The sequence below is a fragment of the Budvicia diplopodorum genome, assembly GCF_009800925.1.
Classification (GTDB): Bacteria; Pseudomonadota; Gammaproteobacteria; order Enterobacterales; family Enterobacteriaceae; genus Budvicia; species Budvicia diplopodorum.
Map to the genome: position 1 here is coordinate 1 of NZ_WOYF01000010.1, position 115,343 is coordinate 115,343.

The 115,343-nt window shown below is 46.8% G+C and carries 89 protein-coding genes, 1 tRNA gene, 2 other RNA genes and 1 pseudogene (1 of these 93 running past the window's edge); 52 read left to right on the top strand and 41 right to left on the bottom strand.

Features of this window, described 5'->3' with window-relative positions:
- On the bottom strand, positions 1–4,124 hold a 4,124-nt coding region (locus GVI43_RS10350), incomplete at its 3' end, for a beta strand repeat-containing protein (RefSeq protein WP_159566790.1).
- Between the two features lie 1,749 nt (positions 4,125–5,873).
- On the opposite strand from GVI43_RS10350, the pseudogene GVI43_RS10355 reads away from it, so the two are divergent.
- A pseudogene (locus GVI43_RS10355) lies at positions 5,874–6,100 on the top strand (beta-barrel assembly-enhancing protease); the annotation flags it as partial.
- A gap of 305 nt (positions 6,101–6,405) precedes the next feature.
- A complete protein-coding gene (locus GVI43_RS10360; protein ID WP_159566791.1) occupies positions 6,406–7,362 on the top strand; it encodes a LysR family transcriptional regulator in 957 nt (318 codons plus the stop codon).
- A gap of 249 nt (positions 7,363–7,611) precedes the next feature.
- Here GVI43_RS10360 and GVI43_RS10365 read toward each other — a convergent pair whose 3' ends face one another.
- Entirely contained in the window at positions 7,612–8,811 is a 1,200-nt protein-coding gene (locus GVI43_RS10365; RefSeq protein WP_246201784.1) for a BaiN/RdsA family NAD(P)/FAD-dependent oxidoreductase, read from the bottom strand.
- A 273-nt stretch (positions 8,812–9,084) separates the two neighbouring features.
- Between GVI43_RS10365 and pitA the strand changes: the two genes are divergently transcribed.
- The 3 genes from pitA to gdhA all read left to right on the top strand — a co-directional run bounded on the left by pitA (position 9,085) and on the right by gdhA (position 13,240).
- Positions 9,085–10,575 carry an inorganic phosphate transporter PitA gene (pitA, locus tag GVI43_RS10370; RefSeq protein WP_159566793.1) on the top strand — a complete coding sequence of 497 codons (1,491 nt, stop codon included), beginning with the start codon at positions 9,085–9,087 and terminating at the stop codon, positions 10,573–10,575.
- Positions 10,576–10,984: 409 nt separating this feature from the next.
- On the top strand, positions 10,985–11,416 hold the full coding sequence (gene uspA / locus GVI43_RS10375; protein ID WP_159566794.1) for a universal stress protein UspA: 432 nt from the start codon (positions 10,985–10,987) through the stop codon (positions 11,414–11,416).
- Between the two features lie 480 nt (positions 11,417–11,896).
- Positions 11,897–13,240: an NADP-specific glutamate dehydrogenase gene (gdhA, locus tag GVI43_RS10380; RefSeq protein WP_159566795.1), complete on the top strand. Its 1,344-nt coding sequence runs from the start codon at positions 11,897–11,899 to the stop codon at positions 13,238–13,240.
- A gap of 66 nt (positions 13,241–13,306) precedes the next feature.
- On the opposite strand, the gene rsmJ is transcribed toward gdhA, so the two are convergent.
- Together rsmJ and prlC are read right to left on the bottom strand one after the other, a co-directional pair.
- Positions 13,307–14,062: a 16S rRNA (guanine(1516)-N(2))-methyltransferase RsmJ gene (rsmJ, locus tag GVI43_RS10385; protein WP_159566868.1), complete on the bottom strand. Its 756-nt coding sequence runs from the start codon at positions 14,060–14,062 to the stop codon at positions 13,307–13,309.
- A complete protein-coding gene (prlC, locus tag GVI43_RS10390; RefSeq protein ID WP_159566796.1) occupies positions 14,062–16,104 on the bottom strand; it encodes an oligopeptidase A in 2,043 nt (680 codons plus the stop codon). The genes rsmJ and prlC overlap by 1 nt, the downstream gene beginning before the upstream one ends.
- A gap of 351 nt (positions 16,105–16,455) precedes the next feature.
- Here prlC and GVI43_RS10395 point away from each other — a divergent pair, with 351 nt between their 5' ends.
- The 6 genes from GVI43_RS10395 (at position 16,456) to kdgK (ending at position 22,868) form a co-directional block, all read left to right on the top strand.
- A complete protein-coding gene (locus GVI43_RS10395; protein ID WP_159566797.1) occupies positions 16,456–17,298 on the top strand; it encodes a 23S rRNA (adenine(2030)-N(6))-methyltransferase RlmJ in 843 nt (280 codons plus the stop codon).
- 39 nt (positions 17,299–17,337) lie between these two features.
- Positions 17,338–18,108 carry a hypothetical protein gene (locus GVI43_RS10400; protein ID WP_159566798.1) on the top strand — a complete coding sequence of 257 codons (771 nt, stop codon included), beginning with the start codon at positions 17,338–17,340 and terminating at the stop codon, positions 18,106–18,108.
- 124 nt (positions 18,109–18,232) lie between these two features.
- Positions 18,233–19,585: a glutathione-disulfide reductase gene (gene gorA, locus GVI43_RS10405; protein WP_159566799.1), complete on the top strand. Its 1,353-nt coding sequence runs from the start codon at positions 18,233–18,235 to the stop codon at positions 19,583–19,585.
- 207 nt (positions 19,586–19,792) lie between these two features.
- Positions 19,793–20,695 (top strand): inner membrane protein YhjD, encoded by a 903-nt coding sequence (gene yhjD / locus GVI43_RS10410; protein ID WP_159566800.1) that lies wholly within the window; start codon positions 19,793–19,795, stop codon positions 20,693–20,695.
- Positions 20,696–21,166: 471 nt separating this feature from the next.
- A complete protein-coding gene (locus GVI43_RS10415; protein WP_159566801.1) occupies positions 21,167–21,616 on the top strand; it encodes a hypothetical protein in 450 nt (149 codons plus the stop codon).
- A gap of 319 nt (positions 21,617–21,935) precedes the next feature.
- Positions 21,936–22,868 carry a 2-dehydro-3-deoxygluconokinase gene (gene kdgK, locus GVI43_RS10420; RefSeq protein ID WP_159566802.1) on the top strand — a complete coding sequence of 311 codons (933 nt, stop codon included), beginning with the start codon at positions 21,936–21,938 and terminating at the stop codon, positions 22,866–22,868.
- A 76-nt stretch (positions 22,869–22,944) separates the two neighbouring features.
- Here kdgK and GVI43_RS10425 read toward each other — a convergent pair whose 3' ends face one another.
- From GVI43_RS10425 to bcsR, 9 genes are all read right to left on the bottom strand, one after another.
- Positions 22,945–24,396, bottom strand: coding sequence for a M16 family metallopeptidase (locus GVI43_RS10425; protein WP_159566803.1), 1,452 nt, complete (start codon positions 24,394–24,396; stop codon positions 22,945–22,947).
- Positions 24,397–24,653: 257 nt separating this feature from the next.
- A complete protein-coding gene (locus GVI43_RS10430) occupies positions 24,654–25,931 on the bottom strand; it encodes a dicarboxylate/amino acid:cation symporter (protein WP_159566804.1) in 1,278 nt (425 codons plus the stop codon).
- 236 nt (positions 25,932–26,167) lie between these two features.
- Entirely contained in the window at positions 26,168–28,165 is a 1,998-nt protein-coding gene (gene hmsP, locus GVI43_RS10435; RefSeq protein ID WP_159566805.1) for a biofilm formation regulator HmsP, read from the bottom strand.
- Between the two features lie 154 nt (positions 28,166–28,319).
- A complete protein-coding gene (gene bcsC / locus GVI43_RS10440; protein WP_159566806.1) occupies positions 28,320–31,889 on the bottom strand; it encodes a cellulose synthase complex outer membrane protein BcsC in 3,570 nt (1,189 codons plus the stop codon).
- On the bottom strand, positions 31,871–32,977 hold the full coding sequence (gene bcsZ / locus GVI43_RS10445) for a cellulose synthase complex periplasmic endoglucanase BcsZ (protein WP_246201786.1): 1,107 nt from the start codon (positions 32,975–32,977) through the stop codon (positions 31,871–31,873). Before bcsZ ends, bcsC begins: the two co-directional genes overlap by 19 nt.
- Before the next feature lies 1 nt (position 32,978).
- Entirely contained in the window at positions 32,979–35,333 is a 2,355-nt protein-coding gene (gene bcsB, locus GVI43_RS10450; RefSeq protein WP_246201788.1) for a cellulose biosynthesis cyclic di-GMP-binding regulatory protein BcsB, read from the bottom strand.
- A 1-nt stretch (position 35,334) separates the two neighbouring features.
- A complete protein-coding gene (gene bcsA, locus GVI43_RS10455) occupies positions 35,335–37,953 on the bottom strand; it encodes a UDP-forming cellulose synthase catalytic subunit (protein ID WP_159566808.1) in 2,619 nt (872 codons plus the stop codon).
- Positions 37,953–38,696, bottom strand: coding sequence for a cellulose biosynthesis protein BcsQ (gene bcsQ, locus GVI43_RS10460; protein WP_159566809.1), 744 nt, complete (start codon positions 38,694–38,696; stop codon positions 37,953–37,955). Before bcsQ ends, bcsA begins: the two co-directional genes overlap by 1 nt.
- A complete protein-coding gene (gene bcsR, locus GVI43_RS10465) occupies positions 38,693–38,932 on the bottom strand; it encodes a cellulose biosynthesis protein BcsR (protein ID WP_159566810.1) in 240 nt (79 codons plus the stop codon). Before bcsR ends, bcsQ begins: the two co-directional genes overlap by 4 nt.
- A gap of 394 nt (positions 38,933–39,326) precedes the next feature.
- Between bcsR and bcsG the strand changes: the two genes are divergently transcribed.
- Complete coding sequence (bcsG, locus tag GVI43_RS10470) at positions 39,327–40,985, top strand: cellulose biosynthesis protein BcsG (protein WP_159566811.1); 1,659 nt, start codon at positions 39,327–39,329, stop codon at positions 40,983–40,985.
- Positions 40,986–41,049: 64 nt separating this feature from the next.
- On the opposite strand, the gene GVI43_RS10475 is transcribed toward bcsG, so the two are convergent.
- From GVI43_RS10475 to GVI43_RS10485, 3 genes are all read right to left on the bottom strand, one after another.
- Positions 41,050–41,180, bottom strand: a non-coding RNA gene (locus tag GVI43_RS10475) — RtT sRNA.
- A 32-nt stretch (positions 41,181–41,212) separates the two neighbouring features.
- A non-coding RNA gene (locus GVI43_RS10480) (RtT sRNA) lies at positions 41,213–41,343 on the bottom strand.
- A gap of 32 nt (positions 41,344–41,375) precedes the next feature.
- Positions 41,376–41,452: transfer RNA gene (locus GVI43_RS10485), tRNA-Pro, on the bottom strand.
- A gap of 264 nt (positions 41,453–41,716) precedes the next feature.
- On the opposite strand from GVI43_RS10485, the gene fpr reads away from it, so the two are divergent.
- From fpr to tpiA, 3 genes are all read left to right on the top strand, one after another.
- A complete protein-coding gene (gene fpr / locus GVI43_RS10490) occupies positions 41,717–42,463 on the top strand; it encodes a ferredoxin--NADP(+) reductase (RefSeq protein ID WP_159566812.1) in 747 nt (248 codons plus the stop codon).
- Positions 42,464–42,546: 83 nt separating this feature from the next.
- Positions 42,547–43,194 carry a DUF1454 family protein gene (locus GVI43_RS10495; RefSeq protein ID WP_159566813.1) on the top strand — a complete coding sequence of 216 codons (648 nt, stop codon included), beginning with the start codon at positions 42,547–42,549 and terminating at the stop codon, positions 43,192–43,194.
- A 172-nt stretch (positions 43,195–43,366) separates the two neighbouring features.
- Complete coding sequence (tpiA, locus tag GVI43_RS10500; RefSeq protein WP_159566814.1) at positions 43,367–44,137, top strand: triose-phosphate isomerase; 771 nt, start codon at positions 43,367–43,369, stop codon at positions 44,135–44,137.
- Between the two features lie 106 nt (positions 44,138–44,243).
- Here the strand turns inward: tpiA and pfkA are convergent, their stop codons facing one another.
- From pfkA to cpxP, 3 genes are all read right to left on the bottom strand, one after another.
- Positions 44,244–45,206, bottom strand: coding sequence for a 6-phosphofructokinase (gene pfkA / locus GVI43_RS10505; RefSeq protein WP_159566815.1), 963 nt, complete (start codon positions 45,204–45,206; stop codon positions 44,244–44,246).
- Positions 45,207–45,568: 362 nt separating this feature from the next.
- Entirely contained in the window at positions 45,569–46,447 is an 879-nt protein-coding gene (gene fieF, locus GVI43_RS10510; protein WP_159566816.1) for a CDF family cation-efflux transporter FieF, read from the bottom strand.
- 147 nt (positions 46,448–46,594) lie between these two features.
- Positions 46,595–47,101 carry a cell-envelope stress modulator CpxP gene (cpxP, locus tag GVI43_RS10515; RefSeq protein WP_159566870.1) on the bottom strand — a complete coding sequence of 169 codons (507 nt, stop codon included), beginning with the start codon at positions 47,099–47,101 and terminating at the stop codon, positions 46,595–46,597.
- Between the two features lie 161 nt (positions 47,102–47,262).
- On the opposite strand from cpxP, the gene cpxR reads away from it, so the two are divergent.
- Genes cpxR through trmL form a run of 3 tightly spaced genes read left to right on the top strand, consistent with a single transcriptional unit; the run spans position 47,263 to position 49,863 of the window.
- A complete protein-coding gene (cpxR, locus tag GVI43_RS10520; RefSeq protein WP_159566817.1) occupies positions 47,263–47,961 on the top strand; it encodes an envelope stress response regulator transcription factor CpxR in 699 nt (232 codons plus the stop codon).
- Positions 47,961–49,337 carry an envelope stress sensor histidine kinase CpxA gene (cpxA, locus tag GVI43_RS10525; protein ID WP_159566871.1) on the top strand — a complete coding sequence of 459 codons (1,377 nt, stop codon included), beginning with the start codon at positions 47,961–47,963 and terminating at the stop codon, positions 49,335–49,337. The genes cpxR and cpxA overlap by 1 nt, the downstream gene beginning before the upstream one ends.
- 52 nt (positions 49,338–49,389) lie before the next feature.
- Positions 49,390–49,863 carry a tRNA (uridine(34)/cytosine(34)/5-carboxymethylaminomethyluridine(34)-2'-O)-methyltransferase TrmL gene (gene trmL / locus GVI43_RS10530; RefSeq protein WP_159566818.1) on the top strand — a complete coding sequence of 158 codons (474 nt, stop codon included), beginning with the start codon at positions 49,390–49,392 and terminating at the stop codon, positions 49,861–49,863.
- Positions 49,864–49,891: 28 nt separating this feature from the next.
- Here the strand turns inward: trmL and cysE are convergent, their stop codons facing one another.
- The 4 genes from cysE to GVI43_RS10550 all read right to left on the bottom strand — a co-directional run bounded on the left by cysE (position 49,892) and on the right by GVI43_RS10550 (position 52,805).
- Entirely contained in the window at positions 49,892–50,710 is an 819-nt protein-coding gene (gene cysE / locus GVI43_RS10535; protein WP_159566819.1) for a serine O-acetyltransferase, read from the bottom strand.
- A gap of 56 nt (positions 50,711–50,766) precedes the next feature.
- Positions 50,767–51,780 (bottom strand): NAD(P)H-dependent glycerol-3-phosphate dehydrogenase, encoded by a 1,014-nt coding sequence (gene gpsA, locus GVI43_RS10540; protein WP_159566820.1) that lies wholly within the window; start codon positions 51,778–51,780, stop codon positions 50,767–50,769.
- Positions 51,780–52,256 carry a protein-export chaperone SecB gene (gene secB / locus GVI43_RS10545; protein ID WP_159566821.1) on the bottom strand — a complete coding sequence of 159 codons (477 nt, stop codon included), beginning with the start codon at positions 52,254–52,256 and terminating at the stop codon, positions 51,780–51,782. The genes gpsA and secB overlap by 1 nt, the downstream gene beginning before the upstream one ends.
- Positions 52,257–52,370: 114 nt before the next feature.
- Positions 52,371–52,805: a rhodanese-like domain-containing protein gene (locus tag GVI43_RS10550; protein WP_170324326.1), complete on the bottom strand. Its 435-nt coding sequence runs from the start codon at positions 52,803–52,805 to the stop codon at positions 52,371–52,373.
- 331 nt (positions 52,806–53,136) lie between these two features.
- Here GVI43_RS10550 and gpmM point away from each other — a divergent pair, with 331 nt between their 5' ends.
- The 10 genes from gpmM to GVI43_RS10600 all read left to right on the top strand — a co-directional run bounded on the left by gpmM (position 53,137) and on the right by GVI43_RS10600 (position 64,425).
- On the top strand, positions 53,137–54,681 hold the full coding sequence (gene gpmM / locus GVI43_RS10555) for a 2,3-bisphosphoglycerate-independent phosphoglycerate mutase (RefSeq protein WP_159566822.1): 1,545 nt from the start codon (positions 53,137–53,139) through the stop codon (positions 54,679–54,681).
- Positions 54,682–54,741: 60 nt separating this feature from the next.
- A complete protein-coding gene (gene envC / locus GVI43_RS10560) occupies positions 54,742–56,013 on the top strand; it encodes a murein hydrolase activator EnvC (RefSeq protein WP_246201791.1) in 1,272 nt (423 codons plus the stop codon).
- Positions 56,014–56,015: 2 nt separating this feature from the next.
- A complete protein-coding gene (locus GVI43_RS10565) occupies positions 56,016–56,981 on the top strand; it encodes a divergent polysaccharide deacetylase family protein (RefSeq protein ID WP_159566874.1) in 966 nt (321 codons plus the stop codon).
- A gap of 98 nt (positions 56,982–57,079) precedes the next feature.
- A complete protein-coding gene (locus GVI43_RS10570; protein WP_159566823.1) occupies positions 57,080–57,841 on the top strand; it encodes a glycosyltransferase family 2 protein in 762 nt (253 codons plus the stop codon).
- Positions 57,842–57,976: 135 nt separating this feature from the next.
- Positions 57,977–58,912 carry an ADP-glyceromanno-heptose 6-epimerase gene (gene rfaD, locus GVI43_RS10575; protein ID WP_159566824.1) on the top strand — a complete coding sequence of 312 codons (936 nt, stop codon included), beginning with the start codon at positions 57,977–57,979 and terminating at the stop codon, positions 58,910–58,912.
- Between the two features lie 105 nt (positions 58,913–59,017).
- Positions 59,018–60,067 carry an ADP-heptose--LPS heptosyltransferase RfaF gene (rfaF, locus tag GVI43_RS10580; RefSeq protein WP_159566825.1) on the top strand — a complete coding sequence of 350 codons (1,050 nt, stop codon included), beginning with the start codon at positions 59,018–59,020 and terminating at the stop codon, positions 60,065–60,067.
- The gene (gene rfaC / locus GVI43_RS10585) at positions 60,067–61,029 is read left to right on the top strand and encodes a lipopolysaccharide heptosyltransferase RfaC (RefSeq protein WP_159566826.1); all 963 of its coding nucleotides are present in this window, start codon (positions 60,067–60,069) and stop codon (positions 61,027–61,029) included. Before rfaF ends, rfaC begins: the two co-directional genes overlap by 1 nt.
- Positions 61,029–62,204, top strand: coding sequence for a glycosyltransferase (locus tag GVI43_RS10590; protein WP_159566827.1), 1,176 nt, complete (start codon positions 61,029–61,031; stop codon positions 62,202–62,204). The genes rfaC and GVI43_RS10590 overlap by 1 nt, the downstream gene beginning before the upstream one ends.
- Before the next feature lie 245 nt (positions 62,205–62,449).
- Positions 62,450–63,436: an O-antigen ligase family protein gene (locus GVI43_RS10595; RefSeq protein WP_159566828.1), complete on the top strand. Its 987-nt coding sequence runs from the start codon at positions 62,450–62,452 to the stop codon at positions 63,434–63,436.
- Positions 63,433–64,425: a glycosyltransferase family 2 protein gene (locus GVI43_RS10600; protein WP_159566829.1), complete on the top strand. Its 993-nt coding sequence runs from the start codon at positions 63,433–63,435 to the stop codon at positions 64,423–64,425. Before GVI43_RS10595 ends, GVI43_RS10600 begins: the two co-directional genes overlap by 4 nt.
- Position 64,426: 1 nt before the next feature.
- On the opposite strand, the gene GVI43_RS10605 is transcribed toward GVI43_RS10600, so the two are convergent.
- Positions 64,427–65,386 carry a polysaccharide deacetylase family protein gene (locus tag GVI43_RS10605; RefSeq protein WP_159566830.1) on the bottom strand — a complete coding sequence of 320 codons (960 nt, stop codon included), beginning with the start codon at positions 65,384–65,386 and terminating at the stop codon, positions 64,427–64,429.
- A 202-nt stretch (positions 65,387–65,588) separates the two neighbouring features.
- On the opposite strand from GVI43_RS10605, the gene GVI43_RS10610 reads away from it, so the two are divergent.
- Genes GVI43_RS10610 through coaD form a run of 5 tightly spaced genes read left to right on the top strand, consistent with a single transcriptional unit; the run spans position 65,589 to position 70,419 of the window.
- Positions 65,589–66,719, top strand: coding sequence for a glycosyltransferase family 4 protein (locus GVI43_RS10610; protein ID WP_159566831.1), 1,131 nt, complete (start codon positions 65,589–65,591; stop codon positions 66,717–66,719).
- Entirely contained in the window at positions 66,720–67,817 is a 1,098-nt protein-coding gene (locus GVI43_RS10615; RefSeq protein ID WP_159566832.1) for a glycosyltransferase, read from the top strand.
- 50 nt (positions 67,818–67,867) lie between these two features.
- Positions 67,868–69,145 carry a lipid IV(A) 3-deoxy-D-manno-octulosonic acid transferase gene (waaA, locus tag GVI43_RS10620; RefSeq protein ID WP_159566833.1) on the top strand — a complete coding sequence of 426 codons (1,278 nt, stop codon included), beginning with the start codon at positions 67,868–67,870 and terminating at the stop codon, positions 69,143–69,145.
- Positions 69,146–69,148: 3 nt separating this feature from the next.
- The gene (locus GVI43_RS10625) at positions 69,149–69,925 is read left to right on the top strand and encodes a glycosyltransferase family 2 protein (RefSeq protein ID WP_159566834.1); all 777 of its coding nucleotides are present in this window, start codon (positions 69,149–69,151) and stop codon (positions 69,923–69,925) included.
- Positions 69,922–70,419: a pantetheine-phosphate adenylyltransferase gene (gene coaD, locus GVI43_RS10630; protein WP_159566835.1), complete on the top strand. Its 498-nt coding sequence runs from the start codon at positions 69,922–69,924 to the stop codon at positions 70,417–70,419. The genes GVI43_RS10625 and coaD overlap by 4 nt, the downstream gene beginning before the upstream one ends.
- Here the strand turns inward: coaD and mutM are convergent, their stop codons facing one another.
- The 4 genes from mutM to radC form a co-directional block, all read right to left on the bottom strand.
- On the bottom strand, positions 70,420–71,229 hold the full coding sequence (gene mutM / locus GVI43_RS10635; RefSeq protein WP_159566836.1) for a bifunctional DNA-formamidopyrimidine glycosylase/DNA-(apurinic or apyrimidinic site) lyase: 810 nt from the start codon (positions 71,227–71,229) through the stop codon (positions 70,420–70,422).
- 158 nt (positions 71,230–71,387) lie between these two features.
- A complete protein-coding gene (gene rpmG, locus GVI43_RS10640; protein WP_029093261.1) occupies positions 71,388–71,555 on the bottom strand; it encodes a 50S ribosomal protein L33 in 168 nt (55 codons plus the stop codon).
- An 11-nt stretch (positions 71,556–71,566) separates the two neighbouring features.
- On the bottom strand, positions 71,567–71,803 hold the full coding sequence (rpmB, locus tag GVI43_RS10645; RefSeq protein WP_029093262.1) for a 50S ribosomal protein L28: 237 nt from the start codon (positions 71,801–71,803) through the stop codon (positions 71,567–71,569).
- Between the two features lie 246 nt (positions 71,804–72,049).
- The gene (radC, locus tag GVI43_RS10650; protein WP_159566837.1) at positions 72,050–72,733 is read right to left on the bottom strand and encodes a RadC family protein; all 684 of its coding nucleotides are present in this window, start codon (positions 72,731–72,733) and stop codon (positions 72,050–72,052) included.
- Between the two features lie 239 nt (positions 72,734–72,972).
- On the opposite strand from radC, the gene coaBC reads away from it, so the two are divergent.
- The 3 genes from coaBC (at position 72,973) to slmA (ending at position 75,321) form a co-directional block, all read left to right on the top strand.
- On the top strand, positions 72,973–74,181 hold the full coding sequence (gene coaBC / locus GVI43_RS10655) for a bifunctional phosphopantothenoylcysteine decarboxylase/phosphopantothenate--cysteine ligase CoaBC (protein WP_159566838.1): 1,209 nt from the start codon (positions 72,973–72,975) through the stop codon (positions 74,179–74,181).
- Positions 74,165–74,623: a dUTP diphosphatase gene (gene dut, locus GVI43_RS10660; RefSeq protein WP_159566839.1), complete on the top strand. Its 459-nt coding sequence runs from the start codon at positions 74,165–74,167 to the stop codon at positions 74,621–74,623. Before coaBC ends, dut begins: the two co-directional genes overlap by 17 nt.
- 107 nt (positions 74,624–74,730) lie before the next feature.
- Positions 74,731–75,321, top strand: a complete 591-nt coding sequence (gene slmA / locus GVI43_RS10665) for a nucleoid occlusion factor SlmA (protein ID WP_159566840.1) — start codon at positions 74,731–74,733, stop codon at positions 75,319–75,321.
- A gap of 82 nt (positions 75,322–75,403) precedes the next feature.
- Here the strand turns inward: slmA and GVI43_RS10670 are convergent, their stop codons facing one another.
- From GVI43_RS10670 to rhaB, 9 genes are all read right to left on the bottom strand, one after another.
- Positions 75,404–77,023, bottom strand: a complete 1,620-nt coding sequence (locus GVI43_RS10670) for a fumarate hydratase (protein ID WP_159566841.1) — start codon at positions 77,021–77,023, stop codon at positions 75,404–75,406.
- Positions 77,024–77,308: 285 nt separating this feature from the next.
- A complete protein-coding gene (locus tag GVI43_RS10675; protein WP_159566842.1) occupies positions 77,309–78,649 on the bottom strand; it encodes an anaerobic C4-dicarboxylate transporter in 1,341 nt (446 codons plus the stop codon).
- A gap of 615 nt (positions 78,650–79,264) precedes the next feature.
- Positions 79,265–79,396, bottom strand: coding sequence for a hypothetical protein (locus tag GVI43_RS15960; protein WP_281351005.1), 132 nt, complete (start codon positions 79,394–79,396; stop codon positions 79,265–79,267).
- A gap of 145 nt (positions 79,397–79,541) precedes the next feature.
- Complete coding sequence (locus tag GVI43_RS10680) at positions 79,542–80,033, bottom strand: GNAT family N-acetyltransferase (RefSeq protein ID WP_211959088.1); 492 nt, start codon at positions 80,031–80,033, stop codon at positions 79,542–79,544.
- Between the two features lie 379 nt (positions 80,034–80,412).
- On the bottom strand, positions 80,413–81,447 hold the full coding sequence (gene rhaT, locus GVI43_RS10685) for an L-rhamnose/proton symporter RhaT (RefSeq protein ID WP_159566844.1): 1,035 nt from the start codon (positions 81,445–81,447) through the stop codon (positions 80,413–80,415).
- Between the two features lie 466 nt (positions 81,448–81,913).
- The gene (gene rhaM, locus GVI43_RS10690; RefSeq protein ID WP_159566845.1) at positions 81,914–82,228 is read right to left on the bottom strand and encodes an L-rhamnose mutarotase; all 315 of its coding nucleotides are present in this window, start codon (positions 82,226–82,228) and stop codon (positions 81,914–81,916) included.
- A 68-nt stretch (positions 82,229–82,296) separates the two neighbouring features.
- Positions 82,297–83,121 carry a rhamnulose-1-phosphate aldolase gene (gene rhaD, locus GVI43_RS10695; RefSeq protein WP_159566846.1) on the bottom strand — a complete coding sequence of 275 codons (825 nt, stop codon included), beginning with the start codon at positions 83,119–83,121 and terminating at the stop codon, positions 82,297–82,299.
- Between the two features lie 12 nt (positions 83,122–83,133).
- Complete coding sequence (locus GVI43_RS10700; protein ID WP_159566847.1) at positions 83,134–84,390, bottom strand: L-rhamnose isomerase; 1,257 nt, start codon at positions 84,388–84,390, stop codon at positions 83,134–83,136.
- Entirely contained in the window at positions 84,387–85,859 is a 1,473-nt protein-coding gene (gene rhaB, locus GVI43_RS10705; protein ID WP_159566848.1) for a rhamnulokinase, read from the bottom strand. The genes GVI43_RS10700 and rhaB overlap by 4 nt, the downstream gene beginning before the upstream one ends.
- A 308-nt stretch (positions 85,860–86,167) precedes the next feature.
- Here rhaB and rhaS point away from each other — a divergent pair, with 308 nt between their 5' ends.
- The 13 genes from rhaS to GVI43_RS10770 all read left to right on the top strand — a co-directional run bounded on the left by rhaS (position 86,168) and on the right by GVI43_RS10770 (position 100,977).
- Positions 86,168–86,998 (top strand): HTH-type transcriptional activator RhaS, encoded by an 831-nt coding sequence (gene rhaS, locus GVI43_RS10710; RefSeq protein ID WP_159566849.1) that lies wholly within the window; start codon positions 86,168–86,170, stop codon positions 86,996–86,998.
- Between the two features lie 156 nt (positions 86,999–87,154).
- Positions 87,155–87,988 carry an HTH-type transcriptional activator RhaR gene (rhaR, locus tag GVI43_RS10715; RefSeq protein WP_159566850.1) on the top strand — a complete coding sequence of 278 codons (834 nt, stop codon included), beginning with the start codon at positions 87,155–87,157 and terminating at the stop codon, positions 87,986–87,988.
- A 286-nt stretch (positions 87,989–88,274) separates the two neighbouring features.
- Positions 88,275–89,960 (top strand): sugar phosphorylase, encoded by a 1,686-nt coding sequence (locus tag GVI43_RS10720; protein ID WP_159566851.1) that lies wholly within the window; start codon positions 88,275–88,277, stop codon positions 89,958–89,960.
- Positions 89,961–89,975: 15 nt separating this feature from the next.
- Complete coding sequence (locus GVI43_RS10725) at positions 89,976–91,268, top strand: ABC transporter substrate-binding protein (protein ID WP_159566852.1); 1,293 nt, start codon at positions 89,976–89,978, stop codon at positions 91,266–91,268.
- Positions 91,269–91,286: 18 nt separating this feature from the next.
- Positions 91,287–92,159, top strand: a complete 873-nt coding sequence (locus GVI43_RS10730) for a carbohydrate ABC transporter permease (RefSeq protein ID WP_159566853.1) — start codon at positions 91,287–91,289, stop codon at positions 92,157–92,159.
- Positions 92,156–93,001, top strand: a complete 846-nt coding sequence (locus GVI43_RS10735) for a carbohydrate ABC transporter permease (RefSeq protein WP_159566854.1) — start codon at positions 92,156–92,158, stop codon at positions 92,999–93,001. Before GVI43_RS10730 ends, GVI43_RS10735 begins: the two co-directional genes overlap by 4 nt.
- A gap of 28 nt (positions 93,002–93,029) precedes the next feature.
- Positions 93,030–94,079, top strand: coding sequence for a D-guloside 3-dehydrogenase (gene ycjQ, locus GVI43_RS10740; RefSeq protein ID WP_159566855.1), 1,050 nt, complete (start codon positions 93,030–93,032; stop codon positions 94,077–94,079).
- Between the two features lie 18 nt (positions 94,080–94,097).
- Positions 94,098–94,886, top strand: coding sequence for a 3-dehydro-D-guloside 4-epimerase (gene ycjR, locus GVI43_RS10745; protein ID WP_159566856.1), 789 nt, complete (start codon positions 94,098–94,100; stop codon positions 94,884–94,886).
- Positions 94,887–94,900: 14 nt separating this feature from the next.
- Positions 94,901–95,941 carry a D-glucoside 3-dehydrogenase gene (ycjS, locus tag GVI43_RS10750; protein WP_159566857.1) on the top strand — a complete coding sequence of 347 codons (1,041 nt, stop codon included), beginning with the start codon at positions 94,901–94,903 and terminating at the stop codon, positions 95,939–95,941.
- Complete coding sequence (locus GVI43_RS10755; protein WP_159566858.1) at positions 95,938–98,220, top strand: glycoside hydrolase family 65 protein; 2,283 nt, start codon at positions 95,938–95,940, stop codon at positions 98,218–98,220. The genes ycjS and GVI43_RS10755 overlap by 4 nt, the downstream gene beginning before the upstream one ends.
- Positions 98,217–98,894, top strand: a complete 678-nt coding sequence (pgmB, locus tag GVI43_RS10760; protein WP_159566859.1) for a beta-phosphoglucomutase — start codon at positions 98,217–98,219, stop codon at positions 98,892–98,894. Before GVI43_RS10755 ends, pgmB begins: the two co-directional genes overlap by 4 nt.
- 15 nt (positions 98,895–98,909) lie before the next feature.
- Positions 98,910–99,989 carry an ABC transporter ATP-binding protein gene (locus GVI43_RS10765; RefSeq protein WP_159566860.1) on the top strand — a complete coding sequence of 360 codons (1,080 nt, stop codon included), beginning with the start codon at positions 98,910–98,912 and terminating at the stop codon, positions 99,987–99,989.
- Positions 99,990–100,065: 76 nt separating this feature from the next.
- On the top strand, positions 100,066–100,977 hold the full coding sequence (locus GVI43_RS10770) for an OmpG family monomeric porin (RefSeq protein ID WP_159566861.1): 912 nt from the start codon (positions 100,066–100,068) through the stop codon (positions 100,975–100,977).
- A 98-nt stretch (positions 100,978–101,075) separates the two neighbouring features.
- Here GVI43_RS10770 and GVI43_RS10775 read toward each other — a convergent pair whose 3' ends face one another.
- The 4 genes from GVI43_RS10775 to GVI43_RS10790 all read right to left on the bottom strand — a co-directional run bounded on the left by GVI43_RS10775 (position 101,076) and on the right by GVI43_RS10790 (position 110,327).
- Positions 101,076–102,086, bottom strand: a complete 1,011-nt coding sequence (locus GVI43_RS10775; RefSeq protein WP_159566862.1) for a LacI family DNA-binding transcriptional regulator — start codon at positions 102,084–102,086, stop codon at positions 101,076–101,078.
- A gap of 182 nt (positions 102,087–102,268) precedes the next feature.
- Positions 102,269–102,631, bottom strand: coding sequence for a copper-binding protein (locus GVI43_RS10780; protein WP_159566863.1), 363 nt, complete (start codon positions 102,629–102,631; stop codon positions 102,269–102,271).
- Positions 102,632–102,911: 280 nt separating this feature from the next.
- The gene (locus GVI43_RS10785) at positions 102,912–106,397 is read right to left on the bottom strand and encodes an autotransporter outer membrane beta-barrel domain-containing protein (protein WP_159566864.1); all 3,486 of its coding nucleotides are present in this window, start codon (positions 106,395–106,397) and stop codon (positions 102,912–102,914) included.
- 924 nt (positions 106,398–107,321) lie between these two features.
- A complete protein-coding gene (locus tag GVI43_RS10790) occupies positions 107,322–110,327 on the bottom strand; it encodes an autotransporter outer membrane beta-barrel domain-containing protein (RefSeq protein WP_246201793.1) in 3,006 nt (1,001 codons plus the stop codon).
- Positions 110,328–111,341: 1,014 nt separating this feature from the next.
- Here GVI43_RS10790 and arsC point away from each other — a divergent pair.
- The 3 genes from arsC to GVI43_RS10805 all read left to right on the top strand — a co-directional run.
- On the top strand, positions 111,342–111,827 hold the full coding sequence (gene arsC, locus GVI43_RS10795) for an arsenate reductase (glutaredoxin) (protein WP_159566866.1): 486 nt from the start codon (positions 111,342–111,344) through the stop codon (positions 111,825–111,827).
- 52 nt (positions 111,828–111,879) lie between these two features.
- Positions 111,880–112,083, top strand: coding sequence for a DUF7828 domain-containing protein (locus tag GVI43_RS10800; protein WP_159566867.1), 204 nt, complete (start codon positions 111,880–111,882; stop codon positions 112,081–112,083).
- Between the two features lie 482 nt (positions 112,084–112,565).
- The coding region annotated (locus GVI43_RS10805) for an ESPR-type extended signal peptide-containing protein (protein ID WP_281351006.1) crosses the window boundary (this coding region is incomplete at its 3' end): on the top strand, positions 112,566–115,343 show 2,778 of its 4,497 nt. The annotated region continues 1,719 nt past the right edge of the window.

The window sequence follows — 115,343 nt, forward strand, 5'->3', positions numbered from 1 at the left end:
GTACCACCAAACGCGTAAGAGCTGTCAGCATAAATATTGATGACCCCGTCAGCCGCGTTATTAATCGTCGTATTGACGCCATTGCCTTTGATACCTACAAGATTGGTGCCATTGGTGCCGTTGGTTTTACCTACCTCAGTACCGACGTTAATGGTGCCACTGTTAACCAGATTCGCTGCATAACCCGTAATACCGCCGCTGATAGCCACGGCGTTGTTGCCCTGCACGGTGATGGTACCGTCGTTGTAGAAGTGATAACCACGCGTGAGGTTAATCAATGGTGCAGTTGGATTAATTCCTTCAATCACACCGGTAGCATTGTTATACAACCAAACCGGCTTACTAGCATCAGTGGCAGAAACATCAACTGTTTTGACAGCGCTGTAGCCATTTTTTGCACTCAGGGTGCCGGAATTAGCAAAGAAATTAATGGGACCGGTACGGGTACTGTTAATCAGGGTATTAGCTCCGCCTTCAACCGCATTACCCGTGTTAGTAATTGAACCACCCGCCTGATTATAAACAACCGCACTGGATTCAATGGCGGCAGCACCATCCCGAGCAACCCTCATGGAGCCAGTATTCACCACTTCAGCCAGATAGCTATTTTCATTGACGGTACCGGTAAAAGTCCCTTCGTTGAACAGCGTACTGTCGCCAGTAATATACAGTTTATCGTTTACCGTCAGGCTGGCACCGGCACGGTTATATACGTTTACATCAGCTTGCGTGGAGATGGCGGTTGCCGTTATGTCACCTTTATTTTCCAGCCCCTTTCTCTTCAGCACCAGAGTACCATTCATATTCAGCATGGCTTCTGTATCATTAAACAACCAGGATAAAGCAGTGAAATCGCCATTTAACGTCAGGTTGCCATAGTTTGCCGTATCACGAAGAGAGAGAAAACCCGTTGCTGATGTGAGAGCCTGCGTTTCGCCACTTCCGGCCGGAATAACTGCCATAATGGCTTTATCCGAAACGACTGCGGGATTTCCACTGTTATCAACCGATTCATCAACGCCTTCACCCACCAAGATTTCGCCACGGTTGATAATCAGGCCAGTACCGTCGTTATAAAACGCCTTACCCACGTCCGTGTTGATATAAATTTTACCCGAGGTATCGTTAATGGCGAGCCCGCCCTTTATGGCTCCCATGCCAATAAGCTGAGCCTTAGTACCGTCGCTGACGGTACCTTGATCTGCCCCCACCGTGATAGTGCCCTTATTGGTTACGGTTCCGCCGCCCATCGCCAGCATACCAAAACCGGAATTTTTGACGGTAATTGTGCCGTCAGGGGCATTTGTTGCCGTTGAACCTAGCGCGTAACTTAAGAAGGATGAGTGGGTAGTGCCAGCAACCATGCCGCCCCCGCGCAGATAAGCCGTTGTGTCACTTACGCTATAGGCCGTTTGTCCGTTAATCACCCCACTATTGTCCGTGGTGGCAATAAAACCATTTACTGAGATATCACTACTATTGATTGTGGTACCGCCAGTACCGGAGCCCATACCGTATAGCCCCGCTCCGGCCATGGTTATCGTGCCGATATTTGTAGCAAGCGCTTTATTGATAGCAAGCTCACCGTAATAGGCGGTGGAATATGGCGTCGGTAAAAAGTAATTGAAATAATCTGTATCTCTGCCGGGAACCGTCGAAACAATATTGATGGCCCCACTATTCACGGCTGTAGAACCAGTATTATATCTGGCATCGGCAAGCATGACGCCCCCGCGGCCGCCCATATTATCTTGGTTATTTAGCACCGAAACTGAACCACTATTGGTAATACTCGCTCCGGAAGCGCCAGAGAGAATATTCATTCTTCCGCCGAGATACCTTATAGAACCGGCATTTTCTGCCACGGTATTCGCACCACGCGTATCAATAATGCCTAAATTCTGTCCGCTATTCGCACCTGCTATAGTAAAATTAAGATTCAGCAATGAGTCCTGAGCTAGGTACAGCTGCCCGCCACCGGTAACCTGCGCAAATTCACTCAATTCAGCATAATACGCGGTAGACGTTAATGACGACTCGCCGTGTACTTCAACGCGATTATTTCCAGAAACGGCGATACCTCGGGCCATAATTTGCCCAGCATCGTTAGCAATGTTCGAAGTAAGGTCCACATAGGAAACATTGACCCCGCCGTTCAAAGCCACATTATTTCCGGAACCCGTAACGTTAACCCCGCTCCATGCGGCATTTTCATCATGATATGCCTTGCTGGACGTAATTACCGATCCTGACAGAGAGAGAGCAATGGAACCATCAACGACCACATTATTATCGTTACCATTGACTAACACACCGCTCATACCATCAGCTTTAGCCGTTACCGGCGAGCCCAACGCCTCATGACCCACAACGACGGAACCGACAATTGCGACACGATTGTGACTACCGTTGACCACAACACCATCGCCGTTTTGCAGCACGCTTTGAGCGCCCTTAACGGCCTTCACGTTGACACTACCATCCAGCGTCACGACTGCATTATCACTTGTGATAATGGTACCGATGGCGTTGTTGCTGACATGAATATCACCCGTATTGGTAAAGGTGGCGCTAGCGCCTGAGATATTAATGCCCAGAGAGTTCAGATCTTCGACAAAAAGCTGTGCAACGGTATCGACTCTTGCATTAGAGCCTTTAATATCAAGACCCTTCGCACTATTCTTAACGTAAATATCACCGTTCAGTCTGACTCGCGCACCGGCATCAGCGCCGCTGATATCCACCAGCGCAGAATCCTTCCCGTCAACGGTAGACAACACATTGTCAATAACCAGATTGGCATTATCCCCGGTGATCACCACGCCTTTACCACCACCGTTAACATCTACTTTTGCCGGGGTTCCATCGCTACCCGTAATATTAACCGTGGCGTTATTACCGCTAATTTCAGTACCTATTGCGCCATCTGAGACAGAGATGTCCCCAAAGCTATCAACCCGCGCATCGTCACCCTTAACGACCAGGCCAGCAGTACCAGCTCCCGTTGCGGCCGTATCACCTTTGTTATCAACCTTAGCGTTATTACCGTCAATTTTAGTACCGGTACCACCGCCAGTGACGGTGGTATTGCCGGTATTATTGATAATGGCACCATTACCGTTAATGTCCGTACCGGTTGAACCGTTACCGGAAATATTGCTGTCACCGGTATTATTGACCTGAGCACTATTGCCATCAATTTGAGTACCCGTGCCGCCATTGGTAATGTCTATAGCACCACCATTAATCACTTTGCCGTTGTCCCCGGTAATATTGGTACCGCTTGAACCCCCGCCGCTGATATTCATACCGCCGGTGTTATCAACCACTGCGCTATTGCCGTCTACTTTAATCGCGGTACCGCCATCCGTAGCGTTGGCTCCCCCGTTAATTACTGTGCTGGTGTTATCACCATCCACAATAGTACCCGCAATATTTTTCCCTGAAGCACTGGTGCCGGTATCGATAGTATTATTGCTACCATCACCTTCAATCACCCGAGTGTTAACAGTAGCCCGAATGAATTTCCCTGCGGCATCGTAGGACCAGTACAAACCGTTAGCATCCTGACCTTTAATCAATAAGTTCTTGCGGATGTCAACGGACAGTTGAGCGCGATCGGTATACAGAACCGTTCCATCCGGTGCGGTAAGCGTATATTTATTGCCATCCTGAACATACTGGTAGGTGGTATTGTTGAATGTCACGGTGCGAGCGTTTGGATCAAACGTGACGCCATTGCTGAAAATAGCCGGTGATAATGGCGCGTTATCGCCACCGCCGTTACCACTATTACCACCGTTATTGCTGTTATTACCGTTACCGCCATCACCACCACCGTGGCTACCGCCACTAATTGCTTGGAGGCTGCCTCCGTCGTCATTATTTATTACAATGGCGGTAATCGCAGCGACACCAGCGACAAGCCCGCCAGCAAGCCATGTCCAAAGTTCGTCTTCCTCCGCTAGACAGGTCGCAGGTAATTCCTCACGTTGTTCTTTGGTTAACGTACTGATATTAGTCGGGCAAGCCGGTTGTTCTTTTTTATTCTCTATATTAGTATCAGCCATGACGTTATTCGTTAAGGTAAGGGCAATACAAAGAGAGAGGGCTTTCTTTTTCATAAGAGCATCCTTTGGTTTTTTTTATCGATTCCACATCCACAGCAAATCGATTTATAAATGACACGCAGCCCCTAATAATAAAAACAAAAATAAAGCCATTAGTCATACGCAATAATAGATATTACTGACATGGGATTTATTGTTTTAAATAGGGCGATGTATCTAGAGAGAAGTTCACGGCTAGAAACTGTAACATAATCGATAAAAATCGTGGGCGTTAGAAAAATGAAAATGGTTATTAGCATTACTTACTTTTCCTGAATTAATCACCATCAAGCAACCGCTATACCATCGAAACAAAATAAAGAATTAGCATCAAAATACTGGTGATTTCAACGGTTCCTCATAAAAATAGGACTATTTAAAACCACTTATATTAATTTATCAGATTTGAATGAATTACAATTTCAGAAAAGTTAAAGTGATTATTAGCAATACTTAAATTAGCCTAATAGTTTCCCCTTAAGCAATAGTTCAACTCTCAAATGAAGATAACGGATAATATTGAGAATTACCGGTAGCCATTGTGTAATTCTTAATATCTAACCACATAATTAAAAAATAGAATAAACCCCTTCACAGAGCCTCAAGAGGAATAATATAGGAATTTTCTTTTCGTCCATTTTTACCTCACGGTACGACTTCTATCAGAATCTCACTTTAACTTTCACGTTTAGACCGTTGATGCCGTCGCCTTTATGGCCATCGTCCACGTTAAAGAGTAGGTGCTGGTTCCGTTCAACCGCCTTTAATCGAGTGATGCAGTTTCATACCCGCAAACGGTTTAAAGTTCAGCGCGATATTCAACTGTATTTACCACAATAGATATCATCGCCGCGGTACCCCCAACAAAGCCGCCGGTAGGCTATGCCCAAAACTCGTTTTCTTGCACCAGACAGTCCGTAGGTAATTCCTCGCACTACCCTCTCTAACTTACTGATATCAAATTGGTAAATCGATTATTACCTTCTATTTAGAATATGGTACCGGCCCTTGCGTTGTCGGCTCAAGCAAGGGCCCGCACATAGAGGAAGAACCTTTCTTTATACATGATAAGTATTCGTTAGCTTTTCTTCTCGATTTCACATCCAGAGTGAATCGATTTATAAATGACTCATACACCACCAATAATAAAAATAAGAAACAAAGAAAATTTTAAAACTAACAATAATAACATAAATGAAAAAATTCATGTTTGTTAGAAAAATGAAAGTGGTTATTAGCAATACTTATCCCGGTTTAATTAATTATTTTTCAAGCACCTTTTCTATTATAAACGAAGAATATATGGTTAACTTCCTGATATCAGATGTAAAGATCGATTTTACTTTTTTATTTTAAATATTAGTACCAGCCATTAAATTATTTGTTAAAGTAAGGAAAACACAAAGGGAGAGATCGCTTTTTTGTATAAAATGCATTTGTTTATTACTTATCGATTCTCAATAATAAACGAATGGGTAAATAAATCATGCGATCATCAGAAGAATTAAAAAGAAGAAAGGCACACATTAATTTCATCTATTGGAAACAACTTATTTTTGATATAAGAACTATTGATACAGAGCAACTTGCTTTGAATAAGCCGAAATTTGCTAGGTGAAATCGCTGGAGATAAATATAACATGGCATATGGTATCTATGACTATTAAGAAAATAATACTGGTTTTCAGCAACGGTCATTAAGATTTAATTAATTGCATTTTAAGCATTGCTTACTTAATGCAACGAGTCGATTACTGTGCCCGCGGGAAAGAACAGGGAACCATCGGCTTTATTCCGAAAAATAAGCAGGAGGCAGCCCACATTGGCATTCAGGTATTGAATCGTTCTGAATTTGACCCGCAGGCGATACCTAGTTTCCTGCAAAACTTGCCGACCAGTCGCGTAGTGCTGACATGCTGCTAACCCATCCATTACCCGATAGCCGACTGTCAGGTATTCGTAATTGTGCAAACCAGCTCCAGCCGCACCCGTAGACCTCGCCACAGGACTTTTACTGGCGCAAGTGCAAATGATGGTCATGTATAGAAAGCAATACTCGACCACGGCAAAACCAACGTGCTGCACATAAGGGGCTGACCCACATAGCATTATCAATAGATGACGCCCGAATCAACCAGCTAGAGATATTAAGAGATATACAGAGACGTATAAAGATTTATAGAGACGTATAGAACACATTCAAAACGTACTAGAAAAAATAAACATGAAGAAAAGGATACGCTTCAAAAGAAATAAGTAGGAATCACAACATATCTTCAGAGGTCAGCAATTTACTATGAAACAGAGCCAGAGCCAGAATCAAAATCAGAATCACTTAACTGAGCGTATTCATACGATAAAAAGATTTGATCTTAACCTGCTCACTATGTTTGAGGCAGTCTACATCCAGAGGAGCGTCACCAAGGCAGCTAAGTTACTGGAAATCACACCGTCAGCGGTCAGTCAGGCATTAACACGGCTAAGGGAGCACTTTTCCGATCCCTTATTTATCCGCCAAGGACAAACGTTAATGGCGACAACGATTGCTACCAATATCCACAACACCTTGGGCGACGCCTATGATAATTTACTGGCGAGATACCAAGAACTGAATGGCCGCTCAGAGAATAACAGGGTGGTACTGAACTGCTCGACCTATCTCGCCAGCATTATTCTCGGGCCACTGATTAAGATTGTTGATACCATTTCGCCTGGTTGTAAAGTTATCCATACTACTCATGATTATTCCGTCACGTCCGTTGATAATGTGCTCACCTATCGTAAAGCGGATATTGTTGTCGATATGAACCCCCACAGCAGCTCCGCCCGAGAGACACACCAACTCTACGAAGAGAACTTTGTGGTTGTCTGCTCCAAAAATCATCCACGCCTTACTGACAAGCTGACAAAATCCGATGCAATAAAAGAGCAATATGCACTGATAAACAGCGACAGTGCTCCAGCGGTAGCCGGGCAGCGTCGTTTCGATGAATTAATTAATGGCAAAAAAAAGGTGCGTTTTATTGCAGCCTCGGTAATTTCCGTTATCGCCATTGTTGAATCTTCAGACGCGCTGGGAATTATTCCACAGGCAGCCTATGAAAGATCCAAAAAGGGTTATCAAATTCGTCCGTTGGAAACAGATTTTATTCTGCCTCGCCTACCGATATATATGGTTTACAATAAGAGCTCGTTGAACAGCCAGTTCTTTTCAACGCTAGTACAAGAACTGAAAAATCATTTTTTTAAGTAACTTATCGACACCCATGCCACAAAGCCACCTCATACGACGGTGGCTTTTTGCTACTTCATCAACCTAATGCCTCTCTTTTACTATAACCACCGCCAATGGCTGCGGCTTGATAACGCGCAGGAACATCGACGATGGGCTAAGCTGAAAACGCAGTGGATAATGTGGAGCGGGTTGAAATAGCGCGTTATATCAGTTACTTGTTCAATATAGTCAAGCTCACAGAGGTAATATTCTGGCATGACTGGGGGTTTACGGTTGGTTGACCAGAGCCTGTGCACAGGCCCATGCCGAACTCCACGCCCACTGGAAATTATATCCTCCCAGCCAGCCGGTAACGTCAACCACTTCACCGATAAAATAGAGCCCCGGAACCTGTGATGATTCCATACTCTTGGACGATAGTGCTTTGGTATCAACGCCACCTAACGTCACTTCTGCAGTACGATAGCCCTCAGTACCATTCGGCTGGATACGCCACTGCTGCAATGCGTCAATCAGCTGCTGCTGTTGTGGTGAAGAGAGCTGTTTTAGCGTCAGTTCCGGAACTTTATCTAACGACTGCAAACACTCAACCAAACGCTTAGGGAGATGTTTCGCCAGCGTGTTTTTCAGGCTCTGGTTCGGATGAGATTCCCGTTCAGCGTTTAAAAAATCGTTTATATTCAGCTCAGGAAATAAATTAATTTCGATGAATTCACCCGCCTGCCAATAGCTTGAAAGCTGCAGTACGGCTGGTCCGGAAAGGCCTCTGTGAGTAAATAGAATGCTTTCTTTAAAGCTAACGCCGTTTTCTGCCGTCACCGTAACGGGCGTGGCAATACCTGACAGCGCCTGTAAAACCTCAAGCAGTGGTTTATGTAGCGTAAAGGGGACCAGCCCAGCGCGGGTTGGTAGCACATTGATACCAAATTGCTCTGCTATCTTATAGCCAAAAGGCGTCGCCCCCAGCCCCGGCATCGACAGCCCGCCGCTGGCAATCACCAATGATGAAGCCTGAATTTCAGCCCCGGCCAGTTTTACCAAAAAACCGCCCTCATTGCGCTCAACGGAAAGAATTTCGCTACGCATACGCAAAGAAACGTTCCCGTCATCGCACTCTTTCAGCAACAGGTTAACAATATCTTCCGCAGAATTATCACAAAACAGCTGGCCGAGCGTTTTCTCGTGGTATGCAATACCATGACGGCTGACTAACTCAATGAAATCCCACTGGGTATAACGGGCAAGAGCAGATTTACAAAAATGAGGGTTATGAGAAACAAAAGCGGCAGGTTCAGCGTACATATTGGTGAAGTTACAGCGCCCTCCGCCCGACATCAGAATTTTCCGCCCCGGTTTTTTACCGTTATCAAGAACTACTACGCTGCGGCCCCCTTGTCCTGCCTGAGCTGCACAAAATAGCCCGGCAGCGCCTGCTCCAATAATGACCACATCTACTTGTTCTGACACAAAAAGCCTCTTCCCGTACTGATCAACCATAACTGGCTCTGTTTTCGCCGCGTATTGTATTCCTCATCGGTTTTTACTGCCAGCAGAACGATATTTATCACCCCCCTGAAACAGGGCAAATCAGCGATTTTATCATATATAAAACATGATCTTACGGGTGATTAATATTGCGATAATGGCCGCAATATTAAAAAAAAGGTTAATTTTTCCTTTTCCGAATCACCAATTGTGCTGATAATGCGCCCGTCACCTCCATTACTGACAGTAAGGTTTATGCTAAATATATTTGCTGGACTAGAAATTCATACTGCCCTAATGCTGGGTCTCGCGTTATTGTTCGTACTGTTTTATGAAGCTATTAATGGCTTTCATGATACGGCTAACGCTGTTGCCACGGTAATTTATACACGCGCTATGCGCGAACAGCTGGCCGTTGTTATGGCTGGCGTGTTCAACTTCCTTGGGGTTTTGCTTGGTGGACTGAGTGTGGCTTATGCCATTGTGCACTTACTGCCTACCGATTTATTACTAAACATCAGTTCTACTCATGGCCTCGCCATGATGTTCTCTATTTTACTGGCAGCCATTATCTGGAACTTAGGTACCTGGTACTTTGGTATCCCGGCCTCTAGCTCGCATACGTTAATCGGTGCCATTATTGGCGTTGGTTTAACCAATGCGATTGTGACTGACTCGTCAGTTGTTGACGCGCTAAATATTCCTAAAATGATTCAAATATTCCTGTCACTGGTGCTCTCACCGTTGGTAGGCTTAATCATTGCGGGTATTATGATCTTTATTCTGCGTCGTTTCTGGAGCGGTAATAAAAAACGTGAGCGCATCCACTTAACGCCGGCAGAGCGTGAAAAGAAAGACGGTAAACGTAAACCGCCGTTCTGGACGCGAATTATGCTTATCCTTTCCGCGATTGGTGTAAGTTTCTCTCACGGAGCCAATGACGGACAGAAAGGTATCGGCCTCCTCATGTTGGTATTGATCGGCGTAGCACCAGCGGGTTTCGTCGTTGATATGAGCGCCAGCGGTTACGATATATCCCGTACTCGCGACGCACTCGGTCATCTTGAGCAATATTATGAAGCTCATCGTGATGCAATCCCTCACCTTGTTGGTCCTAGCAGTACCGAAGCGCTTCCAGCAATGAGTAGCGAAACTAAATACCACTGTGATAACTCACGGGCAGCTACCGCTATCGGCCACTCCCAACAGTTACTTACCGGCCTTGATAGCTATCAGCAATTGGCTCCGGAGCAGCGTAACCAACTTCGCCGCTTACTGCTGTGTGTAGCAGATACAGCAGCTAAAGTGGCCAAGCTACCGGGAACAACGTCTGAAGATAAACGCTATATCAAAAACCTGCGCCAAGACCTGTTAATCACCGTTGAATATGCACCTATCTGGATCATCATCGCTGTCGCTCTTGCTCTGGCATTAGGCACTATGGTTGGCTGGAGACGCGTTGCGGTCACCATCGGTGAGAAGATTGGTAAGAAAGGCATGACTTACGCACAGGGCGTTTCGGCTCAGTTGACTGCGGCGGTATCTATCGGCGTTGCCAGCTATACCGGTATGCCGGTATCAACCACACAGGTTCTGTCCTCAGCCGTTGCTGGTACCATGCTGGTTGATGGCGGTGGCGTGCAGAGTAAAACCATTAAAAACATTTTACTGGCTTGGGTACTCACCTTACCTATCGCAATTATTTTATCCGGTAGCCTCTACTGGATTGCGTTAAAACTGATTTAACCACCTTGGTTAGCTAAAGCCCCGCCGTGTGCAAACACGGCGGGGCTTTTTATTGCAATTCAATCCACAGTCCGTTGTTTTACAGCCCAATGATAGAACTGAACCAAAACAAATAGCGGCCAGCTTGGAGCTAGTGTTGTGGCGTACGGTGATTTTGAGCAGGTGGCATTACAGTAACCCAAGGTCCGATCACAATAACTCATAGCCGTTTAACTTTGTTCTACAAAAATCAAGGTCTATAGACTATCGTTACTGGGGTACTCTTAATAGATTCATTCTTCTTAAGAATCAGAATCAATACTATTCACCAATAAAAGCGTACGCCATGTGATCGACATACCATTTTAATAACGGCCACTGGTGCTATTATTTAGCTAACGTTATGAAATATTACGGAAGGAGTGCTCTTATGGCATATAAACATATTCTGATAGCAGTTGACCTATCTCCCGAAAGCAGCGTGCTGGTAGAAAAAGCCGTTTCTATGGCTAAGCCGTACAACGCGAAGGTTTCTCTGATTCATGTCGATGTCAATTACTCCGATCTGTATACCGGCCTGATTGACGTCAATATGGGTGACATGCAGAAACGCATTTCTGAAGAAACCCACCACGCGTTAACCGAACTGGCACAGAACGCAGGTTACCCAATCGGTGAAACCCTCAGCGGCAGCGGAGATCTCGGTCAGGTACTGGTAGACGCAATCAAGAAATACGATATAGATTTAGTCCTTTGCGGACACCATCAGGATTTCTGGAGTAAGCTAATGTCTTCAGCCCGCCAGCTAATCAATACGGTGCACATTGATATGCTGATTGTTCCATTACGTGATAACGAATAGTTCATTTATTAATGTAAAACGCCCGCTTCCGTGGGCGTTTTTATAAAATATTATCCTGCAAACTTCGCTCTGACGCTAATATTCATCCCCAGCCTGCCGCTTACAGTTAATATTCATTCCCTGAAACCACGAAAGTTAGAAATACTGCCCGCAAGGCTCCTTAACTAGGTAAACAACCGGATGAACCGGAATAATCGTCGCGATAAGATTGGCATAGCCATACCTGTCAGATGATTACATTATTATTCACCTGCCATAATTAGACTTATTAGTTACATTTTATAAGTAATTATTCATTTTTATAATCAATTAACTCAATGATTACTTATTAAATTAGTTTGAAAAAACGGCTTGCATTACACCTATATTTTAATGGTATAGTCAGAAAGCACATACATTACATATCATGAATCCCGCTTATATTCTCTCTGTTGAATAGCGTTTTTTCGTGGATAAAATAAAAACATAAGAAGGACAGACATGAATCATTATGCAACTGTAGATGATTTCCTACTCATGCTCCAAAAACGTGACGGCACGCAACCTGAGTTTTTGCAGGCAGTCCGTGAAGTATTTACCTCTCTGTGGCCATTTTTAAAAGATAACCCGCGCTATACCGAACAATCCCTGCTTGAGCGTCTAGTTGAGCCTGAGCGCGCTATTCAGTTCCGGGTTTGCTGGGTTAATGATAAAGGTGAAGTTCAGGTCAATCGTGCCTGGCGAGTGCAGTTCAACTCAGCTATTGGACCATACAAAGGCGGTATGCGCTTTCATCCGTCGGTAAACCTGTCGATACTTAAATTTTTAGGCTTTGAGCAAACGTTGAAGAACGCCCTAACGACATTACCGATGGGTGGTGGCAAAGGAGGCTCTGATTTCGACCCTAAAGGTAAAAGCAACGCAGAAATCATGCGCTTCTGCCAAGCGCTGATGACTGAACTTTATCGCCACCTTGGCCCGGATACAGACGTACCGGCGGGTGATATCGGCGTTGGTGGCCGTGAAGTCGGCTATATGGCCGGTATGATGAAGAAGCTATCGAACAATACGGCCTGCGTATTTACCGGTAAAGGTATCTCGTTTGGCGGCAGCTTGATCAGACCAGAAGCCACTGGCTACGGGTTAGTCTACTTTACCGAAGCGATGTTAAAACGCCATGGTTCAGGTTTTGCCGGGATGCGGGTTGCAGTATCCGGTTCGGGAAACGTCGCGCAGTACACCATTGAAAAAGCGATGGAACTCGGCGCAAAAGTGGTCACTGCCTCTGACTCCGGCGGCACAGTGGTGGATGAATCAGGCTTTACTACCGATAAACTCGCCCACCTGATCGAAATTAAAAACGGCCAATACGGTAGAATTAAAGATTACGCCAATGAGCGCGGGCTAACCTACCTTGAAGGTCAACGTCCTTGGGGTATCCCCGTTGATATCGCCCTGCCTTGCGCAACACAAAATGAACTAGAGCTGACCGATGCCCAGGTACTGATCCGCAACGGCGTTAAAGCGGTTGCTGAAGGTGCCAATATGCCAACCACCATTGAGGCAACGGAAGCACTGATGGCCGCAGGCGTGCTTTTTGCTCCGGGTAAAGCCGCCAACGCGGGCGGCGTTGCGACCTCTGGGCTGGAAATGGCACAAAACGCAGGCCGGGTGAGCTGGAGAGCCGAAAAAGTTGACCTACGCTTGCAGCACATCATGCATGATATCCATGCGGCCTGCGTTAACTACGGCGGCCAAGCTAAGCAAACCGACTACGTTAGCGGCGCTAATATTGCTGGCTTCGTTAAAGTAGCCGACGCCATGATCGGTCAAGGCATACTTTAAGCCCAAAAAAAACGGTAGTGCTTTGCGCTACCGTTTCAATAACCGCCAAGCTGGCAGCCATAAAACTCAAATCGTTATATACAAATCGAACCGATGGCTCTTAGTCTCCACCGAAGCCTGAGGCTTACGATCCGCCAGATAGGGCGCATAATCAGGCCGTTTTACTACTACCCGTTTCTTCGCCAACCCGCAGGCAGGCTCTAGCAAACCGTCAGCATCTAAGTCTTCACCAACCAATGACTGAAACACCCGCATCTCCTTTTTCACCAGTGCGCTCTTTTGCCGGTGAGGAAACATAGGATCAAGATAAACCACGTCGGGCGCAGGTTGCACAGAAGACAGTGCCGTCAGGCTAGAAGCATGTAACAGCGTCAGGCGCTCTTTCAGCCAGCCTCCGATTTCAGCATCGTCATATCCCCGGCGTAGCCCGTCATCCAGCAAAGCGGCAACCACAGGATTGCGCTCCAACATTCTGACTTTACAACCCACGGCCGCCAGTACAAAAGCATCGCGCCCCAGACCGGCTGTAGCGTCCACCACGTCGGGTAAATAACCGCGTTTAATACCGATCGCTTTAGCAACGGCTTCACCCCGACCGCCGCCAAACTTACGCCGGTGAGCCATTGCACCAGAGGCAAAATCAACATAAATTGCCCCCAGCTTCGGCTCATCTAGCTTGCGCAACTCAAGGCGTTCAGCCGTTAGCACCAGCGCCATGATGGCCTGCTCATCGGAAACTAACCCCCAACGATTGGCCAAAATTGATAAGGTGTCACCATCAGCGCCTGCGTCACACATTAAACGAATCGACACGGCGTAGATTACCCTCTAATTCCGTAATGACGCAGCATGGCATCCAGTTCAGGTGCCCGACCACGGAAGTTTTTGAACAGATTCATTGGTTCATCAGAACCGCCCCGAGACAGGATACAATCAAGGAATGAGCGGCCAGTAACCTTGTTAAAGATCCCTTCTTCTTCAAAACGCGAAAACGCATCGGCGGATAACACTTCTGCCCACAGATAGCTGTAATAGCCCGCCGCGTAACCACCGGCAAAAATATGGCTAAATGCGTGCGGGAAGCGGCCCCAGCTTGGGGAATTCATCACGGCGACCAGCTTCTTCACTTCGGCCAGAGTTGGCAAAATTTGTGCGCCCTGAGCCGGGTTATACTCATAGTGCAACCGAAAATCGAACAGGCCGAACTCTAACTGGCGTAGGATAAACAGCGCAGCCTGATAGTTTTTAGCCGCCAGTAGCTTATCTAACATCTCTTGTGGCAAAGGTTCACCGGTCTGATAGTGGCCGGAAATGAAGGCCAGCGCTTCAGGCTGCCAACACCAGTTCTCCATAAACTGACTCGGTAGCTCAACGGCATCCCAAGGCACACCGTTAATACCCGATACGCCGGCGGTATCAATCTTGGTCAGCATATGATGAATACCGTGGCCAAACTCATGGAACAACGTGGTCACTTCATCATGAGTAAACAACGCAGGCTTGTCGCCAATCGGGCGATTAAAGTTACAGGTCAGGTAAGCAACAGGCTTTTGTACATGGCCATCAGCGTAGCGCAGGCTGCCAATACAGTCGTCCATCCACGCGCCGCCGCGTTTATGCTCACGGGCATACAGGTCAAGATAGAAGCTACCGCGCAGCTCACCGCTCTCATCAAACAGATCAAAGAAGCGAACTTCAGGATGCCAGCTATCAACGCCACTGCGCTCTTTAGCGGTAATACCAAATACCCGTTTAACCACTTCAAATAGCCCTTCAATTACCCGCTGTTCAGGAAAGTAAGGGCGAAGCTGCTCGTCGCTAATGGAGTAAAGATGCTGCTTCTGTTTTTCGCTGTAATAGGTAACATCCCAAGCATCAAGCTCGCTGACGCCATAATGCTGCTCGGCGAACGCGCGTAATTCAGCCAGCTCTTCGGCACCTTGTCCGTGAGCGCCTTTAGCTAAGCCATTAAGGAAATCGAGTACCTGCTGTGGATTCTCGGCCATTTTAGTCGCCAGAGATTTATCCGCATAGCTGTCAAAACCAAGCAAACGGGCCAGCTCATAGCGCAGAGCCAGCGTTTCAGCCATGATCTCGCTGTTGTCCCATTTACCCGCATTCGGCCCCTGATCGGAAGCCCGGGTGGTAAACGCCTGATACATTTCATAACGAAGATCGCGGTTGTCAGCGTAGGTGATTACCGGTAGATAGCTTGGCATATCTAACGTCAGTAGCCAGCCCTGCTGCTCTTTTGCCTGAGCCATTTCCTGAGCCGCCGCTAATGCGCTTTCCGGCAGCCCGACCAGCTCATTCACATCGGTAATTAACTTGCTCCAGCCCATGGTGGCATCAAGCACGTTATTACTATAGGTAGAACCCAGCTCAGATAAGCGCGCAACGATTTCACCATAGCGCTTTTGTTTTTCCGCATCTAAACCAATGCCCGACAGTTCGAAGTCGCGCAGCGAGTTCTCCACCGCCTTTTGCTGGGGTTTTGTTAACCGTTTAAACGCATCACCCTGCTTTAAATTACGATAAGCGTTATACAAACCTTCATGCTGACCAACCCACGTACCAAACTCAGACAACAGCGGCAGCGATTGCTCATAGGCTTCACGCAGTTCAGCGCTATTTTTAACCGAGTTTAAATGACTAACCGGAGACCAAATTCGCGATAAGCGATCGTCAACCTCAGCCAATGGTTGACACAGGTTATCCCATGTAAACGGCCCCGGCTGAGCCACAACCTTTTCAACCACCGCGCGGCAGTCGGCTAATGCAGCGGTCACTGCAGGTACAATATCCTCAGGACGAATAGCAGAAAACGGCGGTAAACCTTGGAATGTTAACAATGGGTTAGTCATATAAACGATCCTTAAATTTGGCAATATGTCTAACATGAGGGCTATGATGATAGAAATCAATGCTCGGAGTACGAATCTCTCCAATAGACAGCACCGTTTTTAGCGGTCATATCAGTTAGGCTATAATGGTTTTCTTTTTGCTAAACTGCGGCAGGCAATGATTTTCACTTTTTATTAATCAGACAGTTTATACTGTTTGTCATTATGTGCTCACCTCGCTTTATGAGGAACCCTGTCATAGCTTGATTATTATTAATGGTAATCAACAGACTGGGCCATAAGGACACAATTTATCAATAACAGACTGATTTTACTTATTGTCTGAATAACAACGGAAAGCCTAAACACGCCATGTTAAGTTATCGCCACAGTTTTCACGCGGGTAACCACGCCGATGTAGTAAAACACACCGTACAAAGCCTGATTATTGAATCATTAAAAGAAAAAGAAAAACCGTTTCTTTATCTCGATACCCACGCTGGCGCCGGTCGCTATTATTTAGGCAGTGAACACTCAGAAAAAACCGGTGAATATCTGGAAGGCATCGCCCGTATTTGGCGGAGGGATGACATTCCCGCCGAGCTAGAAGCCTACATGCAGGTCATCAACTATTTTAATCGCAATGAACATCTAAAGTACTATCCGGGTTCGCCGCTAATCGCCCGCCAGTTGCTAAGAGAATACGATCAAATACATCTGACAGAGCTTCACTCTAGCGACTACCCTATGCTACGCAGCGAGTTCCAAAAAGACGAGCGCGCCAGAGTACTGAAAGCCGACGGCTATCAGCAGTTGAAATCCCAGCTTCCGCCAACCACCCGTCGGGGTTTTATACTGATGGATCCGCCCTATGAGATGAAAACAGACTATCAGGCGGTGGTTGAAGGTATTAAGGAAGGCTATAAACGCTTTTCTACCGGAACTTACGCTCTCTGGTACCCGGTGGTTATGCGCCAGCAAATTAAACGTATGGTGCGGGAGCTGGAAGAAACTGGTATCCGTCGTATTCTACAAATTGAACTTGCCGTGCAGCCTGACAGCGATCGCCGGGGAATGACGGCATCCGGCATGATAGTCATTAATCCGCCGTGGAAATTAGAGCAACAAATGACCAACGTGCTGCCATGGCTACATAAAGTACTGGTACCAAGCGGGCACGGCCATACTAAAGTTAACTGGATTACGCCTGAGTAAACGATTCGATCACGATAAGCTGTAGGATTTGAAAATTTTATGAAAAAAGATATGGTCGTTGGCGTTAGCCTTTCTGCGGTAGCCATTATAGTTCTGGGTGGCTGGTTGATCTGGCAAGCCGTTTTCCCCTCTCCGGTTGCTCAATGGGTATTCTACGGAGAGAAACCCTCGGAAGCTCGCGGATTTTCTTATCCTCCGGCCAAAAATAGCGCAACCGGGCACCTTGAGAACAAGCCTGAAATTCCTGAGGGCGACGGCGCGCTATTAACCCAGTGGGCTGATGCCAAACAGTGTTCGCTGATTGTGAAGTCGGGTAAAGAAAAAATCAGCGTGACCCGCTTTAACGAAAGCAATCAGCCAAGCGTTCAGGTGCGCTATATCGATAGCCATGACGTAGCCAGTGAACTCAACGTACAAATTAATCAGGGCGTTAGCTTCTGGACCTATCCTGATGCTAAAAAGCCGGGTGAATACGTCGGCTGGAAGTTTGATAATCTGGCGGGCAAGCCAATCCCTATACGTTATCGGGGCAAAGAGCTGCTGGAAGGCACCGTTTACAAACGGCTGACCAACGGAAAATGGTCTTATGAACGATTCCATAATGGTAAATCCGTTGAAACCAAAGAGCTGGAACAGCTACCGGCAATTTCATCAGAAAATGAAGAACATGAGCTAGCAATAGTTCGTGATGCCAATCAATGGCTCAGCCATAAGCTACAAAAGCTTTCTGAATCGTTATCAGTGCCCGTCCCTGACCAATGGCTAAACAGCGGTAACGATCCTTGCCTCACGGTTAACGCTGAAATATAGAGCGGGCATTGAGATCTGAAAATGGATAAAGATTGACAGTACAATAGTGGGTTCTTTCATTTTGCAGCGCGTTATGAGAACCTTTTATTATCCCCTCGAAGCTATAGAGAGAAGTAAAAACACCATGACTAAACATTATGATTATCTTGCTATCGGCGGCGGCAGCGGCGGTATTGCCTCAATAAATCGTGCAGCATCTTACGGCAAAAAATGCGCTATCATCGAGGCTAAACACCTTGGCGGAACCTGCGTTAACGTTGGATGCGTTCCTAAAAAAATCATGTGGCACGCCGCGCAAATTGCCGAAGCTATTCACCTGTATGGCCCGGATTACGGTTTCGACACGACGGTAAATAACTTCGATTGGAAAAAGCTGATCGCCAGCCGTAGCGCTTATATCGATCGCATTCACCAGTCTTACGATCGCGTACTAGGCAACAACAAAGTTGACGTTATCACCGGTTTTGCCCGCTTTGTTGATGCCCACACCGTTGAAGTTAACGGCGAGAAAATCACCGCTGACCATATTTTAATCGCTACCGGCGGTCGCCCTTCGATCCCAACAATTCCGGGTGCAGAATACGGCATTAACTCCGACGGTTTCTTTAAATTAGATGCCATGCCTAAGCGGGTTGCGGTAGTCGGCGCTGGCTATATTGCGGTGGAAATCGCCGGTGTACTCAACGGGTTAGGCGCAGAAACTCACCTGTTTGTGCGTAAGCATGCACCACTGCGTACGTTTGATCCAACGATCGTCGAGGCACTAGTTGAAGTCATGACGGCGGAAGGCCCTGCGTTGCATACCCACGCAATTCCTAAATCTATTACTAAAAATGCAAACGGTAGCCTAACCCTAACGTTAGAAGATGGCGCAGAACACGAGGTTGATTGCCTGATTTGGGCCATCGGCCGTGAACCGGCAACGGATGGCATTCATCTGGAAGCCGCCGGAATTAAAACCGATGAGCGCGGTTATATATCAGTAGATAAGTTCCAGAACACCAACGTATCCGGCGTGTATGCCGTTGGCGATAATACCGGTGCCGTAGAGCTGACGCCGGTTGCCGTTGCCGCAGGCCGTCGCCTGTCTGAGCGTTTATTTAACAATAAGCCAAACGAGCACCTCGATTACAGCAATATCCCAACCGTGGTGTTCAGCCACCCGCCAATCGGTACTATCGGCCTAACTGAAGCTCAGGCTCGCGAACAGTACGGTGACGAAGAGGTTAAAGTTTACAAGTCATCGTTTACCGCGATGTACACGGCGGTAACCGCTCATCGCCAGCCGTGCCGGATGAAACTGGTATGTGCAGGTAAAGATGAGAAGATCGTCGGTATTCACGGCATCGGCTTTGGGATGGATGAGATCCTACAGGGATTTGCCGTGGCGGTTAAAATGGGTGCAACTAAACAAGACTTTGACAACACGATTGCGATTCACCCGACGGCAGCAGAAGAGTTTGTTACCATGCGCTAAACCAGTGCGATAAAACGTACGGTTCAAGTAACATAAGGGCCTGAAGTCCAAACTTCAGGCCCTTTTCTAACGTTTTAGCCACACTTTTCGCTATATATTCAAACGCTGCTAAAATATAAATAGAATAATTATTGGTTATTACGCTTATTTTTGTTCAATCAGTAATCGGTTGATACCGGCGCCGAAATCAGACAGAAAGAATTTTTGATGAAAAACATAGTAGCCAACGCTTCCAAAATACTAGATAAAATCAAAACCTACCCGAGCGTTGCGCACCTGATTCGGGCAACCGATCGTTTTAATGACCGGATGGGCAGTCAGTTCGGCGCTGCAATTACTTACTTTTCATTTCTATCCCTGATTCCCATCCTGATGGTTTCATTTGCCACTGCCGGTTTTGTGCTGGCCTCTAATCCGGAACTGTTGGCCGAGCTGATTAATAAAATTGTCACCAGCGTTTCCGATCCCGATCTGGCTAACACGCTGGAGAACACGGTCAACACGGCAATTAAACAGCGAACGACCGTTGGTATCAGCGGGCTTTTAGTCGCGCTATATTCAGGCATTAGCTGGATGGGTAACCTGCGGGAAGCCGTCCGGGCCCAGAGCAGGGACGAGTGGGAACGTAATCCGGCCGATGAGGAAAAGGTTTACTTCCGCTATATCAAAGATTTCCTCGCCCTCACCGGCTTAGTCATGGCTCTGATTTTAACCATAGCGCTCACTTCTATCGCCGGTTCCGCCCAGCAAAGTCTGGTTAATGCCTTAGGCTTAGGAAATATTGAATGGCTACGCCCTGCGCTGACGATAATTACCATTATTATCTCTATCACAGCCAATTACCTGATGTTCCTTTGGATTTTCTGGATGCTGCCGACACAGCACCCCAATATGAAAGCTTTGTTTAAAGGCTCGCTGCTCGCGGCAATTGGTTTTGAAGTAATCAAATTTATTATGACGCTCACGCTGCCTCAGCTAGCCAGTTCTCCATCAGGCGCCGCCTTCGGTTCAATTATCGGTCTATTGGCATTTTTCTATTTTTTCGCCCGTCTGACGCTCTTTTGTGCAGCGTGGATAGCTACGGCTGAAGATAATAGTAATAAAAGATAAGTATCAAGCGTTAACAGTTTTCTACTCTTTAGTTTTACTATTATTCAACACTTACGTTAAATTAATTTAATAAAATGATTTCTCTCCCCTCAATATATTACCGATATGTTAATTTAGTTAACTACAAAGACAGTATGTTTGCGCTATTTTCATTATTTACACCCTACTTTAAAATGTAGTTTACACATCATTATTTAATTATATTTAGCAATAAAAAATTGATATTTATAAATAAAAAAATCGAGATAAAATTCAAAGTTCTATGCTATAAAATAATCGAAAATTGCAACGCTTCTTACGTTTAAATTAATAAAAAATCAATATTTCATGCTTGTAATATTCATCATTTAGAACTAACATCCTTGCGTGTTTAAACAGGGAATGTTTACTCAAATTAATATGAAGCATATATTTCAATACATCCACATAGACATTCCTGCCAATTATACTATTTAATATCAGTGAGTTATCATGAAAATTAGAATTCTACTGGCTCTTTTTGTCGGGCTGCTTTTTAGTGTTAATGCGCAGGCAAAATTTGCAATATCGTTTGGCGAAGTTGAATCAGTAAAGGTCGTTGCTGAGTTACCAGATACCGAAGATTTCACCGTAAAAAAAACGAGCCAGTCGAGCGTTAAACAATATTTAGATGTCGGTATTTTATATAGCAGCTTTGAAGTGTTGTATATTCCAGTCTGGACGACTAAAGATCCAATTTTAGTACTGGCTAATAAAGATAATAAGGATAGTTATTATAGCGTAAACAGTATTGAAATGGATAAAATACTAACTGATAATAAGTTAGACAAGAGTGAATTATTAAACCCCGGATTTTTTGTCAAATTTGGCGGTAAGCTTATCTTAATCGGACTAATATTATTGTTTATTCTTTATTCATGCAGATCCAAAAAAGAAGATTAACGCTACTCATCTAACTAAAATTTAAGATAGCAGAAAGCCTGATTATCTAAGCTTTTTGCTATCTTATTGCTCATAGCCTGTATCAATAACAATCGTCAGGAAGCCCTGTCTGGCGTCTAACCAATGTCGATATTTCCTCCAATTTGAGCCGACCTAAACATAATATCGCTATCATATCCGACGGTCCGCATTCGCTTTACCACCGGCCCAGCCCCCTCTTCAATTAAAACTGAAACATTGTTTTATTTATCTTGACTATCAATCCCGAAGTTATAAAACTACCGCTAGCTAATTCATAAAATTAAGATTGGGTGCATCAATGACAACCAAGAAAATTGCCATCATCGGCGAATGCATGATTGAGCTCTCTGAAAAGGGAGATAGCCTAAGCCGCGGTTTTGGCGGCGATACGCTCAATACGTCGGTTTACATCGCCCGTCAGGTTCCGGCCGATAAGCTAGCCGTCCACTATGTCAGCGCATTAGGAACTGACAGCTTTAGCAATGAAATGTTAACCATCTGGCAGAAAGAAAACGTAAAAACCAATCTGGTCCAGCAAATGGACGACAAGCTGCCGGGCCTTTACTATATTGAAACCGATGAGACCGGCGAACGTAAATTCTACTACTGGCGTAACGATGCTGCCGCCCGTTACTGGTTATCCAGCGATAAATCAGACGCGATCTGCCAGCAGCTTGCCCACTTCGACTATCTCTACCTAAGCGGTATCAGCGTGGCCGTGCTAAATGCAGAAAGCCGTGAAAAACTCATCGCCTTGCTAAAAACCTGCCGCAGCAACGGTGGTAAAGTGATTTTTGATAACAACTATCGCCCGCGCCTGTGGCAAAGCCGTGAAGAAACTCAGCAGGTTTATCATGACGTTCTGTCCTGCACCGATATTGCCTTCCTCACATTAGACGATGAAGACCTGCTATGGGGCCAAGAGCCGGTGGAAGCAGTGATTACCCGCACTCAGGCTTTAGGCGTATCTGAAATCATTATTAAGCGTGGCTCAGAATCTTGTATCGTAGCAACGGCACAAGGTCAGGAAGAAGTTCCGGCCATTAAGCTACCAAAAGAGAAAGTTATCGATACCACCGCCGCCGGAGACTCATTCAGTGCCGGATATCTGTCGGTTCGCCTTCAGGGCGGCAGCGTAACCGATGCTGCCAAACGCGGGCACCTAACGGCCAGTACCGTTATCCAGTATCGCGGAGCCATTATTCCGTTGGATGCCATGCCAAAAATTTAAGCGCTGGCATCAGAGGTAAGATAAAAAAATCCCCCGTAACAATTTCTCGTTCGGGGGATTTTTTATCCAGTCCAGATTAGTGAACTACGGCCTTCTCTTGCGCTTTTGGCGTCATAATTGAATCAAACAGTTCTGATAACACCTGAACGTTCTCTTCTTGCTCACCCGATGGCTGAGTCAGTACCAGCGTAGGTTTAATCGTCAGTAGCTGATGAATTTTAATATTCACGTTGGCCAAGTCCAAATCACCCAGAAACTTCTGGCGCAGCTGTTGATACTGCTCAGGGGAAACGGCCACCGAACCCGACTTCTGAACCAACCAATACTGAGCCATAATCTCTGCGGTATCGGTTTTTGCATAGGTTGCAATCGCTGCCGCCAGAGCCTGTTTCTTCACCGCCACCAACGCAGCTAACTCTTCGCCAGTTACTCCGTCGGTATTCAACTTCACTAATTCGGTAGTCACAAACTTCATACTTGGCTTAAGCATCTGAAGCGGCGCGTCTAACGTCATATGGCATTCGTTGCGCTGGAACTGCATTTGGCAGGTAACATCCAACAATGATCCTTTTAAAGCGCTGTGGCTAATCTTTTTCTGAAGTCGGTCCTTAATCATTTCATTGGCAATATCGGCTATCCATACACGTTCCAAAGAGGCTGTGTCAACGACCGGGTGCCATGGGTCGTCCCAGATCAGCGTTAAGCGATCTTTGTCGACCGCGGTTGAAATCAAGTTCACCGGCGTGTCTGGCAGTTCGGTTAACACCGCAATGGTAGCCGGGCTGGCCCGCTTACCCTGAATGCCACCAAACGCTTTATTTATTTGCTCAACTAACGCCCGACGATCGACGTTACCTACCGCATACAGCGTCATGACGTCCGGGGTGTACCATTTCTGGTAAAATTCCTTGAGCTGCTCAACACTGGCTTCTGCGCTGACCGGCTGGCCCGGATCGTGGCCTATCAGCGGTGAGTTTTTAATCCGATAGCGCCACCATGCATCGTTCACGTTTGCCGGCACTGTCACATAGATAGATGCCGTCGCCGTACGGCTAGCTTCAATTTGTTGCGCATCCAGCTGAGGGTTAGCGATGGCATCCGATAGCCAGCTAAAGGCTTCTTTCAATAATTCTGGCTTGTTGTTCGGCAGGCTAAGGTTGTATCGGGTGTAATCGTAGGAGACTTCAACCAGTGATTTAGGCGCGGTCTCTGGTACGATCTGGGCAAGTAAGTCCTTTACCTGCGCAGGTCCGAAATTAACCGTTTTCACTACGGCTGACTGAGGAATTAAATAGGAAAAGCCAACCTGAGGAATGCTTTCCTGTAAGGATCCAGCGTTGATCTCTAGACGAATTTCTAGCTTATCGGTAGGGCGATGTGGCGTAGTCAGGATTTTCCATTTAAAACCGTTCTCAAGCTTTCCCTCTTGCCATGCGGGATCGGGCCGTAACGGCTCGGCCTGTACGCCGATCCCCATCATCATGAACATCATTCCACCTAACGCGGAAAGTAGATACTTGCCTTTCATATTTATCCCCATTAACTACGCATACCAGATCGGCACAAACGTAATGGCTGCCTGATAGCGGATGTCTGCGTTCCTGAATCTTTATGCAGTATAAAGTAAAAAAGGAGGCTATCTGGATATCATGCAATGTTATAACCATTTTCACTAGAAAACTGATGGCTAAATTGCAAATAAGAACATTATGCAGAGAATCCCGGCAGCGGCAAGCTACCGGGAAACCAATAGGTGACAGGTGATTGGAAATTAAACAAATTTAACTATAAAACCTTAACTTCCTCTCTCCCTTGATTATTTAATTCACGATGTAGCGTCTCTTCATCCAATTGGCGACACCATTTAGCCACCACAACGGTTGCTACGCCGTTACCGATCAGATTCGTCAGCGCTCTGGCTTCTGACATGAAACGGTCAATACCAAGGATCAGGGCTAATCCCGCCAGCGGCAGATGGCCCACGGCAGAGATAGTTGCTGCCAGTACGATAAAGCCACTGCCCGTTACGCCAGCTGCTCCTTTAGATGACAATAACAGAACAACCAGCAGCGTTATCTGATTCAGTATGCTCATCTCGGTATTGGTTGCCTGAGCGATAAATATCGCCGCCATCGTGAGGTAAATCGAGGTTCCGTCCAGATTGAAAGAGTAACCGGTCGGGATAACCAAACCTACTACTGATTTCTGACAGCCTAAACGTTCCATCTTATCAAGCATGCGGGGAAGCACTGACTCCGAAGAAGAGGTTCCCAGTACGATCAACAGCTCTTCTTTGATATAGCGAATAAACTTGAAGACGCTAAAACCAAAGCCTTTGGCAATAGATCCGATAATAAACACCACAAACAGAACGCAGGTCAGGTAGAAACACAGAATTAGCTGGCCTAACTGCACCAAAGAACCAACGCCATATTTACCGATAGTAAAGGCCATTGCGCCAAAGGCACCAATAGGTGCTAAACGCATCACCATATTAATAATGCCAAAAATAACCCGCGAAAAGCTGTCGATGAAGTTGAACACCAGCTGACCTTTCTCACCCAGACGATGTAAAGCAAAGCCAAACAAAACGGCAAACAGCAATACCTGAAGAATGTTACCGCTGGCAAATGCGCCTATTGCACTGCCGGGAATAACATCAAGCAGGAATTCGACGATCCCCTGTGATTTGGCCGCATCGGCGTATGCCTTAACGGAATTAACGTCTAGCTGGCTTACGTCAATGTTCATGCCTGCGCCTGGCTTAATCACGTTAACCACGATTAGACCGATTAACAGAGCCAGCGTACTGACAATTTCAAAATAGAGCAGTGCAATACCGCCGGTACGACCCACGGCCTTCATGCTCTCCATTCCAGCAATACCGGTAACAACGGTACAGAAAATAATCGGTGCAATAATCATTTTAATCAGTTTGATGAAACCATCACCCAGCGGTTTCATTGATGCACCAATCTCAGGGTAAAAATGCCCTAACAGGACTCCGACCGTTATTGCAAATAACACCTGAACGTAAAGCGATTTAAAGAAATTAAATTTCATAGGTATCCTTAACTCTTTTGGCAACACGGTATAGAGCGCTGGAAAATAACATCCAATTAACACTATGGATATTAAATTGTTGGTGAAACAATAGATAAACAACAGAAATATGAACTGGATCGCATCAAGAAGGGGGGTTTTACCATTTTATAACTAGTCATATTTACTAAAAAAAATGAGAATTTTTTGACCAATGATTAACATTTTCGGTGATTAGCTGAAAATTCAAACTGTCACTAAAGCGTGTCGATATAGCGTTTTTTAAACGTTTCATACGGTAAAGCACGAGAGAATAAATAGCCCTGAGCACAGTGAATTCCCTGAGCCGCCAGCCAATCGGCTTGAGCCTGAAATTCAACCCCTTCGGCCACAACTTTGAGCGATAAGGCTTGAGCAATCGATTTAACAATCAGCACCATAGCCCCGTCGTCAGGTACACTATCAATAAAGCTTTTGTCTATTTTAAGCTCATCAACCGGCAGCAGCTTCAGGTAGTTAAGGTTACAGTATCCGGTACCAAAATCGTCCAGAGCAATAGATACGCCCAATCGGTTTATCTCGGTTAGCAGCGGTAAAACGTTGGCTAAATCATAAATATGTGCAGTTTCTGTCAACTCAAGCGTCAACTTCTCGGGCTTAAAAGTATAGCGCTCCATCAAATAGGCTAACCGGCCGACGGCATTTGGCTGCTGAAGCTGTATAGCGGAAATATTAACCGACAGGCTGAGTTCAATGCCCTGTCTATTCCATTCGGACAAAATCGAACAGGCTTCTTCAACAATCCAGTGGCCCAAATGTAGAATTAAACCCGCTTCTTCGGCAATGGGAATGAAATCCTTAGGCAGGCGAATGTCATCATCCGCATAGTGCCAGCGCACCAAAGCCTCAGCCCCGTATACTTTGCCGGTAGCAATATCAATCTGGGGCTGTAAATAGAGGCAAAACTGATTTTCTTCAATTCCCCGGACGATATCACTCTCCAGCCGTAGACGATGCTGGGTTTCATTGGTCATATCCGGTTCAAAAAATAGAATCTGATTCTTACCACGCCGTTGAGCCAGCAGCATTGCTGACTGCGCGTTGCGAATCAGCGTATCGGGGGTTTCACCGTCATTAGGATACTGCGCGATACCGATGCTGACCGAAGGCGAGTGGTGGAAATTTTCAATATTCATCGGCAGCACAAACTGTTCCATTAGCCGCTGTGCCAATTGCATAACCTGAAGGGGAGTCTCATTCGACTTATTCAAAACAATCAGCTCCTCCCCGTGCAGTCTGGCTAATACGCAGCTATCGCTCAGCGCTAACTTGGTCCTCTCGACTATATCAATCAGCCCCTGATCTCCCTGCTTTCGGCCCACCACGCGGGAAATTTCTTTCAGAGAATCCAGATTAACAAACAGCAGGCTAAAAACGGCTTTTGACTGATGGCTATCGGCAAGCTGCTGCCTGAGCAGTTCCTGAAACAGTGAATAGTTGGGTAAATCAGTGACCGGATCCCGGGTACTCAGTCGGCTTAGCTGATTATGGGCCTTAACCAATGCCTGTTGATTCCGGTTATAGTTGCGTACCAGCATTCCCAGCTCATCGTCCTGATGACGAACAGGCAGCGCCAGCTGGTGGTACTGAATATCATCGGGAGACAGCAAGCGTAGATCGTTGGCAATATTACGTAGCGGATAGACCAATAAACGGTTCAAGAACCAACTGATTGAAATAGATAGCATCAGCGCAAGCAGAAGATAAGTCGCTAATACCGTTGATAATTTGTGCAGCGTATATTGATATAGCTTATAGGAATCGGCTTCAAGCACCAGTTGGCCCATCGCCTGTGGAGCTACTGCATCATGATCGGGGACATACAGCGGTATTGAGGTGCGAATGGGCAATGACAGCATATAAGAAAAAAAAGTGGGAACTTTGCCATATTGCCCGCTACGGCTGTGTATCGATGTCAGATCTGAGTTGATGACCAAATCAGCCTTACTTAACATACCGATCTCAATCAGGCTATCCAGCGTTTTTTGGATCTCCTTATTGTTCTGTTTCCACAATGCTCTTTCTAAAGGTTGAGTAACCGAATAGGCAATATTATCCAGCTGGGTCGCATAGTCATTCTTACGTTGTTGAATAAAATCAAACATTTGTACTACGATAAAAATACAAATAGTCGCTAAAGCAACAATAGTTACTACTGCCATCTGCTTAATAGTTAGCGAACGCTTTACCAACAATACTTTATCTCCCAACTGGCGGTCTGACTGAGCTGTATATTTAATTATTACCCAAAACAGCCATATTTTATACCGCAACATCCCTGTATATTAGTAAAAGGCCAAGTCACTAGCGGGCACCTGCCGTTACATCATAGGCACAATACACATTTTATCATTTAAAGTCAGCATAAGGCGTCAGTGTCTGTAGCGGTAAGTCCATATCGCCTAACCACGGCTGCAGCGAATAGCGAACGTACAGTAGAGCATGGCTCGGCGTGTAATCTTTTGCCTGCTGGATATCAATACCCGCACCAAGGCTCCAGTGGGAATCAATTCTACGCTCGAGCAACGCTCTGACGGTATAACCGGTGCCGCTTCCGCTACTACCGCTATCGCTGGCATCCCGATCTGGGAGAGAGACATCATTGGGGATCAGGCCTTGCAACGGATAGCGTTTACTGTCGTCGGTTGAAGATTGAGAGGTTGAAACCGATCCGCCCAGCTCCCATGACCAGTTTTCGGTACGCTCACGATAAAGTACCGGTATAGAAAAAGATAAGTACTGTTGAGGGCTATAATACCCGCCCTGACCTAAGGTATATCCACTGAGATCTTTTTGATACTGCCACCATAGGGTGTTCAGGCCAATCCTGACCTGACGGTTATTCTCATTGATAAGCTTGTAGTAATAGCCGGCCATTGCCTGCAGGTTATTATTATCTTCAACGTTTTTGCCGGTTATCTGGTGATAGCCGAAATTACTCCAGACGCCGCTCGGGCCGCCGCGGTCATAGCTCAGGGCCAGCTCAGCGCCATTTTTCCGCACGCCTCCCCACTTAACGCCGGTACGAGGGTCAACGGCGCCGCCAAATGACAATAAAGAGCTGGATATTGGCCGGCGCGAAGCCGTCATCGTCCAGCCAATATTATTAACGCTGTTGCTGTAGCTAACGCCGCCTACCCAGTCAACAACCTCGAAGCCCATCGGAGTAGTACCGATATCCGCCGCCCAGCTATCGTCTGACCAGCCGGTCGCCACGCTAACGCCATTGCTTTTTTGGCCGGTACCGCTGTAGCAAGAGACTTCAGCACAGGTACCAAACTCTTCCTGATAGCCGCCATCACTGCCCTTGCTAAAGCTCCCCGCATCCATACTCACTGAATCACCGCGAAAAAACGCCGTTCCCTGTTTAAGCGGGAAGGCGATATTCAACATCGTTGTCTGAGCGGTCAGATCGGAAATACCCGGGGTACCGCTGGAACCCCAGTAATCATGGTCGAGCGTCACGATCGTCGACTGCTGCTTATATAAAGACTCCGAATCTGAACGCAGCCCCCGCTTTAGCCAGTCATCGGTGTCGTTATTTCGCATATTGCGGGTAAAGGTTTCGTCATCCATATCGGCCGATGGTGCGATACCGTAAGCGGCCATCGCGTGCTTATAGTCATTCAAGGCTTCCTGCGGCCGATCGGTTTTTATCTCCATCGCCGCCGCATCGCGTAAAAACATCGCATTAGTCATCGAAGAGCCGGGAGTGGGCTGTAAAGCAACGGGCTTAAGCTGCGAAAAAATCTGTTCGGCGCGCACATCGTCGCCGACCAACGACCAAGCATTCGCCAAACGACGGCCGGTTGCTAAATCATCGGCCGCAGGCTTAAATGCCAGCATACCGAGGGAGTTTCTGGCCGAGTTAAGATCGCCGCTGGCAATCGTGGATTCAATGCTCCCCAGTTGAGCATCCTGATTGCCCGGTTCACGGGCCAGAACTTTGCGATACTGCTCCTGAGCCTGTTGGCTGTCTTTACGCGCTAGCGCCCATTCGGCCAGCGTTAAATCAATACGGGTGTTCTCTGGCTGCTGGCTTAGATAGGTAATGGCCGCAGGCTCATCGCCAGCATCGCGAATTTGCTGAGCGCGATCCAGTACCTGCTGGGTTTGCAACCGCTGAAAAAGCTGGCGCAAATTGTCATTCCACCGTTTAGCATCCAGCGCCTGCATACGGCTAATTGCCTGAGCGTCACGATCGCTGTTAGACAGGTACAATGAATAAGCGTAAACCCAGTCCACGTTATTTTGGTTACCCGTCATCCCACGTTCAAAGAGCCGGTCAGCCGACGCGCTTTGCCCCTGAGCCCGCATAAGCCCGGCCAGTTTGTAGGTTAGCCAAACGTCATCAGGAGCCAGCGCTTCGGCCTGCTTCAGTTTATCTTGCGCCTCAGCCTGTTTACCGGCGGTGAGTAATGCGTCCGCCTGCGCCTTAAGGCTGTCAACTTCTAGCGCCTTCAGCGAGCTACGCATTTTGTTTTTCATCGTTCCCGGCAGGCTTTGAAGATAGGCCATCGCCTTTTCCGGCGACTGTTTTTCATATAATGACGTTAACGATCGGATTGCGCTCTGGCTGTCGGGCTCACGCCTCAACGCACGTTGGTAATAATCTTGCGCTGCCGCCACGTTATTGTGCGCCATCGCAACGTCACCCAGTCCAATCAATCCCTGAACGTCGGTCTCATCCATACCCGCCGCTTGCCGATAGAGTGCTTCAGCCTGACTAAGATTGTTATTTTTCAGCGCATCATCCGCCTGACTGATGGTCAGCCAGTAACGATTGCTATCGATCAGACTATTCAGTTTGCTGGTATAGCTTTTGTCGCGATCGTTGGCCTTGGCCTTTTCAAACAGCGCAATGGCCTGTTGGCGGTCGCCGCTACGGGCATAAGCCTGCCCCAGTGCGGTTAATATTTCTGCATCATTGGGCGAGGCATTCAGCGCCTGCTTTAACCAACCGATTGCATTACGGCCATCGCCTTTGTCCACTAACGCCAGACCGCGAACTCTGGCCTGATAGGCCGGATCGCTCAATAAAGTTTGCTGCCTAATCAACTCCTGTCTGGCTTCTTGAGCCTCCGGCTGCTGGCCGAACAGCGTAATGAAACGTTGCAGCTGTGCCACCGATCCTTCTGAAACCGGCGTTTCTTTTAGTTTGCTATACCAGAGCTCTGCGGCCGCGCTAACCCCTTTGGGGCTGGTAGCCAGCCGTTCAAGCTCCTGATATGCCGCTTGATCTTTACCATCGGCAAACAGCATTTGGGCGGTGGATAAATCCAGTTCATCCGAATTTTTATTACTCTTTTGCAAAGCCAGTAACTTTTGTAACGCGATCTCATGTTGTTCAGGTATTCGGGCAACCAGTGTCCAGTATTCTATGGCTAAATCGACCGTAAGCGCTTTACCGTCCAACAGGGCATCGTAGGCAGCTTTTGCCTGAGTGACCTGCCCGCCGGTTGCCAGCAACCGCGCCTTCTGCAATTGATTTTTTCCATCCGGCTGAGACAGCGCAACGTCAAGCTTGGCCATCCCATAAATCTCTGAATCAGGATACAGTTTGCCTAACTGTTCCAGCAGCGAGCTCGCCGATTGCACATCGCCCTGCCGTAAAGAGTAGCGGATGTGCGCCGCCATGGTATCTGGGCTATTTGGGTTGATTTTCTCTAACTTATACAGCGACTGTTTAACCAAATCATCGCGGTATGAAGCCTCACCAATGCGAATTTGTTCCTGTAACCAAGCTTCAGGTGAAACATTATCAACCGCCAGTGCAGACAGCGGAGAAAGCATCAACGGCAGTAAGGTAAACGATAGCGCCGGGGTAACCCGATAACGCGCAGTGGTCTGCGCAGAAATTGGAAAAAACCGATGAAAGAACTTCGTATAGCCTGATAAAACTATTTTATATTTTTGCATGAGTCTTTCTCCCAAGACGCCTGCAGCTCGCCCTGTTGGTTGAAGCGATAGTATTGACGATCCCATCCCAAGCCAAAAAGAGTTAACACGCTGTTGTAATAAGCATCGGAGCCGGGCAAGTTGGTGACCACTCTCTCGCGCTGAATCGCCAGCGCCGGCGAGCCGGTCAAGAAAGGCAGTAATGCCGCCGAAAACCCAACGGGGCCATTACCGGTAGATGCACCGGTTTGGCTATCTACCCTTTCAGGCGGCAGCCCAGCCCGTTCAGTCAGTGCCATCATCGGCTGATAGTGCGCGATTAATTCGGCTTTTTCTGGCGCTCCGTCGGCCATCATGCCAATCCATAGATATACTCGAATCGCATCGTAATCACCCTTCGCACCGTTCTTGGCATCAGCCTGCCAGCCTTTATCTTGATGCCATATCACCCAGTCAGGTGCCAGACCTGCAGGAGAGACCTGCAACAGCAGTTTATGATTAGATTTGGCAACGTCAGCCCACACGCTCTGCACTTGGCTCAGGCGGGAAAGCAACTGAGGCGGCTGGTAGCTCGGATTTAAACGCCAGCCATCAGGTTCAGTAAAACCCGTTTTTCCCGGCAGCAGCATATGGCCCAGCCCGGGAATATCAACCACTTCATCGCGAGCAATACGCTGAAGCAGCAGGGTTCCTTTGAGCTGATAACCCCGGGAGTGCCAGATTCGACCGGCTTCCAGTAAGGTATAGGCGATCCACAGGTCGGCATCCGACGCGGAATTGGTATCTAAAACGCCCCAGCTATTGTCAGACCTTTTCCCCCACTGCCAGCCGGGCAGCCGGGCCGACATATCGCCAGCAGCTAAATTATTTTCAGTCCATTCAAGCAGTTGATTAAACTTATCCCGGTCGTTGGCCACCAGCGCAAAAAATAGCCCGTAGCTCTGCCCTTCCGAAGTAGTTATCTCTTTGCCGTCAGACGGGTCGATAACCCGTCCTTCGCGGCTAATATAGTGTTGCTTGAAGCTTTGCCACTCTGGCCAGTCGCAGGTATCAGCCCGCGCCTGACTCAAGGTAACCAAACCGCAAAGCAGCCCGACAATGAGTCTCATGCTATTTATGCCCATCATGCCCGCTGCCAGACAAACGACGGCGGCCGATCAGTTGTAAGCCGCGCCACAGCATCAGCGCCACTAAAATCACGCCGAATACCGCAACCACGGCCAGCATGACCGGATGTGATGAAAGTTTGTACCATATCTTATCCCACCACGGCAGGTAGCCAACGTAATAGGTATCACCGACGCGAAGACTGTTAACGCCGGACTCACGGACGATAGAAACGGAGCCAGCAATAGCCTCCCGCTTACCGCTGTCCCGCCAGGCCACATCTAACAGTTGATAACCTGAATCACCGTTACCCATCAGCGCAACGACGCTACGCTGCGGATTGAACGGAGACTGAAAGCCAGTGATTGCGCCAATCGGTCCGTCAGAGGTAACGGACACGCTGACCTCCGCAACCGACTCTTTACGATCGGAATCAAAATCAGCGGTTCTTAATTCAAGATTATTGATTTCAGGGCGCTGAAGCGTGCTTTTCGCTTGGTCGATTAGCACGCTGGCGTTGGTATCCGCTTTCATCTGAGCCGGAAGAGCACTCAGCAGCAAGATGTCTTTATCTGCGTATTTACTCTCGTCAAACCGATCGGTTAGCTGCACGCCAAGGGCCGGATACCCTACGCTCGCGCCAATCTGGCCGAGAACGTTAAACAGCATGGTCAACTGCTCGGAAGACGGCCGTTCCGGTACCACTACCAGCGTTTCAGACAGATCGGCCATTCGACTAAACGGAAAACCCGACTGGGCAAAAGTTTTTAACGCGGGCATGGCCAGATAATGACGATAGCCGGAAAAATCGACGGTAGAGTCATCGTCAACGATCGCCTGATGCATTACCGGCTTCGTCATCGTGACGCAGACGTCTGAAATTCTGGCTCCGATGCCAGATACGAAGTCAAAATCAAAGCGCATTTTGTTGTTACCGCCCAGTTGGAAAGCCGGGATGGTCACTTCATCGTCGGTGCTGAGCAGCCCCTGAATTAGCGGGATATGCAATACCTTCGCGCTGCTGGAAGCATCCGTCTTAAGCGGTAAAGCCTGTAAAAATCGGTCGTTCAGGCTAATGTTTAAGCGTGACTCATCGGCAAACGGCGGTGGGGTATAACGGTATTTCAGATTTAACGTAATCCCCTGACTGCGTAGCAAAAACAGATCCGGAGGCAGCTTCATCTCTAAATCAATCGGAGGCACATGGCCGCCCGATGCGCTAAGCTGATCGGGATAGCTTTTTAATTCAGAAAAACGCACTGCCCGATCGGTTCTGACCCAGTTAGGCGCATCATAAGGCTGGCGGGGAGCCAGCGTTTTAACATCGGCGATGGTCACGCTTTGTCCGCGAAACAGTGGCTCACCCTGCGCAATGCCCTTCACTGCCGTCAGCAGATCGTTGTCATCGCGCCCTAACACTAATAATAATTTAACGTATGGGTTATCCGGATGGGCGATCGTCTCCACCACCGGACCGTCGACCTTAGGATAATCCTTCAAAAAGTCCGGGCGCTTATCATTAGTAGCAAAAACCACGCTATTTTTGTCCGGTAGCTGGTTATACAACACTGGGAAGTTCTGGCCGCGCCATTGAGCCTGCACGCCAAACCACGATGCCAACATCCCTGCCGCTTGCTGTAAAGCAACGTCTGGCTGTGCACTAAATATCATCGGTAGCGTTAGCGGGCGGGAATCCCGGCTGTCATAAAATGGTTCAGGAAAACGGGATAGGTCATTACTGACTTGCAGCCCTTGATAGCTCACAGCAATGGAGCTGCTTTTGCTGATATCAATCCAAATACCGCTGTGGGTCGGATTTTCGCAAATGTCTTTATAATGGCCGACCAGCTCAAGGCGAATACGGTTGAAATCGCTAATAAATCGGGCGTCCAGCGGCAAGCTCAGTTTTCCTGGTTTACCGGGATCGTTTTGATTAACCGGCACCAGCCCCATCAGCTCATCATTCATGTAAACTTTGATATGAGAAACCAACGGTAACAAGGTAGGTGAAACGGTATAGTCAAGGTTCAATACCGCCTGAGAAACCAATTCATCGCTGCGAACGGAAAACGTCATTTGGGCGGTATTTTGGACTCCGCTCAATACCAAGGAGCCTTCCGGCACGAGTGCCTTAAAGGACAAGGTATCGTTACGTACTGGGGCAATCGGCTCTGAAGTCCCTTGCGCGGGTTCAGTTCCAGCGAGCGCCGTGGCAACGATTGTCGTATCCGGGCTTTCAGCCAGATTATTGGTCGCCGCCTGCGCACAGAGTGAACCGGCTAATCCGAGCATCATAATACCCAGCCAATGGCCTTTTTTCCGGTCTGAATGAGTCACTGCAGATTTCATTATTTTCATATTACGCCACTTCTTCTTTTGGCTGATTAACACGGTGAGGTAAAAATGAGATTACCCAGCCGGTCGTTGATATCATTCGGCTCAGCACGGAATACATCAACGGAGGCGAATACTCGATCATTCTCTGGTAACCACGAAAACCTAACTTAAAGACATCGCCAAGGCTTTGCATTGGCTTATCTTCCGGTACGCCTTCTTGCCACAAAGCCCAGGTATCTGCACGGGCAAAAGTACACTGCATAAAATCAATGTTTTCCTGCGTGGTCTTAAGCTTCAGACTAACGCCGACCATCGCGGCGGACACCCGCATAACCTGACAGTGAAACGCAAATTCCCGTTCCCCGCGTTTTAGGATTAACACCAGCTCGTCGCCCTGCTTAACCAAATCGGAGCTGCCCATTTCTACACCAACACCGCCGTCAGAATAATCGCGCAACGTACAGGGAAATAAATGCCCATCTTCGCGGGCAATCGCGGCGGGCATGGAAATCTGGATACGCGGTGAATGCCTGATTTGCTTCGCTTCGATAGACACCGCCACGGCACCACCCAGAATAATCAAGTTATAGGCAACCCACGTCATGCTGACCAATACCGTCGGTATTTCATCCGCCGGGCCGCTATACAGCTTCCAACAGCCCGCAATAATGCCCACAAGATTGAGGATAACTAAGGTGAAATAAGGCCGGGAAATGCCCCAGTCGAGATGGCTCTCCTCGACCATTCCGCCTTTAGCCGTTACGTTAAAGGTTCCCTTCAACGGGTAAAACAGGGCCACCGTTGTGGGTCTGGCAATGTACCAGGCCAACACGGTTTCATAGATTTCACTCCAGAAAGAGTGACGGAATTTACCCTGTATGCGCGAGTTCGTCAGGCTGGCATGAATCATATGAGGCAGCACATAGAGTGCAATAGCCAAGGCCGGAGCATAAATAATGTAGGCATGGAAGAACAAAAAGGCCAACGGCGCAGTCAGGAAAATAAGCCTCGGAATACCGGATAAAAAGTGGAGCATGGCATTGGCATAACACAGGCGCTGCACCAGTTTGAGCCCTTTACCAAACAAAGGATTATCCAGCCGAAAAATCTGCACCATGCCTCTGGCCCACCGAATGCGCTGGCTAATGTGCGCAGATAACGTTTCGGTGGCCAAACCGGCGGCCAAAGGGATTCTGATATAGGCGGAGGTATAACCACGGCGGTGCAAACGCAGAGACGTGTGGGCATCTTCGGTCACGGTTTCCACCGCAATACCTTTAATCTCATTGAGCGCTGATCGACGCATAATAGCGCACGAACCGCAGAAGAATGCGGCATTCCACATATCATTGCCGTCCTGAACCAGACCATAAAACAGCGTGCCTTCATTTGGCGTATGGCGGAAAGAATTCAAATTTCGCTCGAAGGGATCGGGCGAGAAGAAATGGTGTGGTGTCTGCAGCATCCCCAGCTTTTTATCTTTAAAAAACCAACCCATGGTGAGCTGCAAAAATGAACGCGTCGGTACGTGGTCACAGTCAAATATCGAGACAAACTCGCTGGTAGCCTGCTTTAACGCATGGTTAATATTACCGGCTTTAGCATGCTCATGCGTGGGTCTGGCGATATACCTCACCCCGACCTCTTCGGCGAAGGCTCTAAATTCAGCGCGATTGCCGTCGTCCAAAATGTAAATCGTTCGTTTATCCTGCGGCCAGTCAACGCCCAGCGCAGCATAGATTGTCGGTTTTACGACGTTCAACCCTTCGTTATAGGTCGGGATCATAATATCAACGCTAGGCCAATCGGTAAGGTTCTCCGGCAGCGGTACCGGTTTACGGTGCAGCGGCCAGACTGACTGAAAATAGCCAAGAAGTAATACCACCCACGCGTAGGTTTCAGCCGCCAATAGCAATAGACCGCAGATAAGGCTAAGCGGGTCGTCCCAGTTCAGCGTGGAGGTATAGCGCCACCAGATATAGCGACAGGATATAGTTAACGACAGCACAATCATCATCAGAGACGAGAATCGCCCCGGAATTCTGCGCACCACCATCGCAATGCCCCACAGCAGCAGGACAAAAATAAACTGAGCAAATAAATCAAACGGCTGAGAAATACAGATAATGGCCAGTATTGCGGCCAGCAGGCTACCAAGAATAAACATGACCTTACGTAAGCGCGGGCTCAAACTGCTGATTTTCGCTTCTGACCGGGTATTTAGGCCATGGTGATGAACCCTCTCCGGCAGACAATGCAACCATGAAATAACCGCCCGATGCTGGCGGCCACACCACGCGAAAAATTCACCCGCGGCTCGACGAATCAGCAAAAAGGAGGGCCGTTTTTCTTGCCGGACAATCACCAGCCATAGGCTTTGTACCGCATAGCGGACTCCATCTGCAAAACGGGGACAATCGGAAGAAATATGAGGAAACCACTCGTTGTGTCTGGCTCTGACCTTCTGCCATGACGGTGATTCAAAACAGAATATTGTCCACAGCAGTACATAACCGATACAAAACAAAAATGCGACGATTGCCGACGTTTTTTCCTGACGATAGCGGTCATAGCGTTCAGCTATAACGTTAAGCGGAACCGAAGGGATAATGGCCTTGAAGCCACATTTCACCCACGCCATCAGTGGGTACCCTGATGTTCAAAAGAGGCACACCATTGAGCCAGTGTATTGAACTCCTGAGCTATTAGGCTTTCTGGCTGGTATAAGCCAACGGGCTTCTTAGCGGCAAATGATTCGGGCAACGCTTCGTCAGCATGAAGAACTATCGGTATAAGATTAGTCACCTTGCGCTGCCATATATGATTAATATCTTGCTGAATCAGGCTGGTCGGAGAAAATCTATTTAGCAGAAAATAGCTATTATTGGGTAATTCTTGCTGCTGCAGTAATACATCGCAAGCGACATCGGGATTCAGCACGCACAAATGAATATCGGCTAATGATTGAGCCAGCTTTACCAATGGAGAATATAGGCCAGAGGCATCAATTAATATCCACTGATACTGCTCAAAAAATAAGCCTTCTAATTGTTGAGGATATTTACTTGTCCGTTCACTCATCTGACTTAATAGTTGAGAAACACGCATTGAAAGCATTTTCTCATCCAGCAAGCCCAAGGGTAAATAGTCTAATCTTTCAGAATAATTAATGACTCCATTGTGGGAGTCTGACTGAATATTATTTATTATCCAACCACGTTTATCGCTATAAGGCATATCAAAATAAAGTCGTAATAAATTAGCCGGGCTGAAATCAATAACTAAAACCGATTGTCCTAAATTTGCCAATGACCAAGATAAGGAAGCGGTAACCGACGTTGCTCCGCACCCTCCTCGGATCCCTTGAATTGCGATAGTTGTCATTTATTTTCCTGCTTTTGGCTCAGTTCAGCCAATAATGGCCACCGGGAGAAAGCCGAACTTATGGCGCTCTGGCCAGAGAAATCAATGTATGACAGCGATGGGAGGTGATAAGCCAACGAAACCGCGGCAATATCATCCTGATATTCATTCAGCTCTGATAATGGTTTAAACGTACTTTCTTTATCTTCACGCCCTTGTGGCACACCCGAATGAAAACCTTTAACTTCATCGTTCATTTCATAACTCAAAAAATTGGACTATATAAATAATTTTAGCTGATAAAGAAAATCTTGCGATGGCGCTGACGTGTAAAAACACGATTACAGAATGATATTTTTATTAAATACCGTAACAATCGGTAAAGAGACGACAAATAAAATTCATTTATTCCGGAAATAGTTTAAAATGGTATAGGAACCGTATATAAACGACGAAACTAACTTTTACCTTTTCCATAATAATAAGAAAATTGACTGGATGTTAATGCCAATAGTTGTACGGTTATATTAACTACCGTTCTGTCAATTTCGTATGGCTTATCAAGCAGTATTTAAAACCACGCCTACCCAAGTTAAAAAATGAAATCAACCGTAAAAACTACGGTCACTGTGGATAACTAAAGCCAATATCATGAATAACAAAAATATACCCTTAGAAACAGCATTCTCGGATAAAAAATTGTGGGCAAACTGGGTAGGGCTGAGAGGCTGGAACTACTATTTTTTAATTAAGCTGGCGCTGGTCTGGGGCGGCTATTTAAACTTCCACCCTCTTGAAAATCTGGTTTTTATTGCTTTCTTATTATTTCCATTGCCTGCCGGGTGGTTGAGAAAAACTCGCGACTGGCTGGCCTTCCCCATTGGCTTTGCACTGTTCTACTATGATACCTGGCTGCCGGGCATCCAAAGTATTATCAGCCTCAATAGTCAGGCCACTGCGCTAAGCTTTAGCTACGTGCTTGAACTCGCCCAGCGCTTTATCAACTGGAACTGGGTTGGTGCCGGATTTGCGCTGCTGGTTGGCTATCTGTTTATTTCTCAATGGGTTCGGGTAACGCCGTTTGTCGTTGCCGCGATTGTATGGCTGAATATTATCACCCTGAGCGGCCCGGCGATCTCTTTACTGCCAACGGCCAGTACCACTGGCGGTAATCGCTCTCCGACCGCCGCCGCGTCTACCAGCAGCGGCAGCACTCTGGATACTCAGGCCCCGCCGACCAATCAAAATTTGTCAGCCTATTACGATAGCTTTATGCAGAAACAAAAAAGCCTATATACCCCGTTTCCGACAGAGCTACCTGCGGATTCCCAACCGTTTGATTTACTTGTTATCAATATCTGTTCGTTATCTTGGTCGGATATAGAAGACTCGGGCCTAACCGACCATCCGCTATGGAAGAAAATGAATATTGTGTTCGATAACTTTAACTCAGCAACCTCTTACAGCGGCCCGGCCGCGATCAGGCTAGCAAGGGCAAGCTGCGGGCAAACCTCCCATTCCGATTTATATCAACAGGCCGACAAACGCTGTTACCTATTTGAGAACTTGGCCCAGCTTGGATTCAAAAATGAATTAGTGATGGACCATTCCGGTAAATTCGGCGATTACCTGAAAGAGCTGCGCGAATACGCCGATATGCAGGCTGACCCTTTGCCGCCGGGTGATGCAAAACAAGAGTTGGTAGCCTTTGACGGCGAGCCTTTGTATCAAGACTTAGCGATGTTAAAACGGTGGCTGGATACCAGAGGAAAAGATAACGCGTCGCGTAGCGCTACCTTCTACAACACTATCGAACTGCATGACGGTAACCGAAGCGTAACGAGCAACGATCGGGTGGCCTATAAGCAACGGTTACAGGCCTTGTTTGATGACCTAGACCAGTTTATGGACGATCTGGATAAATCAGGCCGTAAAGTCATGGTAGTCATTGTGCCTGAACACGGAGCGGCTCTGGTGGGCGATAAAATGCAGATATCCGGCCTGCGGGATATTCCAAGCCCAAGCATTACCCATGTACCCATGGCCGTTAAATTGATTGGCGCCAAATCGAGCCCACAGCAAACCATTCATGTGACCCAGCCAAGCAGCTATTTAGCCCTGTCAGAGCTGGTAACCCGTTCAGTTGATGGCAAACTGTTTACCGCAGATACCATTGACTGGCAAAAGCTGACGGATGGCCTGCCGCAAACGCCCGTGATGTCTGAAACATCGGGAACGGTGGTAATGGGCTATCAGGGCCAGACCTATATTCGGCTAAACAATGCCAGTTGGGTACCTTATCCGAAGTGATGAAGCAATTTGTCTCTTGAACTTTAGACGTAAAAAAACCCGCTTAAAGCAGGTTTCTTAAAATTGGTCGGCGAGAGAGGATTACTCATCACTGCGTGATTCGCCCTTACGGGCCGTTGCTAAAGCAACGTTGTCTCGCTTCGCTCGGCTCAAACCTCCTTCGGAGGTTCTCATCCTCTTAAACTCTAGACGTAAAAAAACCTGCTTAAAAGCAGGTTTCTTAAAATTGGTCGGCGAGAGAGGATTACTCATCACTGCGTGATTCGCCCTTACGGGCCGTTGCTAAAGCAACGTTGTCTCGCTTCGCTTGGCTCAAACCTCCTTCGGAGGTTCTCATCCTCTTGAACTCTAGACGTAAAAAAACCTGCTTAAAAGCAGGTTTCTTAAAATTGGTCGGCGAGAGAGGATTCGAACCTCCGACCCACTGGTCCCAAACCAGTTGCGCTACCAAGCTGCGCTACTCGCCGATGAAGCGGGGCGAATGTTACTGCCGCTTGAACTGAACGTCAACCTGTTTCCACGTTCCTTTTTGCAATAGCAGATAAAATCGTCAGAATGGTGATATATAAACCATTTCGCTTGGTTACAAAACGTTTTCTTCACCATAAACTTCGCAGAATCGTCCCCAATAGATGATACTCTTTAACGCTAGAGTGGTCAGGCAAACGTGACATCGCCAGACGGTTATAGACAAAGCAATAAACAAACGCTCACCAAGAGGAAATAAGTTCATGGCTGATTGGGTTTCAGGTTCAGTAGTGCACATCGACAACTGGAAGGACAATTTATTTAGCTTACGCATTCATGCTCCGGTTCGTCCATTTACTGCCGGGCAGTTTGCAAAGCTTGCTCTAGACATCGACGGAGAGCGCTTTCAACGCGCATACTCCTATGTGAACTCACCGGATAATCCGGATCTGGAATTCTATCTGGTGACGGTTAATGAAGGAAAACTCAGCCCCAAACTGCGTGCGCTAAAAATCGGTGACAAACTGCTAATCACTCAAGATGCAGCCGGATTCTTTGTATTAGACGAAATACCCGACTGCAGCACCCTATGGATGCTGTCTACCGGTACGGCCATTGGCCCGTTTTTATCCATTCTTCAGCAAGGTATCGATCTGGAACGCTTTAATCATATCGTTCTGGTTCACGCTGTACGCTATAGCGAAGACCTCAGCTATTTACCGCTAATGCGCGAGCTGGAAAAACGCTATAACGGCAAGTTACGCATTCAGACCGTTGTCAGTCGGGAGCAAAACGCTGAGTCATTAACTGGAAGAGTTCCTGCCCTGATTGAAAATGGTCAATTAGAATCCAGCGTAGGGTTGACGATTAGCGCTGAAAGTAGCCATGTCATGCTGTGTGGTAACCCACAAATGGTTAAAGACACTCAACGGTTGCTACAAGAACAGCGCCATATGTCTAAGCATCTGCGCCGTAAACCCGGCCATATCACGAGTGAACAGTATTGGTAACTGAGCAATGTTTTATGGCCATTTTGACAAGGCTCGAACAACAGGTTTTAATCAGCTATCAAACTCAATTTGGGAGATATCCTTTGGCAAAATCAGGCATCTTTAGCGCCATCATTCTGGCCCTAACGTTTAGCTCCGTGTCGTTAGCTGAAAATTCGGCCAAGCCCATGGAGCCTCAAACGGCAGCCGGTTCTGAACCGACAATCGCTCCTTACCTCAGAGAAGATGCCCCCGTCTTTATGCTGACTGCCGCCCAGTTTAGAGAAAAATTTAATACCACCTACCCCCATATGGCACTGGCAGAATATCAGTCGATAAAAACCCTAGAAGTAAAATCACCGCTAACCCGTGCTGCCAGTAGAATTAATAGTACGCTCTACTCATCGGTCGCATTGGATAAAAATAAGCGCACCATCCGTAGCCTACAGTTAACGTATATTCCGGCATTGCCTACGGAAGAAAAGGCAGAAAAACCAGAAACGCTGGCCAAAGTAGAAAAATATAATAGAGCCACGCTGACCAACTACATCGCCGCATTTATCAATTTATTGGAACCGACCCTGACGGCAGAGAAAAGCCAGCATAAAGCCATAGAGTTACTGGAAAAAGGCAAAGGAACCCCCTTCTATCAGCAAACTGAAGGCACTCTGCGTTTTGTTATAGCCGACCATAACGAAAAAGGTATAACATTCGCTATTGAACCGATTAAGCTGTCGCTATCTGACAAATAAATGACGGGAAAGTGTATTCGTTACCGGCAAGCCATAAAAGCCAAGCCTTATGTTTCTGGTCGCTTTATACTGTGAAGCAGAATGGACTTAATCCTGATAATAAGTTTTACATACGAAACATCTAACTCACTGTAATTTACGTATTACCATACAATCTGATTGGAGAAAAAATATGCGTCATCCATTAGTTATGGGCAACTGGAAACTCAACGGCAGCACTCATATGGTCGGCGAGTTAATCGCTGGCTTGCGTAATGAGCTGAGCAGCGTTGATGGCTGTGATGTCTCTATCGCACCACCATTCATTTATCTGGATCAGGCCAAACATCAGGTTGCCGGTGGGCGAATTATACTTGGTGCCCAGAACGTTGATGTGAATCTGTCGGGTGCATTTACGGGTGAAACCTCTGCCGATATGTTGAAAGACATTGGCGCAAAATACATCATTATCGGCCACTCAGAGCGACGCACTTACCATAAAGAAAGTGATGAACTGATCGCTCAAAAATTTGCCGTGGTCAAACAAGCTGGCCTGGTTCCTGTTTTATGTATAGGCGAAACTGAAGCCGAAAATGAAGCAGGCCAGACTGAGCTAGTTTGTGCTAAGCAGCTCGATGCCGTATTAAAAACGCAGGGCGCTAAAGCATTTGAAAACACGGTGATCGCCTATGAGCCAGTCTGGGCAATCGGAACGGGTAAATCAGCAACGCCAGCTCAGGCACAGGCAGTTCACAAATTTATTCGCGATCATATTGCTAAGCATGATTCCGATATCGCGGCTAAAGTTATCATCCAATACGGTGGCTCTGTTAACGCAACAAATGCTGCCGAGCTGTTCTCTCAGCCGGATATTGATGGCGCATTAGTTGGCGGTGCATCGTTAAAAGCTGATGCGTTTGCGGTTATTGTAAAAGCGGCTGCGGCAGCGAAAAAATCAAAGTAACTTGCTCTAAATAGCAAAAGCCCCGGAATTCACACTCCGGGGCTTTTTTACATCAGAATAACGACCAAAGCTAACGGGGCAAACAAAACAAAGCTGCCTCGGCTAATTAAAATAGCTTCTTAGCGGTTTTCAGCCAGTCGCCTTTGAACGGACGTTTCATATTTTCAATGGCATCGATAATATCGTGATGCACCATTTGTTCATTCTGAATACCAACGCAACGACCACCGTAGCCCTGTAGAAGAAGTTCGATTGCGTAAGCGCCCATCCGCGAAGCCAGGATCCGATCGTAAGGAACCGGTGAACCACCGCGCTGAATATGGCCAAGAACCGTAGCCCGAGTATCGCGCTGGGTCTTTTCTTGAATATAGCGGGCTAACTCATCGATATCACAAATATGTTCGGTAATAGCCACGATTGCGTGTTTTTTACCTTTACCGATTCCTGCCATGATTTCACGAACTAAGTCATCGCGATCGAACTCGATTTCAGGCAAAACAATAAACTCACAGCCACCGGCAATTGCCGCCGCTAAGGTTAAATCACCACAGTGACGCCCCATGACTTCTACGATAGAAATTCGCTGGTGTGACGATGAGGTATCACGCAGGCGGTCAATAGCTTCAACCACGGTACCCAAAGCGGTAAAGAAACCGATGGTATAGTCAGTTCCCGCAACGTCATTATCAATGGTGCCCGGCAAACCAATACATGGGAAACCTTCTTCCGTCAAAAGCTTCGCGCCCATATAAGAACCGTCGCCGCCGATAACCACTAAGGCGTCGATGCCTCTTCTGCGCAGGTTGGCAATGCCCTTTTCACGAACAGCAGGATCGCGGAACCCCGGATAACGCACTGAGCCTAAAAAAGTTCCGCCACGGTTAATGACATCGGATACGCTATAGCGATCCAGCTGTTCCATACGATCTTCACATAGCCCTTGATAGCCATCATAAATACCGAAAACTTCTAATCCATCAGATAATGCGGCTCGCACCACTCCGCGAATGGCTGCATTCATCCCCGGTGCATCACCACCACTCGTTAAAACGCCGATTCTTTTGATCATGACCACCTCTAAACTGACAGCTGTTATTTTTAGAAATCATTTTACGATAATGCCACGATAAACGTGGCGGAGAGATTTAACACACTAAAATCAGGCCCTGATAATCAGGTTCATGACAAAAAACCAATGTGCCGAAAGCATTATGTAGAGTAATTTTCGGCCTGTTGACTATCGAACTTTATCTCAGCTAGATACAAAATTACTAATCGCCAAAGAGTATAGCAAAAATACCCTGCTGAATTGATTCAGTTTATGTCAAAAAACGGTAATAATTTATATCAGATAATATTAATTAATGCTTTGGCCTATCTGGCGATTTATAACTAATAATAGTACACCTGATAAACAAAGAGCCAGCGCCCTTATTGAGGCACGACCGAATAAGGATCCTGGTGAATAATCACCTCCGAATGTGGAAAATGCTTCAAAATATCTTTCTCCACATTGTCTGCAATCTGATGCGCCTCAATAAGCGGCAGCTCATCGGCCATTTCAACATGCAGCTGAATAAAGCGAGTTGGCCCGGACTGGCGGGTTCGTAAACCGTGAACGCCGATAATTCCCGCCCAAGATAAAGCAATTCTTACGATTGCCTGCCGCTCTTCATCGGGTAAAGCCCGGTCAAGCAACGTTTGCACTGCGTCATATGCCATACGCAACGCGCTATATAAAATATAAACGCCGATCGCCAAAGCAAAAATTGCATCCGCATACAGAAATCCGTACATACTCAGGCTTAACGCGATCAAAATTGCACCATTCATAACAATGTCAGACTGATAATGCAGCATATCTGCCCGAATCGCTTGGCTTCCAGTCTTTCGAACCACCCAACGTTGAAACGTCACCAAACAAAGCGTACTGATTAAAGAAATGACGGTAACGATAAGACCAACGCTGGCAAATTTTATCGGCTGAGGATTAACTAAGTGTTGAAAACCGGTCAAAAAAAGAAAAATAGCAGAACCGCAGATAAACATGCTTTGAGCCAGCGCCGCTAATGATTCAGCCTTACCGTGACCAAAAGTATGATGACGATCGGCGGGCTGTAAAGAATAACGCACGACAAGCAGATTAGTTAATGAAGCGGCAATATCGACAAATGAGTCAACCAACGCGGCCAATAAACTGACAGATCCTGTCAACCACCAGGCCACAACCTTGACCACTAATAAAACGGACGCTGTCAGAGTGGCGCATACTGCGGCCCTTTTCACTAATCGTCCATATTGTTCAATCACTACACCGCTCCAAGCCTGACTTATTCGGCCACTAGTATAACGATTTTCAGGCAAAAAAAACCCCGCCATCGATGGCGGGGAAGACATGAATAATGTCTAAGGCAAGGAAAAACTACATCATAGGACTCTACATACAACTACATACCATTACTGCGGGTTCGGTTCTTGGTACTTCTGCATCCGATCTAAATTCTTTTGCATCTTTCCCATCATTTCTTCATGGTTCTGATTAAATTTAGTCTTTTGCTCCGGCGTCAATAAGTTATAAAGCTGGTTATTCACTTTTGCCGATGCTACCTGCCGCTCAATTCGCGCTTTGGCGATGGTCTCAGCCTGCGCCAGAGCGGCGCTTTCATCAAATTTGTCAGCGATAATTAACTTATGCATCGCTTCCATGTTATCCACATACATCTTTGGCATAGCATCGTGATAGTTCTGACTCATCAAGTCACGCATTTGCTGGCGTTGTTTTTCGGTTAAATTTAAACCGTCAAACATGCCGTGCTGTTGCATAGCATTAAGCTTCATCGTCTCACGGTGAGACATAGCAACAGGACTAGAATTTAGTTCATCCGGTTTAGCGTCTGCGGCCAACACGGCTGATGTACTCAGTGCCAACATAGATGCCATAATCAAGGCGTTCACTTTACGCATCATACTCTCCGCAAACTTAGCTCTTGTAACTTAGCTCTGTGTTGAACCGATGAAAAGAGTTTACTTTATCGGATGAAAACTAGCGTCAGTGCATGTAAATGTGTGTAAAGTCATGGAATAACGCCATCTTATCGAGTAATTTTGCTGCCGGAGGATACATTATGAGTAAAATATTGCTTGTTGATGACGATCGTGAAATCACGTCATTATTAGAAGAATTGCTAGAGTTAGAAGGGTTTGACGTTATCGTTGCCTATGATGGTGAACAAGCAATAGGCATGATGGACGACAGCGTTGACCTGCTTTTACTAGATATTATGATGCCAAAGAAAAATGGTATCGATACGTTAAAAGAACTACGCCAAAACTACCAAACGCCGGTCATTATGCTTACCGCTCGCGGCAGTGAACTGGATCGCGTATTGGGCCTTGAATTAGGCGCTGATGACTATCTGCCAAAACCGTTTAATGACCGTGAGCTCATCGCCCGTATTCGCGCAATATTAAGACGTTCAAACTGGAGCGAGCAGCAACAGGAGCCAGAAAATAATTCAGGCACGCTGCAGGTAGACAAACTACGTTTAAATCCGGGTCGGCAAGAAGCCAGTTTTGACGGCGTCACCTTAGACCTTACCGGCACAGAATTTACCTTGTTGTATCTGCTCGCTCAGCGCTTAGGCCAAGTTGTTTCTCGCGAGTATTTAAGTCAGGAAGTGCTAGGTAAGCGATTAACCCCGTTTGACCGCGCTATTGATATGCATATCTCCAACCTAAGACGCAAACTCCCCGAGCGCCACGATGGGCTACCTTGGTTTAAAACGCTGCGCGGACGCGGTTATTTGATGGTGACCGTGACATGATGACCCTTAATAGCCTGACAACCCGCATTTTTGCGATTTTCTGGCTAACATTAACGCTAGTGTTAATGGTGGTATTAATGGTACCTAAGCTGGATTCCCGCCAGTTGGCACCCGCACTTGATAACGAACGCCGCCAAGGCACCATGCTAGAACAGCACGTTGAAGCTGAACTGGCTAGCACACCGAATAACGATCTTATGTGGTGGCGCAGGCTACTGCAAACAATTGAAAAATGGTCCCCTCCCGGCCAACGCATGCTGCTAGTCACCAGTGAAGGCCGGATTGTTGGCGTACTCAAACGCAACGAAATGCAGATGGTCCGTAACTTCATTGGTCAGGCGGATAACGCCGATTTTCCGATGAAAAAGAAATATGGCTTACTCGAAATGTTGGGGCCTTTTTCCGTCCGTGACAGAGAGGAACATTACCAACTCTATTTAATGCGCCCGGCAAACAGCCCTCAGTCTGATTTTATTAATCTGCTGTTTGACCGCCCCCTACTGATGCTGGCCGTTACGATGGTTATCAGTATTCCACTACTACTCTGGCTGGCATGGAGTCTGGCAAAACCGGCGCGTAAGCTCAAACAGGCGGCCGATGAAGTTGCCCGGGGAAACCTAAAAGAGTCACCGGAGCTGGAGTCCGGCCCGCTAGAATTCCGCGCCGCAGGTGCCAGCTTTAACCAAATGGTCAACGGGCTTGATCGAATGGTTAAAGCTCAGCAACGGTTAATCTCCGATATATCTCATGAACTACGAACGCCATTAACTCGGTTACAGTTAGCTACAGCCTTAATGCGTCGTCGTCATGGTGAATTCAAAGAGTTAGCACGGATAGAAACCGAAGCACAGCGTCTGGATAGCATGATCAACCATCTTCTGGCACTTTCACGCAATCAATACAAAAGTGAAATTTCCCGGGAACGCCTGCTAGCCAATGAACTCTGGGCCGATGTGTTAGACAACGCTAAATTCGAAGCGGAGCATACGGACAAGAAACTTGAAATCGCCATACCGCCCGGTCCATGGCCAATCTTTGGTAATCGGCTGGCTTTAGATAGTGCGCTAGAAAACGTTATTCGTAACGCATTTCGTTACTCTCACAACCATATTGTTGTTACTTTTAGCAGTGACGAACAGAGCATGGAAATTCACGTCGATGATGATGGTCCGGGTGTAGCAGAAGAAGATTATGAGCAAATATTTAGACCGTTTTACCGGACCGATGAAGCAAGAGATCGTAACTCCGGAGGCTCAGGCCTAGGGCTGGCTATCGTTGAGTCGGCAATTAGCCAGCACGGAGGTTGGGCTAAGGCCGGTAAAAGCCCGCTAGGTGGGTTACGCTTAACTATTTGGCTCCCGCTTTATTTCCGCTAGTTCTAGCTAAGCTTAATTTCTGTTATTCTGCGCCTCTCTAATCGGGGGGCGCATGTTAAATATCGTTTTATTCGAACCAGAAATACCACCAAATACCGGCAATATTATTCGTCTATGCGCGAATACCGGCTTCCAACTGCATCTGATAGAACCCTTGGGCTTTACGTGGGATGACAAACGCCTTCGCCGTGCCGGGCTTGATTACCACGAGTTTACGTCTATTGAGCGCCACAAAAACTATCAGGCGTTTATCCTCAATAAGAATCCCGGCCGCCTTTTCGCACTAACAACCAAAGGAACTCCGGCGCATAGCGCAGTGTCTTATCAGGCGGGAGATTATTTGGTTTTTGGCCCGGAAACTCGTGGACTGCCGATGGAAATTCTGGATAGTTTACCTAAAGAGCAAAAAATCAGGATCCCTATGCAGCCAGACAGCCGCAGCATGAATTTATCTAATGCCGTTTCGGTCGTGGTATATGAAGCGTGGAGACAGTTAGGCTATCAGGGAGCGCTGCATAAAGAATAGCCAATAACGATGAGTATCAACACTTTATTTAAGCGTCATTATCAATGCTGGCATCGCCTTTTAGTCCGTTAAAACTCTGGTCCATCTCCATCGATGGCATATCGCAGCCAGACTGCCCAACAATACGGGCAGGAACGCCAGCGACCGTAGTATGAGGCGGAACTTCTTGCAAAACCACAGAGCCAGCACCAATTTTAGCTCCCCGGCCAACCTCAATGTTGCCCAGAATTTTAGCACCAGCACCAATCATAACGCCTTCGCGGATCTTAGGATGGCGATCGCCGCCTTCTTTACCCGTACCGCCTAGCGTCACCGACTGTAGAATAGAAACATCGTTATCAACAACGGCGGTTTCACCAATGACAATACCGGTAGCGTGGTCAAGCATAATGCCACAACCGATCCGGGCTGCCGGGTGAATATCGACCCCAAACACGACAGAAACCTGATTCTGCAGATAGAGCGCTAATGCTTTACGATCCTGCTGCCATAGCCAGTGACCAACCCGATACGCCTGCAAAGCGTGAAAACCTTTCAGATAGAGTAGAGGAGTCGAGTATTTATCAACGGCCGGATCGCGCTGACGGACGGCTAAAATATCCCGAGCCGCAAATTCAATCATACCGCTGTCGGACTGAAAAGCCGCTTCAATAATCTCTCTCACGGAAATGGCCGGCATCGTGGCGCTCGCCAGCTTATTAGCCAGAATATAGCTCAATGAGTTGCCCAAGAATTCATGATTCAAAAGCGTCGAATGGAAAAAGCTGGCAAGTATCGGTTCACATTCAACCAATTTACGTGCCTCAACTTTAATTTCACTCCAGACCTGCGCTGACTCTAATAACATTCCCGGCCCCTGCTTACACCACTGAGATGGATAAAATAAAACTGGTACTGAATAGATTAACTGACTGGTTTTTCGTCTTTACTGGTACGACTGAGTAACGCAATTGCGGCTTCTCTTGCGTCTTTACCGGCATAGAGTACCTGATAGATTTGTTCTGTAATTGGCATTTCTACGCCACAGCGTTGAGATAATATCCAGACTTCTTTTGTATTCCGGTATCCTTCAACAACCTGACCAATAAGCTTTTGGGCTTCATCTACGCTTTTACCTTCACCCAGCATAATACCAAAACGACGGTTACGGGATTGATTGTCGGTACATGTCAGCACTAAATCACCTAGCCCTGCCATACCCATAAAAGTCGCTGGCTCGGCGCCGAGCGCTGCCCCCAAACGGCTCATTTCAGCCAAACCTCGGGTTATTAACGCCGTACGGGCATTCGCACCAAAGCCAATTCCGTCTGACATTCCTGCTCCGATGGCAATCACGTTTTTCACCGCACCACCGAGCTGTACGCCGATAAAATCAGGATTACTGTAAACCCTAAAGCTTTTGCCACAGTGTAAAAGCTTTTGTAAGTCATCGGTAAATTGGGGATCGGATGAAGAGACAGCAATTGCCGTCGGCAAACCGGCAGCTAATTCTTTAGCAAAGGTTGGACCAGATATCACCGCTAGCGGAATCTTATCTCCCAACGCTTCTCTGGCGACTTCCTGCAGCAAACGGCCAGTATCAGCCTCTAATCCTTTTGTTGCCCAAACGATACGAGCATCAGGCTGTAAATAGGGTTTAATCTGGCGAAGAACATCACCAAAAACGTGACTTGGTACCACCACCAGAATATCTCTGCTGGCATTTACCGCATGCTTGAGATCGGACTGAAGCTGTAGATTGTCGGGAAAGATGACGTCGGGAAGAAATGCCTGATTATTTCTTTCTTTTTGTAGCATATCGATATGCTTGGGATCGTGCCCCCACAACATAACAGAATGGCCATTACGTGCTAACGTAATGGCTAATGCGGTGCCGTATGAACCGGCACCGATCACAGTCATATCGACCTGTTTCATTACGCGTCCTGACGCGGTGCTACTGCACCTTGCTCGGCCTCAGCCTGCTGTTGTAAGTAGTTCATAAACAGCGCATCAAAATTAACCGGAGCCAAATTTAATTGAGGGAAGGTACCGCGAGAAACCAGACTGGCAATACATTCACGAGCATAAGGGAACAAAATGTTCGGGCAATAAGCGCCTAAACAATGGGCCATTTGTGAAGCATCAAGGCCAGAAACGTTGAAGATACCGGCCTGCTGAACTTCACACAAAAATGCGGTGTCTTCACCCAGTGCCGAAGTTACCGTGACACGAAGGACAACTTCAAATACGCCATCAGCCAGTTGATTAGATGCCGTATCTAGATCCAGCTTAACCTCTGGCTCCCACTCTTTTTGGAAAATTTGTGGTGCGCCTGGAGCTTCAAAAGAAACGTCTTTAGTATAAATACGCTGGATTTGAAAAGCCATTTCTGGGCTAATTTGTTCTGACATATGAATATTACCTTGTAAGTTAAATGTCCTTTTAATGTCACAATAAAGGGCTAGCCTTTAAGCAACAACGGAATGTCTTAGGAAGTAAGCGCGAGGCGCCATCTTCACCAGTGTTTATTTACCACGCACTAACGGTAGGTTATCCGCAGCCCAGCCTGATAAACCGTTTTTCAAGATATAAACCTGCGCGAAACCTTCTTTAGTTAACGTATCAGCCGATGCTCTTGACGACGTTCCGTTCGCGCAAAGCACTATCACCGGACGCTCTTTATGCTTATCCAAAACGGCAAGCGTGCCATTTTTGATATCCGTCGGCGTTAAATTAATAGCGCCAACAATGTGCCCTTTACGAAACTCATCAATTGTACGAGTATCGACAACTACAGCCTCTTCAGTATTAATAAGGCGAGTCACGTCTGAATTACTGACCTCCTTTACTTTTGAAAGTGAGGTCTTAAACGTCGTAAAAATTACGGCGACCAGTAACCCGACCCAACCAAAACTCAATATCGGGTGGCTACTAACAAATTGAATAGCTTGTTGCATCATGGAGGATAACGACTCTCGCAGTTTTAAGATTAACGATTAAGGTTATGAAGTATACCTGCGCACCGCGTCAAATACAGCCAAATATACCGACACTAATGTAGAAAATACGGCACATCTCTAAAAATATTATCAACGGTCAGATCTACATATCTTGAAAATAGCAAAAACATGTACCAATGTCTGATTTTTACGCTTATTTTTTTCTGGCTGTAGTAAAATTAGCTCACATAACGATGTCTATAGCACCAATCGTTACCTCCGATTTCTTAACGTGGTATAACAAGCTACGTGCTGTAAATTTTAATATGATGTTATTCAAGAGGTTATTGTGATGTCGACCGTAAAAAAACCAATAGTACTCGTTATTCTTGATGGTTATGGCCATCGTGAAGAGCAGCAAGACAACGCCATTGTTAATGCTAAAAAGCCCGTGATGGACGGACTATGGGAAAATCATCCACATACATTAATTGCCGCTTCAGGACTAGAAGTTGGTTTACCTGATGGCCAAATGGGTAACTCTGAGGTAGGTCACGTTAACCTTGGTGCTGGCCGTATTGTTTACCAAGACCTGACCCGTCTGGATAAAGAAATCAAAGATGGCGACTTTTTTACCAATGCCACATTAACTACCGCCGTTGATAAAACCGTTGAGGCTAATAAGGCCGTTCATATTATGGGCCTAATGTCCTGCGGTGGAGTACATAGCCATGAAGACCATATTTTAGCCATGATTGAAATGGCATCAAAGCGTGGTGCTAAAACGGTTTATCTGCACGCGTTTCTAGACGGTCGTGACACCCCACCCCGTAGTGCGGAGTCAACGCTGAAACGATTCACTGATTCATTCCAAAAATTAGGCACTGGCCGTATAGCCTCTGTGATTGGCCGTTACTATGCAATGGACCGTGATAACCGATGGGATCGCGTACAATTAGCCTATGACTTAATGGTTGATGCTCAAGGTGAATTTACCGCCGATAATGCCGTTACTGCGCTACAGGCCGCTTATGCCCGTGATGAAAATGATGAATTCGTCAAACCGACCGTGATTCAGCAAGCCGGTGAAGCGTCTGCCGCCATGCAGGACGGCGACACCCTAATTTTCATGAACTTCCGCGCTGACCGTGCCCGCCAGATTACCCGTACGTTTATTAATCCAGATTTTGACGGATTCAAACGTAACCGCGTAGTCAACTTCGGTGAGTTTGTGATGTTAACGGAATATGCTGCCGATATTAAAGCCTCATGCGCCTATCCTCCAGAATCACTCAACAACACCTTTGGCGAGTGGCTGATGAAGCATGACAAAACTCAGCTGCGCATTTCTGAAACAGAAAAATACGCGCATGTGACTTTCTTCTATAATGGTGGCGTTGAAGATCCATTCACCGGCGAAGAACGCATTCTGGTTAGTTCACCAAAGGTAGCAACCTACGACCTCCAGCCAGAAATGAGTTCCGCAGAGTTAACTGAAAAACTGGTTGGCGCCATTAAGAGCGGTAAGTACGACGCGATTATCTGTAACTATCCAAATGGTGATATGGTCGGGCACACTGGCGTTTATGATGCCGCGGTCAAGGCTGTTGAAACGTTAGATGCCTGCGTAGGCCAAGTAGTTAAAGCCGTTACGGAAGTCGGCGGCCAACTTCTGGTTACTGCCGATCATGGTAATGCGGAGCAAATGCGCGATCCGGCAACGGGTCAGGCTCATACGGCCCATACTAGCCTGCCCGTTCCGTTAATCTACGTTGGAAAACCGGCAAAAGTGGTTGAAGGTGGTAAACTGTCTGACATTGCTCCGACCATGCTTAGCTTAATGGGTATGGAAATTCCAACAGAGATGACTGGCAAGCCGCTTTTCATCGTGGAATAATTCTTTTCCATAAAGGAAAAGGCCTTATTTTACTATCCACAAACGATCAGGGGGTCAAGGGTGCGGATTGACAAACGATACAACGCACTATGCAAACGCCCTCTGCTCTCTGCGATTTATGCCAGTGCGCTCTGCGCTGGCATATTATTGCCTCCGCAAACCGTACATGCTGAAGATAATGCACAGCAGCTTAATTCGGTATTACAAGATATTGCAGAAAAAGAAAAAAACGTTCAGCAGCAACAACAAAAACGGGACGCCCTGCAAACTCAGCTACAAGAACAAGAGAAGTCCATCGCACAGTCGAGCTTAACGCTGCGCAGTACTCAAGGCGAGCTTAGCGCTATCGGTGGTGAAATTGGCACATTGTCATCGAATATCAAGAAACTTCAAAAACAGCAAAACGTTCAACAAGACTATCTGGCTAAACAGTTAAACGCCGCATTTCGCATGGGCAAAAACTCTGAGTTTCAGCTAATTCTTGAAGGGGAAGAAAGCCATCGTAGCGAACGAATTCTGGCCTACTACGGCTATCTCAATGAATCACGCCAAAAGTCCATCAACCAGTTGAAAGAGACTCAAACCGATCTGGCGCTGGAAAAAAATAAATTGCAGCAAAAGCAAAACCAGCAAAAAACGTTATTGAACCAGCAAAAATCAGAGCAGGAAAAACTGGAATTTGCTCGTCAGGCTCGTCAAAAAACGTTAGGTGAGCTCGATGTGTCTATTCAGGCCGATCGCCAAAAGCTGACTGAGCTGAAGAAAAATGAATCACGCCTGAGAGATCAAATTGCAAAAGCTGAACGTGAAGCCAAAGCGCGGGCAGAAAGAGAACAAAAAGAGGCTGAAAGGGTAAGGGCTAAGCAACAACAGGCAGAGAAAAAGGGTTCTCCATACAAACCAACCGAAGATGAGCGAGCCTTAATGGCGCGCACCGGCGGTCTAGGCCGGCCAGATGGTCAGGCGCTATGGCCAGTAAAAGGTCCGGTAAGCCACCGCTTTGGTGAAGCATTACAAGGGGAGCTGCGCTGGAAAGGCATGGTCATTAACGCCCCCGAAGGCAGCGAAGTCAGGGCAATTGCCGATGGTCGCGTATTACTGGCTGACTGGCTGCAAGGCTATGGTTTGGTTGTTGTTATTGAACACGGTAAAAGCGATATGAGCCTATATGGCTACAACCAAAGCGCTCTCGTCAACGTCGGCGCACAGGTTAAGGCTGGCCAACCTATCGCGTTAGTGGGCACCAGCGGTGGCCAAGGTGAACCCTCTTTGTACTTTGAAATTCGTCGGCAAGGTCAGGCCGTTAACCCACAGCCATGGCTGGGTAAATGAGAATGACCAGAATCGGGATAGGTATCACTCTACTGTTAGCAACGCTTAACGTAAGCGTATTCGCGGCGCCCGCTAGGCTCGCCATTGTTATTGATGACTTTGGCTACCGCAGGCAGAACGAAGAGCAAATTTTACAGCTGCCCGCAGCCGTTTCAGTGGCCATTTTACCCAATGCGCCGCTGACCAAGGAAATGGCCGATAAGGCCTACCAGAAAGGGCATGAAATTCTGATTCATATGCCAATGGAACCCATCAGTAAACAGCCATTGGAACGAGATACCCTTCGCCCAACGATGGGTAAAGAAGAAATTCAGCGGATTATTGCGCAGGCCATTCATAATGTTCCTCATGCAAAAGGTATGAATAACCACATGGGAAGCTCAATGACCTCCGATCTTGCCGCCATGCAGCGAGTGATGGGGGCGCTCAACCATTACCAACTTTATTTTCTTGATAGTATGACCATTGGCGCTAGCAAATCTACACAGGCAGCTGAAGGCACAAGCGTTCGGGTGGTTAAACGAAAAGTTTTTCTTGATGACGAGCAAAGCGATGCCGCGGTATTGAAACAGCTTAATCTTGCTATCAGAATGGCTCAAAAAAATGGCTCCGCCATCGCAATTGGTCACCCACATCCGAGCACGGTTAGAGTGCTTCAAAATAATCTGCATCAATTACCGGCTGACGTTGTGCTAGTTCCCGTCAGCGCCTTATTATCCAAATCAATAACGCCCGTAGTGACAGAGCCGCCACATCACAATAGTGAAAAAAAGCTGCCTGAGCTCACGCTGGCCCAGCGTTGCCCGGCGCCAGAATCAATTGATAAGATAAACCCCCAACTCGCCTACCAAACCGTTAAAAATACGGTAGGACCATCACCTTTAACGCTGTCACTGTACTCCTACTTAAGCTATTGCAGCGTTTCCTACCACAATGCTTCGTCGATAAAAGCGATGGTAAAAGAGTAAAATATTACTCATAGTTATAGCCAATCAGGCATGCTTAATTGAACAAAAATCATGTCTACGTTACTATTCGCTCCTCTCAGTTCAATGGTGGTTAGGCTATGTTTTCCTTATCTGTATGCGTTTTGACGTTTAACTCTGCGCGACTGTTAAAAGATGTACTATCACCATTAACAGCCATTGCTGATGAACTGATCGTTGTCGATTCAGGAAGCAGCGATGACACACTGGCCATATGTGAAGCGTTCGGTATCAAACCAACCTACCGGGCTTACACCACGCACGGCGAACAAATGAATTTTGCTATCTCACTGACAAGTAATCAGTGGGTACTGTGCATGGACAGCGATGAAATCATTGACCAGAAAACGGTAGATGAGATAAAAAAAATTAAATCCGGGGCGACGCCAGAAACAGACATGGCCTTTCGGATCTCACGCCACTGGTTTGTATTAGGTCAGGAAGTTCATAATATTTATCCCGTTACTTCACCAGATTATCCGGTTCGATTATTCAACAAAGAAAGCGTAATGTTTAACAGCCGTCCGGTCGACGATGCCGCCGAAGGTTATAAAAATACCGCCGTTATTTCCGGATTTGTTAAACACGATACTTTTTTCTCAATCCATGAAGTGTTTAATAAGCTCAACGGCTATACCACCCGGCTAGTAAAATATAAGAAGGTAACGCCATCGCTTGCCCGAGGATTTTTCAGCGCATTCGGTTCTTTCTGGAAATGGTACGTTTTCAAAAAGGGCTGGAAAGACGGAAAAGTAGGCGTAATTACCGGAACCTATGCCGTTGCCTATAGCTTTATGAAATACCTGAAAGCTTGGTATCAACATGATGGTAAAGGTAAATAGTTGGCTAACGCCCGTAACAATTAATGAAAAATCTCATATTCACACGGCCCGATTTAGAATATGAGTAGCCGTACATGAAGGTGTGGCCACAGGCTACATCAGACAAATATTTATATCAGAATAGATGGTGAGAGCATGATTATCGTAACCGGCGGCGCTGGACTTATCGGCAGCAATATCATTAAAGCATTAAATAAAATGGGCTATCAGGACATTCTTGTTGTCGATAACTTAAAAGACGGCACCAAGTTTACCAATTTAGTGGATTTAGAGATCGCTGACTATATCGATAAAGAAGACTTTATCGCCAACATTATGGCCGGCGACGACCTCGGAGATATTGACGCGGTCTTTCATCAGGGCGCTTGTTCATCCACTACCGAGTGGGATGGAAAGTACATGATGGACAATAACTATCAGTACTCCAAAGACCTACTCCACTACTGCTTAGATCGCCAAATTCCATTCTTATATGCCTCTTCAGCGGCAACCTACGGCGGACGTAGCGATAACTTTGTTGAGAATCGCCAGTTTGAACAGCCGTTAAACGTTTACGGATACTCTAAATTTCTTTTTGATCAGTACGTTCGCCAGATTTTACCTCAGGCTGAATCACAAATCTGCGGGTTCCGTTATTTCAACGTTTATGGCCCAGGAGAAAATCATAAAGGCAGTATGGCCAGCGTCGCTTTCCACTTGAATAATCAAATCAATAACGGTGAAAATCCTAAATTATTCTCAGGAAGCGAAGGGTTTAAGCGTGATTTTATTTACGTTGGCGACGTTGCTGATGTAAACCTATGGTTCTGGAAAAATGGCGTATCTGGCATTTTTAACTGTGGTACTGGCCGCTCAGAATCATTTCAGGCCGTTGCCGATGCAGTATTAGATTTCCATAAAAAAGGCCACGTTGAATATATCCCATTCCCTGAAAAACTAAAGGGCCGTTACCAGTCATTTACTCAGGCCGATCTGACTAAGCTAAAAGCTGCTGGCTATAACGCCCCGTTTAAAACTGTGGCGGAAGGGGTTTCTGAATACATGGCCTGGTTAAACAAAGATAACGCTTAACGTGTGATTCACCAGCCGATCTTAATTAAGGACCTGCGTTAAAAAACGCGGGCCTTCATTTCTAAATTATTACAAAGAGCTGGAACTTTGTAGCCGGAGCAAAACATGAAAACGCTGATAGTCGGGCCATCTTGGGTCGGTGACATGATGATGTCCCAAAGTCTTTATCGCTCGTTAAAGACTCAAAACCCTGATACTGAAATAGACGTCATGGCACCGGCGTGGTGTCGTCCGCTATTAGCCCGCATGCCCGAAGTCAATCAGGCACTCGCTATGCCACTAGGGCATGGCGCACTGGCGATTGGCCAGCGTTATCAATTAGGAAAGCAGCTACGCTCTCAGCGCTACCAGCAGGCGATTGTCTTACCTAACTCATTTAAATCTGCTCTAGTTCCTTTTTTCGCGCAAATACCCAAACGCACCGGCTGGCGTGGGGAAATGCGTTATGGCCTGCTGAACGATGTACGGGTTCTCGATAAAGCGGCCTTCCCCCTTATGGTTCAACGCTATGCCGCTCTGGCCTATTCGAAAAATGATATCCGCAGTGCGCAAGATATACCCCAGCCGCTTCTTTGGCCTCAGTTAAGCGTCAATTCGCAGGAAATTATTGAAACCAAGGCAAGATTCAACCTATCAAATGAGCGCCTGACGATAGGATTCTGCCCGGGAGCTGAATTTGGCCCGGCAAAACGCTGGCCTCATTATCATTACGCCGAATTAGCGAACAGCCTCATTGAGCAAGGATATCAAATAGCCTTATTCGGTTCGGCGAAAGACAAAGAAGCCGGCATGCAAATCCGCCATGCGCTTCCACAAGGCTTACAGGCACATTGCTATAATCTGGCTGGTGATACCCAGCTTGAGCAGGCGGTGATTCTGATTGCTGGTTGTACTGCTATTGTCAGTAACGATTCTGGGTTGATGCATATTGCCGCCGCGCTAAATAGGCCGTTGATTGCGCTGTATGGACCCAGTAGCCCTGACTTCACGCCACCACTTTCCCATCAGGCAAAAGTTATTCGCCTAATCGATGGCTATTTTAAGATCCGTAAAGGGGACGCACAGCAAGGCTATCATCAAAGTCTGATTGATATCCGACCTGAGCGAGTATTGGCTGAACTCAATATACTTTTAGTTAATCAAGGTCCCCAATAATGCGGGTGCTGATCGTAAAAACCTCATCCATGGGTGATGTACTACATACCCTACCCGCATTAACGGACGCGCAGCAGGCAATACCCGGCATACAGTTTGACTGGGTTGTTGAAGAGGGGTTCTCCCAAATTCCAACTTGGCACCCTGCGGTTGACCGTACGATCCCGGTCGCAATAAGACGCTGGCGAAAATCGTGGTTCCATTCAGATACGCGCAAAGAAAGAGAAGCCTTTGTTTCCAGCCTGCGGCAGTTTCAGTACGACGCCGTCATTGATGCTCAAGGGCTGATTAAGAGTGCCGCACTGATTACCCGCAAGGCCCGGGGAATAAAGCATGGACAAGATAGCCGCAGCGCTAGAGAGCCTCTTGCCAGCTGGTTTTATGACGTGAAGCACTACATTGCTAAAAACCAGCATGCCGTAGAACGCACTCGCCAGCTATTTGCCATGAGCCTAGGCTATGAAATACCCGGCGAAAAAGGTGATTACGGTATAGCGTCCCGTTTTCTAGCTACGCTTCCTCAACATGCTAACCCTTATTTAGTCTTTTTACATGCCACTACGCGTGATGATAAACATTGGCCAGAACACCACTGGCGTGACCTCATAGCCCTAATGGCAGGCTCTGGATTGCAGATCAAACTACCTTGGGGAGCACCCCATGAGCACGAAAGAGCAATTCGTTTAGCAAAAGGCTTTCAACACGTTGAGGTTTTGCCTAAACTATCATTGCAGGAAATTGCTCAAATACTCGCAGGTGCAAAAGCCGTGGTTTCTGTAGATACCGGGCTAAGTCACCTCACCGCAGCGCTCGATCGCCCAAATATTACCTTATATGGGCCAACGGATCCGGGGCTGATTGGGGGGTACGGGAAGAATCAGAACGAGATACGGGCACTCGATAAAAATTTATCATCACTAGATGCCTCATCGGTCAATACAAGGTTAGAAAGGTTCATATAATGAAAACACTACATGTTATCAACTTGGGTAAAATGGGTGGTGTTGAACGACTTTTTCTTGAGTATATCAATGGTGAAAATGCAAAAAATGATCAAATACTTTGCATTGGTGACCACATTGGTGAAGAAATATTTACTCAATTAAAAAATAAAAACATTAGCTTTGCTAACCGAATTTCCTCTACTTCAAAAATAAAATACCCGTCATTTATCAGAAAGTATGTTCTGAAGAGAAAAATAGAGCGGGCCGATGCTGATTTAGTAATCGTATGGGATCTTGTCCTCAGTCTTCCGGCAAAACCGTCGAAAGGAAAAATGGTATATTATGACCATGGTTGCTCTTGGCGATATAAATATAATAAAAAGACATTACATTTCTTATCAATGTTAGATGGCTGTATATCCGCATCTCACGCATCCAAACGAGTATTGCAGTTAAGATTCAATTTACCCTGCCCAATAAATGTTGTCGTTGATAGAATACTAACACCAGTAAATATTAATAAATCATTAAAAGAAATTGGTCCTTGTATAAAAATAGGTACTGCATCCCGATTAGTTGGTTTAAAAGGGGTAAGCGTAACAATACTTATGCTCAAAGAGCTAATTAAGAGAGGACATAATGTTAAATTATATATTGCAGGTAAAGGTCCGGAAGAAAGCAATTTGCAGTCTTTAGTTAATAAATTGAATATTGAAGAGCATGTAAGTTTTTTAGGCTTTCAGCAAGATCTATCATCTTTCTTCAATGATATACATATTTACATGAGTACGCCGGTTACCGAACCATTTGGGCTATCATGTATGGAAGCATTATATTATGGGGTACCAGTAATATTTCCAATGATCGATGGCCAGCCTGAAGTAATAAAAGATCGCTACTGCGGCCTTGGTCTTATTCCTAATATCACGCCAGAAACTCATATGAACGATAGTGGTATTAATGTTGATTTTCCACATAAAATATATGATCCCATCAATGATTGCTTATCCGAAGCGCTTGTTTTATCCCACATAGAATGTGCAGATGCCGTTGAAAAAATATCAAATGAATACTATACAGAGTTTAGAGCTAATGCATTTAAGCATGTTGAAACCTGTTTCCAATATGAAAAATTTAAAGAAGAGCTCCATACTGTACTAATCAACATCAATAGCATAAAAGTAAAAAAATGAATTCTAATATTAATAAATTAAACATCATTTTATTAACGACAACAATTATATGCTGTCTATTATCATTAATCCTAGTACCGTTAGGGTCTTCAATTGGAAGAAAGACATTTTATCTATCTGGTTATATTTCATTTATTGGCCTACTTATTACTGCAATAAAGTCAAAGAGCAGCATAACGAAGAAAAACATATTAGTAGCCATAAGCATTTTCATTTTCGGCCTAGTGAATATCGTATGGATATTAATGTTCCAGCCAGAACATGACTACAGTCCCATATATCCTATATTTATGCACATAGGGAAAATATTAATTATATCTTCTATTCTATATCTCTATTTATCTAGTGCGAATGTAAAAATGAATATAGCCATATTTATTACATTAATAAATATCGTTATAAACTCTTATGCTTTTTATGAACACTTTGTTCTAGGTATTTATAGATCTGAATTGGGAACAGCGAGAGCAACCATAGCTGCATACATTATTAGCATTATAGGATCATTAGCTTTATCAACTATCTTAGCATCAAAAAATAAATACAAATTTCATATTGCAACCATTTCTTTTCTCTTTAGTTTTTCCGCGATTATTTTAACTCAAACCAGGGCTGCAATCATTGCATTCCCAATACTAATTTTATTAACAGTGTTAATTAACAAAGAAATATCTAGAATAGCTATCATGAAATTTCTTAGCGTATTTCTATTATTATTATTAGGACTGGGATTCATATTTAAATCAACATTAGAAATTCGTTATAATGATATAAAGAATGACATTCTCTTATATCAGGATTCAAATAGCAATTCTTCACTTGGTGCACGATTTGCAATGTTCATTGTAGGCATTCAAACCGGATCTGAAAATGTATTAGGGCAATCCGCAGAGACTAGAACAGCCGAAATAAAGAAAATAATTAATAATGATAAATCACTATCCGGCGCTGAGATGTATGCAGATGTTCACTTACACAATGAAGTTATAGACAATTTTTCTCTAAAAGGCATTTTTGGCGTTATCTCCTTGTTAGCTCTTTATTTAGCCTTAATATATAGATCATTTTCAACTAAACTCAATACCCCCATGTTAATAATAACATTAAGTACAATTATTTATGGATTGAGTGACGTCCTATTTTTCAGTAAGGAATTTACTATAACGTTATTCTTATGTTTGCTCATGAGTTTATTTTTCGACAGCAATACAAATAGGGAGAATATGAAATGAAAAATGATACTTTTCTCCTCAGCATCATAATCCCTTGCTATAATAGTGAATACTATATTATACCTTGTTTAGACTCTATAGTTTCCCAAGTCGATAGTCAGGTTCAAATAATTATTGTCAATGACGGCTCTACTGATAACTCAGATACAGTAATAAAAAATTACCTGACAGAATATAAAGACCATAATATTTCATATAAGAACCAATGCAATAATGGCGTATCGGCAGCGAGAAATATTGGTTTGGATTATGCGGAAGGAAAATATATTACTTTTGTTGATTCAGATGACATGTTAGATAATAGCTATTGGTCTACTATAAAACCAATAATTGAATCGGAAGAGTATGACCTAATTGATTTTAAATTCAGCCGAATTTTCGAAAGAGATGGAAAAATATCAATAAGAAAAGAACGTGTAAAGAAAATAGAAAATACTAGCATAAATAATCCATTAGCAAACACTTTTGAATTATCAGAATGGCATGTTTGGACACGAATAATTAAAAAAGAAATTGCCATCGCTGATAAATTCGAAATAGGAAAACGCTATGAAGATATGCTTTATACGCCTTATACATACTTAAGAGCGAAAAAAATATTACATCTTAATAATACTCTTTATCTATACAGAGATAATCCAGACAGCATAACGAGTAATATTAGAGAAAGTGATATTCACGATATTACTTTCTCTATAAAGAAGATGATTCATTATATCCAACAAACTAACCAAAGTGATGATAAACATATAAAAGAACTAATCACATATATGATTGTGAACTGCTTTCAAGAAGTCAAACGAATGCATAAAAAGCTATATGGTTATTACAACTATAGCAATGAAACCAGTAGAGGTATAAAAATCTCACTACTGCACTGTGACACAAAACACATCAACTATAAAACTTATCTACAAATGAAATACAACTCCGCCGATAAATTTATCTCAAAGATAAGATATCAACTAAAAAGGCCAAAACAACAATAGGTTAATTAGCTAATTTGGATTGATAGAATTCAGCCATTGTCATTCCAATACAGCGCGGGCTTAACCACTCAAACAGTTCTTCAAGATCTTTATAGAGTTGTTCAATAGATGCTGAATCCGTGAATGTGGGGCTGCCTCCAGGCATAAATTCTGAAGAATGGAGCATAAACTCAACGTAATCTTTACCTTCATTCAAACATTGCTGAGCAACGTGTTTCATCTCTAAAACATTACCGCCCTTCGGGCGCAGCCATCGCGTAGAAGGTGGACGTTTTTTTCCCCTTAAACGATCGTAAGCAAGTTTAAACGTATTATGCATCGCGCCATACTTCAATCTGGTACTCATCGGTACCTGTAATAATCTGGATGAACCTGACTTCGAAATATCATTTAAATCCATAAAGTATGCACCATCAGGAAATCGGCTATAATCCGTTCCTCCTAGCCCATTAGGATTACCTTTCACTTCACTCCAGTCTACATACGGCGTTACTGAACAATCCACCTGATAGCCGAACTCCAACAATAATTGAGCATAATACTCGTTGAAAGCCCACCGCCCAGCCCTATGGCTCAACATTTTTGTCTCAAACGTACTTTCGAGAAGATCGGTCATTACCAATATCTTTTCGCGTATTACATCGTTTTGATATTCGATAAGATAAGGTTTAAAACGATCGTCATCATCCGTTAATGGATAAATAGGGGGGCTATTCCAAGCATGAAGGTGCATACCCACTTCACCCTGTTTACCTGCGATAACATCTTTTGCAAAAGAGACATAATCAGGGGAAATAGCCATTTCATAATTAGTCAAATACGTTGGCTTGAATCCATACTTTTCACATAATTTCTGAAAACGATCCAGAAACTTAGCGTTTTGTGTTGAAATATCCTTCGTATTGACCCAAAGATTATCACCTTCAGTATCAATGGAAATAAGGAAAGCAGGTTTTTGCATAATCAAAACAATCTTTTCTCAAGAAACAGAAATTAGCCCTATGCTACGTACACTCACTCACCGGTGCAAATCAAGTCTGTATAATTTATGAATTTAGGTTACAGTTTACAGATATATCTAGCCTTCAAGGCAATACTATTATAGCGAATATTTTTATTATACCACCTCAGTTATTTGGTATATGCATAAGGAATAATCAGGTATGAATCCGATCCGTCTCGCAATCGTTCGACAAAAATATCGCCCTGATGGCGGAGCTGAACGTTTCATATCTAGGGCCTTAGAGGCACTAAAAGATCAAAATCTTTCACTAAATGTCATAACCAGGGAGTGGCAAGGAGAGCAAAACTCTGACTGGAATATTTTCCAATGTAATCCACACAAGTGGGGAAGAATAAGCAGGGAGAGAGGTTTTGCCCAAGCCGCGCGCGCAATCTGGCAACGGGAAAACTTTGACTTAGTACAAAGTCATGAACGTATTCCCGGCTGTGATATCTATAGAGCAGGAGACGGTGTACATCGCCGCTGGCTTTTACAAAGAGCCCGAATTTTACCGACTTGGCGACAAAAATTATTATTTAATGATCGCTATCATCGCTATGTGATGAATGCTGAAAAAGAGATGTATTCAGCACCTGAACTTAAGGCCGTTATCTGTAACGCAGAAATGATAAAACAAGAAATTATTACAGATTTTAACGTTCCAGAGTCGAAAATAGCCGTTATCTACAATGCAATTGATAGCCAGCGCTTTATGCCAGGCAGTGAACAAGCTCGCCAACAGATCAGAGGCCAACTAAACCTTTCTACCAATGTATCCTGCTTAATTTATGTTGGATCTGGTTTTGAACGTAAGGGGTTAGAAAGTGCAATTAGGGCAATCTCTGCTACCCCTAAACATTTAATCGTAGTTGGAAAAGATAAAGCAGAAAAACGCTATAGAAATTTGGCCTCTGAATTAGGTTGTAACAATAGAGTTCATTTCCTTGGTGTGCAAAATGATGTTCTACCCTATTACCAAGCTGCAGATGGGCTGCTTTTACCCACATTATACGATCCATTTCCCAATGTTATTTTAGAAGCTATGGCATGTGGACTCCCCGTAATTACCAGCAATACCTGCGGTGGAGCTGAGTTTATTGAACAGGGAAAGAGTGGGTTTATCTGTGATGCTTTAAATATCAAAGAATTAATTGGATCTATCAATGAACTACCGGAAAAAGCAATCGGCTCAAAAATGGGTATAATTGCCAGAGAGCGAGTTATGAACCAAAATGCCAGCCTTTTATCGCAGCAGTTAGTAGGGCTGTATCAAGGGTTAGTGGGAGCTTAAATGAACATTCTATTTATCATTGACGGGTTACCCGGCGGCGGCGCTGAGAAAGTAGTACTGACGCTAGCCGAGGGCATGGTAACGTTGGGGCATCAAGTTAGCCTGTTCTCCTTACGCAACGTATGTGACTATTCCATTCCTGAGGGAATTGAATATAAGATAATTCCAGACAACACTCGAGTATTCTGGCGAAAAATCACCGAAATAAAGCGTAGGGCCAAACAGCTTAATAACGAAATTATAAAATCCCAGCAAGCTAATGGTAAATTTGCTCTTATTTTCTCAAATCTACATAAAACCGACCGAATCGTTAACCAATGTCGAGATCTCGACCAATCAAAAATGTGGTTCTGCATCCACGGCATATTCTCAGCCTCCTATCTTGGTAACAAGCAGGGTATTGGTCGCTGGATAAAGCAGCAAAAAATAGCCAAAGTCTATAATCAGAAAAATATTATTGGTGTATCCCAAGCCGCTATCGACGACCTTGTTAACCACTTTAATATTACGCCAAAACAATCTGTTGAAATCAGTAACCCCTTTGATATTGAATCTATTTTAGCGCTTGCCAATGAACCTTGCCCCTTAGCTGGCACTGACTATTTAATTCACGTAGGCCGTCTACATCCTAACAAACGTCATGACCGGCTGCTTAAAGCTTATGCAAAAACACAGCTACCTTATCCACTAATATTGATTGGTAAAGGTGATGACTCCTATACTGAAAAGCTAAAAGCATTAGCAGCAGAGTTAGGAATCACAGATAGGGTAAAATTTATGGGATTCTGTTCTAATCCATACCCCTACGTCAAAAATGCTAAAGCGCTAATTCTAAGTTCAGACAGTGAAGGTTTTGGTAATGTTTTGGTTGAATCTCTAATTTGCGGTACTCCTGTGGTTAGTACAAACTGCCCTGGAGGGCCATCGTCAATTCTTACAGGGAATTTAGCCTGTGGGTTATCTGAATTAAACGAGGACTCTTTGGCTGAAAAAATCATCTTCATATGCAATCATCCACCAATAATAGAAGCAAAAACGCTGATAGATTATGGTATTATTCCCACAACTCTAAAGTACCTCGCGCTTGCGAATAATTAGTCAGTTTAAATAATATTAATTGATATTAATCAGTTGATTGTGGATGTCTTATGCTTCGCTTGATTTACTCATTTCTACTTTACTTACTCCAACCCTTAATCTGGTTACGACTATTTCTTCGCGGCCGAAAAGCACCCGCTTATAGAAAACGGTGGGCAGAGCGGTACGGATTTTGTCGGGGAAAGGTTCAGCCGGGCGGCATCATGCTTCACTCGGTCTCGGTCGGTGAAACCCTTACTGCGATCCCATTAGTCAGGGCGCTACGCTATCGTTATCCAACGCTACCTATTACGGTCACGACCATGACTCCAACCGGTTCTGAACGCGTTATGTCTGCGTTTGGGGGCGATGTTCATCATGTCTATTTGCCCTATGATTTACCGGGTTCAGTCAACCGCTTCTTAAATCAGGTCAGTCCCAAGCTAGTCATCGTTATGGAAACGGAGCTTTGGCCTAACCTGATTAATCAGCTCAATAAGCGTAAAATTCCCTTAGTTATCGCTAATGCACGCTTATCCGAACGTTCGGCTAAAGGCTACGGTAAACTGGGTAATACCGTTCGTACTATGCTGCAAAAAATCACGCTAATTGCTGCGCAAAATAAGGAAGATGGTGAGCGATTTATTCAGCTCGGGCTTAAACGTTCACACCTGATCGTCACTGGAAGTCTGAAATTTGATATATCCGTTACGCCTGAACTCTCTGCCAGAGCATTAACGCTTCGCCGCCAATGGGCATCTCACCGTCCCGTATGGATTGCGGCCAGTACCCATGAAAATGAAGAGAGCATTTTATTGGAAGCCCACGCTAGACTACTTCAGCATTTTCCCAATTTATTATTAATACTGGTCCCTCGCCATCCGGAACGTTTTTCGACCGCCCGGCAGCTAGCAGTGCAAGCGGGCATGAGCTATATAACACGCAGCAGCGGTGAAATACCGTCGGAGCATACTCAGGTTATTATCGGCGACACCATGGGAGAGCTCATGTTGTTATACGGTATTGCTGATTTAGCCTTTGTTGGCGGGAGTCTGGTCGAGCGCGGTGGTCATAACCCGCTGGAACCGGCGGCTCATGCGATCCCCGTTTTAATGGGACCTCACATATTCAATTTCAAAGATATCTGCAATAAGCTGGAACGGGCTAACGGCTTGACTACGGTTAATGACGTAGCCTCAATAGCAGAACAAATTACGCTATTGTTAAATGATGATGACACCCGCCGCTATCGCGGGCAGCAGGCGGTTAACGTTCTGCTACAAAATCAGGGTGCGCTGGAAAAACTGCTGGGCCTCCTTGAACCCTACTTACCTGCGCGGAGCCATTAATTCGTGGATAAAAAACGCCTGTCCATCGTTATCATTGCAAAGAATGAAGCTGAACTGATTGGCGACTGTTTGATGTCTGCAGAATGGGCCGATGAGATCGTTCTGCTGGACGGCGGTAGCTCCGACGACACGCTAGCTATCGCCCAAGCTCATAGCGCAAAAATATTTACGAATACCCAATGGCAAGGCTATGGCAAACAACGTCAGATAGCGCAGAGCCATGCCAGCGGCGATTACGTTTTCATGATCGATGCTGATGAGCGCATCACCCCAGAACTCCGCCATTCTATTGAACAAATCATTACTAACCAGCCACAGCCAAAGCAGGTTTATAGCTGTGCCCGACGTAATTTTTTTCTCGGGAAATTTATGCGCCATAGCGGCTGGTATCCGGACCGAACTATCCGGCTCTACCAAAATAGCCTCTATCACTATAATGATAATTTGGTTCATGAATCTTTAGACTATTCAGATGCTCAAGTTATACCGCTTGAAGGCGATCTATTGCACTTGACCTGCCGGGATTACTTCGTTTTTCAACGTAAGCAGTTCAGCTATGCTGAAAGTTGGGCACAACAGAACCATCTGAGAGGAAAGCGATCGTCAATGGCTTCCGCAGTCAGCCATAGCATAGGTGCTTTTTTCAAGACTTTGATAATCCGGCGCGGTTTTGCAGACGGCAAACGCGGGTTCTTACTTGCCTGTATTAATGCCCAATATACGTTCAATAAATACGCGGCACTCTGGGCCTTAGGCCAACAGCAGAAAGGTGAAAAATGACAAAACATCAGGCTGAATTCACAAAAGCAATATACCCGGGAACCTTTGATCCGCTGACCAATGGTCATCTGGATATCATCACCCGTAGCGCCCGTATGTTCGATCGTTTGATCATCGCTATTGCACGTAGCCCAAGTAAAAATACGCTGTTCTCTCTTGAAGAACGCGTGGTATTGGCACAATCGGTAACGTCTCATTTACCTAACGTCGAAGTCATCGGGTTCAGCGAACTGATGGCTCACTTTGCTCAAGTGCAACAGGCTAACGTGTTAATTCGTGGACTTAGAGCAATTTCCGACTTTGAATATGAACTCCAATTGGCCAGTATGAACCGCCATCTAATGGCCGATCTGGAAAGCATCTTTCTGATGCCGTCTGAAAAGTGGTCATTTATCTCTTCTTCTTTAGTTAAAGAAGTCGCTCGTCACGGCGGCGATGTCACTTCATTCCTGCCGCCGGTGGTTGCAGACGCTCTGGCTAAAAAATTCAGCTAATCAACGTTGGCAGTGGCGACAGAAAAATGTCGTTCTTTGCCCGTGTTTTTCGCTCTCAACTAATTCACCACAAAGGTGGCAAGGCTCTCCGGCCCGGCCATAAACCTGCAGCTCTTGAGCAAAATAGCCGGGTTTACCGTCTGCCTGAAGAAAATCTCGTAACGTTGTTCCTCCCCGATCGATAGAGCGCTGTAAAACACGTTTAATCGTTAAGGCTAAAACCCCGGCTTCAGTTTCAGTTAACGTGCCGGCCGCACGCTGGGGCAATATTTTGGCTTCAAACAGTGACTCACTGGCATAAATATTCCCAACGCCAACCACCAGCTTATTATCCATTAACCAAGGTTTAATCAATGTCTTCTTTCCCCGGGATTTAACTAGCAGGTAGGCGCCATCAAACTCATAACTAAGAGGCTCCGGGCCAAGATGCTTTAGGACATGACAGGTTGCTAAATCATCAGCCCATAGCCATGCTCCGAATCTCCTCGGATCGGTATAACGTAAAACCTTTCCGCCGGAAATCATAAAATCAACGTGATCGTGTTTACCGGCTTCAATAAATTCCGGCAGGATCCTAACGCTGCCCGACATCCCCAAATGACCAACAATCCAGCCATCGGGTAGTTCAATTAGCAAATATTTTGCCCGCCGTTGAACGCTTAATACCGGTTGGTTTTCCAGAGATATAATCCTGTCTGAAACCGGCCAGCGTAGCTTCGGCTGACGAACAATCGTTTTAACGATCTGATGTTTGATCAGGTAAGGCTCAATGCCCCGGCGGCTGGTCTCTATTTCCGGTAATTCTGGCACGGGTAACTATCCTCTGATAATTAAGCTAATGCCTGAATCATACACGTAAAACGCAATGCCTTAAAAGACATCACTATCGTTGAACAATGCTGAAATTCAGACAATAAAAAACCCAGCCTAAGCTGGGTTTTGATATCGATTTGTATAAGAAATTAAAATTATTTAATTTTAGCTTCTTTGTACAGAACGTGTTGACGGACAACTGGATCGAATTTCTTCAGTTCCAATTTCTCCGGTTTAGTACGCTTGTTCTTCGTGGTGGTATAGTAGTGACCTGTACCAGCTGAAGAAACCAGCTTGATTTTCTCGCGAATACCTTTAGCCATGGTTCAGTTCCTTAAAACTTCTCACCGCGGGCACGAAGATCGGCTAACACCGCATCGATACCCTTTTTATCAATTACACGCATACCTTTAGCAGATACACGCAAAGTTACAAAGCGCTTTTCACTCTCAATCCAAAAACGATGTGAGTGCAGGTTCGGCAGAAAACGACGCTTGGTCGCGTTCATTGCGTGAGAGCGGTTGTTACCGCTCACTGGGCGCTTGCCGGTAACTTGGCAGACTCGTGACATGTCAAAATTCTCCAAAAATCAAATCAGCTCGAGCTTCGTTAAGATGTTGGCTGCCTCGTCAGGCTTTTAGAGCCAATCTCAGCAAATTCCGCCGAGATGAGACGCTGAGTCAGGTTGCTGGAACCTGCTGAGATAGGCTCTTAATACCACACCCGTAATCCTCAAAGGTGGCGTAGTATACGCTCTTAGCCGCTAGGGCTCAAGTGCAGAACGGACAAAGATCCCACAAGATCGTAAAAAAATCCGTTAAATCCATCCGCGTTCAGCAAATGAGACGCACTCGCCACAACCAATAACGATATGATCGAGCACCTTAATATCCAATACCGAACACGCTTTTAATACCTGATCGGTGACGCTACGGTCTGCCTGACTAGGCTCCGCAACGCCGGAAGGGTGATTATGCGCTAATATTACCGAAGCTGCATTAGACTTTAGCGCTTCACGCACAATTTCTCGCGGGTGTACTTCAACACAGTTGAATGTTCCGGTAAACATCTCTTTATGATAAAGAACCCGATTCTGATTATCTAAGAACATAACGATAAATACTTCACGGTCCCTTTGAGACAACAACCCCTGTAAATATTCCTGGGTTTTTTTGGGGTTTCTAATCGAAGATTCTTTTGCTATCTGATGGCCCAAAAACCGCCGGGACAATTCCACTGCGGCCTGTAGCTGAGTATATTTAGATAACCCCAACCCCGGTTGCTCACAGAAATGTGTGTAGTCTGCTGAGATGAGCGCATACAGTGAACCAAACTCAACCAACAGCTGGGCGGCCATTTCTGAAACATGCAGGCCCGGCAAGCCGGTGCGCAAAAAAATGGCTAATAGCTCTTGGTCTGATAGCGTAATTGCGCCAAGCGCCAGTAACTTTTCTCTCGGCCCATGCCCTTTTGACCAAATGTGTTTCTTTGCTTTTGTCATAATACCTTCCTGCCTGGAGATAATGACGCCATGATGAATAAATGCTTACCCTGACCAAAGGGTTAAACTCCATTATGTGGAAACACTTCGCAAAAATAATTTTATTAGTTACGCCTGAAGGGTTTTTCTGGCATATAGATCTCCTTTGCTGAGGTTATGATAAAATCCTCAGGCTCAGGTCGAAAGTCCATGAAATGAGAGTCTGGGGCATTCCTCTGTTAACAAATAGGATGGTTATCATGTCTACACTAAACGGTAAGAAAATTGTTCTGGGCATCAGCGGCGGAATTGCTGCATACAAATGCCCCGAAATTGTGCGCCGTCTGCGTGACAGAGGAGCGGAGGTTCGCGTCGTGATGACCAACGCAGCTAAAGCATTTATTACCCCATTAACGCTACAGGCCGTTTCCGGCCATCCGGTTTCAGACGACTTATTAGATCCTGCTGCCGAAGCCTCTATGGGGCACATAGAGCTGGGGAAATGGGCTGATATAGTACTGCTGGCACCGGCCACGGCCGATTTATTAGCTCGCCTGGCGGCCGGAATGGCAAATGATTTACTGAGCACGATTTGTTTAGCTACCGCGGCTCCTATCGTCGCCGCTCCAGCGATGAATCAACAGATGTATAAAGCAAAGCCAACCCAGCATAATATCCAAATTCTGGCCTCCCGGGGTGTACACTTATGGGGCCCGGACAGCGGAAACCAGGCCTGTGGTGATATCGGTCAAGGAAGAATGCTGGAACCGCTGGATATTGTCGCCCGCTGCGCGGACTTATTCTCCCATACTCAAGATCTTGCCGGAGTAAAAGTTCTCATCACGGCGGGTCCGACCCGAGAAGCGTTAGATCCGGTCCGGTTTATCAGCAACCACAGCTCCGGTAAGATGGGCTACGCCATTGCTAAAGCCGCAGCGGATCGGGGCGCTGTAGTCACGCTGGTCAGCGGCCCGGTTGAATTAGCCACTCCTGCTAACGTCAACAGAATAAATGTCACCAGCGCGCGGGAAATGCGGGAAACCGTAATGCAGTATGCCGCATCACAAAATATTTTTATTGCCTGTGCCGCCGTTGCGGACTACCGTGCAGAGCAAATCGCCGATGAAAAAATAAAAAAACAGGGCGACGATTTACTGTTAAAAATGGTAAAAAACCCAGATATCGTTGCCGAGGTTGCGGCAATGAAGGCAGATAGACCCTTTGTCGTAGGATTTGCTGCCGAAACACAAAATGTGGAAGAATATGCACGGCTAAAACTAGACCGTAAGAATCTTGATCTCATTTGTGCTAATGATGTATCACTGTCGGGCCACGGCTTTAATAGTGATACGAATGCCTTGCACCTATACTGGCCAAATGGTGAAATGAGTCTGCCTCTGAGCGACAAATCTTTGCTTGGTCAAAAACTGATGGACGTAATAGCCAACCGCTATGATAAAAAAAATTGATGTAAAAATTATGGATTCCCGTATTGGCAGCGTATTTCCGTTGCCAACCTATGCTACCACCGGTTCTGCAGGCCTTGATTTACGTGCCTGTCTGGATACAGCCGTGACGCTAAATCCGGGTGAAACTCAACTGTTGCCGACGGGTCTAGCTATTCATATCGCTGATGCTAATTTAGCTGCAGTGATCCTACCTCGTTCAGGCCTTGGTCATAAACACGGCGTCGTTCTGGGCAATTTAGTCGGCCTAATCGACTCTGATTATCAAGGGCAGCTAATGGTTTCAGTCTGGAACCGTGGCCAAACTCCGTTTGTGATTGAACCCGGCGAACGTATTGCTCAAATGGTCTTTGTTCCGGTAGTTCAGGCCGAGTTCAATATCGTAGACGATTTTGAAAGCACTGAGCGCGGTGAAGGTGGCTTCGGTCATTCGGGTCGCCAGTAACCTATTTCCGTTCTAAATTTAAAAGTAAAAAAACAGTGTGAATCAGCACTATCGCTGATTGTTTAGGAATGGGTGAAAGCCCGTTCCTTATTAGGATGTCATTGGGCATGGTAGAAAAAGTAAAGAAAAATCGCAGGGAAGACATACTGCAGGCGCTTGCGCAAATGCTGGAGTCAAGTGACGGTAGTCAGCGGATCACTACGGCAAAGCTTGCTGCAAACGTTGGGGTTTCCGAAGCGGCGCTTTATCGCCATTTCCCCAGTAAGATGCGCATGTTTGACAGTCTGATCGAGTTTATTGAAGACAGCCTGAATAGCCGTATTAATCTGATACTGCAGGATGAAAAAGATACGTTTAACCGCGTACGATTGATCATGCTTTTGGTTCTTGGATTTGCAGAAAAAAACCCGGGCTTAACCCGGATTATGACCGGCCATGCGTTAATGTTTGAGCAAGACCGCCTGCAAAGCAGAATAAATCAGCTTTTTGAACGTATAGAAACTCAGCTACGTCAGGTACTGCGGGAGCGTAAAATGCGCGAAGGTCAGGCATTTACCTATGATGAAGGGCTGATTGCCAGTCAGCTTCTGGCGTTCTGTGAAGGCATGATGTCACGCTTTGTCCGCTCTGAATTCCGTTACCGGCCGACCGAAGAGTTTGAAGCCCGCTGGCCAATGTTGTCCTTACAGCTCCAATAAATCTACACTAATTAGCTAAATAAAAAGGCCCCGGAGAATCAACCCTCCGGGGCCTTTTACTTAAATAACCTGCGGTTCTCGGTTATTTAAATTTTTGGAAGAAATCATTACCTTTATCATCGACCAGAATAAAGGCGGGGAAGTCTTCAACTTCAATTTTCCAGATAGCTTCCATATCCAGCTCAGGATAGGCGATACACTCTAGCTTCTTAATACTGTTCTGAGCCAGAATAGCCGCCGGGCCACCAATGCTGCCTAAATAGAAACCACCGTGTTTCTTACAGGCATCGGTCACCTGCTGGCTACGGTTACCCTTCGACAGCATAATTAAGCTACCGCCGTTAGATTGGAAGGCATCAACGTAAGAGTCCATGCGACCCGCGGTTGTCGGGCCTAATGAGCCGGAAGCATAGCCCTCTGGCTTTTTAGCCGGTCCGGCATAATAGATCGGGTGATCTTTAATGTACTGAGGCAGGTCTTCACCTTTATCTAACATCGCCTGCAGTCTGGCATGGGCAATGTCCCGGCCGACAATAATCGTGCCCGTCAACAGTACGCGGGTAGATACCGGATACTTCGACAAATCGGCCAGAATCTCAGGCATCGGGCGATTCAGGTTAATATGTACCGCATCGCCTTCACCAAGGTTGCGGTACTCCTGCGGAATGTATTTACCCGGATTATCTTCCAGCTTCTCGATCCAAATACCGTCTTTATTGATCTTAGCCTTAATATTACGGTCCGCAGAGCAAGAAACCCCCATACCAACCGGGCATGAAGCACCGTGGCGCGGCAGGCGAATAACCCGAATATCGTGAGCGAAGTATTTACCACCAAACTGGGCACCAATACCTAAGTTATGCGCCGCTTTTAACAGCTTAGCTTCCATATCCAGATCGCGGAAAGCCTGACCGCCTTCATTTCCCTTGGTAGGCAATGAATCATAGTATTTAGCCGATGCCAGCTTAACCACCTTCAGGTTAGTTTCCGCCGACGTACCTCCAATAACGAACGCCACATGATACGGAGGGCAGGCAGCCGTTCCCAGACTCTTCATTTTCTCAATCAGATATTTTTCTAATTTTTCCGGCGTCAGCAGCGCTTTGGTTTCCTGATACAACGCCGTTTTGTTTGCCGAACCGCCGCCTTTAATCACGCACAGGAACTTATACTCGTCCCCTTCTGTGCTATATAGATCAATTTGTGCTGGCAGGTTACAGCAGGTATTCACTTCGTTATACATATCCAGCGCAGCGTTTTGGGAATAGCGCAGGTTGTCTTCAACAAAAGTGTTAAATACGCCTTTAGACAAGGCCTCTTCGTCATTACCACCGGTCCAGACCTGCTGACCTTTTTTACCCATGATAATCGCGGTGCCGGTATCCTGACAGAAAGGCAGAATGCCTTTAGCGGCAATTTCTGCGTTACGTAAGAAAGTCAGAGCGACGTATTTATCATTTTCACTGGCCTGCGGGTCAGCCAAAATTTGAGCCACCTGAGCCTGATGAGCAGGGCGCAGTAAAAAGGAAGCATCGTGTAAAGCGTGCTGAGCAACTAACGTCAGCGCTTGGGGCTCAACCTTAAGAATTGGGTTTCCTTCAAATTCACCGACTGAAACATGGTCCTTAGTCAGTAAATAATATTCGGTGTCGTCTTTTCCTAACGGATAGGTGTCCTGATATTTAAACTCAATCGTTGACATATACTTCTAGCCTTTTATGTTTTTTTTAAAAGATTAACGCGACATTGATCGTTACTTCTAGTGTCAGAACGACGCCGACACCATAAGACAAGGCAACTACTTACACAATAATTTAGCATTCAGAAGGTAACAGCCGTTGCCATAATAGGCTGATTATACTGATTATTACTCTAACCCGGCCCTATTATGGTTCAAAGGACAGTTTGATTCCATGATCCGGCCCCTACAATAACAAATGGCGTGCGCCAAAAACGCCGGAGCACGCCACCCTACCTCTATAAAAAACTATAAAAACCCGTACATGGCAGCAAATATCCAGCCGAAGACGCAAGATACGCTTACGCCAATCAGGCCCGGTAAAATAAAGCTGTGGTTAATAACAAAGCGACCAATTTTGGTGGTTCCTGAACGGTCAAACTGAATTGCCGCGAGGTCACTTGGATACGTTGGCAGAATATAATAACCGTAGCAGGCAGGTGCAGAAGCCACGATGTAGGCAGGATCGACACCAATCGCCAGCGCCACAGGAACAATCGCCGCCAGCGCAGCCGCCTGTGAGTTAACAAACTTAGAAACTATCAATAGAACAATCGCATAGGCCCACGGGTACTCTTTGACCGTTTCACCTAAAACCGCCTTGATATCGGTCATATGGGCACCGAACATGGTTTCGGCCATCCATGCGATACCATATACCGCCACGATAGCAATCATACCTGAACGGAATACTTCATTCTTAGAGATCGAAGCCGCATTGGTTTTAGTAATGATAATGATCAGTGCACCGGCTAACAGCATAAACATCTGAATGACCAGCACCATAGAAAGTGGCTTGCCGTCAAAAGTAGGACGAAGCCCCTCGAATGCCCCAAGAATAGCCACTACTGCAATTGAACCCAAGAAGATCCACATCGCTACCCAGTTTTTCATTGGCAGCTTTTTATCTAACAGCGTTGCTGTGTCGCCATAGACGTAATGTTTATTCTCTGGTACTGCAATGAATGCCTGAAAGTCTTGGTCTTTATCTAGGTCCTTACCTCTGAACCAGCTAAAGATACCAATGGCCAGAATACCCAACAGCGTTGAAGGAATCGTAATAGACAGCAGGTCTAAGAACTGAAGATGCTTGCCGTCAAATGTGAAGTTACCCAGCATCGCTACTAATGACACGACGGCAACCGACACCGGACTAGCAATTATCCCCATCTGGGAACCGATGGAACTTGCCGCCATTGGGCGCTCGGGCCGGATGTTATTTTTAATCGCAACGTCATAGATAATAGGAAGAATAGTGTAAACCACGTGACCGGTACCGCAAAGGATGGTCAGCGTACAGGTTACAAAAGGAGCAACAATTGAGACGTATTTTGGATTTTTTCTCAATAATTTCTCTGCGATTTGCAGCATCACATCCAGACCTCCTGAGGCCTGCAAGGTGGCTGAGGCCGCCACTACCGCAATAATCACCAGCATAACGTCTACCGGTGGCTTACCCGGCTGAATATGGAAAACAAACACCAGAATAACCAAGCCAATACCGCCTAATAAACCCAGCGCTATTCCTCCTTTACGTGCTCCGTAAAACAGGCAAATCAATATAATGACCAGTTGTAAAGCAAATTCCATATATACCCCCGCAAACTCCAGTAACTAATTAAATGAAAGAAGAAAATAATATTTTAAGACTTCATATTTTATTAATTTTATATATAAGTGACGTCTGTCACAGCACTCAACTGACTTTTCATTTATGCGATATTAGCGTTATCCATCACCATTATGGCAATTAATCCCAGAGTATTTAATCAGTTAATTAAAACCCAACAATCTATCTCATATTTAAAACACCATAACTATATAGAGTTAAATATAATGTTTTATTGATACAGATAAACTTTCTGTTATTAATTTTTAAAATACAAACCAGATATTGTTTTAGCAATAGACGTTAACTCATAAAGTTAAAGCGTTGTTAATAAAATGTATTCACTAACAAATTGAATATGACTAACCAATATAATAATTAACAATAAGAGATATGAAAGACTACAATGAATAATAAACGTACTAACAATAATAGATTGATAAAATTAATTCTAAAAATAGAAGCCCAGCACACACGCTTGATAAGATAAAAAATTAATGTTTAAGCGTTTGAATCTAATGAAACTCAACCGAATTCTTAGTGTTAAAAATAGCCAATAGGAAGAAAAAACTTACCGGCTATTTCCCGTAGCGGCCTTAAATCTTACAGCCTTCGCAGTCATCTTCGCCCAACAACGCGTCTGGAACTTCATTGATTTTTTGCTCGGCCTTCTTCTGGGCAACTTCCAGCTCAGCGTCAATGTCAAAATCGAAAATATCATCACTCATTATCCATACTCCCCTCTTCTCGAACCCAAATTATAGCGTACTATTTTACTACATTGCCCGGCTAGCCACTCACTAATGATGAACCAGCTGATATCACTGTGAATATTAGTCAGACATTTTCGACGCTATTCCCTCACCGCATCACTTATAGCGCTATCACCATCTCATGCCACGACATACCGCCGTGATCCGATGCTGACCGTTTCACATAGCTGAATCCGAACTTCTCATACAGCCCAACGTGGCGCTCTTTACACATCAGATGAATGGTGGCTTTACCCAGCTTTTTCATACGCTCAATAAAGGCCACCATCAGTTGGCTAGAATAGCCTTTTCCCTGATAGTCAGGATGAACCACCACCGACATAATCACCACGTTAGGTGCATCAGGGTCGTGCCCTACCAGCTCTTTAAACGCTTCGTCTGACATCACAACGTCATAAGCGCAGCCGCTGTTAATAAAACCGGCAATGCCGTCTTTGGTTTCCAAAACAATAAAACCATCGGGATACATCCGGCTTCGCTTGGTGATTTTCTCTTTCGTTGCCGCCTCATCACCTTCATACGAAACGGTTTCTATCTCATAACATCTGTCTACGTCGTTTGCCGAAACCGTTCTGATATTGACTTGTTCCACAATCACGATCCCTGAATATTTAAAAATGAATGATTGGTTATATTATTGTCATCGACAGACACAAAAAAGACGCCTGTTTGATGAAAGCGCCTAAGACAATATAAAAATTATGACCAATATGTACAAGAGATAATAAAAGAAAACCCCACGATACGCGTGGGGTTGGTTTAAACCATCAACCAAAGAGTAATACAACGTTTTAACCGGCTTACCTGTTGTCTTTCACTAAGGCACATTTCAATTCAAATCTTTTAATCCAAGCCTTTTCATCCAAATAGGGGGACCTGATGATTTATGGTGCTTGTACTCGCTATCCTGAAGATAATCTGCGGACATATCCCCCGCAGATGAGATCAACAAACCGTTGTTTAAACCGGCACTACGCTGCCATGCCCATACCAACAATGTTGGCCGCCATAATAATCACCAGACAGCCGAGGCACAGTATCCGCACCGGTTTACGCCCCACGCCAAGCCACTCTTTGAGCAATAGCCCAACGATACCGCCGCACAGCACGTAAAAGCTCATATGCAGCATCCAGCTCATATAACCGTACTGCTCAGGGACATTTGCGTGGCCCCACGCGTAGAAGAAAAACTGGAAATACCACATGGTGCCGCCCAGAATGGAAAACAGGGCATTGGTAATCAACAGCTTTTTAGCCACTGAAAAATCTGCTTTAACGGATAAGTCAGATTTGATCGCTAAACGAACAAAGCAGAAACCAAGGTTAACAATCGCCCCGCCCCCCATAATGACCACATAGCTAGGCAGCGCGACGTAAAGCGAACTGATACCCAACTGTTCAGCAGCCTGATGCATCGGTTTAGCCGCATCCATGGCAAACGACATACCGGCAGAGAAAATGCCGCACATCAGCGCCAAAATTAGGCCTTTCTTTAAATTAAACTCTTCCGCCTGAATACCTAACGCCCTTTCTTTAAGTAAACCGGCATAGCTAACAATACCAACCCCCACAACCGCCACGGCAACGCCAAGCAGCGTCATCTGGCCGCCGGAAGTGGTCAACAGCAAATGGAATTTACCCTGCAGTACCGGCGTCATCAGGGTACCAATAATCAGCGTAACGCCGATGGCAATGCCGATACCCAACGACATCCCCAAATAGCGCATGGTCAGGCCGTAGTTAATATTACCTACCCCCCACATCGCGCCAAACAGAAATACCGGCATTAGCGTGGAAAAAGAGAACGACCCGTAATAGGCCCAGAAGTCAGGCAGTAACAGATAGCTCACCGCCCAGGGTAAAATTATCCATGAGAAAAAGCCGCCGAGAGACCACATCGTCTCCCACGACCAATGTTTAACCCGCTTAAACGGCGCATAGAAACACGCTGCGCTAGTCGCACCAACAAAATGCCAGAAAATGCCAAGAAGAATAGAACCACTCATACCACTAACCCTTTATTATTAACTATAATTAACATCAGGGGCCGCAATTTGGATTACGGCATTATGAGTTAATGAGGAACTCCCCATAACCACAGTGGCTACAGTGTAAAAATGAATCAGCCCTCTCAGCCTTTATGTGATTGCCACTGTCGTGTAGCTGCTGGCAAAAATCAAAAGATCGGAGTGAGCCGAGTCACAAATCCGTGAATTAAAACGATAATTACCTAGAAAGGGGATGCAGAGCTGGGGGAAGGATTGGTGGATCCTTGGCTTTGGGCCTCTGGCTTCGGGTTTTTGACTTTGGGTCGTCTTCCCGTTGAAAAACGGGCTCCAGTCCGTGAACTTGAACTTGGTTGACCGATACGAATGCCGGAAAGAAAACGACCAAGACGACCAGAGGAATGATGACCCAAGAGAAGGCCATAAGACGCAAGAATTAGCAACCAGCAACAATAAACTCAGCGCGCTAATCTAAATAAAATACCTCTCTCAACCCATCGCTCACCGGGCTACTATCCGCGTTCGACGGCATCACGTCCGACATATACTTCCACCACCGTTGGCACACCTCAGTCTGAGCCACCGCGTTCCAGCGCTCCTCTGACTCAATTTCCACATATCCAAACAGCAAATTCCGTTTTTCATCGATGAAAATACTATAATGATGAGCACCGTGGAGCTTCAACACCTGCTCCAGATCTGGCCATATAGGGCTATGCCGCCGTTGATATTCAGCATGAGCATCCGAATTAACGCTCATCACAAACGCTTTACGAAACATAGAAACGCCTCTCGTTACCTGAATAAATAAAGAAAAACCGGTGGTCTCCCACCGGCTATGTCACCAGCTTACAGCGCTATTGCCGCCGCCATTGGCGTGACCCCAAACCGCTGAGCCAGAGCAACCAATTCCTCAGAAGAGATGCTCTGTTTTTTGCCGCCCATAGAACGAACTTTCACCATGATCTCCGCAGACTTCTCGGCGGTATCAATCAGGCCAAAAGCGTCGTCCAGCGTTGGGCCCGTACCGAAAATGCCATGGAACGGCCACAGTACCAGCGAATGATGCGACATTTGCTCGGCGGTACAAATGCCGATACCGTCAGTACCCGGTACCATCCAAGGCACGATACCAACGCCGTCCGGGAAGACCACCAAACACTCGGTACTGCCTTCCCATAGCTCACGGGTTAGCACCTCATTTTTTAGCTCCAGCACATAGCTCAGCGCAATCAGATTAGTCGCATGGCAGTGCATAATGACCCGATCGCTGCCGTTGCTGAGCTTCATGCGAACAATATGCGACTGGAAGTGGGCCGCCAGTTCAGAGGTCGGCAAACCGCCCTTATCCAGCCCCCATAAAATCTGGTAACCATTGCCTTCGCCGTTAATCTGTAGCACCACTAGATTCTCAGACGGGCTGAGCGGCACGTTGCGAAAGAACTTACCGGATCCGGTAACAATAAAATAGGCGTTGGCCAGCTCAGGCATTGGCTGAGTCAGAGCCTCCTGACGCGGCTGAGAGTAAAAATCAGACCGATATGGGGCAACGTCTTCCGGCAATAACCGCAGGCTGATATTCCCGCCGTTACGCTCATCCCACCCTTTCAACCACATATCGCCGGTGGCCTTAACCATGCCCTGAACAAACCATGAAGAAATAATATTTTGCATAATAAAAAACCCTTAACGCTTGCTAAGAACGGATTGTTCATATTGGCGCACAGCCTGTAACCACTCACTGCCGGCCGGTGTGTTATGGCGTAGACAATAGGTTTCCCACACTGCCTGCCACGGTAAACATTTTTGCTCTTCCAGCAGCGCTAAACGAGCGGTGTAGTCGCCATCAACTTCTAGCTGGCGCAGCATGTCGGTCGGTTCTAACAGCGCCCGCAGCAATGCTTTCTTCATGTTGCGGGTACCGATCACCCACGCCGCAATGCGGTTGATAGACGCGTCAAAGAAATCCAACCCAATATGCACTCGGTCAAACAGCTTGTTACGGATAATTTCGTGAGCAATAGCCTGAGTTTCATCATCTAGTAAAACAACGTGGTCACTGTCCCAGCGCACCGGGCGGCTCACGTGCAGCAGCAGATGTTTTACAAACAGCATCACGGTAGAAATTTTGTCAGATATCACTTCGGTCGGGTGGAAGTGGCCGGCATCCAGACACAGGGCGGTTTCGCGGCTGGCGGCATAGCCAAGGCAGAATTCATTGGAACCGACGGTGAAACTCTCGGCACCAATGCCAAACAGCTTACTTTCTACCGCATCGATATGCTCTTTTTGGTCAAACTTCTCGCCGATTACTTCATCCAGCGCCGTCATCAGCCGCTCACGGAAAGCAAAGCGATCGACCGTCAGGTCTTTCATCCCGTCCGGAACCCAAATATTCATCACGGATGCGCTACCCAGCTCACGGCCAAAATAGGCTGATACCCGGCGGCTAGCCTGACAGTGTTCAATCCAGAACTGGCGAATTTCAGGGTTAGCGTGAGACAGCGTAAAGCCATCGGCGCTCAGCGGATGAGAGAAACAGCTTGGGTTAAAATCCAGCCCCAGCCCTTGCTTACGTGCCCACTCAACCCAGTTGGCAAAGTGCTTTGGCTCAATTTCATTACGCGCAACCGGGGTGTCTGACTCCAGATAGATCGCATGCAAATTCAGACGCTTTGGCCCCGGAATCAAGGCTAACGCCTGTTCCAAATCGGCCCGTAGCTCGGTGGCATTGCGGGCTTTGCCCGGATAGCTACCGGTCGCCTGAATACCGCCGGTCAATGCGCCACCGGAATTTTCAAACCCGGCGACATCATCGCCCTGCCAGCAGTGCATTGAAACCGGCAGCGTGTCCAGCAGAGTTAGCACAGACTCCACGTCTACGTTTAGTTCGGCGTAACGCGCTTTGGCCAAATTCCAAGCCTGTTCGGTTGATGTTGTCATAGTAAAAAATCCTCGTGAGTATGGCTAAGCGCCTGAAAACGACGCCAGTGTTGAGAAAAATCAGAAGGTTTATTCGGGACATAACGGCACAGAGGGAAATTATCAGCCAGCACGCTACGGTAGCTTTTCACATCGCTAACTTCATTCAGAGCCATAAGCTGGCAGCCCAAATTACCCAAGGTTGAAGCTTCGACAGGACCGGCATAGACGGTCAGGTCGCAAACGTCGGCACAAAGCTGATTGAGGAATTCGTTCTGGCTACCGCCGCCGACAATATGCAAACGCCGCACGGGCTTACCCTGAAGGTCCTCCAGTTCCAGAATCACCTGACGATAAAACAGGGCCAGACTGTCAAAAATACAGCGGGCCAGTTCGGCCTGACTTTGGGGAATCGGCTGCTGCCGCTCACCGCAGGCCAAGCGAATTTCATCCACCATCGACGACGGATTAATAAATCGATCGTCATTCGGATTAATCAGGTGGGTAAAGGCGGGCAGCTCAGCCGCCTCAACAATTAATGCCGGTAAATCGGTTATCTGCAGCTCCTGACACACTCGCTGCAGCAGCCACAGCCCCATAATGTTTTTTAGCACCCGATAGGTGCCATTAATTCCACCTTCATTCGTGATATTGGCCGCCAGCGCTCTGGCATCGTTGAACGGTTCAGCGCTTTCAATGCCCATGAGTGACCAGGTACCCGAGCTTAAATAAACACAGCCGCTGGCTTTGAGGGGTGCGGCAATCACCGCACTGCCTGTATCATGGGTGGCCACTGACGTGACAGGAACTTTCTGGCCGGAAGGGCTGGTCCAATATCCAATCTGATGCCCCGGCTGAGACGGTTTGGTGAACCATGAATACGGAATATTCAGATACGCCAGCAGATCGGGATCCCAATCGCCGGTATTCAGATTAAGCAGCTGGGTAGTGCTGGCATTGGTATATTCATGATTAACGTTACCGGTCAGGCGATAGTGCAAATAGTCTGGGATCAGCAATAAATGCTCAACCTGTGAAAGCAACTCAGGCTGACTATCTACCAGCGCTTTTAGCTGATATAGCGTATTAAACGGCAGGAATTGAATGCCTGTTTTACCATACAAATTTTCCTTTCCCAGCTCATTTATCACTTGAGCCATCACACCGTCGGTACGGTGGTCCCGATAGGCATACGGAAGCCCAACCCGCTGACCGGATTTATCCAGCAAAACGTAGTCCACGCCCCACGTATCTATACCGATGCTGTCAATCCGCACGCCTGAACTGTCGATAGCCGTCAGCCCGTGTAAAATTTCACGCTCAAGCGCATCCAGATCCCAAGTATCGTGGCCATTTACCTGCGTTAACCGGTTCACAAACCGGTGGATCTCTTTTAGCGTCAGGCTGCGCGGCCCGGCCTGCCACGTTGCCAGCATTACCCGCCCGCTGGAGGCCCCCAAGTCGATAGCGACAATATTGCGTTCAGTCATAGCAACCTTCCCTTATTAATCTTATGGAAAGTCTAAGGAAACTCGCTATCGGCCACCTTCCGGTCATTGCCACTGGGCTGCGGGGATTGGCAAAAAAACAAAGGCCAATGTGAAATCGATCACAAAAGTAATAAATGCTGGCCCATATCGTCGGCAATGGCTTATGTGACCCCTGCCACAATTCGACTAAATAATCTCCAAATCTTAGAAAACAGAACGTTTTCATACAATGTAGCGTCTGAATTTTAAGGCGGAGGCAAGCCTCTCCCTTCTAAGATGCTGGCTCATTACGTTGAAAGGAGTCTTATATGACCTTACTGAAGAGTGATGAATTTTTTGCATCCATAGCGTCAACTATTGCAATAGAAAACCGGGCGCCTCAGTACGAATTTCCAGAACATTGCCATGATTTTTATGAAATCGTTGTGGTAGAGCACGGTTCTGGAGTCCATATTTTTAACGATAGTCCTTATACCCTGTGCAGCGGTACCGTGTGTTTTCTGCGGGACAGCGACTATCACCAGTTTGAAAATATGGAGCAAATTCATCTCACCAACGTGCTCTATCGCTCACCAAAATCATTTCGTTGCTTATCCGACATAGAACCGTTCCTGCCCTGCAATGTTCAAACGGGAAAACGACAGTGCCACTGGCAAATTAACCAAAGCGCATTAAAAAAGGCCAAAAGCTGTATCAGTGAGCTGGAAGAAAAAAGCAAGAGCACTAAGCTGGAAGATATCGCCACCAATGAAGGCATATTTTTACAGCTCTTGATGCTGCTGCGCCAAAGCTGTTTTGAAACTCACAAAAACGACAGCCATGAAGCCTGCGTAAGCGCTTTGCTTAACTGGCTGCGCAATAACTACAGCGAGGAGATTATTTGGGAAGAGCTGGCCGACCGTTTTTCACTGGCGTTAAGAACCATGCACCGGCAGATAAAACAGCATACCGGCATGACGCCCCAACGCTACCTCAACCGCCTACGCCTGCTGGCAGCCCGGCACCGTTTATTCCAGAGCGATGACAGTATTACCGATATTGCTTACGGCTGTGGATTCAGCGACAGCAATAATTTTTCCGTTCAGTTCCGGCGAGAATTCTCCCTTTCCCCTTTACAACTGCGCAATTCCGCACGCTGACGAGTGACAGTAATTGATATTAAAAGAGCGACATTAAGAAATATTCAGATTAAAAAACATATCGTTATACTAATATTCAGAGAGCCGTCAACATCAGCGCATGGCAGATATGTCACACTACCATGATAAGGAGTACTAACGGGAAACAGCAACAACATGCCATTACTAAAACTTCACACTAGCGACTTCTTTTTTACTGATAATCATGCGGTTACCGTAGCTGAAAGGCTTCCTCAACCCATTTTTCCTATTCACAATCATGACTTCTATGAGCTGGTGATCGTGCTGCGCGGTAATGGATTACACATCATTAATGATGTGCCTTATTACATCACCTGCGGTGACCTGTTTTATATCAATGCTGACGACCAGCATAGCTACGAATCGGTAGATTCTCTTGAGCTAAACAACATCCTTTACTGCCGCCACCGGCTAAGCCTATTGTCTGACTGGCAAAGCCTGTTGCCCGGCGATGAAACCCATCAGGAACAGCGCTACTGGCGGTTAAGCGTGCAGGGAATGTCAGAAATTCGCCCAATAGTCGATGCATTAACCAAAGAGAGCATGAAGTCAGACAAGCTGTCCATTCAGCTCAGCGAATCCTTATTTCTTCAGCTTGCTCTACTATTGAAACGCTATCGTCACCCGCCGAACAGCTACCAGCTAGCCGACGGCCAACTATTGGATTTACTGATGCTGGCTCTGCACGCTGGCATAGACAAACCTTTCCGGCTAGACGACTTTTGCCAACAGCATAGTCTTTCATCCAGAAGCATTCAGACACTGTTTAAACAGCATACTGGCGTAAGCGTCAGCCACTATTTGCGCCAGCTCAGGCTATGCAAAGCGATGGCGATGCTTAGGCAAAAAACGTTGCATATCGGCGAGATTTCGTCGGAGTGCGGTTTTGAAGACAGCAACTACTTTTCGGCCGTATTTAGCCGGGCGATGGGCGTTTCACCCAGCGAATATCGGCAGAGGTTCAGGTAGCAAATAGCGATGTCTGGTGAATAGCGTTTCAATATCTGAGTCCTTTTTTGGAGGAAATAACTCAATTCGCCCCATCTCCTTACCGCAAATGACCAGACCCTTTCGTTTCAGGTAACTAATCTTATCCCTCAATACAGGCAAGTTAAGCTCTCATTAATTTGCTGTATCTCACAAATCTATATCAAGAGGCGTTACAACGCCCTTTTCTTGGTTCCGCTGCGTTGACAGAAAAATAAACTGATAGTAGCCTGCCCTTAATGGTACCGCTCCCACGAGAAAATAATAAATGAAAAAGATTAAGAAATTGTTAGCTTCTATTTATAACTGTGAGCTAGAAGGACCCTTTATTCAGTCTCTTATCGCCAAGGTTGAACAACAGAAAAAGACCGTTACCAGAGTCAGGAAGCAGGGATGGGATGAAAGCGATGTTGTATTGATAACCTATGCCGACCAATTTCATTGCGATCACCAAAAAACCTTAAAAACGCTGGATGATTTTTATCATCGCAGGCTGAAAAATACGTTCTCTCACGTTCATCTATTGCCTTTTTATCCTTGGTCGTCGGACGACGGTTTTTCCGTAATAGATTATCATCAGGTCGATCCGCTCTGCGGTGACTGGCAGGATATTGCCCACCTAAATCAATCAACAAAGCTGATGTTTGATTTTGTCTGTAACCATATTTCAGCAAAAAGCGAGTGGTTTCAGGGCTATTTAAGCGGGCAGGAAAAATATCAGAATTTCTTTGTTTCAGTCGATCCGAAAACTGATTTATCTGCGGTAACGCGCCCTCGGGCTTTACCATTGCTGTCGCCTTTTATTCTGGCAGATGGCACTCAACAACATATATGGACCACCTTCAGTGACGATCAAATTGATCTCAACTTTGCCAATCCGCAGGTGCTATTGGCGATGGTCGATGTGCTACTTCACTATCTGCAGGAAGGCACCGAGTATATACGCCTGGATGCAGTGGGCTATATGTGGAAAACCATCGGCACAAGCTGCATTCATCTTGAAAAAACGCACCAGCTAGTGAAGCTTTTTCGAGCGGTGGTGGATGAAGTCGCACCGGGCACGGTATTGATTACCGAAACCAACGTTCCACACAAAGACAACATTTCTTATCTCGGCAACGGTCATGACGAAGCGCATATGGTGTACCAGTTCCCATTACCACCGCTGGTCCTCCATGCCATCCATACCGGGTCTGCTCAGGCGCTAAGCCGGTGGGCGGCCTCTTTAGACGATGCGGGTAACGGTCACACTACCTGGTTTAACTTCCTCGCTTCTCACGACGGCATTGGTCTGAATCCATTACGCGGTATTTTGCCAGAAGAAGAGATCCTGCACCTTGTGGCCGATCTTCAAGCAGAGGGAGCGCTGGTAAACTGGAAAAACAATCCTGACGGTACCCGTAGCCCCTACGAAATTAACGTCACCTATATGGATGCGTTAAATAAGCGAAATAGTAGCGATGAGCAACGATTGGCCCGCTTTATTCTCGCCCACGCCATTCTACTAACGTTCCCGGGTATACCGGCTATTTATGTACAAAGTATTCTTGGCTCGCGTAATGATTACGAGGGAGTGGAGCATCTGGGCTATAACCGCGCCATTAACCGTCAAAAATATGACTTGAATGAAATAGAGAGCCAGCTTGACGGTGGAAACCCATTACGCCAGCAGGTCTTTACGCAATTATCTCATCTTGTTGCCGTGCGCAAAAAGCAGTCGGCATTTCATCCAGCCAGTTCTTTTGTTGCAAACGCTTATTGTGAAAATTTATTAGTTATTCAACGTTCCTCTACCGGTGGCGAGAATATTCTGGCGCTGTTTAATCTTAGCGATAGCGTTCAGTCATTCCCGCTGCCGGATAACAATTTCCATGAATTGATCGCCGACAGGGAAATTAGAGGGAATCAATCTTACGACATGCAGCCTTATCAGGCGTTATGGCTTAGCTACTAATATAAGGGAAGAACAATGAAAATCTCAAAACCAGTGCTGCTATCAGCACTGATAGCCGCTGCTTTGCTCTCAGGTTGTAAACAGGATGATGCAGAGCAGGTCACCATTGAATTTATGCACTCGTCCGTTGAACAAGAACGTCAAGCGGTAATCAGTAAACTGATTGAACGCTTTAGCCAAGAAAACCCGCTGATTACCGTCAAACAGGTACCCGTCGAGGAAGATGCCTATAACACCAAGGTGATCACTCTGGCGCGTTCCGGCGCACTGCCGGAAGTTATCGAAGTTAGCCACGATTACGCCAAAGTCATGGACAAAGAACAGCTTATCGATCGCGATGCCATCAAAACGGTGATTTCAGACGTCGGCGAAAGCAGCTTTTACGAGGGTATTTTGCGCGTGGTGCGCACCGAAGACGGCAACGCCTACACCGGTGCGCCGATCAGCGCCTGGCTGGGCGGCATCTGGTATCGCAAATCCACGCTGGCAAACGCTGGCATCAGCGAGCCAAAAAACTGGACGGAATTGCTCAACGCCGCGCGCGCTATGACTAACAGCGCAGGCAAAAAATACGGCATCGCGCTGCCCACCGCAGAAAGCGTGATGACCGAGCAAACCTTCTCACAGTTTGCGCTCTCCAACGGCGCGAACGTGTTCGACGCCGCCGGAAAAGTCACAGTTAACTCCCCCGAAATGCTGGCTTCGCTTAACTACTATCGCGATCTGGCGCAGTACACCATGCCTGGTTCCAACGACGTAATGGAAATTAAAGACGCCTTTATGAATGGCACCACGCAGATGGCCGTCTATTCCACCTACATTCTGCCCGCATTCTATAAAGACGGTTCACCGCAGGATCTCGGCTTTGTAGTACCAACGGAAAAATCCCCTGCGGTGTACGGCATGATCACCTCGCTGACGATCACCGCAGGCCAGAGCACGCAAGAGACGCAAGCGGCACAGAAGTTTGTTTCGTTTATGGAGAAGGCACAGAACTCCGCTGATTGGGTGATGATGTCGCCGGGTGCTGCACTGCCGGTAACAAAAGCCGTCGTGCAAACGGATAGCTACAAAAATAACGACGTAATCAAAGCCTTTGGCACGCTGCCCGCCGAGCTAATTGCCCAGTTCCCGAATGTGCAGGTGTTTGGCTCGGTCGGGGAAAAAAACTTCACCCGCATGGGCGACATCACCGGTTCGGCAATCTTAAGCGAAATGGTCAACAAAGTGACCGTGGGCAAACAGCCGACTGAAACCGAGCTGGATAACAGCCAGAAACGCATCGTCGAATTGATGGCGCAACACTAAACCACAGGATAAGTGATTATGAAGAAGTGGTTCTCAGGCCGCTCCGACATGCCCTTTGCCATGATGCTGCTCGCCCCCAGTTTGTTACTGCTCGGGGGGCTAGTCGCATGGCCGATGCTGTCGAACATCGAAATCAGTTTTCTGCGTTTACCGCTTAATCCGAACATCAGCTCGCGGTTTATCGGGCTAGAAAACTACATCAACATCCTGACGGATGCCGCGTTCTGGCATTCGCTATGGACCACTTTCTGGTACACCGCGCTGGTGGTGCTGGGCAGTACCGGGTTGGGATTGGGCGTAGCGCTGTTCTTTAACCGTGAGTTCCGGCTGCGTAAAACATCGCGTTCGCTGGTGATCCTTTCCTACGTTACACCGTCGATCTCGCTGGTGTTCGCATGGAAGTACATGTTCAACAGCGGCTACGGCATCGTCAATTATCTCGGCGTAGACATGCTGCACCTGTTCAATGAAGCGCCGCTGTGGTTCGACAACCCCGGCAGCAGTTTCTTTCTGGTGGTGCTGTTTGCCATCTGGCGCTACTTCCCGTATGCGTTTATTTCGTTCTTGGCGATTTTACAGACCATCGATAAATCACTGTATGAAGCGGCTGAAATGGACGGCGCTAACGCTTGGCAGCGGTTCAAAATCGTCACGCTCCCGGCGATTATGCCAGTGCTGGCAACGGTAGTGACGCTGCGGACTATTTGGATGTTCTATATGTTCGCCGATGTCTGGCTGCTGACCACCAAAGTCAACATTCTCGGCGTCTATCTATATAAAACCGCCTTTGCATTTAACGACTTAGGAAAAGCGGCCGCGATCTCGGTGGTGCTGTTCGTCATCATCTTCGCGGTGATCCTGCTGACCAGAAAACGGGTGAACCTCAAATGACTGCAAATAACCGCAAACTGCTAGGGCGCGTGGGCTTTTACTTTGGGCTGGCGCTGTTTCTGGTGGTCACGCTATTCCCGTTCTTCGTGATGCTGATGACGTCGTTCAAAAGCCCGAAGGAAGCAATATCTCTACATCCGACCATTTTCCCACAGGAGTGGACGCTAGGGCACTATATCGACATTTTTAACCCCGATATCTTTCCGTTTGTGACCTATTTCAAAAACAGCTTAATGGTGTCGCTAACGTCCTCTGCGGTGGCGGTATTGATCGGTATTCTCGGGGCGTATGCGCTTTCAAAACTGCGTTTTAAAGGGCGTCTGACCATCAACGCCAGTTTTTACGCAGTGTATATGTTCTCTGGCATTTTACTGGTGGTTCCGCTGTTCAAAATCATCACTGCGTTGGGGATTTATGACACCAAGCTCGCACTCATCATCACGATGGTGACACAAACGCTGCCCACGGCGGTGTTCATGCTGAAAAGCTATTTCGACACCATTCCGGATGAAATAGAAGAAGCAGCGATGATGGACGGCCTGAATCGCCTCCAGATTATCTTCTATATCACCGTACCGCTGGCAATCTCCGGCTTGGTTTCGGTATTCGTCTACTGCTTTATGGTGGCGTGGAACGACTATCTGTTTGCATCCATTTTCCTCTCCAGTTCGACGAACTTCACGCTGCCGGTGGGCTTAAGCACGCTGTTCAGCACGCCGGATTACGTATGGGGAAGAATGATGGCGGCGTCATTAGTGACGGCGTTGCCGGTGGTGGTTATGTACGCGCTATCTGAACGGTTTATCAAAAGCGGCCTGACTGCAGGCGGCGTTAAAGGTTAATGGGTAGTTTAATTATCGGAGCACAAAAATGAAAAAGTTAGTAGCAAGCGCACCGCGCGTTGCGGCGCTGGTGGAATATGAAGATCGCCCCGTCGCGGCAAACGAAGTGAAAATCAAAGTAGCCTTTGGCGCACCGAAACACGGAACCGAAGTGGTGGATTTTCGCGCCGCCAGCCCGTTTATCGACGAGGAATTTTCTAGCGAATGGAATATGTTTGTACCGCGTGCCGAAGGCGCTGCGCGCGGTATTGAGTTCGGCAAGTTCCAGCTCGGCAATATGGTTATCGGGGACGTGATTGAGCGTGGTGCTGATGTCACTGAATACCAGATTGGCGATCAAGTTTGTACCTACGGCCCGCTGCAGGAAACCGTCATTGCTAACGGTGTCAGCAACTACAAACTGCGCAAAATGCCGGCCGGAGCGAGCTGGAAAAACGCGGTTTGCTACGATCCGGCGCAGTTTGCCATGAGCGGCGTGCGTGATGGCAACGTGCGCGTTGGGGACTTTGTGGTGGTATTCGGTCTGGGCGCTATCGGCCAGATTGCCATTCAGCTGGCCAAAAAAGCCGGCGCTTCTATCGTAATTGGCGTCGATCCTATCGAACACCGCTGCGAAATTGCCAAACGCCACGGCGCTGACTTCTGCTTTAACCCCATCGGTACCGATATTGGCCTAGAAATTAAAAAGGTCACCGGCAAGCTGGGCGCTGACGTAATCATCGAGACCAGCGGCCACGAAACTGCGCTTCAGGCAGCCCTTCGCGGTATCGCCTACGGCGGCACTATCTCTTATCTGGCGTTCGCCAAACCCTTCCATGATTTCAATCTTGGTCGCGAAGCCCATTTCAACAACGCAAAAATCGTCTTTTCTCGCGGCAGCAGTGAACCGAATCCGGACTATCCGCGCTGGGATCGCAAACGCATCGAAGAAACCTGCTGGGAACTGCTGATGAATGGCTATCTAAACTGCGAAGACCTTATCGACCCGATTGTAAGCTTCCATGATAGTGCCGAAAGCTACATGAAGTACGTCGACCAGCACCCGGATCTGAGCATCAAAATGGGCGTCACCTTTTAATTAAAACGGATTGAAAACATGAAAATTGGTACTCAGAATCAGGCATTTTTCCCGACGGATATTCTGGAAAAATTCAAATACGTCAAAGCGATGGGTTTCGATGCTTTTGAAATTGACGGCAAATTGCTGGTGGAAAATATTCCGGCGGTCAAAGCGGCGATAGCAGCAACCGGCCTGCCGGTTACCACCGCCTGTGGCGGCTACGATGGCTGGATTGGTGACTTTATTGAAGAGCGCCGTCTAAATGGCCTACAGCAAATTGCCCGCATTCTGGAAGCGCTGGCCGAAGTGGGTGGCAAAGGCATTGTAGTGCCCGCCGCATGGGGCATGTTTACTTACCGCCTGCCACCGATGGCCTCACCGCGTAGTCAGGCTGGCGATCGTAAAGCGGTGAGTGATTCTCTGCGTTTTCTCGACGACGTCGCCGGGCGAACCGGCACCACGGTGTTTCTCGAACCCCTGAACCGTTATCAGGATCACATGATCAATACGCTGGCGGACGCGCGTTCATACATCGAAGAAAATCAGCTTAAGCATACGCAGATCATCGGTGATTTCTATCATATGAATATCGAAGAAGACGATATCAGCACCGCGTTCCATGCCAATCGCGATCTGCTTGGCCACGTGCATATCGCCGACAACCACCGCTATCAACCGGGCAGTGGCAGCATCGACTTTAAAAAGCATTTCGAACAGCTACGCGCCGACGGTTATCAGGGCTACATCGTTTACGAAGGCCGTATTCGTGCCGATGACCCTGCGGTGGCTTACCAGCACTCACTGCAATTTTTGCGCACCTGCTAAGAGGCGATAGCGAGATGAGTCGAAAACTCAGGGTGGCAATTATCGGTGCCGGGCAAGTGGCGGAAATCGTACATGCCTCGTATTACCTGACGAGAGAACGGCTAGAGCTGGTAGCCGTGGTGGACAGCCATGCCGAGCGGGCAAGTGAGTTTGCCGAGCGGTTGGGGATCCCACACGCCTTTAGCGATGCGAGTGAAATGTACCGCCAGTGCCAGCCGGATATCGTGAGCGTCTGCACGCCGAATCGCTTTCACCATCAGCATGTCATGCAGGCTCTGGAACAGGGTTGCCATGTGATGTGTGAAAAACCACCGGCTATGGCCCCGGAGCAGGCCGCTGAAATGCGCGATGCGGCTCGCAAAGCGGGCAAAGTACTGGCCTATGACTTTCATCACCGCTTTGCCAGCGATACGCAATTGCTGCGTGAGCAGGTGGCTGCCGGAACGCTGGGCGAAGTGTATGTCACTACCGCCAAAGCGCTGCGTCGCTGCGGAGTTCCCGGTTGGGGAGTGTTTACCAACAAGGAATTGCAGGGCGGCGGACCGCTGATCGACATCGGTATTCACATGCTGGACGCGGCAATGTATGTGCTTGGTTTCCCCGCTGTGCGCCGCGTTTCGGCGCACGCTTTCCAACGCTTGGGCAACCGCAAACACAGCGGACAGTTCGGTGAATGGGATCCCAAGGTTTACACCGTGGAAGACGCACTGTTTGCCACCATCGAGTTTCACAATGGCGGCATTTTGCGCCTTGAAACCTCATTTGCATTGAATATTGCGCCGCAGTCGGTGCTGAACGTAGAGTTTTGCGGAGATAACGCCGGAGCCACGCTCTTTCCGTTACATATCTATCAGGATGATGGCGGCAAGTTGGTGACGCTACTGCAGCGGGAAACCGCGGACGATAATCGCCATGTCAAAAGCATGCAGGCTTTTGTGGATCATGTGCTTGGCGCACCGGCCAGCATTGCTGACGCACAGCAGGGCTATCTCATTCAGCAACTTGTCGCGGCTATTTACCTCGCGGCAGAACAAGGAACGAGCATCGACTTATGAGCAACCTAACCTCGTTGGTTGAGCAGCAGTTTAGCCCACACACACTGAATAAATTTGCCACTCTGATGGCAGCCGGAAACGGTTACCTCGGGCTGAGAGCCTGCCATGAAGAGGCTTACACCGAGCAAACGCGCGGCATGTATCTGGCCGGGTTTTACCACCGCGCTTCGGCAACGGAAACCACCGAGCTGGTTAACCTACCGGACGTGCTACAGATGCGCATCGAGCTGGATGGCGAGATCTTCACGCTGCTGTCCGGCACGGTGCTTGCCTACCGGCGCGAACTGAATTTTACCAACGGTGAGCTGTGCCGTTGCGTTACGTGGCTTGCGCCAAACGGCAAACGCTACCAGATCGATAGCCAGCGTTTTCTTTCTGCTGCCCGAAAATCGCTACTGTGTTCGCGTATTTCCATCACGCCGTTGGATGGTGATGCCATCGTAACCATTAGCACAGGTATTGATGCCACGCAGACCAATAGTGGCCGCCAGCACCTAGATGAAATCAGCGTGCGCATTTTTGACCAGCTCTATTTGCAGGGCTGTTATCGCACGCAGGATGGCAGCAATGAGACGGTGATCGGCAGCTTCTGTGCCACGCCGCCCGAGGCTTGTATCAGTTTTTCGGCTAAAAATCGCCGTCTGATACAGCACACCAGCGCTAGCATAGCCAACAATCGCCCTTTTGTGATGGTGAAAACTAGCTGGATAACCAGTTCGTTGGAGGCGGGTTACCAAACGCAAACCGACAGCGAGCGAGCGCTGGCAAACCTGATGGAGTGTGTAGCACAGGGCTACGATACGCTGTTGGCTGAGTCTACGCAGACATGGAATAGCTGGTGGCAACGTAGCCGCGTGGTGGTAGACAGCCAAAATGCGCAGGACCAGCGGGCGCTGGATTTTGCGCTTTATCATCTGTTCGCCATGACGCCAACCCACAGCGAGCGTTGCAGCATCGCGGCGAAGGGGCTGACCGGAGAAGGATACAAAGGCCATATTTTCTGGGATACCGAAGTGTTCCTACTGCCGTTCCATCTGATGACTCAGCCGAATATCGCTCGCCAATTGCTAAGCTATCGCTGGCATAACTTGCCGGGTGCGCAGGCGAAGGCACAGAAAAACGGTTTACAGGGGGCGTTGTTCCCTTGGGAAAGTGCCTGGTCCGGGGAAGAAGAAACGCCGGAATATGCGGCGATCAACATCCGCACTGGCCTGCGACAAAAAGTAGCGTCGGCGCTGGCGGAACATCATCTGGTCGCGGATATCGCTTGGGCCGTAGACGCGTATTATCAGGCAACCTGCGATAACGAGTTTATGCGCCTGCGCGGCGTAACCCTGCTGGTGGAAACCGCCCGTTTCTGGATAAGCCGCGCGGTAGAAGTTAATGGCAGGCTGGAACTGCACGATGCGATCGGCCCGGATGAATATACCGAACACGTTAATAATAACGCCTACACCAACTATCTGGCGCATCACAACGTTGAACGCGCTTTGCATTATCAAGGTAAATTTGACGTACCCGATGAAACGTTTGTCGCGCAGGCGAAAGATTTTCTACATCGTCTCTGGCTGCCGCAGGCTAATGACCAGAAGCTAATTCCGCAGGACGATACCTTCTTCTCCAAGCCGACTATCGATCTGACTCGATACAAACAGCATCAGGGGACGCAGGCGATTTTACTGGATTACTCCCGCGCCGAAGTCAACGAAATGCAGATCCTCAAACAGGCCGACGTGGTGATGCTAACCTATATGCTGCCGTGGTTGTTCACCTCACAGCAGCTTGAGGCGAACCTCGATTACTACGAGCCGCGCACCATTCATGACTCGTCGCTCAGCAAGGCAATCCACGGCGTGGTTGCCGCTCGCTGCGATCGCGTAGAACAGGGGTATCAATTCTGGCAGCAGGCCTGTCTTATCGATCTTGGTGACGATCCTCATAGCTGCGATGACGGCATTCACGCTGCGGCAACGGGTGCCATTTGGCTCGGTGCCGTTCAAGGCTTTGTCGGGTTGACCGTTGAGCAAGGCGAGCTGCGTCTGAACCCGCGCTTGCCACAGGCATGGCGTTCTGTTTCCCTCCCCTTCTGTTGGCAGGGGGAGCCTGTTCGGCTCATGCTGACCGATCGACAACTCAGTATTTCAACGGCTTCGTCTAAGCCATTAACCATCTGGCTCGGGCAAAAACGCCTATTGCTCCAAGGGACGCAAAGTCTGTCTTTGGCGGAATTTGTTACGCCTTTTTCTGCGAGCAGTGCCAAACAGGAGGCAAGTAAATGAAACCTCAGGCAATAATTTTCGATCTGGATGGCGTGGTAACCGATACCGCCCATTTGCACTTTCTTGCCTGGCAACGCATCGCCCGTGAAATTGGTATCGATATCGACGAACAGATTAACGAGCAGCTAAAAGGTATCAGCCGCATGGATTCGCTGGCGCGTATTTTGCGTCACGGCGGGGCGGAGCAGCGCATTGACCAGCAGCAACGCCTACGGCTGGCCGAGCAGAAAAACGCGCTTTACGTCGAACTGTTACAAGACTTACGCCCTGACTCGGTATTGCCGGGCATTGCGGAACTGCTTGAGCAATTACATACCAGAGATATCCGCGTAGGGCTGGCATCGGTGTCGTTAAATGCCCCACGGATTCTGGACGCATTGGGTCTGGCGATCCAGTTCGATTTCTGTGCTGACGCAGGCAAAATCAAACGCTCCAAACCCGATCCGGAAATTTTTCTGGCGGCTTGCGAAGGTCTTAGCGTTTCGCCCGTGAATTGTATCGGCATCGAAGACGCTCAGGCGGGCATCGAAGCCATCAACGCTAGCGGTATGCTTTCCGTAGGAATTGGTACACAGCTAAAGCATGCAGATCTGCTGCTGACATCGACCAAAGAACTTAGCTGGACGTGCCTGCATACATTCTGGTTAACAAAACACAGCAAGCAGGCTGTGTAAAAAAAGGAATTAGAAATGGCACAACTTTCGTTGCAGCACATTCAGAAGATTTATAGCGGTCAGGCCCATGTGGTAAAAGATTTTAATCTGGAGATCGAAGACAAGGAATTTATTGTTTTTGTTGGCCCCTCGGGCTGTGGCAAATCCACTACGCTGCGCATGATTGCCGGGTTGGAAGAGATCAGCGGTGGAAAACTGCTGATTGATGGCGTGTGCATGAACGACGTACCGGCCAAATCGCGCGGGATCGCCATGGTGTTCCAGAACTACGCGCTTTATCCCCATATGTCGGTTTACAACAATATGGCGTTTGGGCTGAAGATGCAAAAGCTGGATGCGAAGGTGATTGATGAGCGCGTACAGTGGGCCGCGCAAATTCTCGGCCTGAAAACCTATCTCGATCGTCGACCGGCCGCGCTGTCAGGCGGTCAACGTCAGCGCGTGGCCTTGGGACGTGCGATTGTGCGTGATGCCGGGGTATTCCTGATGGATGAACCTCTTTCAAACCTAGACGCCAGACTGCGCGTGCAGATGCGGGCGGAAATCAGCAAGCTGCATCAAAAGCTTAACACCACCATGATTTATGTCACCCACGATCAGACAGAAGCAATGACCATGGCGACGCGGATTGTGATCATGAAAGACGGCATTATTCAGCAGGTTGGCGCGCCTAAAACCGTTTATAACCATCCGACAAATATGTTTGTCGCCGGGTTTATTGGCTCGCCATCAATGAATTTCATTCGCGGCACGCTGGATAACGGCTGCTTTGTGACAGAAACCCTCAAATTGCCGATTCCGGAACATAAACTTTCCGCTGAGACTATCGATAAATATCGGCATAAACCGGTGATATTGGGTATTCGTCCCGAAGATATCATTCCGGTCGCGCAGGGAGAGGGAATCGATGCCCAGATTAGCGTAGCTGAATTAACGGGTGCAGAGTTCATGCTTTATACCTCAGTCGGCGGGCACGAATTAACGCTAAAGGCGAATGCCGATGCTGACTATCATCCAACACAGCGGATCAACATTCATTTTGATATGCAAAAAAGCCATTTCTTTGATAACGAAACAGAGCTCGCACTGAACTAACCAAATTTTTACCTAACGTGCTGGAATCTCCCTTCGGCACATTTTTTTAGCAGTTAATTTTAACAAGGATTACTCGATGAAAAGATTCTTGCAATGCTCATGCTTAATTTTAGGGGCTGGAGCGTTTGGATCTCAGGCAACTGAAAATAATAGCTGGAATTACAATATAGGTGCCATGTATGAAATAGAAAACGTGGAAGGTCAGGCAGACGATAAAGACGGGCTATACGAGCCGTCGGTCTATTTTAATGCCTCCCATGGCGATTGGACTATTTCGGTAGCCATGTATCAGGAAGGCCCGGCAGACTATAGCAATTTCACCCGAGGCACCTACTTTAACCGCCCTGAAATGGATATCCGCTACCAGATTATAGATAACGAGAGTGGTTCATTGGGTCTAACCGGCGGTATACGTAACTACGGGTTTCACTTTAAAAATGACGATGGCTCCAACAACGGCACGGCCAATACGCAACGTTATAAACTCCAACCAGACTGGATGATTAAACTTAACGATGACTGGAAATTTGCCGGTTGGTTAGCCTATTATCGCTTCGATAACGATCTGGATAAAACCGGTTATTCCGATAGCCGCGTCGAGACAGAAACCGGCGTAACGTGGAAAATTGACGACACCTTCTCACTGAAAACCAATTATTACCTTGAGCGGGCCTTTAATACTGAAAGTAATAGGAATAACGGGGAATTCTCTACTCAAGAGATGCGCATTTATCTGCCAATCTCGATGGGAAGCACCACTCTGACACCGTACACTCGTCTGGGGTTAGACCGCTGGACAAACTGGGACTGGTCAGAAGACATTGACCGCGAAGACCACGGCTATAATCGCCTGGGCCTACTTTATGCCTATGATTTCAATAATGGTCTGTCGATGACGCTGGAATATGCCCATGAATGGCAGAATCATCATGATGGCGGTGACGACAAGTTCCATTACGCAGGAATTGGCGCGAATTACAGTTTCTAAGTTAATCCTGAACAGCTGGCGGGTAACGTATGGCTTACCCGCCTTATATATAGCTCAATGCGAGAAGGTGAAATAGCCCTCACCCCAGCAGCAGAGAGTCATTTCACCGAATCCGTTAACGCCAATGTTGTAGGTACAATAATGCGTGCAGGCGCTGGCTTTCCCGCTATTTTATCAAACAGCAGAGCGCTGCCGACAGAGCCTAACTCTTGGGTAGGAACTTCAATACCGCCGGGCGATGGTGAGAGTAAAAAGCTCAGCATTTCGTTGCTGTAACCCACGACCGAAAGCTGTTGCGGAATGGCAATACCCTTTTCATGTGCAATACGATACAGGCTCATTAATTTCAAGCTGTCGGTGGCAAATATTGCTTCAGGTAAGTTTTTGCTACTCAGCAATTTCTCCGCGGCTTTTAATGCGGACTCGTGGGTATATCCACCATCTACGATATATTGGTCGGGAATAGCAATGCCGTGGCTTTCAAGACAATCCTTAAAGCCAGCCAGACGATCGACCGAAACGTGGTAATCAAGCGGAGCATGTAAACAGGCAATGCGCCGATGCCCCTTATTCAGCAGCGTTTCTGTGAGCGCAATGCTGTCCTGATAGTTATCGGTATCGACCGAACAAACATGGCGAAAATCGCCATCCACTTTACCAATTACCACCACCGGAATGGCATAATTATCTAGCGCCTCAAAGAAGGATTCATCGGTTGGCGAGCTGAGCATAATAATGCCCTTGATCATCTTCTGCTTTATTTTGTTTATGCATTTTTGCAGGTCTTCTTGGCTGTTTTTAGACGTTTGTAAAATAACGTCAAACCCTTCCATTTCTGCTCTGGCGGTAATGGTATGCAACACTTCGGAGAAGAAAGGATTACCGGCCGTGGTTTTGGTTGAACGCGTGGAGATAACCATAATCGCGTCAAACCCGGAAGAGGTCAGCGCGCGGGCTAATTTATTTGGTTGATAATCCAATTCTGCAATAGCTTTCAATACCCGTTCGCGCGCTTGCGGGGAAATATTAGTCTGATTATTCAGTACTCGTGAAACGGTAGATTTGGAAACACCAGACACACGAGCAATATCATAAATAGTGGGCGACATGGCTGAACCCGTCCCTGCTCTATGCCGAAAATATACGGCATACTACTGAGTTCGCCACGGGTTGTCTAGATAATCACCACCCATGGTGGATGGCGATCAATCCTCAAAATAATGCCCGATAACTTCCTCAGTGACTAGCTTATAGGCGCATTGGAGAGACAGACGTCTGAGCGCCCTTCCGGCTAATTATTTACCACCTCAATCTTACTAATGGTGGCCACGTCATTGGGCATCGTCAGATCTAATTTCACTTTATCCCCGATCTTAATTCCCTTCAGCATCGCTTTATCGACAATCGGGAACGGCATGGTCATTTCGTCCCACTCAAGGCTGGCAATCGGCGGATGGTGAATAATGATTAACCCGCGGGAGGCCTCAACCTGAGTCACGGTACCGGTGGTATGGTGCATTTCCACTACCCCCGACTTGACTACGCTGGCATCCTTTTCGTTATGGTGATGGTCGTTAGTATCGGCCTGTAGATTAAAGGACATACTCCAAATAACGGAAAAGATAATGCCTGCTAACACACTCTTGTTATTCATTTTTCTATTCTCAACGCTATTGATACATGAGTATGGCTATTAAAACCCATGCCGATCATCAGGACAATAGTTTGTTGAGAAGAATTATCATTATTAGTTAGGATTGCTACTGTTCAGGCAGAAAAAAGCCTTGAGAAGAACCAAAGCATTCAGGACTCAATACGGGCGACATCTGACGCCCCGTATTCTAGAAGGGCTAATTTGAAGGAAGGCCAAAACAATAGGGCCCACTAGAAAATCGAGTGGGCCCTATATTCATCATGTTACTTCTTTTTATTTACTAGAAGCTATATTTAACCCCAAACATCACGGCCGTATCGCTGTAGCTATTGTTGCCCAGCTGCTGGCCGACGTTACCCCACAGATTGAGCCGCTTATTGATTTGGCCTTCTACGCCCACTTTTAGCTCACCGATATTCGCCGCACCGTCTTGCTTCATGGTCGCGCCGTCCATGGTGGTACCGAAATCTTTGGTGTTGTGGATCCAGTTCGCTTCAACAAACGGCTGGAACACGCGGTCTTTGCCTTTGTCCTGCTCGCTGTAACCATTCATAAAGACTCTTACGCCTAAACGGGTCTGGATATTGCCATCACCTTCGCCCGACACCTTGGTGCCATTGGCTTCAGTATGGTCATCCGCTTTCACGCCCATCCAGATGACCTGCGCTTTCGGTTGAATAAAGTAAGAGACGTTTTTCGCGCTATTTTCACCCAGTTTAAAGGTATAACCGCTTTCGACTGAGGCCGTCACGCCGTTGGATTTGTACTCTTCTGAATCTAAAGACTGACCGTCAACCCGGTTGTTAAACCAGTTGTATAACGCCCAGCTATCAACGTACAGGCCCGACTTATCGGCTTCGTTAGCATACCAGGTCGCGTATAAACCGGTACTGTAACCGTCAACAGTTCCACGCGAACTGTATCCCGACCAGCGAGAATCGGTGTGGTTTTTGCTGTTAGCATAGCCCGCCATCACGCCAAGGTGCAGGCGGTTCTGGTCGTTACTACTCCACTGGGCAATATCACCGCCCAGCTGCATAACATAGCGGTTAGCCTGAGTATCCAGCTGTCCGTTAGCGTCACGAGATTTCGTGTGCCCGCCTTCATTTCGCAGCCACATGCTGGTAACTTTCCGTTCGCCGGTCAGCACGTCAATATATTGGGTTTCGCCTAAGCGGTCGTGCAAACGCGTGACAAACAGGCTATTGGCGGCCGCTAAGTTAGAGGTATAACTACCGGCCTCCGGGCGTTCAATCATTGGCAACACGTTTTGAGCCGGGTCAGGGTTTGGCGTTACCGGTACTACTGGAGTTGCCGGCGTCACCGGTGTTACTGGCGTAAGCAAACTGGTCAGGTACCAGTTACTCGCATTAGCACCCACGCCACGCACCACTGCGTAATCATAAGCACCGGCGACAATACGGCCTTGCTGAACAAACTCACCGTCAGAGGTGCCATTAACCTGTACCAGCTCAATACCGTTCAGCGTCGCTGCACCGCTGCCACCGGCGTTGGTCACGCTAACTCGGGTGGTACCGGCAGTATTTCCCGCCACCACCAGTTTGTCGGTAGCGGAGCTATCATCATTCAATACCGTATTGAAATTCAGTAGGCCGTTATTACCGGTATAATCACCGGATACCGTCAGCACAGTACCTGGCGCACCGTTAAAACTCACCGTACCTGCGTTATTTAGGCTAGCCACCGTCTGATCATAGCCAGCTAAATTCAACTGACCCGCCGTACCCACAGTAAAATCAGATGAGGTGCTGAAAGCCCATACCGCCCCGGCTTGCAATGTTCCGTTCATAACGGTAGTCGTGCCAGCATAATCATTAGCAGAGGTCAGCGTCGTGGTACCTTGATTCATCTGATTAACGCTCAAAGTACCGGACATTTGCGGAGAAAAGGCGATATCGTCAGTATGGTTAAAGTTAACCGTTGCAGCGCCAGCGCCGCCGGTAATACTTGCCATATTGAGAGCGCCGCTCAAATTTCCGTTACCGATATTTAAGGTACCTGTGGAGGTGGATTCTGAGGCGATAATCATTGAGCTAGCGGAAACCGCTGCGCGATCGGCAATAGTCAGAGCACCGCTATCCCTATAGCCAACGATGAGCTCACCGCTGTTATTCCACTGCGATCCGGTACCGGACACCTCAACATGACCCGTCGCACCTAAGGAGTAGCCCACATTGCCATCGTCATTGTTAACAACGCCACCATCGCTAATCGTAAGCTGGCCATTACCGTATAAGCCAACAAAGAGTTGACCGTTGTTATCCCACCGCGACCCAGTGCCAGAGATATTCACGACACCCGTCGAATCGGTGTAATTACCTATATAACCCCCTGTACTGCTAACAACACCGCTATCACGAATCGTCAGAGTGCCATTATTCCCAAAGCCAACGTGAAGTTCACTGCCGTTATACCACTGAGATCCAACGCCGGACACCTCGACATGCCCCATAGCATCAATACTGGCACCAGCGCTATAGTCAACAAAGCCGATAAAGCCAATATTATTGCGAACAACGCCGCCATCGCTAATCGTCAACTTGCCATTACCGCCAAAGCCAACATGGAGGTCATTGTCGTTATTCCACCGAGAGCCGACACCGGACACCTCAACAACGCCCGTTGAACCCAATGAATGGGCAATATAGCCAGAGTCACTGGTAACAGCGCCGCCATCGTTAATTGTGAGCGTGCCGTTACCCGGTACGGCAAATCCGCCAACCAAGAGAGCATTGTCGATATTCCACTGAGATCTAACTCCGGATACTGAGACAATACCCGTCGAACCAGCAATTCCACTACCTATATCGCCTTCTATAGCGCTAACAACGCCGCCATCGCTAATCGTCAGCGTGCCATAACCCTCGTAGCCAACAAAGAGAATACCGTCGACATTCCACTGCGATCCAATACCGGATACTGAGACAATACCCGTCGAACCAGCAAGATTGCCGACGCTGCTCATTGTATTGCTAACAACGCCGCCATCGCTAATTGTGAGCGTGCCATGACCCTCGTAGCCAACAAAAAGATTGTAGCTGTTATTCCAATATGATCCGGGACCAGAGACCTCGGCCTGACCCCACGAATCGCCGCCGTAGCCGATATAGCCCATTCCGTTGTCAACAGTACCGCCATCGCTAATCGTCAATGAGCCATTACCATTCAAACCAATATTGAAGTCACCGCCGTTATTCCATTGCGATCCCATACCGGATACCGAGGCAATGCCCGTCGAACCCGCTTCAACACCAGTACTGCTATTAAGACTAGTAACAACGCCACTATCGTTAATCGTAAGCGTGCCATTACCTTGATAACCGACATAGAGATAGTAGTCGTTATTATTCCACTGTGAACCAATCCCAAGCACCTCAACGGCGCCTATAGAACCGGCTTGGGCGCCCACATAGCCAGTTTCATTGCTAACAATCCCGCCATTTTGAATCACCAACGAGCCACTGGTGGTATCACCAACCACAAGATTGTCGGCCATATTCCAAGGTGAAGATTGCGATACTGGCACAGTAACTATCTGGCCACCGTCAATAATCATATCCGCAAAAGCGTAAGTCGCGTTCAGGAGCAAGCCAGAAATCGCAGCGAAAAGGCAACTGTGGCGAAATATATTCTTCGCTCTGATACCTGCCAGAGAATCGCTTGTACGGGCAGAATTGTGAGAGGAACAGTGTTGGCTAGCACGTCTGACTGGATTTGAATTGGTAATACGGTAAGTTCTACTCATCTTTTTATTCCCTATATGCATACAAAAATTTCACTATGAGATGAAGCAATTACTCTTATTCACAGTGGTTCCATTTTTAGCGATAGATTTCCCTCTTATCGCCGTATGACTCAATTTTAATTAGCCGGTAGGCTTAACCTCAAACATGCTCTGAATACAGATATAAAAATTTCAGCCAATGCAGCACGGCTTACAAATGAAACAATAAAAAAATAAATCCATTAATGCGGTGCTTTTAGCGATTAAATATTTATCCATTTAAAATTAAAATCGGCTAACACCGCCAATCAAATGGGTTGCGATTTCAATTCACATACATGAAATTACTCCATAAAACCTTCCAATGGAGGCCGTGTTCGTGAGAATTTCAAACCATTTTATGCTATTTATTTTTGTAATTTTATAATATTAAGAAAGGGTTGGCCATCCAGAGAATGAAATGCCATAATGTTAAATTTACATATAACCAAGTAAAATCAATGAATTAACAATCCACCTCAATTTAATCGTAAAATCTTATATAAATATTTGGCATATTGTGTTGTTTTTTCAATCAATGCGATCTAAATAATTTATAATTATAGTGGTTTTCATCATTTTTCTTTATTATCGACAAGTGTTTCCATAGTGTTAAACCAATATTAATTATATTATTTTAGGTAGATTATTTTGTATTAAAAATAATTATAATTAATAACAAAAGGTGGATTATCACTAAACGCCTTACTAATTCAGGCGTAATAAAACAGAATAATAACCGTGATATTATTCACTATATTGTAGTTCCTATGGCTCAACTATTAGCGTTATTGAGGCTCCGACCACCGCCCTGTCATCAGCGGTAATCTCGCCGTGTTTAGCAAAGATCGCAAAAAGAAAAAGGTGCCAAATGGCACCTTTAGAAGGGATCCTATTTACACGGATCTAGAAGTTATATTTAACCCCAAACATCACGGCCGTATCGCTATAGCTATTGTTGCCCAGCTGCTGGCCGACGTTACCCCACAGATTGAGCCGCTTATTGATTTGGCCTTCTACGCCCACTTTTAGCTCACCGATATTCGCCGCACCGTCTTGCTTCATGGTCGCGCCGTCCATGGTGGTACCGAAATCTTTGGTGTTGTGGATCCAGTTCGCTTCAACAAACGGCTGGAACACGCGGTCTTTGCCTTTGTCCTGCTCGCTGTAACCATTCATAAAGACTCTTACGCCTAAACGGGTCTGGATATTGCCATCACCTTCGCCCGACACCTTGGTGCCATTGGCTTCAGTATGGTCATCCGCTTTCACGCCCATCCAGATGACCTGCGCTTTCGGTTGAATAAAGTAAGAGACGTTTTTCGCGCTATTTTCACCCAGTTTAAAGGTATAACCGCTTTCGACCGAGGCCGTCACACCGTTGGATTTGTACTCTTCTGAATCTAAATACTGACCGTCAACCCGGTTGTTAAACCAGTTGTATAACGCCCAGCTATCAACATACAGACCCGACTTATCGGCTTCGTTGGCATACCAGGTCGCGTATAAACCGGCGCTGTAACCGTCGACAGTTCCACGCGAACTGTATCCCGACCAGCGAGATTCGGTGTGGCTCTTGCTGTTAGCATAGCCCGCCATCACGCCAAGGTGCAGGCGATTTTGGTCGTTACTACTCCACTGGGCAATATCGCCGCCCAGCTGCATAACATAGCGGTTGGCCTGAGTGTCCAGCTGTCCGTTGGCGTCACGAGATTTCGTGTGTCCGCCTTCATTACGCAGCCACATGCTGGTAACTTTCTGCTCGCCGGTCAGCGCGTCGATATATTGGGTTTCACCTAAGCGGTCGTGCAAACGCGTAACAAACAGGCTATTGGCGGCCGCTAAGTTAGAGGTATAACTACCGGCCTCCGGGCGTTCAACCATCGGCAATACGTTTTGAACCGGGTCAGGGCTTGGCGTTACGTTTTGATTTGGGTCAGAGTCTGTCGCTATTAGCTTTAATGGGGCTAATGGCGTAGCCACACTGGTCAGGTACCAGCTACCGGCATTCACACCCGCACCGCGTGTCAACGTGTAGTCATAAGCACCGGCGACAATACGCCCCTGCTGAACAAACTCGCCGTCAGAGGTGCCATTAACCTGTACCAGCTCAATACCATTCAGCGTTGCTGCACCGCCACCACCGGCATTGGTTACGCTAACCCGGGTGGTACCGCTAGTATTGCCCGCCACCACTAGTTTATCGGTAGCGGAGCTATCATCATTCAATACCGTATTGAAATTCAGTAGGCCGTTATTACCGGTATAATCACCGGATACCGTCAGCACAGTACCTGGCGCACCGTTAAAACTCACCGTACCTGCGTTATTTAGGCTAGCCACCGTCTGATCATAGCCAGCTAAATTCAACTGACCCGCAGTCTGCACGAGAAAATCAGATGCAGGACTGAAAGCTCCGGCAATCCCCGCTTGCAGCGTTCCGCCCATAACGGTAGTCGTGCCAGCATAATCATTAGCAGACGTTAACGTCGTGGTTCCCTCAGCTATTTGACGAACGGATAAAGCGCCCGACATGCGCACCGAGAAATCAATATCGTCAGTATGGATAAATTGAACCGATGCAGCACCGTCACCGCCGGTAAGATTGGCAGCATTGAGGGTACCAGCCAGACCTCTGTTACCAATACTTACAACACCAATAGAGCCTGAATCGTTGGCAAGATATACTGAGCCAGCAGAAACTTCGGCACCATCGGTAATGACCAGAAAGGCATTGCCTGAATGACCAACAGTGAGGTCGAGATTGTTATTCCACTGTGAACCGGCTCCAGACAACGTCACCATGCCGATGGAACCAGCATTATATGCGATAGAACCCGTGTCACTGTTAACCACGCCGCCATCGCTAATCTTGAGATCGCTATAACCACGATAACCTACATGAAGAGCGCTACCGCTATTCCACTGAGAACCGACGCCCGACACGTTAACAACGCCTGATGAACCTTCATGATGAGCGATATAGCCCATGGCACTGTTAACAACGCCACCGTCGCTAATCGTCAACGAGCCATCACCGTAATAGCCAACGGTGAGTTCATCGCTGTCATTCCACTGCGAACCGGCTCCAGAGACCGTAGCCTGACCGGTCGAACTCGCAGTGTAAGCGATAGAACTATAATAATTGCCAGCACTAACGGTGCCACCATTGAGAATATTAAGCTTGCCATTACCCTCGAGGCCAACGTAGAGATGCCCGTTGCTATTCAACTGAGATCCAACGCCGGATACCAAGGCCACGCCTGATGAACCAGCGTCGACACCGATTGCGCTAGCTTTACTGTTAACAACGCCACCGTCACTAATGGTTAGCTCGGCATTACCGTAAAAGCCAACGGCGAAGTTACCATTGTTATTCCATTGCGAGCCTCTGCCAGATACCTCCGCGATGCCGGTTGCACTGGCATTGTGGCCGATATAACCCGTAGAGCTGTTAACAACGCCGCCACCGCTAATCGTCAACGAACCATTACCAAAATTCCCAACAACAAGGGCGTGACGATTATTCCACTGTGAACCGGTTCCTGAGAGGTTAACTACGCCCGTTGAACCCGTCTGACCACCGATCAAGCCCGAGGCACTGTTAACAACGCCGCCGTCTTCGATCTCCAACAAGCCACTCGTCGTATCACCAACGACAAGCGCATCGGTAATATTCCAGAGCGAAGACGTAGAGGCTCGGCCACCATCAATTATCAGATCGCTCGCGGCGAAAGCCGACCCGCTCAGGAGCGAACCGGAAAGTGCAGCGAAAATATAGCTACGACGAAAAATACTCTTTGCTCTTGTGCTTGTTAGAAAATTGCCTGCGTTGGCAGAACGGTGGAAACAACGACTCTCGTTGGCACTTCCAGGAGGTTTAAACGCATTAATACGATTAATTTTACTCATCAATAGTTCCATATTTAAATACAATAATTTCACTATGAAATGAGTAGTTGCCCTTCTTCACAGTGGTTCTATTTTTAGCGATAATTTCCTACTTGTAGCGGTGCTACTTGATTCTCAATAAAAATCAACGAGTAGACTTAGCTCCGAACCTGCCGTTTTGAGGCAATAGTCTCGCCAAAAGAGCTGAATAACGTTCACCGATGTAGAAAAGTGATTATTCAACCAGTCTTCAATACATCATAATGTGGTGTTTTTTAATGATTAAATCTCTATTCTTTTTAAATTATCGCAACCAATACTAATTGGTTGCATTTAAATTTAATTTATAGAGTCAAAACGGTGGATTACCGAGAATGTTATGCCTAGCCATCTATTTCCAGAATATTATAATATCTAAAAAATAATGGCTATAGAAAAATGAAATACTAACAATAGCGTGTTTTTATTAATGTAAAAAATTATTTCACACCAATAAAACTCAAATCTTTATTCATGAAAAACAATAATATAAAAAATAAACCTCAATTCATCATATTGGCTATTTTGATTCATATTATGAGAGTAATTACTCGTCATATTATTCTATTTTCATTACTCACAAGTGTTGCAATAATGTTATGAAATATTAGCTATATTATTAAAAATGGTAATTTAGTATTAATGATAAATATTGACACCAATAACTCTAAATAGCTAATTTATTCATATCTCACTAATTTAAAGGGAATAAAAATTATATTATTTATTCTATTGTCGCGCTTAGGGTTTGCAGTATGACAACTATTGAACGTAACGGTAACCTTCCCATTTTTAGCGGGGGGCACTATACGTAAATTTTCTTAAGATCGGTCAAGGCCCAGCATAACATACTCAGCATTTGCTGAACTCTGGGTCACCGGGTAGAAAATACCTTCACTAGCGAGTGTCGTTAAACCGTTAAATGCAGGCTCATAGACATAAGTTAAATTGTGCGACTGAGGTAACTCTATCGCTTTTTATTACCAAGAGATGAACATGCATTCCGTTACCATTTATCATAATCCTGCTTGTGGTACGTCCCGTAATACGCTTGAACTGATTCGCAACAGCGGTATTGAGCCCACAGTGATTCATTCTTTAGAGACCCCGCCAAGCCGTACGGAACTGATAAAGCTTATTGTTGATATGGGTATTACTGCACGCGTGTTACTTCGAAATAATGTTGAACCCTATGAAACGCTCAAGCTGGATGACGCCCCATGGAGTAACGATCGGCTAATCGACTTTATGTTGGAATATCCTATTCTGATTAATCGTCCGATTGTTGTGACCGAATTAGGAACAAAGCTTTGTCGGCCTTCTGAAACTGTTTTAGATATATTACCCACGGCTCAGAAAGGCGCATTTACTAACATTACTATTGCAATTAGCACACATTTCATTAATGAAATTATTTCCTTCACTTACACCCTTAATACATCTAAAAATAACTTTATTAATAGAGGCGTAATTATCATCTAGCTCATCCTGCCTTCTAAATTATTCCTGCCCGGAAGTCGGTGCCTGTCTCAGCATGTACGAAAAATCCTTTATTTCACATAACGCTTATGGACATCCTATTTCAACATTAACGGCACAGCGCTATTCAGACGGTGAATATATCTGTCACCCGTGCGGTAGTCCGCTGGTTTTTCATCGGAGTGCCGAGCTTAGCCGCCCTTGGTTTGAGCATACGGATGCTGATTTATCAGAACACGAGCGCCAACACCACTCTTAGGCTAATCGTAAACCTGTAGAAATAGACGGAGTGACTGCACTGACAAATCTTATTAATGAAGCTCTTGTCTTACATTAATATTAAGGATAAAATACTTTTTAATTAATTTAAGCGATCTAACATACCGATTTTTGATTACATTACAATCTTATACTCCATTTCGCTTTTTGAGTAGTGAGTTTGAGAATAATTATTCTAATTTAGCCTTCAAAGAGGCGTTTAGATTAGGTTGTTTTTAATAAGGGTTGGGTAGTTGGTGGAGTGATTTTCTTAAGTTGAGAATCTTTATCTTGAATGAGTGAAATTTATTATAGAACCATTGCGTTATCGGTCCTTTTATTAAAATTCACATTAAATTTATTATCTATAAAAACCCTGCTGAATAAGGGGGTTGGTGTTCTTTTGGCTATTTAATGGTTGCTAGTAGGGTAAGAAAGAATAACAGAACGCAGGGATATATTGATTACTAACATGGAGCTTTTATGAATAAAATTTATCGGATTATCTGGAACAGTACATTGGGCCTGTGGGTTGTTGCCTCTGAATTAACTCGAGGAAAAACAAAGAGCGTCACGTCAACGTCATTATCGGGAATGATATTGGCAGCCCTTCTATCACCATCAGTTTTCGCCAGTAGCTGTGATGACACCAGTCTAACCTGCGAATTAGGAACTACCTGGAGTTCCGCCACCAATAATTATGGCACCGATACTGTTACTGTTTCAGATGGTCAAACCTATGCGGTAAAAGGTCCTGACGAATTTAAGGTTGCCCCGGGAACCTATAAAATTTATACTTCGATTAATCAACTAATTAATGCAGGCTATATTACAGCCGACCCCATTCCTGTGACAGATACCAAAATCAACAAGGGGTTGTTAAGCAAGATCATTACGGTCTATGACCCTATCACTAATAGCAATAAAACGGTGGCAGTTTATAATTCCATGATCATGGGGGAATGGAATTCAGGCTATGCACAAGGTGGTATTGGCGTGATGAGCAGCGGGCCTGCCGATGTATATGCGCAAAGCCGTTTTGTTAACGTCACTGATGGTGTAGCAAATATTGATGCAGGTACCCAAGCAATTCGCGGCGGGATGAGAAACACTCAGTTTGTTTATGCCGATGGCACCAACAGTACTAAAGCCGAAGCAAACTGGTTGTCGAAAAATGAGGTATCATTTTCATCCGAAGTCGACTTTTTAGCGCAACCAACTCAGACCTACGCTGCACAAAAAGACACCTATAAAGGCACGTTTTCCACCTTTGATAACGGTAGCTATACCGTTAATTCACTGGCTGACTTTCAAAATTACAACAATTGGCTAATCAGTCAACTCGAATCTCAAGCGCTAAATTACAGTCAGTATGCCTCAGAGCTGGCTAAAGCCTACACCTCCACAACCACAAATTATGTGATTAACAATATTCCTGCCGACGCCGATACGACAATACTGAATGAAGCGCCGGGCAAGATTGCATTGCTGTATGGCAAGGGTGCCAATGCCACGGTGCGGTTGGCCGCCTCTGGGCAGATTACCGGTGACACCCGAGGTTCCCGGGGAAATTCGAGCGTATTTCGCCTTGAAAACGGCGCCACAGGGATAAATGAAGGAGAAGTAGAAGTCAGTCACTATACGGCTATCGTGGAATCGGGCTCAACCTTTATCAATAAGAGCCGCATCACATCAGGTTCAAATACCTTTGAGGGATTCGGCATTCATGCCAGCGGTGTCGGAAGCCGATTTATCAATGACGCCGTGCTAAACCTGAGGCCGGCATATTGGTCTGCGAACTATAACGGTACCAATTATGCAGTTACTCTAAATGACGGTGCGGAAGGAATTAATAATCATGTTATTAATATTGGTATTACCGAAGGAAACAAAGGTCGTAACGCGCTAGGTAATGTGCACGGTGTTAGGGTAAATACTGCATCCCAGTTTACCAACGCTAACGGTGCCAATATTAATTTGGGATTAGCTGAAAATGGCGACCACATTTATGTTAAGTCTGGTTCTTACGGTATAAACGCTACCGGCACCACTCACGTTGATAACCAAGGGACTATTACCCTTAGTGATAAAGTTGAGGGCTCGTCGGCAATTTATGCAACAAATACAACGAGTAGTGGCGTTGTTGTTAATAGGGGAAAAATTGTTATTACCAGCAACGGCGATAACGGCAATTTTATTCCCGAGACCAACGTAGCCATACAGGCGGTCAATAATTCTAAGGGCGTTTACAACATTGGTTCAATAGACATTATTGGCATCAATACGGTTGGCATTAAAACGCTCACCGGTGGGCAAGTCGTCTCTAGCGGCGATATCAACATTATCGGCGGTGCCGATCTGCTCACTGGACTACGCAACTACGGGGCATGGTCCGAAGGTGCCAATTCATTGGTAAATATTTCTGGTACCGTTAACATGAACGGTGATAGAGCCATTGGCCTCCATGCCCGAAACAGCGGCAGTATCGCAATTGACGGCGCAGGGGAAGTGAAGTTTGTCTCCGGCACTGACCAGATTGGCTTCTTCGTTTATGGTCCCTCAGCCTCTCTGACTAACACCGGCTCGGGTGCCATGAATGTGTCTACTGAACGTTCTACCCTGTTCCGTATGGAAGACGGTGCCGACTTTACCGGCGGTACCGGGGCCAGCTCGTCGCTGACGGCATCGGGTAAAGACTCCACCGCCGTGATGGTCACCGGCTTAACCGGTACCGACGTGTCGGCGTTTAACTCCGGCGGTATGACCCTCAACCTAAGCGGTGAAAATGCCACCGGCGTATTAGTGGAAGGCGGCGCTCAGGGCAACATTGCCGCTATTGCCAACATTAACTTAATTGGCGTAGGTGCCATTGCCGGTATTGCCGATGGGCAAAAGCATGATTTAACCGGCTCTGCCACCGGTACACCGGTTGCCGGCGTATTAACCAATGGAACCCTCAACGCCGGTGCGGCCGGTTTTGGTACCGGCACCCTTCTGGTGGCTGGCGCTAATCTTAATTCATCGCTGGATAGCGTCACCGGCTATATCGCCCGTAACAGCGCGACGCTGAGCAACTCCGGCAATATTATCTTTAGCGGCAAAAACACCACCGGTATTCAGGTGCTGGACGGCTCTGTTGGCGGCAATACCGGCAGCATTACCCTGCAGGACGGCGGTATTGGTCTGATAGCCAGCTCGTCGAATTTGGCTACCACCATTAATAATAGCGGTAACTTAGTGCTAAAAGGCGGCACCAACGCC

What these genes read in the sequence shown, in the direction of transcription:
- GVI43_RS10415 (WP_159566801.1), top strand. Translation starts at nt 21,167, where the DNA reads ATGAAAATTAGAATTCTACTGGCTCTTTTTGTCGGGCTGCTTTTTAGT.
- GVI43_RS10775 (WP_159566862.1), bottom strand. Translation starts at nt 102,086, where the DNA reads ATGTCGCCCACTATTTATGATATTGCTCGTGTGTCTGGTGTTTCCAAA.
- bcsR (WP_159566810.1), bottom strand. Translation starts at nt 38,932, where the DNA reads ATGAACGATGAAGTTAAAGGTTTTCATTCGGGTGTGCCACAAGGGCGT.
- GVI43_RS10400 (WP_159566798.1), top strand. Translation starts at nt 17,338, where the DNA reads ATGAAAAAAGATATGGTCGTTGGCGTTAGCCTTTCTGCGGTAGCCATT.
- gpmM (WP_159566822.1), top strand. Translation starts at nt 53,137, where the DNA reads ATGTCGACCGTAAAAAAACCAATAGTACTCGTTATTCTTGATGGTTAT.
- kdgK (WP_159566802.1), top strand. Translation starts at nt 21,936, where the DNA reads ATGACAACCAAGAAAATTGCCATCATCGGCGAATGCATGATTGAGCTC.
- secB (WP_159566821.1), bottom strand. Translation starts at nt 52,256, where the DNA reads ATGTCAGAACAAATTAGCCCAGAAATGGCTTTTCAAATCCAGCGTATT.
- GVI43_RS10425 (WP_159566803.1), bottom strand. Translation starts at nt 24,396, where the DNA reads ATGAAAGGCAAGTATCTACTTTCCGCGTTAGGTGGAATGATGTTCATG.
- ycjR (WP_159566856.1), top strand. Translation starts at nt 94,098, where the DNA reads ATGAAAATTGGTACTCAGAATCAGGCATTTTTCCCGACGGATATTCTG.
- GVI43_RS10565 (WP_159566874.1), top strand. Translation starts at nt 56,016, where the DNA reads ATGACCAGAATCGGGATAGGTATCACTCTACTGTTAGCAACGCTTAAC.
- rhaT (WP_159566844.1), bottom strand. Translation starts at nt 81,447, where the DNA reads ATGAGTGGTTCTATTCTTCTTGGCATTTTCTGGCATTTTGTTGGTGCG.
- GVI43_RS10675 (WP_159566842.1), bottom strand. Translation starts at nt 78,649, where the DNA reads ATGGAATTTGCTTTACAACTGGTCATTATATTGATTTGCCTGTTTTAC.
- GVI43_RS10735 (WP_159566854.1), top strand. Translation starts at nt 92,156, where the DNA reads ATGACTGCAAATAACCGCAAACTGCTAGGGCGCGTGGGCTTTTACTTT.
- yhjD (WP_159566800.1), top strand. Translation starts at nt 19,793, where the DNA reads ATGAAAAACATAGTAGCCAACGCTTCCAAAATACTAGATAAAATCAAA.
- GVI43_RS10610 (WP_159566831.1), top strand. Translation starts at nt 65,589, where the DNA reads ATGAATCCGATCCGTCTCGCAATCGTTCGACAAAAATATCGCCCTGAT.
- prlC (WP_159566796.1), bottom strand. Translation starts at nt 16,104, where the DNA reads ATGACTAACCCATTGTTAACATTCCAAGGTTTACCGCCGTTTTCTGCT.
- GVI43_RS10770 (WP_159566861.1), top strand. Translation starts at nt 100,066, where the DNA reads ATGAAAAGATTCTTGCAATGCTCATGCTTAATTTTAGGGGCTGGAGCG.
- rpmB (WP_029093262.1), bottom strand. Translation starts at nt 71,803, where the DNA reads ATGTCACGAGTCTGCCAAGTTACCGGCAAGCGCCCAGTGAGCGGTAAC.
- GVI43_RS10615 (WP_159566832.1), top strand. Translation starts at nt 66,720, where the DNA reads ATGAACATTCTATTTATCATTGACGGGTTACCCGGCGGCGGCGCTGAG.
- coaBC (WP_159566838.1), top strand. Translation starts at nt 72,973, where the DNA reads ATGTCTACACTAAACGGTAAGAAAATTGTTCTGGGCATCAGCGGCGGA.
- rhaS (WP_159566849.1), top strand. Translation starts at nt 86,168, where the DNA reads ATGACCTTACTGAAGAGTGATGAATTTTTTGCATCCATAGCGTCAACT.
- rhaM (WP_159566845.1), bottom strand. Translation starts at nt 82,228, where the DNA reads ATGTTTCGTAAAGCGTTTGTGATGAGCGTTAATTCGGATGCTCATGCT.
- GVI43_RS10595 (WP_159566828.1), top strand. Translation starts at nt 62,450, where the DNA reads ATGTTCCAGCCAGAACATGACTACAGTCCCATATATCCTATATTTATG.
- GVI43_RS10570 (WP_159566823.1), top strand. Translation starts at nt 57,080, where the DNA reads ATGTTTTCCTTATCTGTATGCGTTTTGACGTTTAACTCTGCGCGACTG.
- pfkA (WP_159566815.1), bottom strand. Translation starts at nt 45,206, where the DNA reads ATGATCAAAAGAATCGGCGTTTTAACGAGTGGTGGTGATGCACCGGGG.
- bcsB (WP_246201788.1), bottom strand. Translation starts at nt 35,333, where the DNA reads ATGAAAATAATGAAATCTGCAGTGACTCATTCAGACCGGAAAAAAGGC.
- radC (WP_159566837.1), bottom strand. Translation starts at nt 72,733, where the DNA reads ATGACAAAAGCAAAGAAACACATTTGGTCAAAAGGGCATGGGCCGAGA.
- rpmG (WP_029093261.1), bottom strand. Translation starts at nt 71,555, where the DNA reads ATGGCTAAAGGTATTCGCGAGAAAATCAAGCTGGTTTCTTCAGCTGGT.
- cpxP (WP_159566870.1), bottom strand. Translation starts at nt 47,101, where the DNA reads ATGCGTAAAGTGAACGCCTTGATTATGGCATCTATGTTGGCACTGAGT.
- GVI43_RS10600 (WP_159566829.1), top strand. Translation starts at nt 63,433, where the DNA reads ATGAAAAATGATACTTTTCTCCTCAGCATCATAATCCCTTGCTATAAT.
- gdhA (WP_159566795.1), top strand. Translation starts at nt 11,897, where the DNA reads ATGAATCATTATGCAACTGTAGATGATTTCCTACTCATGCTCCAAAAA.
- GVI43_RS15960 (WP_281351005.1), bottom strand. Translation starts at nt 79,396, where the DNA reads ATGAGTGATGATATTTTCGATTTTGACATTGACGCTGAGCTGGAAGTT.
- bcsA (WP_159566808.1), bottom strand. Translation starts at nt 37,953, where the DNA reads ATGGCGTGGGTGAAATGTGGCTTCAAGGCCATTATCCCTTCGGTTCCG.
- gpsA (WP_159566820.1), bottom strand. Translation starts at nt 51,780, where the DNA reads ATGAAACAGGTCGATATGACTGTGATCGGTGCCGGTTCATACGGCACC.
- pitA (WP_159566793.1), top strand. Translation starts at nt 9,085, where the DNA reads ATGCTAAATATATTTGCTGGACTAGAAATTCATACTGCCCTAATGCTG.
- bcsQ (WP_159566809.1), bottom strand. Translation starts at nt 38,696, where the DNA reads ATGACAACTATCGCAATTCAAGGGATCCGAGGAGGGTGCGGAGCAACG.
- coaD (WP_159566835.1), top strand. Translation starts at nt 69,922, where the DNA reads ATGACAAAACATCAGGCTGAATTCACAAAAGCAATATACCCGGGAACC.
- cysE (WP_159566819.1), bottom strand. Translation starts at nt 50,710, where the DNA reads ATGTTATTAGAGTCAGCGCAGGTCTGGAGTGAAATTAAAGTTGAGGCA.
- rfaC (WP_159566826.1), top strand. Translation starts at nt 60,067, where the DNA reads ATGCGGGTGCTGATCGTAAAAACCTCATCCATGGGTGATGTACTACAT.
- cpxR (WP_159566817.1), top strand. Translation starts at nt 47,263, where the DNA reads ATGAGTAAAATATTGCTTGTTGATGACGATCGTGAAATCACGTCATTA.
- fpr (WP_159566812.1), top strand. Translation starts at nt 41,717, where the DNA reads ATGGCTGATTGGGTTTCAGGTTCAGTAGTGCACATCGACAACTGGAAG.
- GVI43_RS10730 (WP_159566853.1), top strand. Translation starts at nt 91,287, where the DNA reads ATGAAGAAGTGGTTCTCAGGCCGCTCCGACATGCCCTTTGCCATGATG.
- ycjS (WP_159566857.1), top strand. Translation starts at nt 94,901, where the DNA reads ATGAGTCGAAAACTCAGGGTGGCAATTATCGGTGCCGGGCAAGTGGCG.
- bcsC (WP_159566806.1), bottom strand. Translation starts at nt 31,889, where the DNA reads ATGCAAAAATATAAAATAGTTTTATCAGGCTATACGAAGTTCTTTCAT.
- rhaD (WP_159566846.1), bottom strand. Translation starts at nt 83,121, where the DNA reads ATGCAAAATATTATTTCTTCATGGTTTGTTCAGGGCATGGTTAAGGCC.
- GVI43_RS10755 (WP_159566858.1), top strand. Translation starts at nt 95,938, where the DNA reads ATGAGCAACCTAACCTCGTTGGTTGAGCAGCAGTTTAGCCCACACACA.
- arsC (WP_159566866.1), top strand. Translation starts at nt 111,342, where the DNA reads ATGCATTCCGTTACCATTTATCATAATCCTGCTTGTGGTACGTCCCGT.
- tpiA (WP_159566814.1), top strand. Translation starts at nt 43,367, where the DNA reads ATGCGTCATCCATTAGTTATGGGCAACTGGAAACTCAACGGCAGCACT.
- GVI43_RS10670 (WP_159566841.1), bottom strand. Translation starts at nt 77,023, where the DNA reads ATGTCAACGATTGAGTTTAAATATCAGGACACCTATCCGTTAGGAAAA.
- bcsZ (WP_246201786.1), bottom strand. Translation starts at nt 32,977, where the DNA reads ATGAGACTCATTGTCGGGCTGCTTTGCGGTTTGGTTACCTTGAGTCAG.
- GVI43_RS10780 (WP_159566863.1), bottom strand. Translation starts at nt 102,631, where the DNA reads ATGAATAACAAGAGTGTGTTAGCAGGCATTATCTTTTCCGTTATTTGG.
- rhaR (WP_159566850.1), top strand. Translation starts at nt 87,155, where the DNA reads ATGCCATTACTAAAACTTCACACTAGCGACTTCTTTTTTACTGATAAT.
- GVI43_RS10765 (WP_159566860.1), top strand. Translation starts at nt 98,910, where the DNA reads ATGGCACAACTTTCGTTGCAGCACATTCAGAAGATTTATAGCGGTCAG.
- cpxA (WP_159566871.1), top strand. Translation starts at nt 47,961, where the DNA reads ATGACCCTTAATAGCCTGACAACCCGCATTTTTGCGATTTTCTGGCTA.
- GVI43_RS10395 (WP_159566797.1), top strand. Translation starts at nt 16,456, where the DNA reads ATGTTAAGTTATCGCCACAGTTTTCACGCGGGTAACCACGCCGATGTA.
- GVI43_RS10800 (WP_159566867.1), top strand. Translation starts at nt 111,880, where the DNA reads ATGTACGAAAAATCCTTTATTTCACATAACGCTTATGGACATCCTATT.
- GVI43_RS10785 (WP_159566864.1), bottom strand. Translation starts at nt 106,397, where the DNA reads ATGAGTAGAACTTACCGTATTACCAATTCAAATCCAGTCAGACGTGCT.
- bcsG (WP_159566811.1), top strand. Translation starts at nt 39,327, where the DNA reads ATGAATAACAAAAATATACCCTTAGAAACAGCATTCTCGGATAAAAAA.
- GVI43_RS10700 (WP_159566847.1), bottom strand. Translation starts at nt 84,390, where the DNA reads ATGACAACATCAACCGAACAGGCTTGGAATTTGGCCAAAGCGCGTTAC.
- gorA (WP_159566799.1), top strand. Translation starts at nt 18,233, where the DNA reads ATGACTAAACATTATGATTATCTTGCTATCGGCGGCGGCAGCGGCGGT.
- GVI43_RS10720 (WP_159566851.1), top strand. Translation starts at nt 88,275, where the DNA reads ATGAAAAAGATTAAGAAATTGTTAGCTTCTATTTATAACTGTGAGCTA.
- GVI43_RS10590 (WP_159566827.1), top strand. Translation starts at nt 61,029, where the DNA reads ATGAAAACACTACATGTTATCAACTTGGGTAAAATGGGTGGTGTTGAA.
- GVI43_RS10430 (WP_159566804.1), bottom strand. Translation starts at nt 25,931, where the DNA reads ATGAAATTTAATTTCTTTAAATCGCTTTACGTTCAGGTGTTATTTGCA.
- rfaD (WP_159566824.1), top strand. Translation starts at nt 57,977, where the DNA reads ATGATTATCGTAACCGGCGGCGCTGGACTTATCGGCAGCAATATCATT.
- pgmB (WP_159566859.1), top strand. Translation starts at nt 98,217, where the DNA reads ATGAAACCTCAGGCAATAATTTTCGATCTGGATGGCGTGGTAACCGAT.
- dut (WP_159566839.1), top strand. Translation starts at nt 74,165, where the DNA reads ATGATAAAAAAAATTGATGTAAAAATTATGGATTCCCGTATTGGCAGC.
- GVI43_RS10725 (WP_159566852.1), top strand. Translation starts at nt 89,976, where the DNA reads ATGAAAATCTCAAAACCAGTGCTGCTATCAGCACTGATAGCCGCTGCT.
- GVI43_RS10360 (WP_159566791.1), top strand. Translation starts at nt 6,406, where the DNA reads ATGAAACAGAGCCAGAGCCAGAATCAAAATCAGAATCACTTAACTGAG.
- GVI43_RS10605 (WP_159566830.1), bottom strand. Translation starts at nt 65,386, where the DNA reads ATGCAAAAACCTGCTTTCCTTATTTCCATTGATACTGAAGGTGATAAT.
- ycjQ (WP_159566855.1), top strand. Translation starts at nt 93,030, where the DNA reads ATGAAAAAGTTAGTAGCAAGCGCACCGCGCGTTGCGGCGCTGGTGGAA.
- rhaB (WP_159566848.1), bottom strand. Translation starts at nt 85,859, where the DNA reads ATGACTGAACGCAATATTGTCGCTATCGACTTGGGGGCCTCCAGCGGG.
- GVI43_RS10550 (WP_170324326.1), bottom strand. Translation starts at nt 52,805, where the DNA reads ATGATGCAACAAGCTATTCAATTTGTTAGTAGCCACCCGATATTGAGT.
- uspA (WP_159566794.1), top strand. Translation starts at nt 10,985, where the DNA reads ATGGCATATAAACATATTCTGATAGCAGTTGACCTATCTCCCGAAAGC.
- slmA (WP_159566840.1), top strand. Translation starts at nt 74,731, where the DNA reads ATGGTAGAAAAAGTAAAGAAAAATCGCAGGGAAGACATACTGCAGGCG.
- waaA (WP_159566833.1), top strand. Translation starts at nt 67,868, where the DNA reads ATGCTTCGCTTGATTTACTCATTTCTACTTTACTTACTCCAACCCTTA.
- rfaF (WP_159566825.1), top strand. Translation starts at nt 59,018, where the DNA reads ATGAAAACGCTGATAGTCGGGCCATCTTGGGTCGGTGACATGATGATG.
- GVI43_RS10790 (WP_246201793.1), bottom strand. Translation starts at nt 110,327, where the DNA reads ATGAGTAAAATTAATCGTATTAATGCGTTTAAACCTCCTGGAAGTGCC.
- trmL (WP_159566818.1), top strand. Translation starts at nt 49,390, where the DNA reads ATGTTAAATATCGTTTTATTCGAACCAGAAATACCACCAAATACCGGC.